This is a genomic window from Caloramator mitchellensis (assembly GCF_001440545.1).
In the GTDB taxonomy this organism is placed as follows: Bacteria; Bacillota; Clostridia; order Clostridiales; family Caloramatoraceae; genus Caloramator; species Caloramator mitchellensis.
Genome location: NZ_LKHP01000007.1, coordinates 1 through 115343, shown reverse-complemented (window position 1 = coordinate 115343; position 115343 = coordinate 1). Strand labels below are relative to the sequence as shown.

Annotated in this window: 112 protein-coding genes, 6 tRNA genes, 1 riboswitch and 1 other annotated feature (1 of these 120 running past the window's edge); of the genes, 95 read left to right on the top strand and 23 right to left on the bottom strand. The window is 33.5% G+C overall.

The genetic code is table 11. The features are described from left to right. The 6 genes from ABG79_RS07515 to ABG79_RS07490 form a co-directional block, all read left to right on the top strand. Positions 1–1305: the 3' portion of an aminotransferase class I/II-fold pyridoxal phosphate-dependent enzyme gene (locus ABG79_RS07515; protein WP_057978743.1), read on the top strand. 120 nt of this gene lie to the left of the window's left edge; only the last 1305 of its 1425 coding nucleotides appear in the window; the start codon falls outside the window, past its left edge; its stop codon occupies positions 1303–1305. A 184-nt stretch (positions 1306–1489) separates the two neighbouring features. Continuing rightward, positions 1490–2161, top strand: a complete 672-nt coding sequence (locus ABG79_RS07510; protein ID WP_057978742.1) for a dTMP kinase — start codon at positions 1490–1492, stop codon at positions 2159–2161. 99 nt (positions 2162–2260) lie between these two features. After that, positions 2261–2590, top strand: coding sequence for a cyclic-di-AMP receptor (locus ABG79_RS07505; RefSeq protein WP_057978740.1), 330 nt, complete (start codon positions 2261–2263; stop codon positions 2588–2590). An 11-nt stretch (positions 2591–2601) separates the two neighbouring features. Then, a complete protein-coding gene (gene holB, locus ABG79_RS07500) occupies positions 2602–3564 on the top strand; it encodes a DNA polymerase III subunit delta' (RefSeq protein WP_160318230.1) in 963 nt (320 codons plus the stop codon). A gap of 1 nt (position 3565) precedes the next feature. Next, positions 3566–4465: a PSP1 domain-containing protein gene (locus tag ABG79_RS07495; RefSeq protein WP_057978736.1), complete on the top strand. Its 900-nt coding sequence runs from the start codon at positions 3566–3568 to the stop codon at positions 4463–4465. A 91-nt stretch (positions 4466–4556) separates the two neighbouring features. After that, positions 4557–4727 (top strand): DUF362 domain-containing protein, encoded by a 171-nt coding sequence (locus ABG79_RS07490; protein WP_057978733.1) that lies wholly within the window; start codon positions 4557–4559, stop codon positions 4725–4727. 52 nt (positions 4728–4779) lie between these two features. On the opposite strand, the gene mnmA is transcribed toward ABG79_RS07490, so the two are convergent. Continuing rightward, entirely contained in the window at positions 4780–5850 is a 1071-nt protein-coding gene (gene mnmA, locus ABG79_RS07485; protein ID WP_057978731.1) for a tRNA 2-thiouridine(34) synthase MnmA, read from the bottom strand. Positions 5851–5982: 132 nt separating this feature from the next. Here mnmA and ABG79_RS07480 point away from each other — a divergent pair, with 132 nt between their 5' ends. From ABG79_RS07480 to ABG79_RS07470, 3 genes are all read left to right on the top strand, one after another. Then, positions 5983–8322: a hypothetical protein gene (locus ABG79_RS07480; protein ID WP_057978729.1), complete on the top strand. Its 2340-nt coding sequence runs from the start codon at positions 5983–5985 to the stop codon at positions 8320–8322. Positions 8323–8332: 10 nt separating this feature from the next. After that, a complete protein-coding gene (locus tag ABG79_RS07475; protein WP_057978727.1) occupies positions 8333–10117 on the top strand; it encodes a cell division FtsA domain-containing protein in 1785 nt (594 codons plus the stop codon). Between the two features lie 75 nt (positions 10118–10192). Next, the gene (locus tag ABG79_RS07470) at positions 10193–12154 is read left to right on the top strand and encodes a beta-propeller domain-containing protein (protein ID WP_057978725.1); all 1962 of its coding nucleotides are present in this window, start codon (positions 10193–10195) and stop codon (positions 12152–12154) included. A gap of 33 nt (positions 12155–12187) precedes the next feature. On the opposite strand, the gene ABG79_RS07465 is transcribed toward ABG79_RS07470, so the two are convergent. Together ABG79_RS07465 and ABG79_RS07460 are read right to left on the bottom strand one after the other, a co-directional pair. Then, positions 12188–12388, bottom strand: coding sequence for an ATP-binding protein (locus ABG79_RS07465; RefSeq protein WP_057978723.1), 201 nt, complete (start codon positions 12386–12388; stop codon positions 12188–12190). Between the two features lie 134 nt (positions 12389–12522). Further along, positions 12523–13401: a DMT family transporter gene (locus ABG79_RS07460; protein ID WP_057978721.1), complete on the bottom strand. Its 879-nt coding sequence runs from the start codon at positions 13399–13401 to the stop codon at positions 12523–12525. A gap of 97 nt (positions 13402–13498) precedes the next feature. Between ABG79_RS07460 and ABG79_RS07455 the strand changes: the two genes are divergently transcribed. Continuing rightward, a complete protein-coding gene (locus tag ABG79_RS07455; protein WP_057978719.1) occupies positions 13499–13720 on the top strand; it encodes a DUF3892 domain-containing protein in 222 nt (73 codons plus the stop codon). A gap of 318 nt (positions 13721–14038) precedes the next feature. Here the strand turns inward: ABG79_RS07455 and ABG79_RS07450 are convergent, their stop codons facing one another. Beyond that, positions 14039–15187: a S1C family serine protease gene (locus ABG79_RS07450; RefSeq protein WP_057978717.1), complete on the bottom strand. Its 1149-nt coding sequence runs from the start codon at positions 15185–15187 to the stop codon at positions 14039–14041. A gap of 454 nt (positions 15188–15641) precedes the next feature. Here ABG79_RS07450 and ABG79_RS07445 point away from each other — a divergent pair, with 454 nt between their 5' ends. The 5 genes from ABG79_RS07445 (at position 15642) to asrC (ending at position 19525) form a co-directional block, all read left to right on the top strand. Continuing rightward, the gene (locus ABG79_RS07445; protein WP_057978715.1) at positions 15642–15878 is read left to right on the top strand and encodes an SHOCT domain-containing protein; all 237 of its coding nucleotides are present in this window, start codon (positions 15642–15644) and stop codon (positions 15876–15878) included. 121 nt (positions 15879–15999) lie between these two features. After that, positions 16000–16764, top strand: a complete 765-nt coding sequence (locus ABG79_RS07440) for a formate/nitrite transporter family protein (protein ID WP_057978713.1) — start codon at positions 16000–16002, stop codon at positions 16762–16764. A gap of 14 nt (positions 16765–16778) precedes the next feature. After that, a complete protein-coding gene (gene asrA / locus ABG79_RS07435; RefSeq protein ID WP_057978711.1) occupies positions 16779–17777 on the top strand; it encodes an anaerobic sulfite reductase subunit AsrA in 999 nt (332 codons plus the stop codon). Beyond that, positions 17774–18562, top strand: a complete 789-nt coding sequence (gene asrB, locus ABG79_RS07430; RefSeq protein WP_057978709.1) for an anaerobic sulfite reductase subunit AsrB — start codon at positions 17774–17776, stop codon at positions 18560–18562. Before asrA ends, asrB begins: the two co-directional genes overlap by 4 nt. 12 nt (positions 18563–18574) lie before the next feature. Continuing rightward, complete coding sequence (asrC, locus tag ABG79_RS07425; RefSeq protein ID WP_057978708.1) at positions 18575–19525, top strand: sulfite reductase subunit C; 951 nt, start codon at positions 18575–18577, stop codon at positions 19523–19525. 35 nt (positions 19526–19560) lie between these two features. On the opposite strand, the gene ABG79_RS07420 is transcribed toward asrC, so the two are convergent. Further along, entirely contained in the window at positions 19561–20895 is a 1335-nt protein-coding gene (locus ABG79_RS07420; RefSeq protein ID WP_242859318.1) for an urease accessory protein UreH domain-containing protein, read from the bottom strand. 139 nt (positions 20896–21034) lie between these two features. Between ABG79_RS07420 and lgt the strand changes: the two genes are divergently transcribed. The 7 genes from lgt (at position 21035) to ABG79_RS07385 (ending at position 28365) form a co-directional block, all read left to right on the top strand. After that, the gene (lgt, locus tag ABG79_RS07415; protein WP_057978706.1) at positions 21035–21802 is read left to right on the top strand and encodes a prolipoprotein diacylglyceryl transferase; all 768 of its coding nucleotides are present in this window, start codon (positions 21035–21037) and stop codon (positions 21800–21802) included. Between the two features lie 12 nt (positions 21803–21814). Then, positions 21815–22498, top strand: a complete 684-nt coding sequence (locus ABG79_RS07410; RefSeq protein ID WP_057978704.1) for a response regulator transcription factor — start codon at positions 21815–21817, stop codon at positions 22496–22498. 1 nt (position 22499) lies between these two features. Further along, on the top strand, positions 22500–23915 hold the full coding sequence (locus ABG79_RS07405) for a sensor histidine kinase (protein ID WP_057978702.1): 1416 nt from the start codon (positions 22500–22502) through the stop codon (positions 23913–23915). Positions 23916–23980: 65 nt separating this feature from the next. Next, a complete protein-coding gene (locus ABG79_RS07400) occupies positions 23981–24631 on the top strand; it encodes a helix-turn-helix domain-containing protein (protein WP_057978700.1) in 651 nt (216 codons plus the stop codon). Positions 24632–24920: 289 nt separating this feature from the next. Further along, positions 24921–26504, top strand: a complete 1584-nt coding sequence (locus ABG79_RS07395; protein WP_057978698.1) for a sodium:neurotransmitter symporter family protein — start codon at positions 24921–24923, stop codon at positions 26502–26504. A 144-nt stretch (positions 26505–26648) separates the two neighbouring features. Further along, positions 26649–27314, top strand: a complete 666-nt coding sequence (locus ABG79_RS07390) for a hypothetical protein (RefSeq protein ID WP_057978696.1) — start codon at positions 26649–26651, stop codon at positions 27312–27314. Between the two features lie 169 nt (positions 27315–27483). After that, positions 27484–28365, top strand: coding sequence for a radical SAM protein (locus ABG79_RS07385; RefSeq protein ID WP_057978695.1), 882 nt, complete (start codon positions 27484–27486; stop codon positions 28363–28365). Here ABG79_RS07385 and ABG79_RS07380 read toward each other — a convergent pair. Then, positions 28362–30248, bottom strand: coding sequence for a SpoIID/LytB domain-containing protein (locus ABG79_RS07380; protein WP_057978692.1), 1887 nt, complete (start codon positions 30246–30248; stop codon positions 28362–28364). The genes ABG79_RS07385 and ABG79_RS07380 overlap by 4 nt on opposite strands. A 149-nt stretch (positions 30249–30397) precedes the next feature. Between ABG79_RS07380 and ABG79_RS07375 the strand changes: the two genes are divergently transcribed. From ABG79_RS07375 to panD, 4 genes are read left to right on the top strand one after another with little or no spacing between them, the layout of a single operon-like run. Continuing rightward, positions 30398–31243 (top strand): Rossmann-like and DUF2520 domain-containing protein, encoded by an 846-nt coding sequence (locus ABG79_RS07375; protein WP_278287116.1) that lies wholly within the window; start codon positions 30398–30400, stop codon positions 31241–31243. A gap of 1 nt (position 31244) precedes the next feature. After that, complete coding sequence (gene panB, locus ABG79_RS07370) at positions 31245–32081, top strand: 3-methyl-2-oxobutanoate hydroxymethyltransferase (RefSeq protein ID WP_057978688.1); 837 nt, start codon at positions 31245–31247, stop codon at positions 32079–32081. Positions 32082–32091: 10 nt separating this feature from the next. Beyond that, the gene (panC, locus tag ABG79_RS07365; RefSeq protein ID WP_057978686.1) at positions 32092–32937 is read left to right on the top strand and encodes a pantoate--beta-alanine ligase; all 846 of its coding nucleotides are present in this window, start codon (positions 32092–32094) and stop codon (positions 32935–32937) included. A 32-nt stretch (positions 32938–32969) separates the two neighbouring features. Beyond that, positions 32970–33350, top strand: a complete 381-nt coding sequence (gene panD, locus ABG79_RS07360; protein ID WP_057978685.1) for an aspartate 1-decarboxylase — start codon at positions 32970–32972, stop codon at positions 33348–33350. 53 nt (positions 33351–33403) lie between these two features. Here panD and ABG79_RS07355 read toward each other — a convergent pair whose 3' ends face one another. Further along, a complete protein-coding gene (locus ABG79_RS07355; RefSeq protein ID WP_057978683.1) occupies positions 33404–34105 on the bottom strand; it encodes a hypothetical protein in 702 nt (233 codons plus the stop codon). Between the two features lie 157 nt (positions 34106–34262). Here ABG79_RS07355 and ABG79_RS07350 point away from each other — a divergent pair, with 157 nt between their 5' ends. The 4 genes from ABG79_RS07350 to ABG79_RS07335 all read left to right on the top strand — a co-directional run bounded on the left by ABG79_RS07350 (position 34263) and on the right by ABG79_RS07335 (position 39325). Beyond that, positions 34263–36059: a transglutaminase domain-containing protein gene (locus tag ABG79_RS07350; protein WP_057978681.1), complete on the top strand. Its 1797-nt coding sequence runs from the start codon at positions 34263–34265 to the stop codon at positions 36057–36059. Between the two features lie 95 nt (positions 36060–36154). Continuing rightward, positions 36155–37402: a DNA polymerase IV gene (dinB, locus tag ABG79_RS07345; RefSeq protein ID WP_057978679.1), complete on the top strand. Its 1248-nt coding sequence runs from the start codon at positions 36155–36157 to the stop codon at positions 37400–37402. Further along, entirely contained in the window at positions 37399–37638 is a 240-nt protein-coding gene (locus ABG79_RS07340; protein ID WP_057978678.1) for a hypothetical protein, read from the top strand. The genes dinB and ABG79_RS07340 overlap by 4 nt, the downstream gene beginning before the upstream one ends. Before the next feature lie 108 nt (positions 37639–37746). Next, positions 37747–37848: riboswitch (purine riboswitch) on the top strand. A gap of 58 nt (positions 37849–37906) precedes the next feature. Beyond that, entirely contained in the window at positions 37907–39325 is a 1419-nt protein-coding gene (locus ABG79_RS07335) for an NCS2 family permease (RefSeq protein WP_057978748.1), read from the top strand. Between the two features lie 61 nt (positions 39326–39386). On the opposite strand, the gene ABG79_RS07330 is transcribed toward ABG79_RS07335, so the two are convergent. The 6 genes from ABG79_RS07330 to ABG79_RS07305 form a co-directional block, all read right to left on the bottom strand. Continuing rightward, the gene (locus ABG79_RS07330; RefSeq protein ID WP_057978675.1) at positions 39387–39644 is read right to left on the bottom strand and encodes a hypothetical protein; all 258 of its coding nucleotides are present in this window, start codon (positions 39642–39644) and stop codon (positions 39387–39389) included. 9 nt (positions 39645–39653) lie between these two features. After that, the gene (locus ABG79_RS07325; RefSeq protein ID WP_057978673.1) at positions 39654–40019 is read right to left on the bottom strand and encodes an SHOCT-like domain-containing protein; all 366 of its coding nucleotides are present in this window, start codon (positions 40017–40019) and stop codon (positions 39654–39656) included. A 19-nt stretch (positions 40020–40038) separates the two neighbouring features. Then, positions 40039–40401, bottom strand: coding sequence for a DUF2089 domain-containing protein (locus ABG79_RS07320; protein WP_057978671.1), 363 nt, complete (start codon positions 40399–40401; stop codon positions 40039–40041). 227 nt (positions 40402–40628) lie between these two features. After that, positions 40629–42251 carry a Na/Pi cotransporter family protein gene (locus ABG79_RS07315; protein WP_057978670.1) on the bottom strand — a complete coding sequence of 541 codons (1623 nt, stop codon included), beginning with the start codon at positions 42249–42251 and terminating at the stop codon, positions 40629–40631. Positions 42252–42350: 99 nt separating this feature from the next. Continuing rightward, entirely contained in the window at positions 42351–43367 is a 1017-nt protein-coding gene (locus ABG79_RS07310; protein WP_057978668.1) for an FAD:protein FMN transferase, read from the bottom strand. Positions 43368–43410: 43 nt separating this feature from the next. Next, positions 43411–44172 carry an FMN-binding protein gene (locus tag ABG79_RS07305; RefSeq protein ID WP_057978666.1) on the bottom strand — a complete coding sequence of 254 codons (762 nt, stop codon included), beginning with the start codon at positions 44170–44172 and terminating at the stop codon, positions 43411–43413. Positions 44173–44334: 162 nt separating this feature from the next. On the opposite strand from ABG79_RS07305, the gene ABG79_RS07300 reads away from it, so the two are divergent. The 6 genes from ABG79_RS07300 (at position 44335) to ABG79_RS07275 (ending at position 49495) form a co-directional block, all read left to right on the top strand. Next, entirely contained in the window at positions 44335–46143 is a 1809-nt protein-coding gene (locus ABG79_RS07300; protein WP_057978664.1) for an FAD-dependent oxidoreductase, read from the top strand. After that, positions 46130–46492: a NusG domain II-containing protein gene (locus ABG79_RS07295; protein ID WP_057978662.1), complete on the top strand. Its 363-nt coding sequence runs from the start codon at positions 46130–46132 to the stop codon at positions 46490–46492. The genes ABG79_RS07300 and ABG79_RS07295 overlap by 14 nt, the downstream gene beginning before the upstream one ends. A 10-nt stretch (positions 46493–46502) precedes the next feature. Continuing rightward, a complete protein-coding gene (locus tag ABG79_RS07290; RefSeq protein WP_057978660.1) occupies positions 46503–47021 on the top strand; it encodes a Gx transporter family protein in 519 nt (172 codons plus the stop codon). A gap of 4 nt (positions 47022–47025) precedes the next feature. After that, complete coding sequence (locus ABG79_RS07285; RefSeq protein WP_057978658.1) at positions 47026–47988, top strand: polyprenyl synthetase family protein; 963 nt, start codon at positions 47026–47028, stop codon at positions 47986–47988. A 130-nt stretch (positions 47989–48118) separates the two neighbouring features. Next, the gene (locus ABG79_RS07280) at positions 48119–48553 is read left to right on the top strand and encodes an NfeD family protein (RefSeq protein ID WP_057978656.1); all 435 of its coding nucleotides are present in this window, start codon (positions 48119–48121) and stop codon (positions 48551–48553) included. Beyond that, positions 48554–49495 (top strand): SPFH domain-containing protein, encoded by a 942-nt coding sequence (locus tag ABG79_RS07275; RefSeq protein ID WP_057978654.1) that lies wholly within the window; start codon positions 48554–48556, stop codon positions 49493–49495. Positions 49496–49536: 41 nt separating this feature from the next. Here ABG79_RS07275 and ABG79_RS07270 read toward each other — a convergent pair whose 3' ends face one another. After that, positions 49537–51834, bottom strand: coding sequence for an EAL domain-containing protein (locus ABG79_RS07270; protein WP_057978652.1), 2298 nt, complete (start codon positions 51832–51834; stop codon positions 49537–49539). A 164-nt stretch (positions 51835–51998) separates the two neighbouring features. Here ABG79_RS07270 and ABG79_RS07265 point away from each other — a divergent pair, with 164 nt between their 5' ends. The 5 genes from ABG79_RS07265 to ABG79_RS07245 are packed head-to-tail and all read left to right on the top strand — an operon-like array spanning position 51999 to position 58345. Beyond that, positions 51999–53006 (top strand): LacI family DNA-binding transcriptional regulator, encoded by a 1008-nt coding sequence (locus ABG79_RS07265; RefSeq protein ID WP_057978649.1) that lies wholly within the window; start codon positions 51999–52001, stop codon positions 53004–53006. Positions 53007–53008: 2 nt separating this feature from the next. Then, entirely contained in the window at positions 53009–53866 is an 858-nt protein-coding gene (locus tag ABG79_RS07260) for a carbohydrate ABC transporter permease (RefSeq protein ID WP_057978647.1), read from the top strand. Further along, the gene (locus ABG79_RS07255) at positions 53856–54677 is read left to right on the top strand and encodes a carbohydrate ABC transporter permease (RefSeq protein ID WP_057978645.1); all 822 of its coding nucleotides are present in this window, start codon (positions 53856–53858) and stop codon (positions 54675–54677) included. Before ABG79_RS07260 ends, ABG79_RS07255 begins: the two co-directional genes overlap by 11 nt. Before the next feature lie 45 nt (positions 54678–54722). After that, positions 54723–55961: a sugar ABC transporter substrate-binding protein gene (locus tag ABG79_RS07250; RefSeq protein WP_057978643.1), complete on the top strand. Its 1239-nt coding sequence runs from the start codon at positions 54723–54725 to the stop codon at positions 55959–55961. A 53-nt stretch (positions 55962–56014) separates the two neighbouring features. Next, complete coding sequence (locus tag ABG79_RS07245) at positions 56015–58345, top strand: glycoside hydrolase family 65 protein (RefSeq protein WP_057978747.1); 2331 nt, start codon at positions 56015–56017, stop codon at positions 58343–58345. Here ABG79_RS07245 and ABG79_RS07240 read toward each other — a convergent pair. Next, complete coding sequence (locus tag ABG79_RS07240; RefSeq protein WP_057978642.1) at positions 58319–59365, bottom strand: YkvI family membrane protein; 1047 nt, start codon at positions 59363–59365, stop codon at positions 58319–58321. The two genes, ABG79_RS07245 and ABG79_RS07240, sit on opposite strands and share 27 nt — an antisense overlap. A gap of 97 nt (positions 59366–59462) precedes the next feature. On the opposite strand from ABG79_RS07240, the gene ABG79_RS07235 reads away from it, so the two are divergent. The 6 genes from ABG79_RS07235 to ABG79_RS07215 all read left to right on the top strand — a co-directional run bounded on the left by ABG79_RS07235 (position 59463) and on the right by ABG79_RS07215 (position 64694). Continuing rightward, positions 59463–60587: a hypothetical protein gene (locus ABG79_RS07235; protein WP_057978640.1), complete on the top strand. Its 1125-nt coding sequence runs from the start codon at positions 59463–59465 to the stop codon at positions 60585–60587. Between the two features lie 59 nt (positions 60588–60646). Continuing rightward, the gene (locus tag ABG79_RS12515) at positions 60647–60796 is read left to right on the top strand and encodes a hypothetical protein (protein ID WP_160318229.1); all 150 of its coding nucleotides are present in this window, start codon (positions 60647–60649) and stop codon (positions 60794–60796) included. Positions 60797–60898: 102 nt separating this feature from the next. After that, positions 60899–62008, top strand: a complete 1110-nt coding sequence (locus ABG79_RS07230) for an ABC transporter ATP-binding protein (protein WP_057978638.1) — start codon at positions 60899–60901, stop codon at positions 62006–62008. 11 nt (positions 62009–62019) lie between these two features. Continuing rightward, positions 62020–62946 (top strand): PucR family transcriptional regulator, encoded by a 927-nt coding sequence (locus tag ABG79_RS07225; protein ID WP_057978636.1) that lies wholly within the window; start codon positions 62020–62022, stop codon positions 62944–62946. 11 nt (positions 62947–62957) lie between these two features. After that, entirely contained in the window at positions 62958–63974 is a 1017-nt protein-coding gene (locus tag ABG79_RS07220) for a LacI family DNA-binding transcriptional regulator (RefSeq protein WP_200956806.1), read from the top strand. Between the two features lie 15 nt (positions 63975–63989). Then, entirely contained in the window at positions 63990–64694 is a 705-nt protein-coding gene (locus ABG79_RS07215) for a 2-phosphosulfolactate phosphatase (RefSeq protein WP_057978632.1), read from the top strand. Positions 64695–64750: 56 nt separating this feature from the next. On the opposite strand, the gene ABG79_RS07210 is transcribed toward ABG79_RS07215, so the two are convergent. Continuing rightward, positions 64751–65926, bottom strand: coding sequence for a class I SAM-dependent rRNA methyltransferase (locus ABG79_RS07210; protein ID WP_423230093.1), 1176 nt, complete (start codon positions 65924–65926; stop codon positions 64751–64753). 83 nt (positions 65927–66009) lie between these two features. Then, positions 66010–66366 (bottom strand): PilZ domain-containing protein, encoded by a 357-nt coding sequence (locus ABG79_RS07205; RefSeq protein ID WP_057978628.1) that lies wholly within the window; start codon positions 66364–66366, stop codon positions 66010–66012. A 262-nt stretch (positions 66367–66628) separates the two neighbouring features. Here ABG79_RS07205 and ABG79_RS07200 point away from each other — a divergent pair, with 262 nt between their 5' ends. From ABG79_RS07200 to ABG79_RS07180, 5 genes are all read left to right on the top strand, one after another. Further along, positions 66629–66961 carry a hypothetical protein gene (locus tag ABG79_RS07200; RefSeq protein ID WP_057978626.1) on the top strand — a complete coding sequence of 111 codons (333 nt, stop codon included), beginning with the start codon at positions 66629–66631 and terminating at the stop codon, positions 66959–66961. A gap of 157 nt (positions 66962–67118) precedes the next feature. Further along, positions 67119–67194 (top strand) — tRNA-Pro (locus ABG79_RS07195). A gap of 107 nt (positions 67195–67301) precedes the next feature. Next, positions 67302–67377: transfer RNA gene (locus ABG79_RS07190), tRNA-Pro, on the top strand. A 64-nt stretch (positions 67378–67441) separates the two neighbouring features. Next, positions 67442–68695, top strand: coding sequence for an MFS transporter (locus ABG79_RS07185; RefSeq protein ID WP_057978624.1), 1254 nt, complete (start codon positions 67442–67444; stop codon positions 68693–68695). Beyond that, a complete protein-coding gene (locus ABG79_RS07180; RefSeq protein WP_057978622.1) occupies positions 68696–69172 on the top strand; it encodes a flavodoxin family protein in 477 nt (158 codons plus the stop codon). It abuts the gene before it with no gap. A 171-nt stretch (positions 69173–69343) separates the two neighbouring features. On the opposite strand, the gene ABG79_RS07175 is transcribed toward ABG79_RS07180, so the two are convergent. Continuing rightward, positions 69344–69967, bottom strand: coding sequence for a DNA-3-methyladenine glycosylase family protein (locus ABG79_RS07175; protein WP_057978619.1), 624 nt, complete (start codon positions 69965–69967; stop codon positions 69344–69346). Positions 69968–70110: 143 nt separating this feature from the next. Continuing rightward, positions 70111–70344: a binding site (T-box leader), on the top strand. Between the two features lie 82 nt (positions 70345–70426). On the opposite strand from ABG79_RS07175, the gene asnS reads away from it, so the two are divergent. The 6 genes from asnS to ABG79_RS12395 all read left to right on the top strand — a co-directional run bounded on the left by asnS (position 70427) and on the right by ABG79_RS12395 (position 74678). After that, on the top strand, positions 70427–71818 hold the full coding sequence (asnS, locus tag ABG79_RS07170) for an asparagine--tRNA ligase (protein WP_057978617.1): 1392 nt from the start codon (positions 70427–70429) through the stop codon (positions 71816–71818). 129 nt (positions 71819–71947) lie between these two features. Beyond that, a complete protein-coding gene (locus ABG79_RS07165; RefSeq protein ID WP_057978615.1) occupies positions 71948–73030 on the top strand; it encodes an NAD(P)H-binding protein in 1083 nt (360 codons plus the stop codon). A 73-nt stretch (positions 73031–73103) separates the two neighbouring features. Then, the gene (locus ABG79_RS12510; RefSeq protein WP_160318228.1) at positions 73104–73256 is read left to right on the top strand and encodes a hypothetical protein; all 153 of its coding nucleotides are present in this window, start codon (positions 73104–73106) and stop codon (positions 73254–73256) included. 306 nt (positions 73257–73562) lie between these two features. Next, positions 73563–73811, top strand: a complete 249-nt coding sequence (locus ABG79_RS07160; RefSeq protein WP_057978613.1) for an AbrB/MazE/SpoVT family DNA-binding domain-containing protein — start codon at positions 73563–73565, stop codon at positions 73809–73811. An 11-nt stretch (positions 73812–73822) separates the two neighbouring features. Beyond that, a complete protein-coding gene (locus ABG79_RS07155) occupies positions 73823–74221 on the top strand; it encodes a putative toxin-antitoxin system toxin component, PIN family (RefSeq protein ID WP_057978611.1) in 399 nt (132 codons plus the stop codon). Positions 74222–74423: 202 nt separating this feature from the next. After that, positions 74424–74678 (top strand): group II intron maturase-specific domain-containing protein, encoded by a 255-nt coding sequence (locus ABG79_RS12395; protein ID WP_152978224.1) that lies wholly within the window; start codon positions 74424–74426, stop codon positions 74676–74678. 213 nt (positions 74679–74891) lie between these two features. Here ABG79_RS12395 and murC read toward each other — a convergent pair whose 3' ends face one another. Then, a complete protein-coding gene (gene murC / locus ABG79_RS07145; protein WP_057978609.1) occupies positions 74892–76265 on the bottom strand; it encodes a UDP-N-acetylmuramate--L-alanine ligase in 1374 nt (457 codons plus the stop codon). A 193-nt stretch (positions 76266–76458) separates the two neighbouring features. On the opposite strand from murC, the gene purR reads away from it, so the two are divergent. The 4 genes from purR (at position 76459) to ABG79_RS07125 (ending at position 80093) form a co-directional block, all read left to right on the top strand. Next, a complete protein-coding gene (purR, locus tag ABG79_RS07140; protein ID WP_057978608.1) occupies positions 76459–77265 on the top strand; it encodes a pur operon repressor in 807 nt (268 codons plus the stop codon). 95 nt (positions 77266–77360) lie between these two features. Further along, positions 77361–77636, top strand: coding sequence for a septation regulator SpoVG (gene spoVG / locus ABG79_RS07135; protein WP_057978606.1), 276 nt, complete (start codon positions 77361–77363; stop codon positions 77634–77636). Positions 77637–77747: 111 nt separating this feature from the next. Next, complete coding sequence (gene glmU / locus ABG79_RS07130; RefSeq protein WP_057978603.1) at positions 77748–79121, top strand: bifunctional UDP-N-acetylglucosamine diphosphorylase/glucosamine-1-phosphate N-acetyltransferase GlmU; 1374 nt, start codon at positions 77748–77750, stop codon at positions 79119–79121. 18 nt (positions 79122–79139) lie between these two features. After that, positions 79140–80093, top strand: coding sequence for a ribose-phosphate diphosphokinase (locus tag ABG79_RS07125; protein ID WP_057978599.1), 954 nt, complete (start codon positions 79140–79142; stop codon positions 80091–80093). 28 nt (positions 80094–80121) lie between these two features. Here ABG79_RS07125 and gdhA read toward each other — a convergent pair whose 3' ends face one another. Next, a complete protein-coding gene (gene gdhA, locus ABG79_RS07120) occupies positions 80122–81468 on the bottom strand; it encodes an NADP-specific glutamate dehydrogenase (protein ID WP_057978597.1) in 1347 nt (448 codons plus the stop codon). A 159-nt stretch (positions 81469–81627) separates the two neighbouring features. On the opposite strand from gdhA, the gene ABG79_RS07115 reads away from it, so the two are divergent. The 19 genes from ABG79_RS07115 (at position 81628) to tnpA (ending at position 97657) form a co-directional block, all read left to right on the top strand. Then, the gene (locus ABG79_RS07115; protein WP_057978595.1) at positions 81628–82302 is read left to right on the top strand and encodes a response regulator transcription factor; all 675 of its coding nucleotides are present in this window, start codon (positions 81628–81630) and stop codon (positions 82300–82302) included. A gap of 3 nt (positions 82303–82305) precedes the next feature. Further along, positions 82306–83706, top strand: coding sequence for a sensor histidine kinase (locus ABG79_RS07110; RefSeq protein ID WP_242859320.1), 1401 nt, complete (start codon positions 82306–82308; stop codon positions 83704–83706). Between the two features lie 75 nt (positions 83707–83781). Continuing rightward, a complete protein-coding gene (locus ABG79_RS07105; protein WP_057978591.1) occupies positions 83782–84906 on the top strand; it encodes a S1C family serine protease in 1125 nt (374 codons plus the stop codon). A 121-nt stretch (positions 84907–85027) separates the two neighbouring features. Next, entirely contained in the window at positions 85028–85606 is a 579-nt protein-coding gene (gene pth, locus ABG79_RS07100; RefSeq protein ID WP_057978590.1) for an aminoacyl-tRNA hydrolase, read from the top strand. Positions 85607–85619: 13 nt separating this feature from the next. Next, the gene (gene mfd / locus ABG79_RS07095; protein ID WP_057978588.1) at positions 85620–89117 is read left to right on the top strand and encodes a transcription-repair coupling factor; all 3498 of its coding nucleotides are present in this window, start codon (positions 85620–85622) and stop codon (positions 89115–89117) included. A 52-nt stretch (positions 89118–89169) separates the two neighbouring features. Further along, on the top strand, positions 89170–90159 hold the full coding sequence (locus ABG79_RS07090) for a peptidylprolyl isomerase (protein WP_057978586.1): 990 nt from the start codon (positions 89170–89172) through the stop codon (positions 90157–90159). 356 nt (positions 90160–90515) lie between these two features. Further along, positions 90516–91073, top strand: a complete 558-nt coding sequence (spoVT, locus tag ABG79_RS07085) for a stage V sporulation protein T (protein WP_057978583.1) — start codon at positions 90516–90518, stop codon at positions 91071–91073. A 62-nt stretch (positions 91074–91135) separates the two neighbouring features. Next, entirely contained in the window at positions 91136–92659 is a 1524-nt protein-coding gene (locus ABG79_RS07080) for a putative polysaccharide biosynthesis protein (RefSeq protein WP_057978581.1), read from the top strand. A 17-nt stretch (positions 92660–92676) separates the two neighbouring features. Further along, positions 92677–94119: a bifunctional methyltransferase/pyrophosphohydrolase YabN gene (yabN, locus tag ABG79_RS07075; RefSeq protein WP_057978579.1), complete on the top strand. Its 1443-nt coding sequence runs from the start codon at positions 92677–92679 to the stop codon at positions 94117–94119. A gap of 116 nt (positions 94120–94235) precedes the next feature. Further along, the gene (locus ABG79_RS07070; RefSeq protein ID WP_057978577.1) at positions 94236–94511 is read left to right on the top strand and encodes an HU family DNA-binding protein; all 276 of its coding nucleotides are present in this window, start codon (positions 94236–94238) and stop codon (positions 94509–94511) included. A 45-nt stretch (positions 94512–94556) separates the two neighbouring features. Then, complete coding sequence (locus ABG79_RS07065; RefSeq protein WP_057978575.1) at positions 94557–94814, top strand: RNA-binding S4 domain-containing protein; 258 nt, start codon at positions 94557–94559, stop codon at positions 94812–94814. 181 nt (positions 94815–94995) lie between these two features. Further along, complete coding sequence (gene yabP / locus ABG79_RS07060; RefSeq protein ID WP_057978573.1) at positions 94996–95277, top strand: sporulation protein YabP; 282 nt, start codon at positions 94996–94998, stop codon at positions 95275–95277. 16 nt (positions 95278–95293) lie between these two features. After that, positions 95294–95764: a spore cortex biosynthesis protein YabQ gene (gene yabQ / locus ABG79_RS07055; protein ID WP_057978571.1), complete on the top strand. Its 471-nt coding sequence runs from the start codon at positions 95294–95296 to the stop codon at positions 95762–95764. Between the two features lie 41 nt (positions 95765–95805). Beyond that, positions 95806–96075, top strand: coding sequence for an FtsB family cell division protein (locus tag ABG79_RS07050; protein ID WP_057978569.1), 270 nt, complete (start codon positions 95806–95808; stop codon positions 96073–96075). A gap of 68 nt (positions 96076–96143) precedes the next feature. Beyond that, the gene (locus tag ABG79_RS07045; protein WP_057978567.1) at positions 96144–96542 is read left to right on the top strand and encodes a S1 domain-containing RNA-binding protein; all 399 of its coding nucleotides are present in this window, start codon (positions 96144–96146) and stop codon (positions 96540–96542) included. Positions 96543–96733: 191 nt separating this feature from the next. Further along, positions 96734–96823 (top strand) — tRNA-Leu (locus ABG79_RS07040). A 3-nt stretch (positions 96824–96826) separates the two neighbouring features. Beyond that, a tRNA-Met gene (locus ABG79_RS07035) sits at positions 96827–96902 on the top strand. Positions 96903–96906: 4 nt separating this feature from the next. Further along, positions 96907–96983, top strand: a tRNA-Met gene (locus tag ABG79_RS07030). A gap of 191 nt (positions 96984–97174) precedes the next feature. Continuing rightward, on the top strand, positions 97175–97657 hold the full coding sequence (gene tnpA / locus ABG79_RS07025) for an IS200/IS605 family transposase (protein ID WP_057978565.1): 483 nt from the start codon (positions 97175–97177) through the stop codon (positions 97655–97657). 124 nt (positions 97658–97781) lie between these two features. On the opposite strand, the gene ABG79_RS07020 is transcribed toward tnpA, so the two are convergent. From ABG79_RS07020 to ABG79_RS12680, 3 genes are all read right to left on the bottom strand, one after another. Beyond that, positions 97782–98975 (bottom strand): C39 family peptidase, encoded by a 1194-nt coding sequence (locus ABG79_RS07020; RefSeq protein ID WP_057978564.1) that lies wholly within the window; start codon positions 98973–98975, stop codon positions 97782–97784. Between the two features lie 46 nt (positions 98976–99021). Next, positions 99022–99471, bottom strand: coding sequence for a hypothetical protein (locus tag ABG79_RS07015; RefSeq protein WP_057978562.1), 450 nt, complete (start codon positions 99469–99471; stop codon positions 99022–99024). A gap of 159 nt (positions 99472–99630) precedes the next feature. Further along, complete coding sequence (locus ABG79_RS12680) at positions 99631–99873, bottom strand: ATP-binding protein (protein ID WP_341408726.1); 243 nt, start codon at positions 99871–99873, stop codon at positions 99631–99633. Positions 99874–100601: 728 nt separating this feature from the next. On the opposite strand from ABG79_RS12680, the gene spoIIE reads away from it, so the two are divergent. The 14 genes from spoIIE (at position 100602) to ABG79_RS06945 (ending at position 115087) form a co-directional block, all read left to right on the top strand. Then, positions 100602–102950: a stage II sporulation protein E gene (gene spoIIE / locus ABG79_RS07010; protein WP_057978560.1), complete on the top strand. Its 2349-nt coding sequence runs from the start codon at positions 100602–100604 to the stop codon at positions 102948–102950. A gap of 123 nt (positions 102951–103073) precedes the next feature. Continuing rightward, positions 103074–104432: a tRNA lysidine(34) synthetase TilS gene (gene tilS / locus ABG79_RS07005; protein WP_057978558.1), complete on the top strand. Its 1359-nt coding sequence runs from the start codon at positions 103074–103076 to the stop codon at positions 104430–104432. A 3-nt stretch (positions 104433–104435) separates the two neighbouring features. Then, positions 104436–104975, top strand: coding sequence for a hypoxanthine phosphoribosyltransferase (gene hpt, locus ABG79_RS07000; RefSeq protein WP_057978556.1), 540 nt, complete (start codon positions 104436–104438; stop codon positions 104973–104975). A 59-nt stretch (positions 104976–105034) separates the two neighbouring features. Continuing rightward, positions 105035–106858: an ATP-dependent zinc metalloprotease FtsH gene (ftsH, locus tag ABG79_RS06995; protein ID WP_057978554.1), complete on the top strand. Its 1824-nt coding sequence runs from the start codon at positions 105035–105037 to the stop codon at positions 106856–106858. A gap of 95 nt (positions 106859–106953) precedes the next feature. Continuing rightward, entirely contained in the window at positions 106954–107301 is a 348-nt protein-coding gene (locus ABG79_RS06990) for a cupin domain-containing protein (protein WP_057978553.1), read from the top strand. Positions 107302–107343: 42 nt separating this feature from the next. Beyond that, positions 107344–108120: a type III pantothenate kinase gene (locus ABG79_RS06985; protein ID WP_057978550.1), complete on the top strand. Its 777-nt coding sequence runs from the start codon at positions 107344–107346 to the stop codon at positions 108118–108120. A gap of 4 nt (positions 108121–108124) precedes the next feature. After that, complete coding sequence (gene dusB / locus ABG79_RS06980) at positions 108125–109090, top strand: tRNA dihydrouridine synthase DusB (protein WP_057978549.1); 966 nt, start codon at positions 108125–108127, stop codon at positions 109088–109090. A gap of 86 nt (positions 109091–109176) precedes the next feature. Continuing rightward, positions 109177–109701: a helix-turn-helix domain-containing protein gene (locus tag ABG79_RS06975; protein WP_057978547.1), complete on the top strand. Its 525-nt coding sequence runs from the start codon at positions 109177–109179 to the stop codon at positions 109699–109701. A 9-nt stretch (positions 109702–109710) separates the two neighbouring features. After that, positions 109711–110634 carry a hypothetical protein gene (locus tag ABG79_RS06970; RefSeq protein WP_057978545.1) on the top strand — a complete coding sequence of 308 codons (924 nt, stop codon included), beginning with the start codon at positions 109711–109713 and terminating at the stop codon, positions 110632–110634. 36 nt (positions 110635–110670) lie between these two features. After that, positions 110671–111441 (top strand): hypothetical protein, encoded by a 771-nt coding sequence (locus tag ABG79_RS06965; RefSeq protein ID WP_057978543.1) that lies wholly within the window; start codon positions 110671–110673, stop codon positions 111439–111441. Positions 111442–111658: 217 nt separating this feature from the next. Beyond that, positions 111659–112144, top strand: a complete 486-nt coding sequence (gene greA, locus ABG79_RS06960) for a transcription elongation factor GreA (protein ID WP_057978540.1) — start codon at positions 111659–111661, stop codon at positions 112142–112144. A 13-nt stretch (positions 112145–112157) separates the two neighbouring features. After that, positions 112158–113684 (top strand): lysine--tRNA ligase, encoded by a 1527-nt coding sequence (gene lysS, locus ABG79_RS06955; RefSeq protein WP_057978538.1) that lies wholly within the window; start codon positions 112158–112160, stop codon positions 113682–113684. Between the two features lie 219 nt (positions 113685–113903). Beyond that, on the top strand, positions 113904–114950 hold the full coding sequence (locus ABG79_RS06950) for an HD-GYP domain-containing protein (protein ID WP_057978536.1): 1047 nt from the start codon (positions 113904–113906) through the stop codon (positions 114948–114950). Positions 114951–115012: 62 nt separating this feature from the next. Continuing rightward, positions 115013–115087 (top strand) — tRNA-Asn (locus ABG79_RS06945). The last annotated feature ends 256 nt before the right edge of the window (positions 115088–115343 follow it).

The following is a 115343-nucleotide window of genomic DNA, read 5'->3' as shown; positions in this document are numbered from 1 at the left end:
AATTTGTTTAGTATAGATTTAACAGAGGTTGAAGGGGTGGATAATTTACATAATCCGGAAGCCATGATAAAAGAAGGTCAGATAAAATTAGCAAAGGCGTTAGGTGCTAATGAGAGCTTTATTTTGGTAAACGGAAGCACATCAGGCGTTTACAGCATGATATTGGGGCTTACAAAACCAAAGGATAAAATATTGATTCAAAGAAACTGCCACAGGTCCGTCTACATGGCTGCATTTTTAGGTGATTTAGAAGTTGAATATATAAATCCAACTATAATTGATGAATTCAATATACCTGTATCAATATCAATAGACGAGATAATCAGTAAAATAGAAAAAAACAAAGATGCAAAGGCAATAGTAATAACATATCCTACATACTATGGAACTTGTGCTGATTTGGGAAAAATAATTGAAGCAGCACATAAGAATGGGATGTATGTTCTTGTAGATGAAGCACATGGGGCCCACTTTGGATTCAGTAAATTGATGCCTAAAACTGCGATGGAATTAGGAGCAGATGTATCAGTTAACAGTTTTCACAAAACATTGCCGTCATTAACTCAAACTGCAGTATTAAATGTTAATAAAGGTGTTCCAATTGAGGGGATAAAGTTTATGTTAAGGTTATTTCAGAGCACAAGCCCATCATATATTTTTATGGCTTCAGTTGATGTTGCAAGATTTATTATGGAGAAACACGGGGAAGGTCTAATGGAAGAGCTCTTAGAAAATATAAATAAATTTAAGGAAAGAATAGATGATTTAAAAGAATTTAAAGTGCTGGATGAAAAATATATAGGGAAGGCAGACATACATGATATTGATAGGTCGAGGATTGTAATCAACTCATATTTTGGTGGAAAATTTTTAGACGGAATTTTAAGAAAAGAGTATAATATTCAAGTTGAAATGGCAGACTTAAACAATATAGTTCTCATCGGAAGTATCTCTGATAAAGCGGAATTTTATGATAAAATATATATGGCACTTAAGGATATTGCAGTTAAATATAAAGGAAGCATTAATAAAAATGTCGATATGAAATGTGGCTTTATAGATTACAAAAAGGCAATGTCTATAAAGGAAGCGTATTATAAAGAAAAGAGGAGTGTAAAAATTGAAAATGCTGTCGGCTGCATTAGTGGGGAATTCGTAATTCCATATCCCCCAGGGGTTCCTATATTAGTCCCTGGAGAGATTATCACGAAGGATATTTTAGAACTAATAACTATTTATAAAGAAAATGGAATAAGTATAGTTGGAATTGAGGATTCAAGCTGTGATACAATTAATATATTGTAGGGTAGTTAGACTGGGGCTTGATTTTCAGGAGAAAAATTTATTCAGTCTAATCGTTAAATTAATGATTCATAGATAAATAAGTATTTTGATTTTTGATTAATTGAAGCATAAACTACTTGGACGAATTGACAAACAATTCAAGAAGTCAAGAAATCAAGTGAATGTCACTTATGGGAGGTAGAGTATGGGGAAGCTTATAATAATAGATGGAACGGATGGAAGCGGGAAGGCAACACAAAGCCAGAAATTAGTTGCAAGGTTAGAAAAGGAAGGATATAAGGTAAGAAAGGTGGAGTTTCCAAATTATAAGAGTGAGTCAAGCGCTCTTATAAAGATGTATTTGAATGGTGAGTTTGGTGAGAATCCTGAGGATGTAAATTATTTTGCAGCATCGGCATTTTATGCGGTAGACAGGTTTGCAAGTTTTAAGATGGAGTGGGAAAATTTTTACAATGAAGGTGGAATTATTATTGCCGATAGATATACCACATCTAATATGGTTCATCAGGCTGCAAAGATCAAGGATTTAGATGAAAAGAATAGTTTTTTAGATTGGATATATGATTTAGAGTATAACAAGTTTAAACTCCCTATGCCGGATTTAGTTTTGTTTTTGAATATGCCACCTGAGTATAGTTTTAAACTTATGGAGGATAGAAAAAATAAGTTTACGGGAGATAAGGATAAAGATATACATGAAAAGAATAAGGATTATATCGAAAATTCATATAGAAATGCAATTTACTGTGCAGAAAGGTATGGCTGGGCAAAGGTTGATTGTGTAAATCAAGGCATTATAAGGAGTATCGATGAGATTCATGATGACATATATAAAGCTATTATCACTATAATATGAAATTATTGAAATTTGTAAAAACATATCAAAATATTTTAATTTATTTTTTTATTTATTAGGGGTATAATTAATTAAAGATAATCACAAGGGGTGGTTTGTATGAAACTTGTTATTGCTATTGTCCACGATGAGGATGCTTATGAGGTTATAGATAATCTTAATGATAAAGGATTCCAGGTTACTAAGCTTGCGACTACAGGCGGATTTTTGAAGGCGGGTAATACTACGCTAATGATAGGCGTTGAGAAGGAAAAGGTTGAGGATGTGTTAGAGATAATAAGGAATGTTTGCAAGACAAGAAAAACAGTTATTTCAGCACCTTCACCTATGATGGGAACAACGGGGGTTTATGTTCCATCTCCAATGGAAATTACGATTGGAGGAGCAACAGTATTTGTGCTTGATGTGGATAGGTTTGAAAAGGTTTAGGAGTGATTATTTTGCTTGAGGTTGTTGGGCAACAGAGATTAGCAGATATATTTTATAAGATATATAAAGATGGCAGGCTTGTTAACTCATATCTTTTAAAGGGGCCTGACGGAATAGGCAAGAGGGATTTTGCTCTTTTTATGGCAGGGATTATTCTTTGCAGAGAAAACAGGGCATGCGGAATATGTTCATCCTGCAAAAAAATAGAGAGCAATAATCATCCGGACCTTATTTTGTTTTCTAAAGGCAATGATACTATACTTGTTAAGGATATAGAGGAGATAATAGATAGAATAAATGTAAAACCCTACGAAGGCGATAAAAAGGTTGTTATAATAGAAAACATTGAAAATATGAGAGTAGAGGCTCAAAACAAATTTCTTAAAACGCTTGAGGAGCCGTCGGATGATACAATAATTATTTTAACCGCAAATCATTTGAATACTGTTTTAGAAACAATAATATCAAGATGCCAGATTTTTACTTTGCAAAGAGCACAAAATGAAGATATAGAAAAATACCTTATTAGAAAAGGTGTAAACGAGGTCAAAGCAAGGGCGATCTCAAAGCTTAGCGATGGCATATTAGGTAACGCTTTTAAATTTTTAAACAAGGATTATGTTGAACTAAGAGAGCAAACCATTGATATCGCAACAAAAATGCATAAATATGATGGATACGAATTATTAGAGCTTGTCAACTTTTTTGTGGACAAAAAAGACAGTATTGTGGATATACTTGATATATTAGCCTATTGGTATAGGGATATATTGATGTATAAAATAATGCTCAATAAAGAAGTTTTGATTAATGAGGATTATTCTGATATCATTATTAATGAAAGTAAATTATTATCGTTAAATAAAATATATAAAATAATAGATAATATAAGTGAAGCCAAGAAGCAGTTAAACTTCAATGCTAATTTTCAGCTTACGTTTGAAGTAATGCTTTTAAATATACAGGAGGATTAGTATGGTAACAGTTGTTGGAGTAAGATTTAAAAAAGCAGGGAAGATATATTATTTCGACCCTGATATGTTTGATATAAAAGCAGGAGACCACGTAATAGTAGAAACTGCGAGAGGACTTGAATATGGAGAAGTGGTTATAGGAAAAAGAGAGGTTTTCGAAGAAGATATAGTGGCACCACTAAAAAAGGTTATAAGAATTGCAGATGCAGACGATAAGATGAAGAATCTAGAAAATAAAGCTAAGGAAGAAACAGCATTTGATGTATGTATTAAAAAAATTGAAGAACACCAACTTCCAATGAAATTAATTGATGTAGAATATACATTTGACAATAACAAAGTTATTTTTTACTTTGTTGCAGACGGAAGAGTGGATTTCAGGGAACTTGTAAAGGATTTAGCAGCTATTTTTAGAACAAGAATTGAATTAAGGCAAATAGGTGTTAGAGACCAGGCAAAGATGGTAGGAGGACTAGGACCATGTGGAAGACCAATGTGCTGTTCTCACTTCCTTGGCGAATTTGAGCCAGTATCCATTAAGATGGCAAAGGAGCAAAATCTTTCACTGAATCCTACAAAAATATCAGGCGTTTGCGGTAGACTGATGTGCTGCTTGAACTACGAGCAGCAGACATATGAGGATATAAGAAGAAAGACACCAACTGTTGGTTCTATTGTTAAAACACCCGAGGGTGAAGGTGAGGTGATTGAAAACAGCTTGATTCATGAAAATGTAAAGGTTAAGATTGTTAAAGATGCTGAAGTAGAATTAAAGGTATTTTCAATTCATGATGTTGAACTTATAAAGGGAGACTATGAACATATTGAAATTTCAGAAGACGAATTAAAGCAAGAAATTGAAAAGATAGATGAGGATATCGAAACTCTTTTAGAAGAATAGAATTTTAGGAAGCTCAGGTATTGGGCTTCCTAATTGACTTTTAATGTAATTGTGATAAAATATATTTGAAAGGTGATAGGGGGTGAAAAATATGGCATACAAAATATTAGATACTTGCATTAGCTGTGGAGCATGTGCTGCAGATTGCCCAGTTTCATGCATAAGCCAAGGAGACACAATATATGTTGTTGACGCTGCTGCATGCATAGACTGCGGAACTTGCGCTAGTGTTTGCCCAGTAGGAGCTCCTGTTCAAGAATAATACATAAAGATGAAAAGCTGCTAATTATAGCAGCTTTTTTGTTTTCTGGGGATTATATTATTTTCTGTTTGATTATTCCGCCTCCAAGGCAAATTTCTCTATCGTAGAAAACAACTGATTGTCCTTCGGTAATTGCCTTCTGTGGAGTCTTAAAATTCACTATACATTCATCATTCTCTATTTTAACTAATACTTCCTGGTCAGGTTGTCTGTATCTAAACTTTGCTGTGCATTGAAATTCGTTAGGAATACTTTTTTGGCTTATAAAATGTAAATCTTCTGCAATAAGTCCCTTGGAATACAGCATGGGGTGGTCTTCACCTTGAACTACATAAAGCGTATTGGTATTCAAATCCTTTTTAGCAACAAACCATGGGCGTCCATCGCCAGTTCCACCAATCCCTAGACCCTTTCTTTGGCCTATTGTATAATACATAAGTCCCATATGTTCTCCAATTATTTCGCCATCGATTGATTTAATAGGTCCTGGTTTTGCCGGCAAGTATTTGCTTAAAAACTCATAAAAATTTCTCTCACCTATAAAACAAATTCCAGTGCTGTCCTTTTTAGTGGCAGTCTTTAGATTGTGTTCTTTGGCTATTTCTCTAACTACCCTTTTTTCAAGATGACCAATAGGGAATAGGGACTTTGAAAGCTGATACTGATTTAGTCTATATAGAAAATACGTCTGGTCTTTGTTTTTATCTATTCCTCTTAATAATTTGTATTCTCCATCTATATATTCAACTCTTGCATAGTGTCCGGTTGCTATGAACTGTGCTCCTATTTTTAAAGCAAAATCAAGAAAAGCCTTAAATTTAATTTCTTTATTGCACATTATATCCGGATTTGGAGTTCTTCCTCTTTTATATTCATCAAGAAAATATGTAAAAACTCTATCCCAGTATTCCTTGACAAAATTTACAGTATAATAGGGTATCTCAAGTGTATCGCATACGCTTCTTACATCCTCAAAATCCTCAACGGTTGTGCATACTCCCTCTTCATTTTTCTCCTCCCAATTTTTCATAAAAACACCGTAAACTTCATATCCTTTTTGCTTTAAAAGAAGGGCTGCAACTGAAGAATCAACTCCTCCCGACATTCCCACAACGACTTTCATCTAACCACCTCACAAACATATTCAATAATATTTTTGCACTACATGTGAATTACAATTCCTAATAATTTATATTTTAAAGTTTTTAATATTTAATATATAATAAACATAGAAAGGGTTTTAAGGGGGATTTTGATGAGGGCTGATTATGCTATATTGAAATATAACAAAATGCTTTTTATAAATAGATTTCAAGCTGTTAAAACTTCTGTAAATTTACAAAGGACAGAGATTGATGAACTAATAGATTTGTTTAAAAGGGATGTTGATAAATCTTTTTTTAGCTATTCATACTTTAAACTTCAATCAGGAAGATTTTGCTTTGTAAAGGCTAAATCGGAAGAAGGTAATAATGCGGACTATTTTGTAGAATGTCTGATTTTTGATGAAATTATATTTTATCCATTTCAATTGATAGATGCTGAATTAAAATTTAGCGATTTTGCTGAGGTGCAGATAAAGGGGCCAGATATTACAAGGGTAATGGAATTTGCCAAAAATCATAGTGAAATATATGGAATGATTTCACTATTGATTAAGGGAAAGAAAGTATTTATATCGGATGAAGAAGTATTAAACTGGTTAAGTGTTATATATATGGCTTATCCTATAAGAATGGCAAAAAATATTACTTTTACAACAGATGAATTCTTGAACATTGAATTTGATATTAAGTTTTTGAATAAAAATACCCCAGGTTTTACAATGTCTTTTAACAGTGTATTTGAATTTACAAAGATACTTGAAATGGGATATCTGTATAATTACAATCATATTTTATCCTTTCATGCTTTTTTAGATGATTTTGGAGTAGAAAAAATAGGGGAGGATATAGACAAATTATACTGGGTTTATAAAATACTGGATGTGGAACTTAAGGATATTGACAGACAAACATTTGATGAAATAGCTGATTACGCAGTTTCAAATTTAAGCGATGATAGAATAAACGAGATTTTTAAGAAGATAGAGCCTAATTTCGAATTGCTTATAACAAAGCTAAATATTAATGATTTACAAATAGTTGTTGATTTATTGAAGAAAATTTATTTATCAAATTCATTTGTGATTAATAGATGCACGGAAATTATGAATGTGCTTTTTGATGACATGATTCTTAAAACTGATGAAATACAATCCGTTCTTGATGTATATATTAAATTGTCGGAGGAGATTAAACATCACAATTTAACATTAATGAGAAGTCAAATTAAAGAAGAAAGGGTTAAATATATAATTGCTATTTTAAACAACAATAAACTTTCCAAGTTGGCATATTATTATAGTTATATAGTTTTAAAATCGCTTATTGAGCTTGATTATACATTTAGCCAATCACAGAAAATAGAGAATTTGAATTTACTTTTCGAAATGATTATTGATATTATCATGTTAGAGTTCAGCTACTTTAAAGATATATTGCTAATGGCATCAAAAAGCATTGAATTCTTCGTTAAAATTCTATTTATGATAGCTGATAAGATAGATTCCTACGAAAAGGAGCTGAAGTTATTCGAATATTTAACTGAGGCGCTTGATAACTGCGATGAATTTAATCAGTATGAGATAAGAAAAAATATAAAAAAGAGTAATAAAAGGTTTTTGTTTGAAGAGTATAAAATAAGGCTGGATAGGGCTGAGGACAAAAAGACATTCTTTGAAGAGTATTTAAAAAATGTATTTGAAAGATTTGAAGATTATTACAAAGAATATTTTGATAAGGCGCTTAAGGAGTATTTGTTATCTCTAAAGGATGAAGAAATATTCGATGAATCAGTTAAAATTATTATCAAAATAATAAATGAGAAGATGATTTTAAGCGATGATGCTGCAAGGATATTAATAAACTGTTTTGAAAAAGGATTTGACTTTAAATACAAAGAGGAATATAAGGATATAATTAAATGGATAAAGTTAATTAAAAAAATAAGAAGAATTGAAACTAACAATGATATTATTGCTTTGATTGATTTGGCTTTATTCTTAGAAGAGAACAAGTATAAAAAATTATTTATAGATGAATTGCTGCAGACAAAGGGGAGGGCAAGTATTCTTGGAGGATACAAATATGTAAATTTTATAAGTTGGACATTTCCAAACATAATAAGACTTATAAGGGATGTTGAGGACCACAAAAAAATGGTTTATTTTTATAATCCCGAGGATGATTTGAATTTCTATAAATTTTATATCGATAACTTGTTTAGGCTTATTAACGAAGATATGGAAAGAGGATATAATATACTACTTACATTCTTAGTTTATTTTTACTTTTATGTTGAACCTAAATACAGGCTTTATGGCGAAGAGACTAAGACAGAGGAGATAAACAAATTCCTTGTTGAAAGGTTTAAACAAAATAAAAATATTTCAATCGAAAAGTTTAATATAGATTTAGTAAATGAATTTGATAACAATAGGCTTTCAGTTCCTATCATGTGGCAGCAGATATACGAAGGAATTTTGAAGGAATAGGGGGGATTTTGTGAATAATTTAAAATTTGCTTTGGATATTGGAACAAGAACAGTAGTAGGTGTGGCGTACACTTTTGAAGGGGATAAGATTAAAATAATTGATGAGGAGATAATAGAGCATAGAAAAAGAGCTATGCTTGACGGGCAAGTTCACGACATTTCGGCTGTTTCTGAGGTTGTTTTAGATGTTAAGAAAAATATAGAGTCTAGGTTAGGAGTAAAATTTGATAGGGTTTCGATAGCAGCTGCAGGCAGAATATTAAAGACAAACAGGGCAAGGGCTGAATTGAGCTTTGAAAACTCTGTAATAATAGATGATGACATTATTAAAGGACTTAAGATGCAGGCACTTCAAATTGCGTATTCTAATATAGACGATGGAAATAAGGACGAAGCATTTTATTGCGTTGGTTATAGCATAGTTGGATATCTTTTAAATGATTATGTTATAACTTCACTTGAGGGGCATAAGGGTAACAAAGCGGCAGTTGAGATACTTGCAACATTTTTGCCACAGACCGTGGTAGATAGCTTATATTCAGTTATTGAAAAATGCAATATGGAAGTTGAAAGCCTTACATTAGAACCGATAGCTGCATTGAATGCGGTTATTCCAAAGGATTTGAGGCTTTTGAACCTTGCTCTTGTAGATATTGGTGCAGGCACATCGGATATTGCAATAACAAAGGAAGGCACAGTTGTTGCATATGGAATGGTTCCATTTGCTGGAGATGAAGTTACTGAGGCTATATGCCACCATTTAGTTGTGGATTTTAATACTGCGGAGATGATTAAGCTAAATTTGAATTCAAAGAAAAAGACTTTGAAATATGTTGATGTTTTAGGCAATAAAAAGACTGTTAATTTGGATGAAATTAAAATGGTTATTGAACCAGTAGTTGAAAATATGGCAAGTTTAATTTCGGGTAAAATAATTGAGCTCAATGGAAAATCGCCAAATGCAATATTTTTAGTTGGTGGAGGCAGCCAGTCATTGAGCCTTTCAAAACATATATCAAAAATGCTAAACCTACCTGAGGACAGGGTAGCAGTGAGAGGAATTGAGGCAATTAAAAATGTCATTTACGCAGGTGAAAAACTTAAGGGCCCTGAATGCGTAACTCCAATAGGTATAGCCCTTAATAATGCTAACCTTTCTAAGACATTCATGGGCGTTTTTGTCAATGGAAAAAAGATTAAACTTTATAATTCTGGAAACCAGAGGATTAGCGATGCGCTTGCGCTTGCAGGTTTTAAACCAAGTCAGCTCATAGGTAGAAGTGGAAAAAGTTTATCCTTTAGAGTTAACGGTGAACTAAGAAGGGTTTATGGAGAGAGTTCAAGACCATGCATGATAATACAAAACGGTAAAGATGCGCACTTGATGGATGTTATAAACGATGGAGATGAGATATTTTTCAATCCAGCAGTAGATGGAAGGGATGCGAAGGTTAAATTAGGCGATTTGTTAATGGATGGGGAAATTGCTAAGGTAAATGGAAGGCCCGAGGATTTAGATTATGAAATAAAGGACGGGGACGAGGTTGAAATAATAAGAGAAAGTGAAGAAACTGTTGAAAAAGTAGAGAAAAAATACATAAACATTAGTGTAAATGGTGATATTATTAAGCTTGAAGATAAATTAGAGGGGTATATATTTGTTGATATATTTAACTATATCGATTTAGATTATAAAAATGCAAAGAATATAAAGATGCTCTTAAATGGTCAGAATGCTGCATTTACAGATAAGATAAACGATGGAGATGAAATAACAATAAAAATAAATGTTTAATTTAAGCTAAATTTTGGAACTTTTTTTAGAAATTTATGTCTAAATAGGTGAAAAGATAACAAAGAGGTGAAATATATGAAGAGGCTCCCCGGAAATTTAAAAACATCCCTTCTAGCATTGATAATTATTATATTTATGACACCTATTATGGCATATGGAAAGTTTGCCTCTAATATAGGAAATACAATTAAGACAAGTATAAAAGTTGCAGAAAATGTCAGCACTGAAAAAAATTTGCCTGTGGTTGGCAGTTATGATAATTTTAAAAAGTTGTTAGAAAAATCCGAAAGCATCAGACCATTTTACAGAACTGCATTTGCAACAGCAGAAAAATCAGCGGCGGCTGCATCCCCAGCTAATGATTATTCTAATACAAATGTGCAGGTTCAGGGAGTAGATGAATCGGATATTATTAAAACAGATGGAGAATATATTTATCAGGTTATAAACGACAGGCTTGTTATAGTAAAGGCATACCCTGCAAGCGATATGAAGGTTGTTAATACGATTAAGTATGATACTAATGCGTTTTATCCTAATGATATATATGTTAACGGAAACAATTTGATTGTAATTGGAAGAAAATATGTTAACATAAACAAGGCAGAGCAGGAAAGCAATGCGGCTGTTATGAAAAAAGTTATAAATCCTGTTATATTAACAAAACCGGTCACTAAGGTTATAGTTTATGATACTACTGATAAATCCAACATAAAGATAAAGAGGACGATCGAAGTTGACGGCGATTACTTAACTTCAAGAATGATAAATTCAAAGTTCTACATGATTACAAACAAGTATGTTTACGATTATAGAATCATGACTGACATAAAGCCATCCTTTAAGGATAGTGCGTTTAAGGCTGGCAAAGAAAATGTAGTGGATTTTAAGGATATAAGATATTTCCCGGGCTATGTTGAACCGAATTATATGATAATATCAAGTTTTGATATATTAAAGCCAGAAAAGGCGGATATTCAAACTTATTTAGGTTCAGGACAGAATGTGTATGTAACGAATGAAAATATTTATGTTGCTGTAAGCGAATATGAAACTCCAAAAACAGAAGGAGCAAGCAGATTAATAGCTCCTACGTATAATGTAAATACAATATTGTATAAGTTTAACATTGCTTATGGAGTGAAATATGCTGCAAATGGGAAGGTTCCAGGAAGCATTTTAAACCAGTTTTCGATGGATGAATATAATGGATATTTCAGAATTGCAACTACTAAGGGATTTGCATGGGGAGAAGGAGACAATATTGCAAAGAACAATCTTTATATATTAGACGCTGATTTGAATATAACAGGAAAAATTGAGGATTTAGCACCTGGTGAAACAATTAAGTCAGCAAGATTTATGGGTGAAAAGATTTATATAGTAACATTTAAAAATGTTGACCCGCTTTTTGTAATCGATGCTAAAAATGCTAAAGAACCAAAGATTCTTGGATTTTTAAAGATACCTGGATTTAGCACCTACCTACATCCGTATGACGAAACTCATATAATTGGATTTGGAGTAGATACAAAGGATGTAAGCACAAAGGATTGGAATGGAAATGACTCAACGATTACAATCCAAAATGGACTTAAGATGTCTATGTTCGATGTTTCTGATTTTGAAAATCCAAAGGAGATGTTCTCAGAATACATTGGAAATAGAGGAAGCTACTCAGAACTTTTATATAACCACAAAGCATTATTGTTCTCAAAGGAAAAGAATATTTTTGCTTTCCCCGTTACTGTATATGAAGCAAAGGATAGAGAAAATCCTTTTGATTATGGATACTTCACATACCAAGGGGCATATATATACGGTATAGATTTAGAAAAGGGTTTTGTGCTAAATGGAAAGATAACTCATCTTTCAGATGAGGACTATAAAAAGGCCGGGGACTTTGGATTTGACTATAACAAATCGGTTCAAAGAATAATATATATAGACAATGTCCTTTATACCATTTCAAATGGAATTATAAAGGCAAACGATATCGAAACTATGCAGGAATTAAACAGCATCAATTTGAATTAAAAGAAGCTGCCTCAATTTGGGGCAGCTTTAATATTAAACCATCTTTATAGCTCTGTGTGGGCACACTTGAAGGCATTTTCCACATCCGATGCACTTACTTGGGTCGACCTTCGGAGTTCCTGCACCAAAGAATCCTTTAACTTCTTGAGAAATAGCACCTACAGGACATACTCTTTTTGCAGGGCAGAATGGCGATCTATCACATATGTTTGGGTCGATAAAAGCCTTTTTCATGACACATACCTCCTTTGAATTAATACCCCTGGGGGGCATAACAAGAAATATTATAAGACAAAATCGTTTATAATGCAAGTAAAAAATAAAGTCTGTTACAAAAAACTTATTGTTTTATCGTAACAGACTTTATTTTAGTTTATTTGTGTTATGTAGACACCCGATATTATCAATAATGCAAAGCTAAGTTTAACCCATGATATGGTTTCATTTAAAATTAATATCGATAGAATAATAGAAAATATAGGAACAAGGTTTACAAATATCGATGTTTTGGAAGGCCCTATTTCCTTAATTGATATTTGCTGCACCAAATATCCAATTACCGTTGGGAAAATTGCCATATATATGACGGCTGCAATTGAGAAAAATGGAACATCTTTGAAATAGCCAAATGGATTTTCTAGAATCACTAAAGGAATTATAAATATTGTGCAGATTAAAAAGCTATAAAATGTAATTAAGAAAGGGTTGTATTTTGGCATAATCCTTTTACTGAACACTGAGTAAATTCCCCACATTAGAACTGCCAACAGCATTATAATATCGCCTAAATTAAATTTTAGACTAAACAAATTGCCAATGTTTCCATTTGTTATTGTCAGCACAACTCCAGTAAATGAAAGAAGTATTCCTAAGATTCTTTTATAGCTTGGACTATCTTTTAATATTATTATACTGAATATAGTTGTTAATATAGGGTTGGAAGCAGCGATTAAAGACGAATTTATAGCAGTTGTATGCTTCATGGCTATAAAAAATAATACGTGATAACCAAACATTCCAACTATTCCGGTAAAGAGAAATGAAGGGATGTCTTTTTTTGTTATTACCAAATCAGTTTTGAAATGATATTTTAATACAAAATATAATATTACAGTTGCGATTGAAAATCTTAAAAATGTTAAAGTAAAGGGAGTAATGTAGGGAGCTGATAGCTTTGCAGCAATAAATGCTCCTGCCCAAAACAACGCTGACATAACCATTAGACCATAAATAGTTTTTGCTCTCATATCTATCACCACCTATTACCATTTTTGCAAATAATTTTTGCCTTGTCAAACTAATATTTTAAATATTATTAATAAATACTAATCATGGAGGGATTTTATGCTTAAAATAGTTAAGGTTTTGAGAGATAACGATGGCAGGGTTATATCATATGAATTAAACAGTGGCCAGATAGTTAGCCAGAATGAAGCTGTTGACATGGTCAAACGAGGCGACATAAAGGGAGCTATATTGGGTGTTGATGAATATGGACATCCCACAATACATTCTGTTTTAGGCTCAAACAGATTTGATGATGTCAAAAACCTTCCTGAAGTTTAAAAGGCTGTCTGAAAATAGTTTTCAATTTTTGATAAGCGAATCATACTAAAGCCCCATGAATGATTTCCCTGGCTTCGCTCAAAAAACCTAAGTAACTCTAAGCTTTTCTTTGTTTTCAAAAGTCCTACCCGCGTGAGCCTACGTCCTGTAGGCCACGCGGCTCTGCTCGTCCTGAGCAGAATTACGGCCTTTTGAAAAGTCGAAAAGCAAGAGTTACTAAGGTTTATGAGAGGCGCCTTTAGAAATCATTTCATGGGGCTTTCATCAGGTTTTGTTCAAAAATGTGAATATTATTGGCTTTCAGACAGCCTTTTAAACTTATCTTTCCTCACTGAAGGTCATTTTAACAGTCATTTGTTTTCCGTTTCTATAGAGAAGAACATCGACAGTATCTCCGGCTTTGTATTTTGATTTTATGTTTTCTATATCAGAAAGCGTTTTGACTTCCACACCTGCAATCTTAAGTATTATATCACCCTGCCTTATACCAGCTTTATAAGCACCACTTCCAGATGTTACAGCCATTATATAAATTCCCTGAGGGATGTTATATATTTGGGAAATTGTTTCGGTTATTTCTCGACCTGAAATTCCAATAAATGGCCTTCCTTTAACATATCCAAACATCATAAGTTGGTCAACTATTGGTTTAGCATCGTTTATAGGTATTGCAAACCCTAAACCCTCAAGACCTGTGCTGGATATTTTAACTGTATTTATACCGATAACCTGTCCTTGTGAATTTACAAGGGCGCCACCGCTGTTTCCAGGATTTATTGCAGCATCAGTTTGAATTAGGTTTAATGTTCTATCATCAACTTGAACTTTTCTATTAATAGCGCTTATTATTCCTGATGTTACTGAACCTGCAAATTCCATTCCTAATGGGTTTCCGATAGCAACGGCAGTTTCTCCAACTTCTAATGTTGATGAATCACCAAGTTCTGCAACTGGAAGGTTGTCAAGTTCTATTTTTATTACTGCAAGGTCGTTTTTTCTATCTCCACCTATAAATTTTGCCTTTGTCTGCCTACCATCGGGAAGAAATACTTCTAAAGTAGTGTATTTGCTGTAGGAATTTTTAGGGTCTGCATATTCAACAACATGATAGTTAGTCATTATATATCCGTTCTTATCATATATAATACCCGAACCCTCTGCCTTTGACTGGGACATAACTTGATTTATTCTGTTTGGGATTGTTATGTTCATCCTTATTCCTACGATTGATGGTGCTACCTTTTTAACTATTTTTGGAATTGTTAATGTTCCGCCTGTGGATATAGTATTTGCAGCGATTGTATTAATACTGCTATAATTTTTGTTATTGCTTAAATTTTGAATTATTTGAGATTGTTTTTGAAGTTCTGAAGAAAATTTTGAATAAATAACTGAACCTACTATTGAGCTGCTTAGCAATGAGCTAATTACAATACCTGAGATGTAAGCCTTTAAATTTCTACGCATAAAACTCCACCTCCATAAATTTAATATTTAGTCTGGAGAAAATTTTATATTTGTAAGTTGAAGTTTTTGTGGAGAAAAAATTAATTTTTTTTGAACAAGAGAATTTTTAGGTGCTATTTCTATATAATATTGAATCAATAAGCATGCTATGAGTCAAATTTACTTACAAATGCTTTTTTGCAATTATTTCAAAATGAGCTGAAATAATTATAAATAGCTTATTATCTCTTTTTATTATATGTTTTTGGAGGTGTTTTTATGGAGTTTAATATTACAACCAAGAATCAGAAAATTTTATGTAAAAGTAATTAATGGATAAAAACTACATAAATTCTACACAAAATGGTATTAACATTTAATCAAGAGGTGAGGAAAATGATGTTAATACCATTAATTTTATTTGCAGCGATTGCTTATTATTTTTATAAAAGAATATTGAAGGGAGACTTTTAAAATGTTTGGAGGATTCTGCAGAAACTTTTTTGGATACGGTCTTGGAGGAAGTTATCCTTTCCTGATGTTTTTTATGATGTTTCTATTCGTTTTAGTTATAACCGCAGCTATATATATTTTTATAAAACCGCATAGTCAAAAAAGTGCAGCAATAGATATACTTAATAAAAAATTTGCAAATGGCGATATATCCGAAGAAGAATATTTAAAGAAGAAGGAAATTCTTTTAAAAAAGTAAACTAAAAAGGTGCCAGGCACAAACTTAAGTGCCTGGCACTTAAGTTTGCATGTGAGATAAATCACATACAAACAGGGCATTTTTTTGTATATTTGAGGCAAACAGATAGGGAGGTATTAGTATGTTTGGTGAAGAAATTAACAAAGTATCTAATGCAGCATTGGCTAAAGTAAACTTTTTAAACAGCGGAAAAACTAAATATATTTTATCTTCAATGCTTGCTGGTATTTATGTAGGTTTTGGAATTTTACTTATCTTTACTATTGGAGGTCTTTTATCCCAGGCAAATTCACCTTCGACAAGGATTGTAATGGGAGTTTCATTTGGTATTGCGTTAAGCCTTGTTATTATGGCTGGTTCTGAACTTTTTACTGGAAATAATTTTGTAATGACAATTGGTCTCAAAGAGAATACAATATCATTTAAGAATGCAGTTAGAATTTGGGTATATAGCTTTTTAGGCAACTGGATAGGTGCAATATTGATTTCTGTCTTATTTGTTTTTGCAGGACTTGCAAAGGGTCCGACAATAGCTTTTATACAAAAGGTATCAATTGCAAAAACAACTCTTCCCTTTGTAGAAATATTAGTCAGGGGAATACTTTGTAATGTTCTTGTATGCCTTGGAGTGTGGATGTCATTTAAGTTAAAGGAAGAGACTGCAAAACTAATTATGATATTTTGGTGTTTATTTGCATTTATTACAACAGGATATGAACACAGCATTGCAAATATGACTCTCTTGACAACTTCAATTATAGTGCCACATGATGCTGGCCTTAATATTTCAGGCTATTTCTTGAATATTTTTGCTTCTACTCTTGGCAATTTTATAGGTGGTAGTTTACTTGGGCTTTCTTACTGGTTTATATCAAAGAAAAATTGAAGTAGGTGATTATAATGGGAATTAAGATAAGTGTTGAGAAATTCGATTCAATTCTGAATGAATTAAAAAATGAATACAAAATATATGCACCTCATACATTTGCGGGACTTGGTGCATTTTCTGATACAAACTCAATAAGATATGCTGAGATAGATAGCATAAAAGATGTTGAATATAATAAAAAGTCGGACTTCTCTTTTAAGGAAATTGTTCTTCCGATTACCCAGACATTATTTTATTTTACAGAAGACGAGTGGATAGAGCCTAAGATAGTTGAAAAGAAGATATTAATTTTTGCAAGAAGCTGTGATATAAATGCCATTAGGTGCCTCGATGAGATGTATCTTAGAAATGGTTATGTCGACCCTTATTATAAGGCTTTAAGGGACAAGGTTAGATTTTGTCTTATAGAATGTAAAAACAGCTTTGAAAACTGCTTCTGTGTTAGCATGGAGGCAAATAAGACAGATGATTATGATTTGTTCATAAGGCTTGAAAATGAAGATGTATATATTGAAGTTAGAAATGAAGAGTTTAATTTATTCCAGGGAGAAGAAGCAGTTGTTGAACCTGTGTTTGTAACTGAGAATGAAGTTAAGGTAAGAGTTCCAGAGGAACTTGATGAGAGGATATTCAATTCAAGAATGTGGAAGGAATATTCTTCAAGATGCATAGGTTGTGGAAGATGCAATTTTGTATGCCCGACATGCACTTGCTTTACTATGCAGGACATATTCTACAAGGATAATAAGAATGCTGGTGAAAGAAGGAGAGTTTGGGCATCCTGCATGGTTGATGGATATACTGATATGGCAGGAGGTCATTCATTCAGACAAGACAAGGGAGATAGGATGAGGTTTAGAGTAATGCACAAAGTTTATGATTTTAAGAAGAGGTTTGGATATCACATGTGCACAGGATGTGGAAGATGTGATGATGTATGTCCAGAATATATTTCATTTTCAAATTGCATTAATAAGCTTAACGAAGCTGTAAAGGAGGTGCAGGAATGAATCCATATATGCCTTTCAAATCAAAAATATTAAAAATAATGCCTCATACTGATATTGATTATACATTTAGAATGGAATATAAAGGGGATGTAAAACCAGGACAATTCTTTGAAGTTTCTTTGCCTAAGTATGGGGAAGCCCCTATATCAGTGAGTGAAATAGGACCAGACTATATAGATTTTACGATAAGAAGAGTTGGAAGGGTTACAAACACGATACACGAATTTAAAGAAGGTCAATATCTATTTATAAGAGGACCTTACGGAAATGGATTTGATGTTTCATGGTTTGAAAACAGTGAGATAATAGTTGCAGCAGGTGGAACAGGCCTTGCACCAGTTAAGGGTATTGTAGATTATTATTCATTAAATCCTAAAAAGGCAAAAACATTTACTTTAATGGCTGGATTTAAGACACCTGATGATGTTTTATTCAGGGATGATTTTAAAAAGTGGGAAAAGAGCATAGACGTAATATTAACAGTTGATAGAGCAGAAGAGGGATATAAAGGAAACGTAGGGCTTATTACAAAGTATGTTCCTCAGCTAAATATAGAGGATATAGACAATGTTAAGGTAGTTGTAGTAGGGCCACCTCTTATGATGAAATTTACTGTTCAGGAATTTATTAAAAGAGGAGTTAAGGAAGAAAATATCTGGGTTTCATATGAAAGAAAAATGTGCTGTGGAGTTGGAAAATGTGGACATTGTAAGATAAACGATACCTATATTTGCCTTGAGGGCCCTGTGTTTAATTATGTTAAGGCAAAAACCCTTATCGATTAAGGAGGCTTTGATATGGATATTAATACAAAACAACTAAAAAAGAATGCCTTTAGAGTTACAAAGGAAAGAGGAAAAACGGCTGCAAGAATAAGGGTTCCTGGAGGGCATATGGAGGCAAATCTTTTGGCTATTGTTCAGGAGATTGCACAAAGGTATGGTAATGGAACAGTTCATATAACGACAAGACAGGGTTTTGAAATACCAGGTATTGACATGAAAAACATTCCAAAGATTAATGAAATGTTAGAGCCTCTATTAACTGGATTAGGAATCAACCATAAGGACCCAAAGACTGGGTATCCTGCGTCTGGAACAAGAAATATCGCAGCATGTATAGGCAACAGGGTTTGCCCTTTTGCTAATTTCGATACAACTGCTCTTGCACAGAGAATTGAAGGGGAAGTGTTTCCAAATGATTATCATGTAAAAATAGCTATTACAGGATGTCCAAATGATTGTATTAAGACAAGGATGCACGACATAGGAATAATAGGCATGACGGAACCACAATACGATGCCTATAGGTGCATTGGATGTCAGGCGTGTGTAACTAATTGCAAGAAAAGGGCAACAGGTGCACTCAAGTTTGAAAACTTTAAGGTTGTTAGGGACCATGAAAAGTGCATTGGCTGTGGTGAATGCGTATTAAAATGCCCAACTGGTGCATGGACAAGAAGTAAAAATAAATTATTTAAGCTTGTAATTATGGGAAGAACAGGCAAGAAAAATCCAAGAATCGCACAGGACTTTATAAAGTGGATTGATGAAGAGAGTATTATCAAGATTATTAAGAATATGTATCTGTATATAGACGAATTTATAGACAGAGATGCACCTGGCGGAAAGGAACATGTTGGATATATTGTTGACAGAACAGGATACCAGGTGTTTAAGGAATGGGTGTTAAGAGATGTTAAATTAAATCCAGAGGCAGAGGTTGCAGAGTATATATACTGGAAATAAAAAATTAAGGGCCAAACTGGCCCTTAATTTGAACATCAGCCACCGCCCGGTTGTTGCGGGAGGACGATGTTTGATGTATCAACGGAGTTAATATCGTCCACAACTTTGATAACTCCATTTAACATTCCCATCCAGCAACTGAAGTTAATATCTTCAACGTTTTCTGGTGTGAATTCAATTATGTTTTCACCTTCTTGAAGCTGTTTTTCAATTCTAAGAGAGGGGATAATTAAATAGTTATTGCATGAGGTTAACTCTTTTCCGTTGATTATGAATTTAACAGGAACTCCTCTTTGAACAACAAACACATTTGGAGTATATCCAGCATAGGTCGCATCCATCCTTATCGTCTGAACATCATCGGCAATTTCAGATCTTGCTGCATTTGAAACATTCGAATTTGAATATTTCATAGGATTTATATTTATTCCTGCAAGTGCAAAACCTCTTGAAAGCATTATAATTCCAAGAACCATTACAAAAATCCCGCTATATTTATATATCCTTTGAGAACCATTTTTATTTATTAGGGTAGATGCAATCCCAAGTCCGAGCATCAGAGGAACAGTTCCAATTGAGAATACAAACATTGAAAGTGCACCCTTTACAAAACTGCCGGTTGATAGAGCATAAAGCTGCATAGCCTGCAATGGACCACATGGCATTAAACCGTTTAAAATTCCTACAATGAATGGTGCATTTGAATTTCTTTTGAAATTAATACCTATATGCAATGAATTTGTATACTTTCTTAAAAAATTGAATCCAAAAAGATTAAGACCCATTACTACCATAAACAGTCCAGCGAAAACCATAATAAATGCCTTGGTATAGGGAGAAAGGCTAAATACAGAGCCTAAAGCACCTATTATCCCACCAAGCAGTGTATATGATATTACTCTTCCTAAATTGTATTGAAGTGCAGGGACAATTTTTGAATAGGTGGTATTTCCTTCTGATTTTAATGTTTGACTTAGCATTATTCCCCCACACATTCCTATGCAATGAAGGGATGTAAAAAGCCCTATTATAAATAAAATTAAATATGTCACCTCTCCACTTAATGCGGAGGAAATATTGAATATGTTTGACATTCTGTAAAGTAGAACCATTACCAAAATCAATATGATAAGTTCTAAAATCTTTTCAGTCGTATCTGCATCAAGGCTGTAGCCGGCCTTTTTAATTGCAGCTTTTATTTTTTCAAGACTGCATTCTTTAGAGTTAAACTCAACATATACCTCTCCATTTTTAAAGTTTGCTTTTGCAAAAACTATTCCGTCCAATTTTCTTATTTCATTTTCAATTCTAACCTCACATGAATTACAAGTCATATCTCTGACTTTTATTTTTTCCCGTTTTATGTTCATGCTCACACCCCTAACTATATAGTCTCGTTTTATGATATGATAATATATATTTGTGTATTTTTTATGAAGATACCACACAAAAAATACATAAATTTGTTTTATAATTTGTTTTGAATTAAAGGATGGGAGGATAAGAAAAATGAATCCAGTAGCTTTTTCAATATTTGGGCTTGATATAAGATGGTATGGAATTTTTATTTCAGCTGGAATTATTATAGGGATATTAGTATCTATTTGGACAACTAAAATAAATAGAGTTAATTTTGATAAGATGACGGATGCTTTATTAATTTCATTGCCATTTGGAATTATAGGTGCTAGGTTATATTATGTTCTGTTTAACTGGGGCTATTATTCAAAAAATTTATGGCAAATAATAGATATTAGACAGGGAGGACTTGCAATACATGGAGGTTTAATATTGGGAGTTTTAAGTGCTCTGATTTACATGAAAATAAATGGTATGGACTTTCTGAAATATTTGGACGCAGCAGCACCTTCGATTTCAATAGCTCAATCAATAGGAAGATGGGGAAACTTTTTTAATCAAGAAGCACATGGCGGAGAAGTTAGCAAGGCGTTTATAAGTATTTTTCCCGAATTTATTCAAAAGGGAATGTATATTGAGGGAATGTATTATCATCCTACATTTTTATATGAATCAATTTGGAATTTGATTAATTTTATTATTTTGATTTTTATTACCAAGATATATAATAAACAAAAAGGAATAATATTTGCATATTATATAGCCATATATTCCTTTGGCAGGCTTTTGATTGAAGGGTTGAGGACTGATAGTTTGATGATTGGCCCATTAAGGATTGCACAGGTTATAAGCTTAGTATTTTTATCAGCATCAATATATTTTATTAGGTTTAAAATAAAAAATAAATCTTCTGAATAAAGGGAGAATGTTATGGGAAACAGGATTCTAATTATTGAAGACGAAGTTAAAATTGCTGAAGTTTTAAGAGCTTATCTTGAAAGAGAAGGATATGAAGTTTTGATTGAACACGATGGGATTAATGGATTGAAATCGTTTGAAGAAATGATGCCCAATTTGGTTATTTTGGATTTAATGCTTCCTGATTTGAAGGGGGAAGAAGTTTGCAAGGCCATTAGAAGGGAGTCTAAAATACCGATTTTGATGTTGACAGCAAAGGTTGAAGAGGGCGATATATTAAATGGATTTAATATTGGGGCTGATGATTATGTAACAAAACCATTCAGTCCAAAGCAGGTTGTTGCAAGGGTTAAAGCGCTTCTGAGGAGGGCTAACAATGAGGAAATACTTGCAACTGAAATCAGATTTGATGAATTGGAAATAGATGATACAAAGCATGAAGTGAGGTTTAAAGGAAAGGATGTAATTTTAACACCTACAGAATATAAAATATTAATAACTCTTGCTAAAAATAATAAGAAAGTGTTTACAAGGGATGAATTAATTAATTTGATATTTGGGATGGATTACGACGGATATGATAGGGTTATAGATACTCATATAAAAAATTTGAGGCATAAAATCGAGGAAAATCCTAAGGAGCCCAAATTTATAAAGACAGTTCACGGTATCGGATATAAGTTTGGTGGTGAATAATATGGCTAAGAGTTTAAGGAAAAGGCTGACTATTTCCTACATTATAGTGAGTCTTTTCAGCGTTTTATTGATTGCGCTGTTTTCAAACTTTGTTCTTGAGGTTCAGTTCAGAGAATATGTTAAGAAAAATATAATCAGCAAATCAAATGAGATAGTAAACTCTATAAAAGAGAATTATCACAATGGAAATTGGAATGTATCTGCAATTGAAAATATAGGGGTTAATGCTCTTGAAAACGGCATGATAATAAAGGTTGTTGATGGTGATGGGAATATCGTTTGGGATGCAAAGCAATATAACAGCGGGCAATGCCAGAATATGATAGCTCATTATTCCAGCAATATGATGAAAAGATATCCTAATTTTAAGGGGGAATTTAAGGAAGATAGCTATGAAATCAAAATCAATTCAAATAAGATTGCAAACGTGTCCATTGGATATTTTGGGCCTTTTTATTTTACTGACAACGATATATTATTCCTAAATACATTAAACGGTGCCTTTATAATAGTAAGTTTTTTAACTGTTTTAATTTCAATTCTATTGGGAAGGCTAATTTCAAACAGAATTTCAGACCCAATTATAAGGGTTTCAAAATCTGCGAACAATATATCTGAGGGAGAATATGAAAATATTGAAGTGGTTTCCGATATAAGTGAAATAGATGAACTTATAAAATCTATAAACAATCTATCACAAAAGCTAAAGGAACAGGAGTTTTTAAGAAAAAGATTAACACAGGATGTAGCGCATGAGTTAAGAACACCTCTTTCAACTTTAAAGAGTCATATAGAAGCAATGGTTGATGGAATTTGGGAACCTGATAAAGATAGATTAAAAAGTTGTCTTGAAGAAGCAGAAAGGCTAAATGGTCTTGTTGGGGATATTTATAAACTATCAAGATATGAAAACGATACAAAACTAAATATTACAACATTTAATTTAGGATACCTTTTGCAGAGCATAATCATGAATTTTGAAAAAAACTTGATTGATAAGGGATTAAATTTAGTCACAGATATTAAAGATATAAACATAAATGCTGATAAGGATAAAATAGCACAGGCAGTTGTTAATTTGATTTCAAATGCCATAAAGTTTTCTAAAAATGGCGGTAAAGTATATATATCAAACTATTTATCAGATAATAAAGTTTATATAATAATAAGAGATGAAGGTTATGGTATTTCTGAAAAGGACTTGCCATATATATTCGAAAGATTTTATAGAGCTGATGAGTCAAGAAACAGAGACACAGGGGGAGCAGGTATTGGCCTTTCTATAACTAAATCTATAATTGATATGCATAAAGGAAGCATAAAAGTTAATAGTAAGATTAACCAGGGGAGTGAATTTATAATCGAGCTACCTCAGGACACGAATTTTTTAAACAATACATGGCATAATAATAAATGAAGTTGCTTTTCAGTAAATCAATATATATGTTATACTAATAAAAAACTAAAATTTGGGGTGACGTTATGAACAGAATAGGTAAGAGAATTGAAGAAGCAAGAAATAAATCATCTATAAGCGTAAAGGAACTTGCCAAAAAGCTTGGAGTTTCACCTGGATATATAATGGATATTGAAACAGGTAAGAGAATTATAAGCGAAGATATGATTAAAAGAATAGAAAAGCTTTTAAATGTTAACCTTGATGAGGACATATTTGAGGAAATAACCGAGCCTATTGAAAATATAAAGGCGGTTGAAAATCTGCCTATAAATAGGGAAATAGAAGAAGCTTTTTCGCACATTCTTAAAAAAATACCGGTCTGCGATGTTTACCTTAAGGAGATATACGACTATAAATTCCTTCCTGTAATAGATAAAAAGGTTGAAGGCTATAATCAGGATAAAATAGTATTCATAAAGGCTGCAGACGATTCAATGAGGGGATTCAGAATACTAAAGGGCGATACAATAATGCTTTATAAGACAAGTGAAATTGAAAATAATAGTATCATGTTGCTTGAATTTAACGGAAAAAGATATATTCGTCAAATTAAGCGACTGGATTCAAATAAGGTGTTGATAATAAGCAATGGAAATGATTTGAAAACTGAAACATTTGACGCAAAATCCTTCACAGTAATTGGGAAATGCATTAAAGTTGAAGTCGAATTGTAATGTTAATTAAGTATCATAGTTATTAATTTTTTTTAATATTTATTGAGCATTGTTTATGAATTTTACTTAATAATATCCCTTGAATTAAATGAATATAATACAATAAATCGGAAAGTTCAATATTTAATTATCGCCTTTTAATTTTAAAGTATAGCATATTTCTACAAAGATAATGTCTATATTTTCACAAAAAGTAGAATAACGTCAAAAATTGCGATAAAGAAATATTGAACTTTTCTGAAAAATGAATTATTATATTTAATAAGTTTAATTTAAGGGAGGGAATGGAATGGCTGAAAAAAGAGAAAACTGGGGAAGTAAACTCGGATTGATTCTTGCGATGGCAGGAAACGCAGTAGGCCTTGGTAACTTCTGGAGATATCCTTACCAGGCTGCAAAAAATGGTGGCGGAGCGTTCATGGTTCCATACTTCGCTGCACTTATACTTTTAGGTATTCCGCTAATGCTTGTTGAGTGGAATCAAGGAAGATACGGTGGAAAATATGGTCACGGAACATTAGGACCTATGGTTTACCTTCAAGCAAGAGAAGGAGTAAACCCAAGAGTGGCAAGAATACTTGGTGGACTTGCTGGAGCATTGGCACTTGGAGTAACGGTGCTTCTTAACTCATACTATAACCACATCATAGGTTGGACTTTAGGATATGCTTTTGAATCTGCAACCGGCGGATATATGGACAAGTCAGTAAGCACAGGTGCATATTTTGTAAACTATATCCAAAGCCCTTCAAAGGTTTTAGTTTTCTGGTTAATTGCACTTGCAGTTCTTGGATTTGCAGTTATGAGAGGTATCCAAAAGGGTATCGAAGCATGGGCAAAATTCATGATGCCAACAATCTATATATTCGGTATTATACTTATAATTAGAACATTAACACTTGGTGCACCAGTTAAGCCAGAATGGACACCTATTGCAGGTCTTGACTTTATTTGGTCGCCAAGATGGCAGGATTTGAACTGGCAGGCGGCACTTGCAGCAGCTGGTCAAATATTCTTTACATTATCACTTGGTATGGGTATTATCCAAAACTATGCATCATACCTTAAGCCAGATGATGATATAGTTCTTTCAGGATTTGCAACTATTTCATTAAATGAGCTTGCAGAAGTTGTTCTTGGTGGAACAATAGCTATTCCAATCGCTTACACATTCTTAGGACCTGAAGGACTAGGTGCAGGCGTTGGTCTTTCATTTATAGCTCTTCCAAACATATTCAGACAAATGGCTGGAGGACAAATATTCGGAACATTCTGGTTCCTACTATTATACTTTGCAGGTTTTACAAGTGCTATAGCAATGTATAACTATCTTGTAGCACTTTTAGAAGAAGAAGCTGGAGTTCCAAGAAAAGTTGGTTCAGTTGCAGTGTTTGTAATCTACATCATATTTGGTCTTCCTGTTGCGCTTGAACCAATACTTACAAAGACAGCAGACCTTGCATACCTTACTGAACTTGACAACTGGGTAGGAAGCTACCTCTTAGTAGTTCTTGGACTTTTGGAAGTTATGGTTACTGGTTGGTTGATGGGAGCAAAGGGGCTTGAAGAGATAAATAAGGGCGGTTACTGGAAGATTTCAAAGACATTCTACAGCGTATTTATTCAGGCTGTTACTCCAATAACAATAATAATTCTTCTATTCTTCTCAACAAAGGATTATATAAAGGCTGGATACTTCAAAGCTATCCCAAGCTTTGTTGAAAATTCACCAGCGTTGATTCCATGGGTTAACTTTGCTAGAATAGTTATGTTTACTGTATTAATCGTTGGTTTCGTTCAAGCGTATAGAAATATAGGCAAGAAATATGGACAGGAACTTCAAGAGGGCAAAGTCCTCATAAGGAGGGATTAATATGTCAGGTGGAGCATTAACATTTATGGTTCTTGCCTGGGGCGTCATTTTAGCAGCTGTTGCTGTAACTTTAAGTTCACTTCTAAAGCATAGTAAATAATTTTATGCCTCCCTCTTTGGGGAGGCATTTTTTGGAGGGACATTATGGACAAAAGCTTTTTTATTCTCATGGACGATGTAAAAAGAAGGGTAGAAAAATCAAATTTGAAAAACAAAGATGGCTATATCGATGAAATTGAAAGAATAAAAGTTATATATAAAGATATAGAGGTTAAAGAAAATAGAAGGGCAACCTATGATAGTGTTATTAAAATAGGCAAGGAACTTTTAAATGAGGAAAAAGATTTTAAGAAAAAATTAGAAGTGTTTTTAAGATATTGCAATGCTGCAGTATATGATTTTACTGATGGACTTAAGCCACTTAAGTATTTTATGCTTATGTATACTATCAGTTGTATGCTTTTCATGATATTAGCACCACAGTATCTTTCAGCTTTACTTCCTTTATTAATGATTCTTCCTATATTCTTAGGACTAAGAGGGATGAGAAAGAGGTCGCTTAATGGACTTATATTAGGTTTATCTGTCATGCCTATGAGCTTGTTAACTTCAACTATTGTGTTGAAAAATGCTTACTTGGTTAGAAACAATCCAACTGAATTTTTTATGAGTTTGGCACAGCAGTATAATAGATCCATTGAATTTGTAAGAACTATATTTATAGGTTCAACAGTTCTCGGCTTTATAATGCTTGTAACGACAATATACACTATTTATATGGGTTATAAGTATAGAAAAATGTTTGTTTGAATTATTAGCGCCATAATTGATTTCTCAGGTATTTGTTTTTCTCTTGTTTTATGGGAGATGCCTTTTGAAATCAATTATGGCGTTTTTATATTGACTTTGTGTATTTTATAATATAATTTTTTGATATAATTCTATTTAGTAATATAAAATTTATGAAAAAGGTGATTAGATGAGCTGTAATTTGTGTCCAAGAAGCTGTAGAGTTGATAGAAATGTTAATAAAGGATATTGTAATTCAATTTATACAGTTAAAGTTGCAAAGGCCTTTTTACACCAGTGGGAAGAACCATCAATCTCTGGAGAAAATGGTTCAGGAACAGTTTTCTTCTCGAATTGTAATTTAAAATGCGTATTTTGCCAAAACTTTAAGATAAGCCATGAGGGTTTTGGAGTAGAAGTTACAACAAATGAACTTTCAAAAATATTTTTAAGGTTGCAGGAAAAGGGTGCCCACAATATAAATCTTGTAACGCCGACGCATTATATTTTGCAAATAAAAGAGGCTCTTATATTAGCAAAAGAAAACGGGCTTAGTATACCCATAGTATATAATTCAAATGGATATGAAAACGTCGAAGGATTAAAGGAACTTGAGGGACTTGTTGACATTTATCTGCCTGATATAAAGTATTATGACGACAAATACAGCATTAAGTATTCTAATGCTCCAGGTTATTTTAAGGTTGCAACAGAAGCAGTTTTAGAAATGTATAGGCAGGTAGGAGAACCCATATTTGAGGATGGTCTTTTAAAAAAGGGACTGATGATAAGGCATATGATGCTTCCGGGGCTTTTGTTTGATTCTAAGAAAATAATCGATTGGGTGGCTAAGAATCTCCCAAGAAGCGTTTATTTTAATATAATGTGCCAGTATACTCCTATGTATAGGGCTGTTGAATTCCAAGAAATAAATAAAAGGGTAAATCCACTTCACTATGAATCGCTTGTGGATTACGCCCTTTTGAATGGATTAGAAAATGGATATTTTCAAGAATACGAAAGTGCAACGGAGGAATATGTTCCAAATTTTGATTTGGAGGGGATTTTTTAAAAAGAGTTCGTTATTACATCATTATAGTCTTTTATTTCAGTATCCTTATAAAATATATTCAATATTTCGGTGTATTTTTTGCCTTGATTTGCAAGGTTCATAGCTCCATATTGGCTCATTCCGACTCCGTGGCCATATCCTCCACCATATATGGTTAAGCTCTTTATTCCTCTTTCGGTTGAGAGCTTATCTAATGTAAAAAATGGAGATGGAAGCGATGAAATATTCTTAAGCTTAAGCCCTGTTATTGTTTCCACAATAAAATCATCCTTTGGGATAAAGAGCGATTTAATATTTGAAGAACCAATAATCTTAAGTGTTTTATCTTCGGTTTCTATTATAAGCTCTTGAATAACACCGGATTTTCCGCGTTTACTTATATATATATCCTTTATTTTGCTTATACCTTCCTCTGAAATTTTTGCTTTGCGGTAAAAGTTAAATATCCACTTTTCTTTGAAAGCATCGGGATTTTTAGTATATCTTTGATATATATTTTTGTTTATTGCTGAAATAAGCTCATTATAGGTTAAGGTTAATTTCCACCTAAAATATGGAGAGTTTGAATCGTAGGCATTTATAGTCCAGTCTTTGAAAAACCTTGCCGCGTCTTCAGTGGATTGGATTCCATTTATATTTTTTTTGGTAAAATCGACAAACTCTAGATAGGGTTTAGGGTTGGATGATTGACCCTCTGGGTAAATTTCATTATATGGTGCACCTAATCCACAGGATGTGGAGTAGTATTTTGCATCTATTATTTTATTGCCATATGCTAATACCTTTCCCTTTGTTTCTTGGATTGCTTGAATGCATAGTTCATTGGTAGGTCTTTCGTTGTATACTTGACTATTTGTTGTGTCATCTATATTAAACCCATATTTTGAAAATCTTCCTCCAAGTATTTCGGAAAAGGCATATGTTCTTGCAGCAACAGTCTGAACTTTATACCCTTCTAATCCGCCAAAACCAGGCATTTCTGAAGGGACTACATATTTTAGGTAGTCTTCTATGCTAAGCTCGTTAATCATTCTAAATTTATTATCTTTAATGAAAATTTCAAGCGTTCCATAGTATTCTGGAATGTAGCCGTTATTTCTTTGAAGAGAAGTTAGTTTCATTGGAGATTCTGAAGCAGTAATAAAAACTCTCTTATTTGTGATTAATGTATCTTTTCGAGGCTGATAAGCGTCCTTTGGTGATTCAATTATAAGTTTCATCTTTCCGCCAGATAAAGTTATTGTTACAGTTTCCTTTTTCTTTGTGCTAATATTAAAATCCTCTGACACAATATTCAAAGGTTTTTTTGAAGTTAATATTATGCTTTTGTGTTCAAGTGAGGTAAATTCTGAATTTGAAATACCAACTCTTATGTTATTTATTTCAGGAAAACCTTCTGAGATAACAGCCTTTATTTTATTATCAGCATTGAGTAAAAATGTATAATTTGAATGGCCTACAATTACTATATTTGATTTTACCTCTTTGTATTCGCCGCTTTCTTTCAGGAAGTAACTCACTTTATCTGCAAAGTCAAAATATTTATCGTTTATATTTATGCTTTTAGTATCCTTTTCATAAACTCTTCCTTTTTCAGACTTAAGTGGTGTTACTTTAACGACTCTAATGCCCTTTAAATCGATATCCAACGCAACGCCATCAATATTAAATTTTTTGCTTATAGTAACCCACCTTGTCTTAGAATCGTATAAAACTTTAATCCTTGTGTAGTTCTTGTATTGCTTTTTTTCGATAACAATTCCGCAATCAATTTTTGATGGAATTAGAAACATGAAATATGAGACTATCGATAAAAGAATAGCTGCAAGAAATATATATTTGTAAACCGCAGGGGTTTTGTTTTTTCCTCTTCTTCTTCGCAATTTAACCACCTCTTTGCATTCTTGAGTATATTTTATTACATTTCTATTCTAAAAAAAAGCAAAAAATATTGATTTATTGTTAACATTTAAAAAAAGTGATAGAATATATTTAGCCCATATCCTAAGGAATGGGACTTTAATTTAAAGAGGTGTCTAAAATGAAGATTGGATTTATTGGCGCTGGAAAGGTGGGTTCTGCCTTCGGACGCTATCTAAAGGAAAACGGTCTTGATATTGCTGGATTTTACAGCAGGTCAATCGAATCATCTCAAAGCGCAGCAGAGTTTACAGGTTCAAAAGCTATGGATATTGAAGAACTTGTAAATGATTGCAACTACATATTCATCACAACCCCAGACGGGGTCATATCAGAGGTTTGGGAGAGAATTAAAAAATACGATTTAAAAGGCAAAAACATATTCCATATGAGCGGATGTTTAGGCTCTGACATTTTTCAAGGAGCAAAGCATTTAGACGCGGATACCTATTCACTTCATCCATTGTTTCCATTTACGGATAGGAATTGTTTTACTTTCTTAAATGAGGTTGTTTTTTCTGTTGAAGGAGAAAATATAGATAAAATAAAATATTTTTTGAACGCAGCAAAACTAAAGTATTTTGTCATAGACAATAAGAACAAGGCAAAGTATCATGCTGCAGCTGTTTTTGCATCAAATTATATAGTATCCATTGCTAAAATAGCAAAGGAAATTTTATTGGATTGCGGAATGGATGAAAAGTATATTGTTGATGCAATCTATCCTTTGATGAAGGGTGCAGTATCAAATATTAGGGAAAAGGGAATTGAAGGTGCACTTACAGGACCTATTTTAAGAAGGGATGCAGGAACTATAAAATTGCACCTTGATAATTTAGATGATTTTGAGCATATTTATCGGTTATTAGGTTTAGCAGCCGTTGAAATAGAAAAAGGTAAGATTGAATATAAGGATGAAAAGTTAGAAGCTATAGAAAATTTGTTAAGGGGTGAATGATATGAAAAATACAGTGGCAACATTCAAAGAAGCAAAGGAAAAGGGTAAAAAGCTTACGATGTTAACAGCCTATGATTATTCCACGGCAAAACTTGTTGATGAAGCTGGAATTGATGGTATTTTAGTTGGAGATTCATTAGGGATGGTTGCATTAGGTTATGAGAATACATTATCAGTTACTGTTGACGATATGGTGCATCATATAAAGGCGGTAAGTCGTGGAGCTAAAAATGCACTTATTGTTGGAGATATGCCATTTCTTTCATACCATGTTTCAATTGAAGAATCTATAAGGAATGCAGGAAGACTAGTTCAAGAGGGAGGATGTCACGCCGTAAAACTTGAGGGAGGCTTAGATGTTTTAGATAAGGTTAAAGCCATTATAAAGGCTCAAATCCCTGTGATGGGGCATATAGGGCTTACTCCTCAATCGGTTAATATGCTTGGAGGATTCAAGGTTCAAGGAAAATCAAAGGAACAAATTAAAAGGCTTATAGATGATGCAAAATACCTTGAGGATGCAGGTTGCTTTTCAATAGTATTAGAAGCAGTTCCAGATGAGGTTGCGAGGATTATAACTGAATCAGTTTCAATTCCAACGATAGGAATTGGTGCAGGAAAATATTGCGATGGTCAGATATTGGTAGTAAACGACATGCTGGGATTATTTAGCGACTTTACTCCTAAGTTTGTAAAAAGATACAGAAGCCTCGGAGAAGAGATTAAGGCGGGAATAAAGGAATATATAGAGGATGTTCAAAATGAAATATTTCCTGATGAGGTTCATTCTTTTAAAATAAACAAAGAAGTTGTTGAAGAGATAAAGAAACTTTATTAGGAGGTCGGCGATGGAAGTTATAAGAAGTGTAAAAGAGATGAAAAATAAAATAAACGAGGTTAAGTTAAATGGAAAGAGCGTAGGTTTTGTTCCTACCATGGGATATCTGCATGATGGGCATAAAAGCCTTATAGAATACGCAAGAAGGGAAAACAATGTTGTAGTTGTAAGCGTATTTGTAAATCCTACCCAATTTGGACCTAATGAGGATTTTGAAAGATACCCAAGGGACGAGGAAAGAGATAAAAAAATATGCATGAATGCAGGATGCGATATTATGTTTATTCCAGATAAGGATGATATGTATGGAGATAATTACTCAACATATATAGATGTGTTTAACTTAACGGAGGGGCTTTGCGGTGCCTCAAGACCAGGGCATTTCAGGGGTGTAGCAACTGTTGTAACCAAATTATTCAACATTGTTAAACCGGACAGAGCATATTTTGGGCAAAAGGATGCCCAGCAGCTTGCTGTTATAAAGAGGATGGTTAAGGATTTGAATATGGATGTTGAGGTTATAGGCTGCCCTATAGTAAGGGAAGATGATGGGCTTGCTATGAGCTCAAGGAATACTTACCTTAACCAAGATGAGAGAAAGCAGGCACTTGTCCTTTATAAGTCGCTTAAACTTGCTGAAAAGATGATTAATGAAGGTGAAAGAAATGCAAACAAAATAAAAGAAGAGATGATAAATTTAATTAAAACAGCAAAGGATGCAAAGATAGACTATGTAGAATTTGTAGATGTTGAAAATTTAAAGCCGGTTGAAATTGTAGAAGGTGAAGTTTTAATAGCGCTTGCGGTTAAGATTGGAAAAACAAGGCTTATAGATAACATGACTATAAAATCTTAATCTTAAGTGCCAGGCACCAAAGGAGGAGTTGTATGTTACTTAATATGTTGAAATCTAAGATACACAGGGCAACTGTTACAGAGGCTAATTTAAACTATGTTGGAAGCATTACAATTGATGAGGATTTGATGGATGCCGCAGGCCTTTTGGAAAATGAAAGAGTGCAGATTGTAAATATAAACAATGGCAAAAGATTTGATACTTATATCATTAAGGGAGAAAGAGGCAAAGGGGACATTTGCCTTAATGGTGCTGCAGCGAGAATGGTTCATCCAGGCGATAAAGTAATTATTATGGCATATTGCTTTGTGGATGAAAATGAGGCTAAAAGCTTAAAGCCAAAGGTTGTGTTGGTGGATGAAAACAATAGAATTGAGAAGTTTTTGCACGAAGAAGCCAAGATGACTATTTAAAAGGGGCTTTGCAAACCTTGAAAGTTAAACTTAACAGGTTTGCAAAGCCCTTTTTAGCAAATCTCCTGATGAAACTGCATAATCCTCTTGATTTCATCCTCCGATGCACCTAAAAGGCGCAGGGCTTTAAAAATATGTTCATCAGCCTTATCGGAGTAAAATTCAGGTGAAGTTGCAACGGTTAAAAGGTCGATGGAATCAAAACGAGGAAGTTGATTAAGATGAAGGACGGTGTATTGTATTTTCTTAATTCCATATCTTGTTATAACTTCTAATAAAAAATCTACTTGATTTTCCTTCATGCTCATCTCTACCAAAACATCTGATGGGACAAATTTCTTAACCACACTTTCGTCGCATAGATTATATGAATCATCTGGGACAACCCAATATATTTTTTCAATAAATCCATCCCTTATGGCATACCATATATAATCATCGCAGTTCATATCCGTATCGCTTAGCAGCGTTAAATCCCTTTGCTTATTTCTATAAAGGTCGCTGTGGGCATCGATGTGGATAAGTGTATTATTAAGGCTTCTATTTATCCACCAGTATGTGTATGATTTTTTATGATTTGTGAAAAACTTTTTTTGCTTTGCCTTCAAAAGTCTAAGATTGTTCAATGTTGAAATAAAATTCTCAACATTTGAAACAGTGCAGTCTTCACCCTTATATTTTCTAATATTATTTATTCCTTCCTGTTTTATTGGTTTTACTAAAAAGTCCAAATCGATATCAACATATATTCTCATATAAATCACCCTTCATTTATTTTGCTTGATTTAATTGTATTAATATGTGATAATTAATTAGTAAATTATGTAAAATAATGCTTTTATATATTTGTGTTGATAATTTTAATCCTACAATGTAAAATAGTAGTAACTTGCTTGATAAGGGGGTGGGAAGGTGAAAAAAAAGGTCCTTATTCTTCTTTTGATTTTTACTTGTTTGCTGAATATAAATATATCTGCTGCGAGTAATACATATTACAACAAGTATTATAACATATTAAAGGATGGGTTATTGCATAAAAAAACTACGATTAGGCTATCGGGATACGATTATTCAAAGTTTGATTTAAATGGAACAGTAAAGGGTATAATGACAAAATATAAAAATGCAAAGTATATAGTTTCAGAGATTAGATACGTGAAAAAATCCAGGACTTTATCGTATGTTTATGTTAAATATAAACCAGCAGGATATATAGCAAATAATAAAACCGAGCTTGAAAGTATACTGTTAAATTTAATAAGAACCAAAACGCCGACTGCTTCTATTAAAATAAATAATTATAACTCAAGTTATAATTTTAAAGATATAGTTCATTCGATAGATTTGTCTAATAGCAGGTATTTTTTAAACGGTTTTTCATACAAATTGTATCAGCTTAAAACGATTCCAAATCAGGTTATTGTTGACTTTAGCTTTAAGTATATTGATTTGTATGGATACAAAACTCCTGAAGCCAAGTATTATAACATATTAAAGGATGGGTTATTGCATAAAAAAACTACGATTAGGCTATCGGGATACGATTATTCAAAGTTTGATTTAAATGGAACAGTAAAGGGCATAATGACAAAATATAAAAATGCAAAGTATATAGTTTCAGAGATTAGATACGTGAAAAAATCCAGGACTTTATCGTATGTTTATGTTAAATATAAACCAGCTGGATATATAGCAAATAATAAAACCGAGCTTGAAAGTATACTGTTAAATTTAATAAGAACCAAAACGCCGACTGCTTCTATTAAAATAAATAATTATAACTCAAGTTATAATTTTAAAGATATAGTTCATTCGATAGATTTGTCTAGTAGCAGGTATTTTTTGAACGGGTTCTCATACAAATTGTATCAGCTTAAAACAATTCCAAATCAGGTTATTGTTGACTTTAGCTTTAAGTATGTTGACCTGTATGAATACAAAAATCCTGAAGCAAGACAGATTGCAAAAAATAAAGAAGAGCTTTACGCTGTTATAAAAGATGCTATATATAATTTTAAAGACAGGATTGATATCAAATTTTCAGATACTCTTTTATATGAAAATCCAGGGATAGTGTTTGATTATATAGGAAAGGTCCTTGAGGATAATGGGGAGTTATACTATCTGCAATCCTATGGATACTTATCGCTAGGTCCTAATGTCACAGTTTTGATTAAATATACCTTCCCTTTGGATGTGTTGTTTTATAAAAGAAAAGCCGTTGAAGACAGGGCAAAGGAAATTATAGGAAGCATTATTAAGGAAGGCATGAGCGATTATGAAAAAGAAATAGCCATACACGATTATATTGTAAACAACACAAAGTATGATTATCAAAATGTTTTATCTGATACTGTTCCTGCTGACTCACATAATGCCTATGGAGCATTGATAAAGGGTATTGCAGTTTGTGATGGATATGCGACAGCTTTTAACATACTTTTAAAGATGGCAGGCGTTGAAAATAAAATGGTATTTGGATATGCAAATGGTATCCCTCACACGTGGAATTTAGTAAAGCTTGATGGGCAGTGGTATCATGTGGATGTAACTTTTGATGACCCTGTGGTAAACGGTGGGGCGATAGATGTTTTGAGCTATAGGTATTTCAATATAACAGATAATCAAATTTTGCTTGACCATAGCTTTGATAGGAGTAAATATCCTGTTTCCGCCACAATTCCATACACAAAGATACCATCAAAATAAGGCAAATTTTAGCCTTATTTTTTTATTACCCCCTTCTATTTTTTGAAAAAAGGGTATATAATAATAATACGAACAAATGTTCGGGTGGTGAGTGTGTGAGAACAATACTTCATGTTGATTTAAATGCGTTTTATGCATCTGTTGAGCAGGCTAAAAATCCAGAACTTAAGGGAAAGCCAACTGCAGTTGGTGGAGATAAGGATAAAAGAAACGGAATAATTTTAACAGCCTCCTATGAAGCAAGAAAATATGGGATTAAAACAGGCATGACTATTGGAGAGGCTCTAAACCTATGTCCTTTTCTTATTCTTGTCAGGCCAAAATTTAGAAATTATGTTGAGTATTCTGACAGGGTGATGGACATTTTAAAGAGCTTTACTCCTGATGTTGAAATTTTCAGCATAGATGAAGCCTGGCTTGATGTTACAGGGTGCGAGAGGCTTTTTGGAGATGGAGTAACGATTGCTAACAAAATAAGGGAGAGGATAAAAAAAGAACTTGATATTACTGCGAGCGTTGGGGTATCATACTGCAAATTAATGGCAAAGATGGCTTCAGACCTTAGAAAGCCTGATGCAACAAATGTGGTTATGCAAGATGATGTAAAGAGAATAATTTGGCCTTTACCCATTCAGGACCTCTTTGGAGTTGGAAGAAGACTAAAAAAAAGATTTAATGACATAGGCATCTTTACGATAGGCGACTTAGCAAATACTCCTTTAATACTTGTGGAAAATAAGTTCGGTAAGATTGGAAGATACCTTTGGCACTTTGCAAACGGTATAGATAACTCAAAGGTAACTGCCCATGGCAGAGGAGTAAAGGGTATCGGTAACTCCATAACCACATCAAGAAATGTATTGACATTTGATGAAGCCTCTGAGGTTTTGATGGCTCTTTCGGAGAGCGTGGGTAAAAGGCTAAGGGAACACGAATTTGAAGCAAGTGTTGTTGAAATAGTAATAAGATATTCAGATTTTTCAACAATAGTGAGACAGAGAAAATTAAAATTTTATACTGATTTGACTAAAGAAATACATAAAGAGGCATTGAAATTATTTGAAGAACATTGGAATGGAAGTCCATTAAGGCTCCTAGGAGTTAGGGTAACAGGATTAAGGCCGGTTGAGGGCTTCAGACAAATAAGTATATTTGATGATAAGTTGAGGGCAAAATACGAAAAAATAGATAAATGTGTGGATACTATTAGAGAAAAATTTGGATATTCTTCAGTGGTAAGAGGAAGTCTTCTTATAAATCAGAGCCATAAGAATATCAAAATAGTTTCGGATGAGGAGTGGGTGCCTATGAATCCATTTAATAAAGGCGGTGGTCAAATATGAAAATGGTTAGGGAGATAGTGGATGCTATTGTTTTGTTTGAAAGAGAAAATGTAAATCCAATGTTTATAACCTCCAGCAGGGGGAATATAAAGATAAATAAAGTTGTAAAGGTAAGCAAGGAGAGGAGAAATTTAAGGGACTGTTATATTTATTTATGTGTTGTTGATGGAAGGGACGACCCAGTTGAACTTAGATGGGAAATTGAGAGCAACAGATGGTATATGGAAAAGATATAAATACGAAATATATATTTTAAATATGGTTTAACAATTCAAAAATAGACGAAATATAAAGAAAAAATAATCAAAATATTTGACAAAAATAATGAGACATGCTATTATTACAATTGTGAATAAGAGGCCATCCATATAATCCTAAGAATAGGGCTTGGGAGTTTCTACCGGGAAGCCGTAAACTTCTCGACTATGGGTGAGCTACGGTGGAATTTGCCATCTAGCTCTCCATAGCTAGATGGCAAATTTTTTTTAGGAGGGACTTGCCGTGATGGAAAAAACAAGTAAGAAAAACCAATCGTTTTTAGAAAGTATATTTCATTTAAGAGAGGCTGGCACTGATGCTAAAACTGAGATTTTAGCAGGTATTACAACTTTTATTACAATGGCATACATCATATTTGTAAATCCAAACATACTAAAATTTGCAGGAATGAATAAAATAGGAGCGCTTGGAGATGCTGCAGTAAATTTCAATGCAATAAATGACCCGGTCGTTGCATCGGTATTCGCGGCAACAGCAATTTCAGCGGCTTTAGGAACGTTTATAATGGCACTTTACGCAAATGTTCCATTTGCTCAGGCACCAGGTATGGGGCTTAATGCCTTTTTTACTTATAGCGTATGTTTAAACCTTGGATATACATGGCAGCAGGCACTTGCAGCCGTATTTATATCAGGATTCTTATTTATAGTTATAACTGTAACTTCTTTAAGAGAAAAGATAGTCGATGCACTCCCTAAAAATTTAAAACTCGCAATATCAGGCGGAATAGGTCTTTTTATTGCGTTAATTGGTCTTAAGAATGGAAGCATAATAGTTGATAACCCTGCTACATTGGTTGGGTTTGGCAGCTTTACTGATAAAAGAGCATTATTGACGTTGATTGGAATTATAATAACAGCAATCTTAATGGCAAAGAGAGTTAAAGGCTCGATACTTATTGGAATTATAGCAACAACTATAATAGGAATCCCTATGGGGATAACTAATTTAACTGGAGTTCAAATATTAAGCGCACCACCATCACTTGCTCCTACTTTTATGAAGGCTGACTTTGCAGGGCTTTTAGGAATCGGCGGAGCAGGAGTTATAGGGGCAATAAGCAGCGTTATTATGGTTGTAATATCCTTCAGTTTAGTAGATATGTTTGATACGATAGGAACACTTGTAGGGACAGCACAAAAGGCAAATATGCTTGATAAGAACGGAAAAATGAAGAACATGAATAAGGCTCTTTTAGCAGATGCAGTAGCAACGACAGCCGGAGCACTCCTTGGAACAAGCACAGTTACTACCTATGTTGAATCAACTGCAGGTATTTCAGAGGGTGGTAAGACAGGTCTTACATCATTCACCGTTGGGGTCCTATTTTTATTATCACTTTTCTTTGGAGGACTTGTTGGAGTTGTTCCATCTGAGGCAACAGCACCAGCCCTTGTAATCGTTGGCGTTTTAATGATGACTGCAGTTAAGAATATAGATTTTGATGATTTTACAGAAGCGCTTCCTGCATTCTTTACAATTGCGATAATGCCATTCAGCTACAGCATAGCAAATGGAATTGCAGCAGGAATAATATTCTATCCGATAATGAAGATAGTAACAGGAAGACAAAAAGAAGTTCATCCAATACTTTATATACTTGCTGTTCTATTTATATTAAGATTTACTATGTTCCCCCATTAGAATTAACATACAAAAAGGCTGCCTTGACTTATAAGTTAAGGGAGCCTTTTTCGTTATGGGTTTAAATAATAATACGGACATATGTGCCGTCGTGGCTTTGTATGTTTACTAATTCTAAACCCTTGTATCTTTTTAGTTCATCAAAAGCGTTTGAGAGAGCATCCCAGTCTATGGAATTTATATAAATCAGGGCTTCTTCTTCGGTAACATATTTTTTAGCCATTTTGCCTCCAAACCTTATAAAAAATTTTATTAAAGATGCAGGCAGAATTATGGGTAATTTAAAGTTCATGTCAGGCGTTTTTAGTATAATCTTCATAATTTCACCTTATTCAATGCAGACTTCTACTATATCGCCATTTGCGCTTTTAACTTCAACGAATTTGCCTTCTAAACCACTTTCAAGGGCTTCAAGTATAGCGTTCATATCAAAGTTTGCGTATTGGTGCTCTCCCATTGGGATTGGAATCTTACCAGTAGCCTTTAAAAATGCCTTTGCAACTTTTACAGGAATGTTTACATTTACATTGTCTCCCTGCTGTGAAAGAACCTTAACCTTTAGTGCCTTTTCATCATAACTTACCATAACCTTTTCTTCCTTTTTGTAGAGAGCCTCGATTAGCTCAGTAGCCTTCTCTGAGCCTATTTTTCCCTCCTCCATCATCCTTAAAATTCTTGAGATTTCTTCCTTCACAAAAATTCCCCCTTTAAATTTATTCGTTTTTTAACATCTTTATTGCTTCATCGGGTGTTATTTCACCCTTTTCAAGCATATCCAATACGTCCTTATCGCTTTCTGTCTTTGACCTTGTTGAGTAACCGAGCGACTGAATAACTTCATCAAGTTTGGCTCTTACCGTTGGGTATGAGATGGAAAGCTCCTTTTCAACATCCTTTATGTTTCCGCGGCACTTTATGAATACTTCAACGAAATTTAACTGTTCTTTAGTCAGGCATACAAGATTGGAAAATTCAAAGTCGTTTTCTATTTTTGTCCCGCATTTTTTGCAGTTAAGTTGAGTAACATTCAGCTTATTATCGCAAATCGGGCAGCGTGTAATTACTTTATATCCCATATAACCACCTTCCTTAATTTTGATTATACTATTAAAAATTAAAAATATCAACATATAAATTAAAAAAATTAATTACTAAATTAAAAATATTAATATTATATGTCCTGTTGATTTAAAATATATGATTTGAAATTAAAAAGATAACTTGCTACAGCTATTTTTCGATATAAAAAATACTACTGCGCTATTTTTAGTGCAGTAGTATTTTCTCAATGTCAATTTAATTTTTATGCTAAAACTTCTTCTTTTTGGTCAAGAACCATTTGAGCAATGTTATTAGCATGGTCGCCAACTCTTTCAAGGTTGCTTAATATATCAAGGAATACTGTTCCGCTTACTGGATTACAAATGCCTCTTGAAAGTCTGTCGATATGGTCCTCTCTGTATCTCTTTTCAAGCTCGTCTATCTTTCCTTCAGCTTCAAGTGCATCTTCTGCTTTTACAAAATCATACTTTTCGAGCGCATCTATTGATGAATCTATTGCAAATTTTACTGTCTCATACATTTCATTAAGCTGTGATATTGCTGATTCTGAGAATGGAAGCTTGTTGTCCATCTTGTAAACAGCAAGTTCAGCTAAGTTATCCGCATGGTCGCCAACTCTTTCAATGTCATTTACTACGTGGAATAGCCCAGAAACCAGTTCAGAGTGTTCTTCTGAAAGAGGGGTGCTTGAAAGTGCAACCATAAAGCCTGTTATTTCTCTTTCAAGGAAGTTAATAACCTCTTCAGTCTTAAATACATTCTTAATTGCGTTTTCGTCCTCATTAACTATTGCATCAATTGAAGTTGTAAGGTTCTTTGAAGCAAGTCTGCCCATTCTAACAACTTCTTTAACAAGCTGGCCAACAGCAATTGAAGGAGTTTCAAGAAGTCGTCTGTCAAGGTGTTCAAGCGCCATAACATCTTCCTTCTCTTCCTTGCCTGGAACCAACCAGTTTACAAACTTAACAAGGAATACTATGAACGGTGCTTGAATAAATACGTTTGAAATATTGAATATAGTGTGGGCATTTGCAATTTGTCTTTTAACATCTCCACCTAATATCGGAATTAGATTTACTACTATTGGTAATATGGCCATAAATATTAGTGTTCCGATTAGGTTAAATGCTAAGTGAATTAAAGCAGCTCTCTTTGCATTTTTATTTGTTCCAATGCTTGCAAGCATTGCAGTTACGCAAGTTCCTATGTTGTCTCCAAACAATATTGGCAGGGCAACTGTTAAAGGAAGAGCATTAAGGCCTGCAAGTGCCTGTAAAATACCAATTGTAGCACTACTGCTTTGGACAACTACAGTCATACCAACTCCAACTAAAACTCCCATTATAGGATGTTGGCCAATAGTGATGATTAAATTTTTAAATTCTTCAACTTCGGTTAATGGCTTCATTGATTTTTCCATCATCTTCATACCAACGAAGAGCATACCGAAACCGAGTATTATTTCACCTAAATCCTTTGTCTTCTTTCTCTTGCCAAACATAACCATTAATGTTCCGATAGCAAGGACGAGTGGAGCTATATCTGTCAGTTTAAATGCTATAAGCTGTGCTGTCATTGTTGTTCCAATGTTTGCACCCATTATAACTCCAGCTGCCTGGAAAAGGTTCATAAGTCCAGCGTTAACAAATCCAACAGTCATGACAGTTGTAGCACTGCTGCTTTGGATTATAGCAGTAACAAATGCTCCAACTAAGATTGCAAGAACTCTGTTTCTTGTTAGAGTTTCAAGTATCTTTTTTAGCTTGTTTCCTGCAGCCTTTTGAAGACCGTCTCCCATCATCTTCATACCAAAGATGAATAGTCCAAGTCCTCCTAAAAGCTCAAAAATATTTTTGTAGCTCATACCTTACCTCCATCATAACGATATTATTCCTATTATAGGATAACATCCTATTGTTAAATATGTGTTAAATAGAAGTTAATTTTATGTCGAAATTAAGTATCAATTTGCGATGGAGTATTGGTTGTCTAACAATTTAAAATTGTCTTTAATACCATCGGTCATATAAATTTTTTTGTCCTTAGTCACGAATATTGCTTCAATTCCATCCAGTTTTTTAACAAATTCCATTCCATCCTTTAAGCCTAATGAAAATACTGTCGTCGATAGGGCATCCCCGTCAACTGATTTTTTTGAAATTATTGAAACGCTAAGAAGGTCATTATCAACTGGGTATCCAGTAAAAGGATTTAAAATATGATGATATGTCTTGCCATTATCCTCAAAATATCTTTCGTATATCCCAGACGTTACAACTGACATATCGCTAACTTCAATGTTTCCAAGTATTTCTCCTCTCGCCTTAAAAGGAGTTTGAATTCCTATTTTATACTTGCTTCCATCAGGTTTTTTGCCAAGGGCATAAACATTTCCACCAAGGTTTATTATTGCACTCTTTATTCCATTTTCCTTAAGAGTTTCAGCTAACACATCGGCGGCATATCCCTTTGCAATACCACCAAGGTCGATTAGCATTTCGTCCCCTGTTAATTTTACTGATTTACTGCTCTCATCAGTTTGAACGTTCTTGTAATTTACTAAATTCTTTGCCCATTCAATTTCATCCTTGTTTGGAATTTTCGCATTGTCCGTCCCTATACCCCATATTTTAACCAAAGGTCCTATTGTTATATCAAATCTACCACCGGATAAATCTGAATAATATAGCCCCTTTTGAATAACATTAAAAGTATCATCTGAAACTTTAACAAAGCTACCGATATTTTTTGAAATAGATAAGGTTTCAGTTCCTTCGATATTGATGCTAAACTTATTTTCAAGGTCCTTTATTCTATCAAAGGCTTTATTGAATATTTCGTCGCTTGCTTTATTATAAATTTTAATCGTAACTACCGTTCCCATGTAAAAGTCAGTCTTTGAAACTGGTTCATAATTTGCCTTATTGCATCCAGTAAATATAAATGTTATAAAAAGTATAAAAAAAGCTATTTTTTTCATACCATCATCCTTTCAAAAATTAAGCTGCCCATATGGGCAGCCATTATTTTGTAGCCATTTCAAGTGCCTTTTTAACAGCTTCCTTATATTTTTCTGAGCTGTTTGTAACTCCAGTAAATGTGTCTACATCAGCTGAATTTTTTTCAACGAACCTCTTAGCCATTTCTTCGTTAGCAGTTTTTGCTTCCTTTAATGGATAAGTAGAATAGTCCTTTATTTTACCGTCTTCTCCAACTTCCTGAAGAACTACTTTAGTAATCTTGTCATCTTGAATTGTTACATAAGCAAGAGCATATCCCTGCTTAGCATTTTGGTCTGAACTTGCAAGGAATGTTCCATTTAAGTATTTTTTTGCATCCTTTTCTTTGCTTGCCATTTCAAGAGCACGTGCAACTGCTTGCTTATATTTTTCTGAGCTGTTTGTAACTCCAGTAAATGTGTCTACGTCAGCTGAATTTTTTTCAACGAACCTTTTAGCCATTTCTTCGTTGGCAGTTTTTGCTTCCTTCATTGGATAATTTGCATAATCCTTAAGTTTTCCAAGTTCATTTACTTCGTATAATTTTACTTCAGTTATTTTATCTTCTTTTATAGTTACTTCTGCATAAGCATAACCCTTTGATTCTGGAGTTGCATCTGAATATGCAGTGTATGTGCCATCGTTATACTTAGCACTTGTAGTTGTTGTGTTGTTTGATGTGTTATTTGTATTTGTGTTTGTTTCACTTGTTGTCTTACTTCCACATGAAGCTAAAAGCGACAACGTAAGTAGAGTTGATAAAAGTATACCTAGAATTTTTTTCACAGTAACCCCTCCGTTTGTTAATATTTGAACAATAAAAGTTAAATTTTCTTAATTATATTTTAACATGAAAAAAAATTAAAATCAATTGATAATTTTTATTGAAATAATTATTAAAAAGATTTAATATATAATTAACATGATTTTTTAAACGGGGGTGCTATTATGGCTCAAAAAATAGTAGTTCTGGGTGCCGGATATGGCGGGGTAAGAGCTGCGAAACTATTAAATAAGAAACTTAAGAAAAAAGCTGAAATTTATTTAATCGACAAAAATCCATATCATACCCTTATGACAGAACTTCATGAGGTTGCTGGAGGGAGAGTTGAAGAGGATGCTGTTAGGGTTGAACTCAGCAGAATGTTCCATAGGACTGATGTAAATGTAATTATTGACGAAATAACCGATATTAATTTTAACGAGAGAAAGTTAGTATCAAATAACTCAGTCTATGAATACGACTACCTAATAATCAATATTGGAAGCGAACCAGCATATTTTGGAGTTAAGGGAGTTAAGGAATATGGATTCTCGCTCTGGTCGTTAGATGATGCGGTTGAAATAAGAAGACATATAATAGATATGTTTGAAAGGGCATCAAAGACAACAAGCGTAGAAGAAAGAGCCAAGCTATTGACATTTGTTGTTGCAGGTGCTGGATTTACAGGAGTTGAAACAGCTGGTGAACTTGCTGAATTTAGAAAGGAATTGTGCTATAAGTATAACATAGATGAAAAAGAAGTGAGAGTTATACTCGTTGAGGCGCTCGATAGAATACTTACCACATTAAACGAAAGATTGGTTTCAAAGGCTAAATACTATATAAATAAATTGAATATAGAGCTTAGAACAAACTCTCCAATCGTTGAAGTTATGGAAGATAAAATACTTCTTAAGGGTGGAGATGAAATAAACACAAGGACTTTAATATGGACATGTGGTGTTCAAGGAAGCAGCTTTGCATCAAAACTCAATCTTACAATGGGTAAAAGAGGAAGAATACTTACAAACGAATACATGCAGAGCGTTGACCACAAAAATGTATATGTTATAGGAGATATAAGCTATTTAGAGGAAAACAATGTTGGAATACCACAAATAGTTGAAACGGCACTACAAACTGCAGATGTTGCAGCCAAAAATATAATTGCAGACATTGAAGGAAAGGAAAAGGAAAAGTTTAAGTCGAATTATCATGGATTCATGGTATCGATAGGTTCAAGATACTGCGTTGCAACATTGATGGGAAGAGATTTGACAGGATTTTTAGCTATGGCTGCAAAGCATCTTGTTAATATGCATTATTTATTTGGCATTGGTGGTTTATTGCTCATTTGGGATTACTTCAAACATCATTTTATGGATATAAAAGATAATAAGTCCATGGTTGGAGGACATTTTGCAGATAAGACTCCAACATTCTGGTTAGTGCCTCTAAGACTTTATATAGGCGTTCTATGGCTATTAGAAGGTATTGGAAAGGTAAAGGATGGTTGGTTAAATCCAAACAATATATTCATAGTTGCTACTTCTAATGTAAGCGGTGCATCACAGGCTGCCGATGCTGCAACCCAAGCATCACAGGTTGCTACGCAGGTTGTTCCATTATTAAAGCAGCCACCAGAATTATATACACAATTTATGCATATATTTGTTGAACCTTTTGCCTATATATTCCAAGTTATGGTTGTGCTTGGAGAGTTGGGAATAGGGTTGGCGCTTATAGGTGGATTATTTACAACGCTTGCTTCACTTGCTTCAATATTCCTATGCTTTAACTTTATTTTATCTGCTATGGCAGGCAAGGAAATACTATGGTATATATTTGGAGCAATTCCGCTTATGGGTGGAGCAGGACGTGCATTTGGACTTGACTATTATGTAATTCCATGGTTCTATAGATTATGGGAGAAGACGTTTAGAGGCAAGATGAACTTTAAACTTAAAAAGAGGGGAATATATGAAAAGGCTTGAAATAATAATTATAGTTATAACGCTGATATTAGCAGGTTCAATTCAGGTAGCACATTTTTATATGAATAGAAACGCAGGAAAATATGTGAATATATACAAGGATGCAAAACTGTATACAAGCCTTAAAATTAACGAAAATAAGACGATTGAAATTAAGGATGCCGATGATATCAATATAATTGTAGTTGAAAACGGCAAAGTATATATGAAGGATGCGAACTGCAGCGATAAGGTTTGTGTTGATACTGGGATTATAACTGGGGCAGGTCAGAGTATCATCTGCCTGCCCCATAAAATTGTCGTAGAAATAGCAGGCGAAAGAAAAGGAATAGACGATTCTGCTTATTGAGGTGTATAGGATGAAACTAAGAAGGATAATTTTGGGTGCCATTCTAACTTCTATGGCCCTTTGTCTTTTTATAATTGAATCATTTATTCAGCTTCCATTTGCATTTCCAGGGGCTAAAATAGGACTTGCTAATATAATATCTGTAATATCGCTTTATCTTTTAAGTCCTGTGGAGACTATGATAATAATAATACTAAGAGTTTTTCTTGGGACAATATTGACAGGGAATTTATCTTCATTTCTTTTTAGCCTTTCCGGTGCAATGCTGAGCTTTTCAATGATGTTTATAGCAATGAAAGTTTTAAAGGACAGGGCAAGCGCTGTAGGAGTTAGTATGATTGGAGGCATATCCCATAACATTGGACAAGTTTTAGTGGCTATGTTAATACTGCAAAATATAAATATATTCTGGTATCTTCCATTCCTGTTGATAACAGGATTGGTTACAGGAATCTTTATAGGATTTACAGCAAAATATCTTATAGAGCATTTAAGAAAGATAAATGTCAATTATATGATAAAAGGGTGATTAGATGGCTAATTTCTGGGGAGAATATCCTTTTTTAGTAGATGAGCTTGAAAAAGTAAAAAGGATAATACTTAAAAAGATAAGAAACAGCGATAAAACAATAGAGGAAGCTTTAACCGAGGTTTTTGCCAAGAACGGCAAGATGTTAAGACCTGCATTTGTTATTTTATCTGCGCAATTCGGTGATTATAAGTCGGAAAAAATACTCAATATAGCAGCTGCAGTTGAGATGTTTCATAATGCGACTTTAATTCACGATGATATACTTGATAATTCTGTATTTAGAAGAAATATAAAAACTGTTCAGAATAAGTATGGACAGAATTATGCTGTTATTATAGGGGATTTTCTTCTTGCAAGGTGTATTGGGCTATTAACAACTTGTGAAAAGATTGATGTCCTAAAGGATACAGTTAAAAGCATGGAGAGGTTATGCATTGGCGAGATACATCAGTTTAACATTAAGGGCAAGGTGGATGTGTCTATTAATTCATATCTTAAACGTATTGCGTCTAAAACAGCAGTATTATTTGCTTTAAGTTTTTATATTGGAGCCATTGAGTCGAATTGTGAAAGAAAAATTTCAAACATTCTAAAGGAAACAGGTTTTAATATTGGAATGGCATTTCAAATAAAAGATGACATACTTGATATGGTAGGCGAAGAAGAGATAATAGGGAAGAAGGTTGGAAACGATATTAAAGAGGGGATTTATACTTTACCTATTCTTTATGCTATTAATGAAGATGGATATTTGAAAAATTTACTCTCTAAGGGTAATTTGTCTGAAGAAGAAATTAATGAAGTTATAAGGATAACAAATGACAAGGGTGGAATAAAAAAGGCTGAAGAATTAGCCGATAGATATACAGAAAGAGCATTAAGATTGATTGATAAATTGCCAGAAGCACAGGCTAAAAGTATTTTAAAAGAATCAGCAAACAAGCTTTTAAAGAGGGATTATTAAGATAGACCGATAAATAGAAACCCTAAAGCCCCAAATAGACAAATTTTTGTCATTTTGAACGTAAATGACAGTTTAATTTGTAAATTATTAGAAGTATAATATACTTATAATATGACGAAGGGGGTTTTTTATGGGTTTACTTTTTTTGTGGATAGCAGTGGCGATAGCAGGAATTATTGCTGATATTGTAACTAGCGGATATGTATTTTTTGTTTTTACCGTTGGTTCTATTTTTGCAATAATTTCGGGTATGTTTGGTGCTGCCTATGCTGTTCAGATTATTGTATTTTTAATTGTAAGCGCTGCGACATTTGGAGTAAGTTATCCTATAATTAAAAGGACGATTAAGCAAACTGTAAATAAGACTCTGAGAATGGAGGAAGAATATATAGGAAGAGAACTTGTAGCTGATGAAGACATAGCAGATAAGGCTCTTGTTAAAATTGAAGGCATATACTGGACTGTAAAAAATTTAAACGGGGTTATCAAAAAAGGAGACAAAATTAAGATTGTTGGCATTGAAGGCAATAAAATATTAGTTGAAAAGGTTGAAGGGGGTATATAAATGAACATTATTGCAAATATTTTTCTTATTTTTGTAGGTTTAATAGTATTGATGATTATAGTATCGGCAATCAGGGTTGTTAATACTGGTTATCTTTATGTAGTTGAAAGGTTTGGACAATTCCACAGAATATTAGAGCCAGGCTGGCATTTTTTAATTCCAATAGCTGATTTTGTTCGTGCAAAGGTTTCAACAAAACAGCAAATACTTGATATTGAGCCACAGTCGGTTATAACAAAGGATAATGTTAAGATATCTATCGACAACGTAATTTTCTATAAGGTTATGGATGCCAGATCAGCTATTTATAATATTGAAAATTACAGGTCGGGTATTATATATTCAACCATAACTAATATGAGAAACATTGTTGGTAACATGTCACTTGATGAGGTTTTATCAGGACGTGACAAAATAAACAATGAGCTTTTACGGGTTGTAGATGAGATAACAGATGCTTATGGTATTAAGATACTTTCAGTTGAAATTAAGAATATAATTCCACCTGCTGAGATTCAACAGGCTATGGAAAAGCAGATGAAGGCAGAAAGAGACAAAAGAGCAGCAATACTTCAGGCAGAGGGTGAAAAACAAAGCTCCATTGCAAGGGCAGAAGGTTTAAAACAGGCAAGAATTCTTGAGGCGGAAGCTGAAAAGGAAGCAAACATCAGAAGAGCTGAGGGACAAAAGCAGGCACAGCTCTTAGAAGCAGAAGGAAAAGCCATGGCAATTCAACGTATTGCAGTTGCACAGGCTGAAGCCATTAATACTGTAAACAAAGCTATAATAGAATCTGGAACTAACGAAGTTGTAATTGCTCTAAAGCAGGTTGAGGCCCTTCAAGAAATGGCCAAGAACCCAGCAAACAAAATCATTCTTCCTAATGAAGCAATTTCAACGCTTGGGAATATTGCAGCAATCGCAGAAACACTTAAAAAATAATGATAAGTTAAACCCCCATGAATTATTTCGTGGGGATTTATTTATGCCTTTTTTAAAAAATTTTTTTCAAATTCAGTTTTTACAACTGGCTTTCCAATAAAGTAGCCCTGAATTTTGTCTATGTTAAAATGTTTTAACACTACAAGCTGTCTTTCGTTTTCAACACCTTCGACTATAATTGAAATATCAAGTGCTTTTGCAAGATGGGCTATAGATTTTATTATTTCAAGATTTTTAGTGTTTTCTATGTCGTTTATAAGAGACCTATCTACCTTTATTAAGTCGATAGGGAGTCTGCTTATATATATAAGAGAAGAATATCCTGTCCCAAAATCGTCTATTGCAATTTTAACTCCAAGTCTCTTTATTTTATTCAATATATCAGCCACTCTGTCAATATCTTCAAGAGCCTCATCTTCTGTGATTTCTAATATAAGGCTATTTGGTTCAAGATTTAATTCTTTTAATGTATTTTCTATATAGCTTATAAAGTTACTATCTATTAATTGTTTAAAAGAAGTATTAACTGAAATAGTAAAATCCTTATATCCCATTTCATGCCAAACTTTGCATTGCTTACATGACTCCTTTAATACCCAGTTATCTATATCTACAATTAGACCTAATTCTTTTGCTATGGGGACAAATTGATTTGGAGGTATTATTTTATCGCCCTTTCTCCACCTGATTAATCCCTCAGCTCCAGTTACTTTGTTCTCATTTATATTATAAATAGGTTGGTAGTTGATTAAAAATTCTTCGTTTTCAAGTGCTTGCTTCAAATTGTTTATAAGATATACATTTGTCATGGCCTTTTCATTCATAGATGGATCAAAGTAACAATATTTTGTTTTATTTTTCTTGGCTTCATACATTGCAATTTCAGCGTTTTTTAATATTGCTTGCATTGAATTTGCATCCTTAGGAAATTCAGCAATTCCAATTGATGCGCTCACAAATAAATTTTCATTCTTAAAATGAAGAGGTTTTTCAAAAATACCAATTATATCATTGATTGCATTTTGAATCCTATATGTTCCATGAAGATTTTCAAATATTAGAAGAAATTCATCACCGCCAATCCTTGAAATAAATGCATTTCGTTTAAATAAAGTTCTTATGCGCTTTGCGATATATTTAATTATTATGTCCCCAAAATCATGACCATAGACATCGTTTATATTTTTGAAATTGTCTATATCTATAAGGAACGTAGTAAATTTAATATTTTTCTTTATCAAAGTATCTATTTGACTCATTGAGTGTTGCCTATTTGGCATCTGGGTCAGTTGGTCAAAATATGCAAGATGGTATATTTCATCAATGCTTTCTCTTAACTTTTCATTGGATTCATGAAGGTTATCAAGCATTAGATTTATATTTTTTGAAAAAAGTGCAATTTCATCCTTACCTTTTACAGGTATTCTCAATGAATAATTTGATGTTTTTGTTATATTATTTATGATATTTTGAATATGGAGAATTCGATTGAATACATCTTTTTTTAACTTATATAACAGTACGCTTACAACAAGACCTACAAATAATAAATATAATATTAATAGTATTTTAAGATTTTTAAGCGTTTCTAAATAATATTGCCTGTTTATTTCGAGGATAAATGTTGAGGATGGCTTGTTTAATACATCTTTAAAACTTAAATAAGCTGTTATAGTATCATAATCCTTAATTGTCTTATTTTCAATAATGCTAGAACTTAATATAGAGTTAATATCCAGTGCGGTTGCATTCTTGATTTCTTCAATTTCTTCAGGGTTTATATATTTTCCCACAATATAGTAACCATTATAGTTATCATAATCATCGCTTTTTGTTATTTTTTGAATGCTTAACAAAACCGGTGTGTTATTAATAAAATTTATTCCAGAAGAATCAGCGGTATTTTTTATTATAAATTCTTCCAGGATAGGTTTAATAGAATGATTAATTGACTTATTTAATTGAATATCCATATTGCTATTTTGGTTATATCTTTCATATAATATATTTCCATTTCTATCCGTTATAAATATAAAATTAATTCCGTTTTTATCAAAAGATATATCGTAATAATAGTTAGATGTTATGTAATCGGTATTTTTATTAATCACAAAGTTATAGGTTTCATCCCATTTTGAATAATCTAAGGATAAATTATATATCAAATTGAGTTCATTGTTAACGTGCCTGTTTAACCTTTTTATATCAGAATTTGCAATTGAATCTTCTAATTTATAAATTGGTTCAAGGATAAAATAATTTGATGCACCTATTATAAATAATAAAACTGATGTAACTGTAATGGTGATATATATCAATATTTTATTAATTATGCTCATACTTGTTCCTCCGAAGTAACAGTGATTAGATAAACTTCAAAATATTTCCCAAATAAAACTATTCATATTATAATACAAAACTTATTTTAAGAAAACAAAAATATTGCAATTTATAAAAAATTGTGATAATATCATTTTAGGAAACGTTTCCAAGAGGTGATAAAATGACAGCTACAATAAAGGATGTAGCCAAAAAAGCAGGGGTAGGATTAGGAACTGTATCAAGGGTATTGAATAATCACCCTTCGGTATCAGAGGAAACTAAAAAAAAGGTATTAGAAGCAATCAAGGAACTTGATTATAATCCAAATGCTATAGCAAGAAGTTTAAAGATTAAATCTACTAATTCAATTGGGGTTATGATTCCAGATATTTCAAGTGCCTTTTATTCTGATATAGTTAGAGGAATAGAGGATATTGCCAATAAATATAAATATAATATAATCCTTTTAAATACAGATTTAAAAAGAGAAAAGGAAAAAGAAGCATTAATCACTTTAAAGGAAAAGAAAGTGGATGGCATTTTATTTATCAGTAATACGATAAACGATAAATTGAAAAAGGATTTTAGAAAAATTAATATTCCGGTTGTTTTAATTGCAACCAAGGACAAAAACGAAGAATTCCACAGCGTTACTATAGATAATGAAGAAGCTGCTTATAAGGCTACCGAGTATCTGATTAAGCTCGGGCACAATAAAATTGCAATGCTTGCAGGTAAAAACGATGATCCTAATGCTGGTATCCCAAGAATAGAAGGATATAAAAGAGCACTAACAGAAAATAAAATTGCAGTCAGGGAAGATTATATTTTTCATGGAGATTATAAATTCAAAAGCGGCTTTCAAAATATGCTAAAGATTATTAAATTAAAAGACAAGCCTAGTGCAATATTTGCTGCATCGGATACTATGGCAGTTGGTGCTGCCTCATGTGCAATGCAGCACGGATTTAAAATACCCGATGATTTTTCGCTTATTGGATTCGATGGAATAGAACTTGCACAGTATTTTTATCCTCCAATTACTACCATTAAGCAGCCGAGATACGAAATGGGAGCTAAGGGGATGGAAAAACTATTAAAGCTAATACAGGGTGAAGAAATAGAAAAAGGAGAAGTTCTTGAGTTTGAACTAGTTGAAAGAAGCTCATGCAAATTAAAGGGGGATTGAGAATGAAGTTTTTGAAAAAAAATGCCTTTGAAATCATTCTAATACTTCCACTTGCACTGTATATTCTTGGATTTACTATTTTACCAATATTTAAAACTATTCTTCTGAGCTTCCAGGATAAAGATACAGGGGCAATTGGAATTACTACTTATCAATATTTGTTTGCTAAAAAGGATTTTAGGATGGCAATATTTAACACGATTGCAGTTACGTTTGTTGGTTTAACTTTTCAACTTGTGGTTGGTCTTTTTATTGCAATGGCACTAAAGTATGAATTTAGAGGAAAGGGACTTGTAAGATCTTTAGTTTTACTTCCGATGGGTGTTCCGACCCTTGTTTCTGGTGTTACTCTACTTTATATATTTGGAACACAGGGTTACTTAAACAAATTGCTCTATACGTTAGGAATAATATCAAAGCCTATAGCGTGGACTTCGGGGGGGATAAAAAATATATTTGTTATTGCAATTGCAGACTCATGGAAGGTACTGCCGGTAGTGGTGCTTTTGCTTTTGGCTGGTTTGGAATCGATTCCATCAGAAGTTTATGAGGCAAGTGCAATCGATGGGGCATCGAAAACTCAGACATTTTTTAGCGTTACATTGCCTTTATTAAAGCCATCTATAACTATGACCATGATTTTAAGAGCAGTTGACTCATTTAGAATATTTGAACTTCCAAAAATACTTGCAGGAAGAGTTACTCCATTCCTTGCAACATATGCCTATGATGAATACTCATACAACAACTTAAATGCTTCAGCGGCTTCGTCTACTATTCTATTGCTGATTATAATAATATTTATGTTCTTATACTTCAGAATCGTTGACCGAGGGGAGGGAGTAAGACATGGCAAATAATAAATTACTTGGTAAATCGATGTTTTACATGGGAATAATAATCATTGTTTTATTTATGATAATTCCTGTATATATACTATTTAGGGTATCGTTTGCAGTTCCGGAAGATGTTTTAACTTCCAGCCCTAAATTTTTAATTACAAGGTTTGAGTTTAAACATTGGGAGCAGGTGTTTAAGTCGGGTAACTTGTGGCCTCCCCTCTACAAGAGTTTTATAGTGGCGACATTGACTATGATTTTAGCGTTAATTGTTTCTGCACCTGCTTCCTATGCTATTTCAAGGTTTGATAGAAAAATAAAATATGGAATAATACTAACACTTTTCTTTACAAGAATGTTTCCAAACGTAGGAATTGCACTTCCTATTTCTGTAACATTTTTAAAATGGAATTTGCTCGATAAAAATATAGGGTTGGTGCTTGCACATCTTATAGAACAGCTGCCATTTATAGCGTGGATTTTAGTTTCAACATTTGAAACGATTCCATTGGACTTGGAGGAGGCGGCATCAATCGATGGTGCGGGCAGAATAAGAACTTTATTAAAAATAGTATTGCCAGTAGCTGCTCCAGGGCTTGCGGTAGCTGCGATGTTTACATGGCTTAATTCATGGAATGAATTCACCTACGCACTATATCTTTCGCTAACAACAAAGACGTTGCCTTTACAGATTTACTACTATGTTTTAAGAGGTGGTTTCTTCCAGCAGGCTGCATATTCAACTATACTAACAATTCCTGTTTTAATAATTACTTTTGCACTGCAAAGATATATAAGGTCGGATTACCTAGGCGGTGCGATAAAGGGTTAAAAACTGCCATGTGCAGTTAAAATAAATATTAAAGGGGGATTATAGATGAAACTCAAAAAACTTATTGCTATTCTACTATCTGTATCTTTAGTTATGAGTTTATTTGCAGGCTGCAGCAAAAAAGAAGCTGAAAAGCCAGCAGAGCCAACAACTCTAAGAATCACAATGGGTCTTGGAGAAGAAGAATGGAAGGTTATGAGGGAAGATATTTTCCCAGCATTCGAACAGGCTAACAACTGCAAGATTGAAGCTGTTCAAGTAGAATCAGGCGACGTTGTTAAAAAGCTTGAAGCTATGAAGCAAGCAGGAAAAACAGAAATAGACCTTATTGCTCAGGACAATATGGCACTTGCTCCACTTGTAGATAAGGGACTTGTTGAAGATATTTCAGAATTCAGAAGCAGAATTCCAGCAGAAATAATTCCTTCTCTTGTTTCAGTTGGAGAATTTGATGGAAAGCTATACTTCTTCCCATTCAGACCAAACGTTGAAATTAATTTCTATAACGAAGCAAAGTTAAGTCAATATGGACTAAAGCCTCCAACAAATTGGGACGAATTATTAAATGTAGCTAAAACATTAAAAGAAAAGGAAAAGGTAGGCAAAGTTGGTATTAAGGCAGTATTCGATGGAAATACTACAGTTCAATTGTTTGAATTCATAAGACAAGCAGGCGGGGACCCACTTGTATTAAACGATGAAGGAAGTGTTAAGGCTTATACATTCTTAAAACAATTATGGCCATACCTTTCACCAGATTCATTGAAGGCTGACTGGAATACAACTAACAGATTCCTTGCAGAAGAATCGATGTATCTTGCAGCTAACTGGCCATTTGGAGTTAATGTAATAGTTAAGGACGGCGGAAAGAAGGAAATAAAGGCTTACGGCGGATTTGCAGGACCTGTTAAGGCTTCAAAGGTTCTTGGAGGAGACGTTCTTGGAATTCCAGTAGGTTCACCAAATAAGGAATTGGCATTGAAATTCATTGAATACTTAATGTCAAAGGAAGTTCAAGAAAAGCTTGCTTCAAAACTTGCATGGCCATCAGCAAGAACAGATGCTTATGCACAGGTTGAAGATTGGCAAAAGCCATATTTTGATGCTATAAATGAAGCAATGAAGGTTGCTGAACCAAGACCAAACCTTGTTTACTGGGCAGATGTTGACAAGGCAGTTAACGATGCTTTAAAAGAAATAGTTGTTGACGGCAAGGACGTTAAGGCTACTCTTGACAAGTATCATAATGTTATCGAGGAAGCTAAGAAAAAAGCTGGCAAGTAATGATTTGGCATGCCTTGTGCATGCCAAATTTTATAAAGAAAGGGGATGCTGCAATGAATGAGCTAAAAAATGATATTCTACTTGATGAATGGAAAATTATTGAGGAAACTTTTGATTTGGACAATAGCCTAAAAAATGAAACATTATTTTCAATTGGTAACGGATATATTGGTATGAGGGGCAATTTTGAAGAAGGTTTGAAGGATAAAAGGTATACAGTTGAAGGAACGTATTTGAATGGATTTTATGATACCCATCAAATAAAATACGGCGAAAAGGCATATGCTTTCCCGGAAATTGGTCAGACTATGCTTAATGTATTGAATGCAAAGGTTATTAAAGTTATAGTCGACGATGAAGAGTTTAATATGTCAGAATCAATAATACAAAAATATAGAAGAGAGCTTGATTTCAAGGAAGCAACACTTAAAAGGGAAGTAGTATGGAAGACAAAAACTGGTAAGGAAGTAGAAATAAAAACAGAAAGATTGGTTAGTTTTAATGAAAAACACCTTGCAGCAGTTAGATTAATAGTTAGGCCTTTAAATTTTGACGGTAAAATTAAAATTGTTTCACTAATAGATGGAGATGTCAAGAATCTTTCTGCTGAGGACGACCCAAGGGTTGGTTCGGGTATTTCAGGAAGACCACTTAAAATTGACGAAAAAAGTGCGGCTGAAAATAGACTGAAGATGACTGCAATGACTAAGAACTCAAATTTTAAGCTGCTTTGTATTGTAGATAATATAATAAACACTGAAGATGGATATAACACAAATGTAATTGAGGATGATTATAAAATAGGACTTATTTATGATATAAATGCTAATAGAAATAAAGAAACAGTGTTAGATAAATATATAACCTATGCTACAACAAGAGATTATAATGAAAATGAAGCTGAAAATAAGGCTGTTGAAGTTTTAAATAAAGCAACAGAAGCTGGATTCAATAGAATAAAGGAAGAACAGGGGCTATACTTGAAAAAATTCTGGGATATGGCTGATATAGAAATATACGGGGATTTGTTTTTACAGCAAGGTATTAGGTTTAACATGTTCCATATTCTACAATCTGTTGGTAGAGACGGATTTACTAATATAGCAGCCAAGGGATTGACAGGCGAAGGCTATGAGGGGCACTATTTCTGGGATACGGAAATGTATATAATTCCTTTGTTCACTTATACAAAGCCGGAAGTTGCAAGGAAACTGCTTGAATATAGATACAATACTTTAGATAAGGCAAGGGAAAGAGCACGACAAATGTCACACAACAAGGGGGCTCTTTATCCTTGGAGAACAATAAATGGTGAAGAATGTTCGGCATATTATCCAGCATCAACGGCACAATATCATATAAATGCTGATATTGCCTACGCTATTAAAAAGTATTTTGAAGCCACTGGGGACTATGAATTCCTTGTAAATTATGGAGCGGAAATATTGTTTGAAACAGCAAGGATATTTGCTGATTTGGGGCACTATGCAGAAGGTAAAGGCTTTTGCATTGATGGAGTAACAGGACCTGACGAATATACTGCAGTCGTTAACAACAACGCCTACACTAATATAATGGCAAAGGACCACCTGGATTTTGCATATTATGTGTCCAATTTATTAAAAGAAAAATATGAAAATATTTATTACAAACTAAAGGAAAAAATACAACTTGATGAAAGTGAAATTGCTGAATGGAAAAGAGCAGCGGATAATATGTATATACCATATGATGAAAGATTAAAAATACACGCTCAGGATGACACATTCCTAAATAAAAAAGTTTGGGACTTTGAAAATACTCCAAAGGAAAAATATCCTCTTCTTTTAAATTATCATCCGCTTGTTATTTATAGACATCAAGTATGCAAACAGGCTGACTGGGTTCTTGCTCTTTTCCTACATGGTGAAAAATTCGATAAAGAGCAAAAGATTAGGGATTATGAATATTATGAAAAGGTTACAACGCATGATTCATCGTTATCTCCATGTGTATTCAGTATAGTTGCCTGCGATATAGGTTACACTGAAAAAGCATACGAGTATTTCATGAGAACAGCAAGAATGGATCTTGATGACCACCATGGAAATACCAAAGATGGAATTCATGCTGCTAACATGGCTGGTTCTTGGATGGGAATAGTCTTTGGCTTTGGTGGATTTAGAATATATAGTGATAAGATATCATTTAAGCCTATTATACCAGGACATTGGAACAAATATAGCTTTAAGGTAAACTATAAAGGAAGATTAATTAAAGTTACTGTTGAAAAAGAAACAGTTAGCTTTGAGCTAATCGAAGGACAAGGAATTAATATTAACTTCTATGAAAAAGAAGTAGAACTTAAGAAATCCGAGTTAGTTAAGGAAAAAATGCCTCTTTAAAATTAAAGATTTTATTAAGCTTGATAAAATTAATATAAAACTTATTAGGCCATAAACTGGATAAATAGTTTTAATTAAATTTGAAAAGCTAATAAATGAAAATGGCAATGAGACAGAAATGATAATTAAAACAATTTGCCTATAACTTAGGTTGAAGCTTCCGCTAAAACGCTTTGCAAGAGAGTAAATATCGCTGATTTCGGTTGAAATCATCTCAAGCCAAATTGCAATCATTAATAAGTTTGGTAAAATGTTGCCATAAAATTTGGCGATGTAAATATTAGGTATTTCCTTTGAAAAACTTTGCGGATAATAGGATAGTATCGAAAAGTTAATTATTAATGCTATTATAGTTAAAAGTAAACTTCCAATTAAGGAGCCATAGATTAAGGCTCCTTTGTTTTTTTCTTCATTAGCAATAGGAGAAAATACTCCTATTATTGACATTATGTTAAAGGAAGCATATATAAATGAAGAAAAAAGCCAATTGCTCTTAAAAGGTTTATATATTTCAACTATTTCTTCAAATGTCTTTATTTCTGATGACAGAACAAAATATCCGAGTAATATAATAGTTAAAGTTGAAAAGGGGACGATGATTGAATTTATTTCTATGAGCCCCTTTGTAGAAAAAAGGGAAATTATCAAGACTACTAATGAAACAAAAATAACGGCGTAATTTTTTCTAAAGCCAAAATTTTCATAAAGCAAAGTTGCAGAGCCTGAAATCATTATAACATTGCTGCTAAATATAAAAAAAGTAATTATTAAATCGCTAAAAAAACCGAACTGTTTTCCAAGAACAAATTTTAAGTAGTCGCTATAGGATTTTAATTTATATTTTATAGATAACTTAATTATTATCTGAGATAGAAAAACATATAAAACAAAACAAATAAGTATTCCTAAAATACCTTTTTTACCATACATACTAAAAAACTGAAGTATTTCCTGACCGGATGCAAGACCTGCGCCTATAATGGTTCCAACGAAAACAAAAGCGTATTTTAAAGTCTTCACAATATCACCTCAAAAAAAGCTGCTAAAATACTATATGCAGTCAAAATAATAATAATGCAAACTAAAGGGTATAATAAACATATGAGGTGGTGATTGAATGAAAAGGTTTTTACTTATAATCATTGCAGTATCTATGATATTATTTACAGGATGTCCAGATGAAGAAAAAAAGGAAAGTTCGGACAAAAAGGAAGTTCAAAATACAACCATAGATAAAAAAGCTGCTGAGGAGTTTTTAAACAACTATTTATTTCATGCAATAAAAAGAGATACAAATGCCATGCTATCATATTATAGTCCAAAGTTAATCGAAAATTATAAAGAGGTCGTTAAAAATGAAAATCCTCATCCGGTTGGATACAAAATTGAAGAAGGTGAGATAAGTAAAGAATCGGAATTTAAAGTGCATATTTTTAACGCTTACAATGCTTATCCTTATTTTTCTGATGACACATTTAAGTATAAACTTACTTCAAAGAATGGCAAGCTATTGATAGACGAGATTAAAAAGGAAGATTCTATTGAACTTTATTCAAAGGGGAATTCACTTTATAAAAAAACCGGCGATAATGCACAGGGGGAATTTATTGTTTCAATAGAAGATTTTCCTGCCTTTACTTCAGCACAGAACATAATTTATCCAGAACAAAAATTCAAGGTTCCAAAGAAAAAATTGGGGCCCTGTGCTATTGATTCAGAAGGTAAAATTGCAATAGTATCGAGTATAGATGTTGATTCATATATTGGTATCGTTAGACTCGATGAAGAGGCGTTTAATATGGCACAGAATGGTCAAAAAGGACAAGGTCAAGACCAAAAAGGTGAAGGCGGCGGAGGAGAAGAGCAAAAGTCGGAAGAAGAACGACAAAGGGAAAAGAAAGAGATAAAGATAAAATCCTTGGATTTTTATTCGAACAAGATAATTCAAATAATAACCCTTTCTCCAGATGGTAAAACAATACTAACTGAAATAAGCGACAATAGAGGAAAAAGAGAGATTAAGGGATATAAAGGTGAAGATGGAAGTTCATTAGAACTTGAGTTTGTAAAACAATTCAAAAGTGATGTGTTTTCAACCATTAATCCTTTTTTTATATCAAAAAATGAATTTGTTTTTTCCGTGGAAGTAAAACCAAATGCTACCGATGAAGAGAAGAGATTAAGGGGGGATTGGGTATATAATATTGAAACCAAAAAATTCAGACAAATCAAACAATTTTAATTGTAAAAAAATAGAATAGCATATATAATTAAATTAGAATAGTAATTTGGGGTGGGGTTATGACTAAGGGAAGCGAACCTAAGGTTATTAGTATTAGATGGTTAAGGTTTAGAAAAAAGCTACAGGAAATAGTGAATTTTTTTACACGGAAGAATAATAAAAAAGAAGAAAGAAATAAAAATCATCAAACGTTTCATGACGTGATATAAACTTTGTGAAAATTGACTAACTTATTCATATACCTTAACTATTTAAGGCATTTTTTTTGTATGATAATATTTTATTAAAGTTTGAACTTGAGGGGGATAATTATGGCAAAAGTATTATTAAAGAATGTTTATAAGGTTTACCCAGGAAATGTTACTGCGGTTAAGGATGTAAATCTAGACATTGAGGACAAGGAGTTCGTCGTTCTCGTTGGACCATCAGGATGTGGTAAGTCTACGACTCTTAGAATGATTGCAGGACTTGAGGAAATTTCATCTGGTGAACTTTACATTGGAGATAAGCTGATGAACGATGTGGCACCAAAGGATAGGGATATTGCTATGGTATTCCAAAATTATGCTCTTTATCCACATATGTCGGTATATGAAAACATGGCGTTTGGTCTTAAATTAAGAAAGGTTCCAAAGGATGTTATAGATAAAAAGGTTAGAGAAGCTGCAAAGATACTTGATATTGAACATCTTCTTGACAGAAAACCAAAGGCACTATCTGGTGGTCAAAGACAAAGAGTTGCTCTCGGAAGAGCTATCGTTAGAGAGCCAAAGGTATTTTTAATGGATGAACCTCTATCAAACCTTGATGCAAAACTTAGAGTTCAGATGAGAACAGAGATATCAAAACTTCATAAGAGATTAAATACAACTTTTATATATGTTACACATGACCAAACAGAAGCTATGACAATGGGAACTAAAATAGTAGTTATGAAGGATGGAGTTATACAACAAATTGCTGCACCACAGGATATTTATGAAAATCCAGCAAATCTATTCGTTGCAGGATTTATTGGCAGTCCACAGATGAACTTTATAGATGCAAGAATTGAAAAGGAGGGCGACACCCTGTTTGTTGTATTTGGGAAGGTAAAACTTCCAATTCCAGAGAGCAAGAGAAATGTTATAATAGAAAAGGGATATGTAGGAAAGGAAGTAATATTTGGTATTAGACCAGAAAATATAGATGATAGCACAGATTTTGTAAGTGCTCATAGTGAAAGCATTATTGAAGCTAAAGTTGATGTAATGGAACACATGGGTTCAGAAACATATCTATATCTTGTTTGTGAAGGCAAGAACATAACAGCAAGAGTTGAGCCAACTACTAAGGCTAAGGTTGATGAATTGTTGAAGATTGCTCTTGATATGAATAAGATGCATTTATTTGATAAGGAAACAGAACTTGCTATATGCTAAGGGGGACTAATATGTCATTCTGCGATAATCTAAAAAAATATTTGGGGTATGAAGTTGGACTTTATGATTTGAATGGTAATCTTTATGAGGGTAAAGATGTTGGGTTTAAATATACTGATGATATTTTAACAGGCGATATAACTTGTATAAAGCTTGACAATAGTATTTTGTCTGTAAATAGTAAATTATCGCAGGATGCCTGTAACCTTATAAAGCTTATTTTTGCTGCAAATAGACCAAAGGAGGCTGCAGATGTTCTGCAGCCTCTTGAGTATATTTTAAAGAATGATATTTCAAATGATAAACTTATCGGGAAATTTATCAACAAAGTTGTAATGTTCATATCTTGTCCTGCAAAATACCATGATATAATTTATAGCATTTATGAGGGTTATGATGCAGAAATAGTAAAGGATACTGATGGACTTTATATAGTTAAAGAAATGGATGAATTTGAGGAAGAAGCAGAGTCTATTGTAGAGGAGCTAAAACAACAGGGTGCAATTAATGTAATTTTATCTTCTGGGAGAACTGTGAAGGGTAATTATACAATTAAAAACTCAGCACTTCATGCTAAAACTGCTGCAACTCTTGCGAAAAACTTAGGCTATAACGAAGGATATTTTCATATTGATAAAATGATATTATATGGTATAATTTCAGAGAGTGAATATTCAAAGATTGATTTTTATTTAAACGGTGGTTATGAAGGATTTTATGATGTTTATAGAGATAAGGAACTTATAAATACAGCTGAAGAACTTTTCAGGTGCCATCTTAATATAAGCGAGGCATCAAGAAGATTGTATTTGCATAGAAATACACTTCTTTATAGGATTGACAAGATAAAAAACTTAACGGGACTTGACATTAAAAAATTTGAAGAAGCTGTAGTTTTTAGAACTGTTGTAGCTATATTCAATCTAAAAAGAAAATAGGGGGAAACATTATGGTTACAATAAAGGACGTAGCAGAAAAGGCTGGAGTATCCCCATCGACGGTTTCAAGAGTTATCGCAGATAGTCCAAGGATTAGCGAAGAGACTAAGCAAAGGGTTAGAAGTGCAATGAAGGAATTAGGGTATCATCCTAATGCAATTGCCCAGAGCCTTGTTAATCGTGTTACAAGAACTATTGGGATTGTAATGCCGCGCTCGGCTGAACATGTATTTTTGAATCCATTCTTTCCAGAGGCGTTAAGAGGAATTTCTAAGTATGCACATGATGAAGGTTATTGTCTTCTTCTGACTACCGGAAATACAGAAAAGGAGCAGATGGAGTCATTAAAATCCATCGTATATGGTGGAAGAGTAGATGGATTAATTTTAATGTATTCAAAGGTTGAAGATAAAATACTTGGAAAATTACTTGAGCTTAATATTCCATTTTCTATGATAGGAAGGCCGTATTCTTGTGAGGATATTAATTATGTAGATAACGATAATGAAAAAGCCGCCTATGAAGCAACTAATTATCTTATTAAAAAGGGACATAAAAGAATAGGGATTATTAATGGCTCACTGAGTTTTGTAGTTTCTCTTGACAGATACAGAGGTTATAAAAGAGCGCTTGTTGAAAACAATATAAACCTTGATGAGAGTTTATTAACTTCAAGCGACTTTGTTCAACAGGGTGGTTATGATTGCATGAATTTACTGTTATCTAATCAAAATCCACCTTCTGCAGTGTTAGTTACAGATGATTTAATGGCATTTGGAGCAATAAGAGCGGCAAGGGAAAAGGGATTGAAGGTTCCTAATGATGTTTCAATACTTAGCTTTAACAACATACCTCTATCAGAACACGCTACACCACCATTAAGTTCAATTGATATTAACGTTTATAAACTTGGCTATGAAGCTGCAAAAATTCTAATCGATGAAATACAAGGAAGAAGCGCAGAAAAACAGAATATTATCGTTGAAACAAAGTTAATCGCAAGAAAAACAGTTGTAAACAAGAAATAAAATGAAGGTGATTTTGTGGAGATTAGCTTGTTTAATTCCGTTGATGAAGTGAATAAGAGTAGTTTGGTAGATAAGAATGTTGTTGTTATAGATGCTTTAAGGGCAACTTCTGTTATTGTAACTGCGGTTAACAATGGAGCTGTTGTAATACCGATTTTGGAAATTGAAGAAGCATTAAAGCATAAAGATAAAGGTTATCTTTTAGGTGGAGAAAGAAGAGGTTTAAAGATTGAAGGATTCGATTTAGGAAACTCACCTTTTGAATATAAAAGGGAGATTGTAGAAGGAAGGAAAATAATTTTTACGACAACCAATGGAACAAGAGCAATTTATAAGGCATTCGATGCAAATAATATATATATTGCTTCTATGCTCAATGGAAAAGCAACCGCAAGGAAGGTAGTTGAAGAAAATAAAGATACTGTAATTATTTGTGCCGGAACTTATGGGAGATTATCGCTTGATGATTTTATATGCGCTGGCAAAGTAATTTATGAAATGAATTATTTAATGGAATGCCGGCTTGATGATTCTTCGACGGCTGCATACCTAGCATACAGGGACTATAAGGATAAAATACTTGAGTATGTTAAAAATGCAAAACACTATAAATATCTTATATCCATCGGATGTGCTGAAGATATACGATATTGCTTTACTGAGGATATAATAGATGTTGTTCCTTGTTATAGGGATGGAGAAATAAAAGCAGCTCCATGAATTGTTTCACAGACTTGAAATAGTTCATGGAGCTTAGTTTTTAATTTTGCTTTTGTTTAAACAATCTGTAAAATCAAGAATTTGAGGTATAAAGTTTCTCCTGAATTCCAGAGGATTGGGTGGTCCTTTGATTGAGTTCTGTATTCAACCTGTCTAATTGTTTTTTTAGCGTCAATCGCAGCCTCCATTATAACCTGATTAAAAAGGTCAGGAGTCATATGATGAGAACAGGATGCAGTAACTAAAAATCCGCCTGGCTTTAGAAGTTTCATGCCCCTTAAGTTAATTTCCTTATACCCTCTAAGGGCGCTTTCAACAGTTCCCTTTGACTTTGTAAATGCTGGAGGGTCAAGTATTACGACGTCGAATTTTTTGCCCTCCTTAGCCCACGGATGCAATACGTCAAACGCGTTGTGGGCTTCAAACTTGCAAACATTTTCAAGACCATTTAGTGCAGCGTTTCTTCTTGCAAATTCTACTGCATGCTGAGATATATCAATTCCAAGGACGCTTTTGGCACCGTAATAACCAGCATGTAGTGAAAATGAACCGGTATGGCAGAAGCAGTCTAAAACATCTGCACCCGTAACTATATCCTTAAGAGCAGCTCTATTTTCCTTCTGGTCAAGAAAGTATCCCGTCTTTTGCCCATTTTCAAGGTCAACATAAAATTTAACACCGTTTTCTTCAGAAACAACAGTAGTTTCAAAAGGCTCAGATAAAAATCCCTTTGTCTGCTGCAATCCCTCAAGTTCCCTTACTGGAACGTCATTTCTTTCATAAATACCCTTAGGATTGAAAACTTCTTTAAGTATTTTTACAATTGTATCTTTCCACCTTTCAATTCCTAATGAAAGTGTTTGAACAACTAAATAGTCGCTATATTTATCTACGATTAATGCTGGGAGAAAATCTGCTTCTCCAAATATTACTCTGCATGAGGTAGTTTCGATGACCTTTTTTCTATATTCCCATGCGCTTATAATTCTCCTTCTAAAAAATTCCTCGTTAATTTCTTCATCTTTATTTCGAGTCATTATTCTTACTGTAATTTGTGAATTAGTATTTATGTATCCTTTTCCTATGAATTTGTTTTTATAATTGTATACTTCTATAATATCTCCATTTTCAAAGCTTCCATCAATGCTGTCAATTTCACCAGCAAATATCCACGGATGCCCCATTTCGGCCCTTAATCCTTTTTTGTATTTTAATATAACTTTTGTCATAATCATTCCTCCATATAGTATTTTCATGTGTAGTATATCATAAATTTAAAAAATAAAACAACAAAACTTCGGATTTCTCCGAAGTTTTAATCTTTCTTATGCATTTCAACATAATCTACAAGTATTTTCATTTCTTCTGACTTAAGAGCTATAAACTCTCCGCCTGCAAAATATTCTCCGTATTCAGCTTTATTCCATATGATTTTTACAAGGGCCTTAAAAGGAATATTGCTTTCTACTCTAAAATAAAAGGATAAAAATGAACCGACTGGTATAAAAAAGTTTGAACGAACGCAAATTCCTGCCTCTGAAACATCACAAACATTAAGCTTATGGTCTTCATCTAAGAAGGTTTTTTTATCATCATTTAAAAATATCGTTGGATATAATATTTCGCAATCCATCGGCACTCTATCAAATTTTCGCCTATTCAACGCTTCCATAAAACCCCTCCCTAAGTGACATTCACTTGATTTCTTGACTTCTTGAATTGTTTGAAAATTTATATTAGCTTTAGTAAATTGGGACTTCTTATGGTGATGCAAATTACATGAATTAAAGTAATTCATCAAATAATATTTTATTTCTTTAGGTATTATTATAATATATAAAATCTTCAAAAGTCCATCATTTTTAATAAATATAATCTTTTAATACATTAAATTTTGAAAACTGCAAAAAATATTATCAGATTGGAGGGATATTATGAGAAATTATCTAAACGTTAAGATATTTTTTATTATGCTTGCAGTTGATATAGCGATTGTTCTTGTGACATTCTTTTTGTTTTCAAGGTTTATATCGGGTGAAAAAAGGCACAGAATTTGGGAAAAGTATATAAGTTCTTTCTCAAGGTTTGTAATATATTTATTCTTAGTGACAGTAATAATTAATGCAGCAACAGCTCTAATAGTTTATTCATTAAGGTATCAAAAGTATCTTAATTATATTGCTCCAGCAGTTCAATCAGTTCTTATAGGTTTTATTGCATCTTGTGTTCCAAGGCGTGGAGTCGAGGAAAATAAACAGAAGCAGTAGATAATTCCCATGAAGATTATTATATTTGAGCATATAAAATCTTCATGGGCTGTAAGAACAATTAAAAGTAAGCAAATTAAATTTAACTCATTTAAAAAATTTAATTTATACTATTGAAATGACTAAAAAAATGTTGTATAATTGAATATGTTGATTTCGGGGTGTGGCGCAGATGGGAGCGCGCGTGGTTTGGGACCATGAGGTCGCAGGTTCAATCCCTGTCACCCCGACCATAGGGTTTAGCTTAACGGCTAGACCTTTTTTTATTAATATTTTTAAGTTTTGTAGCATTATTATTGTTTGAATTGGTAAAAAATGATATAATAATCTTGTTGAATTTCGGGGCGTAGCGCAGATGGTAGCGCGTGTGGTTCGGGACCATAAGGCCGCAGGTTCAAGTCCTGTCGCCCCGACCATCGATAAGCCTGCAACTTAAGTTGCAGGCTTATAAAGTAATAGAAACTATTAGGGGGAGTGGGCTTGAATAGAGTTGCGAGATTTGTAAGACATAAATTAATAGGGGATTTGGATGGAAATGCTTATGTTAGTGTCTTATTTGAGCCAATGTGGGCAGTATTTGGAGGGATGATATTCTTTTATCAGCCTTTATATATGAAAAATTTAGGGCTTACAGAAGTTCAAATGGGTTTTTTGAACTCTCTTGCGGCGGCCCTTGCAGTTATAACCTCGTTTGTTGCTGGACCAATAACAGATAGGTTGGGAAGGAGAAGGACAACTTTAATTTTTGATTTAATTTGCTGGAGCGGCGCGATGTTAGTATGGGCTATATCGCAGAATTTTTGGTATTTTCTCGTTGCTGTGGTTTTTAACTCCTTCAATAAGGTGTCTTTTACATCTTGGACTTGTTTATCTATTGAAGATACTCCTGAGGACAAGAGAGTTACGTTTTTCAGTTTAATTATGATAATAAACTTAGCATCAGGCATTTTTGCCCCTATAGCAGGGCTCTTAGTTGGCAAGGTTGGCGTTGTCTATGCTATGAGATTGATATATGGTCTTGGATTTATCAGTATGACTTTAATGTTTCTTGGAAGAAATAAATTGACAAAGGAAACAAAAATAGGCTTGGAACTTATGAAAAAACACAGCGATATTTCGCTGAAGGAAAAAATTAAAGATTATAAGGATGCGATGATTTTTTTCTTCACAAATAAAATCACATTTATAGTCTTTCTCATTATGCTTTTGACTTATCTTCAGAATTCATTTTTATACTTTCAGGCTGTTTATTTAAAGGAAGCTTTAGGGATAAAGGAGTCATTGACTTCCATAATTCCCGGATTGTCTGCTTTTGTTAATCTTGTAGTTTATTTCAGCGCAATGAAGGCGCTTACTAAAGAAGGAGAAGCTAAAAGTTTATTTTTGGGGCTTTTGTTAAACTCAATTGGTGTATTTATATTTTTGTTTGTTAAACCTAAATTTTATATATTGCTTGCTGTAAGCACAATATTCATGGCGGCAGGAAATATTATAACAGTAACCTTTAGAGAAACTCTTTGGAGCAATGTTATTGGAGAAGAGGAAAGAGCAAAGATATTTTCGGCAGGGCAGGGTATTATATCTTTAGTATCAATACCAGCCGGCTATATAGCTGGGTATTTGTATGATGTAAAGGCTATTTATCCTTTTGTCATAAGCTTTGTTTTATATGCTCTTTCGTTTTATCTTTCAACAATTGTTCTAAAAATAAATAATAGTAAAGAAGGGATATAAATGGGTAAGGGTGCTATTGTCTATTTTTCAATGGGCGGAAACACAGAATTTGTCGCTGGATTAATTCAAAGAATAACAGGCTTTGATTTAATCAATATAAAACCTATGAAGGAGCTTAGGTATAAGGGTTTTTTAAAGGTATTTATAGGCGGGAAAATGGCTTTGTTTGGAGAAACACCTGAGATAAAAGATTTAGAGAAGGACATAAATGGTTATGATACCATAATTATCGGAACTCCTGTCTGGGCAGGAAGGCCTAATCCCTATGTGAACACATTTGTATCAAAGTATGATTTAAAGGGGAAAAAGGTGGCATTGTTCGCCTGCTGTGCAGGAGACCCAAATAAGACTTTTGATATTTTAAAGGGGAAGATAAAGGGAAATGTCACTTCAACCATTTTCTTTAAAGAAGCCTTGAAAAATAAAAATTTGGGAATTGAAGAAAAAATTAAGGAATGGGTTAAATCGATTATCTGAACTATTAATAATTTTTTTAAGCTCCACAGATGATTTTGAAGTTTAAGTTTTAAAATGCTGAACTCAAATCATATGTGGAGCTTTAGATATCTTATGAATGTTAGTTGCAATATATTTTAAAACTTCACTTTTTTATTTTTTTGAAAATGGCTGAATCAAAAATATTTGTATTTATTTAATTATACTCTTGTTTATAGCACCCCATAGATAAAGGGATAAAATCGTTCTGTAGGGTTTAAATTTATCGCTAAGCTCCCTTAAATAGTCATTCGAAGGCAATTCAATAAGGTTATACAGCCATTGAACCGACTTTTTAAGACCTAAATCCTGAATTGAAAATACATCCATTCTACCTAATGAAAAAATTAGAAACATCTCGGCTGTCCATCGTCCAATGCCCTTTACTTTAATAAGTTCATTAATAATCTCTTCGTCTCCAAGTTTATCTATTTCATTGATATTAACAATTTTATCTTTTACCTTTTGTGAAAGGTCCTTTACATATACAACCTTGCTTCTTGACAAACCTACATTTCTTAAATCTTCATCTGAAACTTTTAATATGTTTTCATAATTTACTTCGCCTAACAAAGACATGACTCTGTTCCAGATGGTTTCGGCTGCCTTCATCGAGAGCTGTTGACCTACAATTGCCTGAACAAGAGAGGAGAAGTAGTTTTTTTCAAGTGTAATTTCTATATCCCCAACCATTTTAACAAGCTCTTTGAATTTTTTGTCCTTATTTGCAATTTTCTTTACTATCGAATCATTAGAAGATAAAATTATCTTATCCATGGTAACCTCCTTTTTATGCTGGTTATTTATATTTTAGCATAAAAGATAGCTAAAGAAATGAAAATTGTAAAACTTTACTGAAAAATTTGCAGCATAATGCAATTGACAACATTAAATCCAAACATTATAATTTATATAAATATCCAAAAACTGTGATGGGAAGAGTAGGTGTGGGAAGTAGTTTTAGCGAGTCGGTGGTGGTGGAAGACCGATACGAAGCCCATATTGAAGAACATCCCGGAGTTTCCTATCGAAATCAAGTGAGAGTAGGTTAGGACGTAGCTGGAACGTTATATCCAGAGGATATGTTAGTATCTTTAGAGCGGCCAATAGGCAATTTGGGTGGCACCACGGAAGTTAAGCCTTTCGTCCCATTAGGGATGAAGGGTTTCTTAATTTTTTGGTGCCTGTCACTTAAGATTAAGATTTATAGATAATTTATAAAAGGGAGGGTTATCAATGCTTACAATCGAGGTAAAGGAATTATACAGAGGCTGGAAAGACCTTGTTGGCAAGGATGTAAAGGTATCAGGTTGGATAAGGACAATTAGAAGTTCAAAGAGCTTTGGATTTATTGAGCTTAATGACGGAACTTTCTTTAAGAACTTACAAATTGTTTTTGAAGAGAAATTAGAAAACTTCAAAGAAATTGAAAAGCTTCCTATAAGTTCATCGATAACTGTGGAAGGAAGGGTTGTTGAAACTGAAGGAGCGAAACAGCCATTTGAAATTCATGCAGACAGAATAATAATCGAAGGATATTCCCATTCAGATTATCCGCTTCAAAAGAAGAGACATACTCTTGAATATTTAAGAACGATTGCCCATTTAAGACCAAGAAGCAATACCTTCTCAGCAGTTTTCAGGGTTCGCTCGGTAGCAGCTTATGCAATTCATAAGTTCTTCCAGGAAAGAGGCTTTGTGTATGCACATACTCCAATAATAACCGGAAGCGATGCTGAAGGTGCAGGACAAATGTTTAGAGTAACTACTCTTGATTTAGAAAATCTTCCAAGAAAAGAGGATGGAAGCATAGATTTTAACGAAGACTTCTTTGGAAAAGAAACAAACCTTACTGTTAGCGGCCAGCTTGAGGCTGAGATATTCGCACTTGCATTTAAGAAGGTTTATACGTTTGGACCTACATTCAGAGCAGAAAACTCAAATACTCCAAGGCACGCTTCAGAGTTTTGGATGATAGAGCCTGAAATTGCGTTTGCAGATTTAAACGACTATATGGACCTTGCAGAGGATATGGTTAAATATATAATCAGCTATGTTCTTGAAAACTGCCCAGAAGAAATGGAATTCTTCAACAGCTTTATAGACAACACATTATTAGAAAGATTAAACAATGTATTGAATTCAGACTTTGAAAGAATAACATATACAAAAGCAATAGAACTTTTGAAAAACTCCGGAGAACAGTTCCAATTCCCAGTTGAATGGGGCTGCGATTTACAGACAGAACACGAAAGATATATAACAGAAAAGATTTTCAAAAAGCCTGTTTTCGTGACAAACTATCCAAAGGAAATAAAGGCATTCTATATGAGACTTGATGATGATGGCAAGACAGTTGCAGCAGCAGACCTTTTAGTTCCTGGTGTTGGTGAAATAATAGGTGGAAGCCAGAGAGAAGAAAGATATGATGTTCTATTAAACAGAATAAAAGAACTTGGTATGAAGGAAGAGGATTACTGGTGGTATTTAGAACTAAGAAAATATGGTGGAACAAAGCACGCAGGTTATGGACTTGGATTTGAAAGAATTTTAATGTATCTAACAGGAATGAGCAATATAAGGGACGTAATTCCATTCCCAAGAACTCCAAGAAACGCAGAGTTTTAATAAAAATACCCAGAAACTGTATTTGATGCAGATTCTGGGTATTTTTATTTACTTGTATTGAAAATAATGGTAAAATAGGATAAAATATAAATATATGTGCACATAATGTGCACGGAAGGAGGGCTCGCTATGAATAGGTTTGCTTTTATTATTCATCCGATTGAATATGAAGATGTAAGCCGCAAGTTCAAATTTTTAAAAAACTTTTCTAAAAGGACAGTTGAAAGATTTACAATGATGCTCCCTCCACTAAAGGTTTCTAAAATTACAGGGGTAAAAAGTCAATATTCGGAAACAGAGGGTTGGTTTGTTGCAGTGCCATTAATTTCAAATCAAATGTTAGAACTTCCAGAGGAAGTTGTCTATGACAAAATAATAAAGGCGGGAAAGATTGCTGAAAAGCTTGGCGCTGACATTGTGGGGCTTGGAGCAATGACTTCAGTAGTTGGAGATGCAGGTATAACGATTGCAAAAAACTTAAACATAGCTGTTACTTCAGGAAATAGCTATACAGTTGCAACTGCAATTGAAGGTGCAAAAAAAGCTGCTGAAATTATGGGAAAATATCCGGATGAGTGCAATGTTGCAGTAATTGGAGCAACTGGTTCTATTGGAAAAGTATGTGCTGAAATGATGGTTAAGGAGGCAAAATATTTAACTTTAGTTGCAAGAAACGAGGAAAGACTAAAGGATTTTTCAAATAGCATTGAAAGAAAATATAATAAAAAGATATACTCTACTTCAAGTGTTAAAGATGCACTTGAGGATGCTGATATAATAATCACAGTAACAAGTTCTGCTGATGTTTTAATCCACCCAGAATACTTAAAACCTGGTGCAGTGGTTTGCGATGTTGCAAGGCCAAGGGATGTTTCAAAGGAAGTTGCTCAAAAGAGAAATGACGTTTTAGTAATTGAAGGGGGAGCAGTTGAAGTTCCAGGGGATGTAAACTTTAACTTCAACTTTGGTTTCCCACCAAAAACAAGTTATGCCTGCATGGCAGAGACAATGATACTTGCAATGGAAGGAAGGATAGAAAATTATTCTCTTGGTAGAGATTTAACAGTTGAGCAGGTAGAAGAAATAGCACATCTTGCAAAAAAACATGGATTTAAGCTCGCTGGTTTTAGAAGTTTCGAAAGGCAAGTTCCACAGGAGATGATTGAAGAGATAAAGAGAAATGCAAAAATAAAACGCAGTTTCTCTGCCTAAGAAGTATAGAAGTGAAATAATTTAAAGGGTATTTCCCTTCTATTTAATTTCTAAGGAACCGGAGGAGTGCCAAATGGTTAATTTTATAGATTTTATTGCTGTTATAGTTACTTTTGGATTGCCGATTGCTTTTATCGCTTTAATTTTCATATTTGTATCAATTAAAATAAAAAGTATAGAAACTAAGCTTGATAAAATATTAAAGTTTATAGAAGCTAAAGAATAGATAAAAACAATATGAAATGAATAGATAATGAAAGAAGATGAATTAAAAGCAATCAGAAAAATACTTAAAAAGACAAATGCAGAAACATGTCAGAATTGCAGATAATACTACTTGTAGTTAATCAGAAAGGTCACACAGTTTCGACTGAAGTGGCCTTTCTTCTTAGCATGTGAGTAGAGAAAAGACGTATATTGAGACACCGAGTCAGCCTAGACGTTGAAATAATCGTTCATTGATAAAAACAGAAATATAGCATATAATAAAAGTAAGGAATTCATTGAATTCGCAGAAAGGAGTTTGAGACTTATGGAAATTGCAAAAATTACTGCAAAGGGTCAGATAACGATACCTATTCACATCAGGAAAAAGCTTAACTTAAAGGACGGAGACAAAGTTGTTTTCATTGAGGAGAACGGCAGGATTGTAATGGAGAACTCAACCAAGGTTGCGCTGCGTGCGGTTCAGGATGCCTTTGTCGGGGAAGCTGAAAGGCTGGGGTTGAAAACAGAAGATGATGTTGTCGATTTAGTAAAACAATTTAGAAAAGAAAAATAGGAGAAAAAGCCATGAGAATAATGCTTGATACAAATGTTATCATTTCGGCAATACTTTTTCGGAGTGAAAGTTTAAGCCTACTTATTGAGAAGGCAGCAGAAGATTACACGTTAGTGCTTTCGACGTATGTTGTAGATGAACTGAAATCAGTTGTTGAAAGGAAATTTCCTAATAAAGTAAAAGCAATAGAGAAATTTTTGACAGTGTTATCCTATGAGTTGGAATATTCACCAGAAAATTATGAGGGTGCTCCACTGTTTGAAATAAGAGATGAAAAGGATTACATGGTTTTACACACAGCAATACTTGCTGATGTTGATATATTGATTACAGGGGATAAAGATTTTAAGGATATAGAAATTGAACGACCTGAAATACTGACACCAAAAGAATTTTTGGAAAAATATTAAGGCAGGTGTCAGCAATGACCATGCAGGGGACTGTTAATCTAACCTTCTTTTTCTGAAAGAATCAAAAATAAACTAATTAAGAGTTCTTATGAATTACTAGTAAAAAAATGAGGGGGTATATTGCAGAACCCTTCTGTTACAACTTTGAGGTTGCATTTGGTTTTAGAGATTTAGTTATTGATAATAATAAGATTTAAATTTTATAACAATATCATCGTCCAAAGAAAGACTTCGAGAGATATCAAAAGACAGCAGAAAACTGAATATACAGAATCCAATAATCATCGGATGGGCAAACTACTTTTCACTTGCAAAAGGGAAGAAACACATGGAAGAACTAGACCGATGGATAAGAAGAAGATTAAGGATGTGCGAATGGAAACTATGGAAAAAGGTTAAAACAAGGATAATGAATCTAATAAGATTAGGAGTAAAGCCAAACATCGCATATATGTAAGCTAATACCCGAAATGGATACTGGCATACTGCAAATAGTTACATCTTATCGACAACTCTAACTAACGCATATTTTAATCAATTAGGTTATAAAAGCCTAGTATCACAGTATTCTAAAATGCATGAAAACTAACGAACTGCGTATATCAGACCGGTATGTGCGGTGGTGTGAGAGGACGCTGAATAAAATAATTATTCAGCTCCTACTCGATCATCAACTTCTTAAAAACATTTCTCCAACCTTATATACATCCCCAGCCCCCATTGTGATTAAAAGGTCGCCTGGATTTAATACGGTTTTTAGGTATTCAACTATTTCTTCAAAGCTTTGGATATAGGTTGATTTAACTCCGTTTTTCTCAATTGCATCGCTGAGCATTTTTGAGCTAACAAGACCCGTATCTTTTTCTCTTGCTGCGTATATATCGGCTAATATAAGCTCATCCACATTATAGAAGGCTTCGGAGAATTCTTTAAATAATGAATAGGTTCTCGTATAGGTATGAGGCTGAAATACGCAGTATATTTTGTTGTGGGGATAATTTTTTGCTGCCTTGAGTGTAGCTATTATTTCAGCGGGATGATGGGCATAGTCATCAACAACTACAACTCCATTTTTCTCTCCCTTTTTCTCAAATCTTCTGTGGGTTCCCTTAAAATCCTCAAGGCTTTTTCTTATGGTTTCTAAATCAATTCCGAGGAAATGTCCACAGGCGATAGTTGCAAGTGAGTTTAATACATTGTGCTCGCCAGGGATTGAGAGCTTAAATTCACCATAAAAACTGCCATTTAATGTTGCAGTAAATGATGCGCATCCACGTTCATCGTATGAAATATTTTCTGCTCTAAAATCACCCTTTTTGATTCCATAGGTTAATTTATTGCAATCTAATTTTTCAAATATCTCTAAAACGTTTGAATCGTCGGCACAACCAACTGCAAGGCCTTCCTTTGGAATGAGCTTTCCAAATTTCAAGAAGGCATCCTTTATATGATTTATATCTCTATAATAATCAAGGTGGTCGGCATCTACATTTAGTATTACTCCAATGTATGGATAAAACTTTAAGAAGCTCTCCTTGTATTCACAAGCTTCTGTAACAAAGTAATCGCTTTTTCCAACCTTTACGTTTCCGCCGATTGCGTCAACTTCTCCGCCTACCATCAGTGTAGCATCTAAATTTGCGTTTAAAAGCATCAGAGAAACAAGGGAAGTTGTCGTTGTTTTTCCATGGGTTCCTGCAATTGCAATTCCTTTTTTATACCTTTTCATGATCTGGCCTAAAAACTCTGCACGGTCGTAGATAATCAAATTCTTTTCCCTTGCAGCGATAAGCTCAGGATTATCATCCTTAACCGCCGCAGTATATACAACGATATCAGCATCGCCTATGTTTTCTGCAGCATGGCCTATGAATATTTTTGCACCCATTGTTGAAAGCTTATCAGTAAGATGAGAAGAAGCTCTATCTGAACCAGAAACATTATATCCATATTCTAAAAGTATTTCGGCAAGTGCACTCATGCTTATTCCGCCAATTCCAATAAAATGAACTTTTTTATTGACATCTCTTTCAAGTTCAAACATCGTATCACTCCCACAAAATAATATGTATATAAATTATAGCATACAATATTGAAATCAGGTATATTTTTATTTAGAATGAAGATTAGGAAGACAAAAAAGGCAATTATACGCTATATAACATAACTAAATTAATAATATGTATAAAAGACTAAAAAAATGACAAAAATATTTAGATGAATAGGATGTGGTATAAATGGAAAGACTAAACAGGAAGGAAAGAGTAGCAGCAATACTAAAAATACTTTCAGATAACCCTAATAAGGTGATTAGCCTTAGCTATTTTCAGGACAATTTCAGCATGGCTCGTTCTACACTGAGCGAGGATGTTACAATACTTAAAAAGGTCGTTGAAGACATTGGAGTTGGAATTGTCGAGACTGTTGCAGGTCCAACCGGGGGAGTTAAATTCATTCCTAAAATGAAAGATGAAGACAAGTTCGAATTTTTAAACGAACTTTGCAACAAACTGACATCCTCTGATAGGATTATGCCGGGAGGGCTTATATATGTAAATGATGTAATTTTTTCTCCTGAGATAACAAACAAATTGGGAATACTATTTACAAACTACTTTATTGATAAACAACCGGATTATGTTGTTACAGTAGAAACAAAGGGAATACCTCTTGCTATGATGACCGCGAGGTATTTGAATGTTCCGCTTGTCATAGTAAGAAGAGAAGCAAGGGTAACGGAAGGAACAACCGTAAGCATTAACTATCTTTCGGGTTCAACAAAAAAGATTCAAACAATGAGTCTTTCAAAAAAGGCTATTAACAAAGGAAGCAGAGTGGTATTTATAGACGATTTTATGAGGGCTGGAGGAACAGCGAAGGGTATAATTGAACTTATGAAGGAATTTGAATCAAGAGTTGTAGGAATTGGAGTCTTTGTTGAAGCCAAAACCGATAGAAAGCTTGTAAATGACTATATATCACTCTTAACTTTAGAAGGTGTCGATGAACATGAAGGGAAGATTATAATAAGACCTAATAAATAATAAAAAATTTTTCGAAATTTTCACAAATTTTAGCAGGATTTTTAAAAAATATGAAGAATATATTATTTAAGCAACTTGGAAGGTGGTGAAATGTTATGCAAATAACAGATGTAAGAGTAAGAAAGGTTATGAACGAAGGAAAGATGAAGGCAATTGTTTCAGTAACATTCGACAACGAATTCGTGGTTCACGACATTAAAGTTATCGATGGACAAAACGGGCTATTCATTGCGATGCCATCGAGAAAAACACCTGATGGTGAATTTAAGGACATCGCACATCCAATAAACACAACAACAAGAGAAAGATTACAATCAGCAATTCTTGCAGAATATGAAAAGATAAAGAATTTACCAGATGAAGCTGAATAAATAAAAAGGAAGTCAAACTTCCTTTTTATTTTTTTTGTTAATTTAATTGCAATAATTTTATTAATACAATATAATAAAAAGGGAAAAAAATATCGAATAGAGGTGCAAGGTATGAATAACTGCTATGGAATAATACTAGCCGCAGGTGAAGGTAAAAGGATGAAATCAGACTTACCAAAGGTTTTACATAAGTTGTGCGGCAAATCTATGATTGAACATGTTATCCGTGCACTTTTAGGCGCAAATGTAGAAGAATTGAACATAATAGTAGGACACGGTGCTGAAAAGGTAAAAAATTATCTTGGAGACGGATACAATTTCTCATATCAGGAAAAACAACTTGGAACAGGTCATGCTGTGATGTGTGCTGAGGAGTTTTTGTCAAATAAAAAGGGAACTGTTATTATTCTTGCTGGAGACACACCACTTGTTACATCTAAAACCATATCTGAAGTATTTCAATATCATATTAAAAACAATTTTCAAGCGACAGTTATTACAGGCGATCTGGAAAATCCTAAAGGTTACGGAAGAATTATCAGAGACGCTAATGGTAATTTGGAAAAAATAGTTGAAGATAAGGACGCCAGTGAAATGGAAAAATTAGTTAAAGAGATAAACTCAGGGGCATATTGCTTTGATATAGAATCTTTATTAGGTGTATTAAAAAAGATTAACAATGATAATGCTCAAGGGGAATACTATTTGACAGATGCTATTGAAATACTAATAAAAGAAGGCAAAAAAGTTGGTGCATATAAAACTGATTTTGAAGAATTTTTAGGTGTTAATTCAAGGGCACAGCTATTTGAAGCCAGTGAAATAATGAGAAGAAAATTAATACTAAAACATATGGAAAATGGAGTTACATTTATAGACGCAAACAATTCATATATAGATGTCGATGTAAAGATTGGCATAGATACTGTTATTTACCCCGGAACATTATTAGAAGGTAGGACAATAATAGGTGAAAACTGCGTAATAGGGCCTAACACAAGGCTCGTAGATGTAATCGTTGAAAACCATGTCGAGATACAAAATTCAGTTGTTTTTGAGAGCACAATTCAAGAAGGCGCTAATGTTGGTCCATTTGCTTATATTAGACCAGAGAGCAATATAGGTAGAAATGTTAAGATAGGCGATTTTGTTGAGATTAAAAAATCAACAATTGGAGATGGAACAAAGGTTTCACATTTAACATATATAGGAGATGCTGAAGTTGGAAATGGCTGCAATTTTGGATGTGGAACTGTTGTTGTAAATTATGATGGACAGAAAAAATACAAGACGATAGTAAAAGATAATGCGTTTATTGGATGCAATACTAATTTAGTTGCTCCTGTTGAAGTTGGGGAAAACGCATATATTGCTGCAGGCTCAACCATAACAGAAAATGTTCCAGACGGAGCTTTGGCAATCGCAAGGGAAAGACAGGTTACAAAAGAAGGTTGGGTAGAGAAAAAGGGAATATGGAAAAAATAACTTAGGAGGAGTAGTAAAATGTTTGGACACGGCAAGAATATCAAAATATTCACAGGTAATTCTCATCCTGAACTTGCAAAGGAAATAGCTGATTTAATCGGAGTTCCTGTGGGAAATGCCATCGTTGGAAGATTCAGCGATGGAGAGATATCGGTGGATATCAATGAATCTGTTAGAGGTGCTGATGTTTTCGTTGTTCAATCAACCTGTGCACCTGTTAATGACAACCTAATGGAATTATTAATAATGATTGATGCATTTAAAAGAGCATCAGCTGGAAGAATAAACGCTGTTATTCCTTATTATGGCTATGCAAGACAAGACCGAAAGGCAAAGGCCAGGGACCCAATTACAGCAAAGCTTGTAGCAGACATTTTAACTGCTGCTGGTGCAGATAGAATTTTGACTATGGATTTACACGCAGCTCAAATTCAAGGATATTTCAACATCCCGGTTGACCACTTGCTTGGAGCTCCTATATTATCAAAATATTATCAGGATAAGAATTTTAATGAAGATGAAGTGGTTGTTGTTTCACCTGATTTAGGAAGCGTTACAAGAGCAAGAAAATTCGCAGACAGACTCCATGCTCCTATCGCAATAATTGATAAGAGAAGACCAAAGGCAAATGTTTCAGAAATAATGAATGTTATTGGCGATGTTAAAGACAAATATGTGATACTTGTAGATGATATGATAGACACAGCAGGAACAATAGTAAATGCAGCTAACGCATTAAAGAATTTAGGTGCTAAGGATGTATTTGCATGTTGCACACATGCGGTGTTATCAGGACCTGCAGTTGAAAGAATTGAAAATTCAGCTATAAGTGAATTGGTTGTTTTAAACACAATTCCACTTCCAATGGAAAAGAAGATAAGCAAGATTAAGACACTTTCAGTAGCACCAGTATTTGCAGAAGCAATCAAGAGAATTTACGAAGAACTTCCTGTTAGTAGAATATTTGAATAATTAAAGGCTGCCATCGGCAGCCTTTTTATCATACTATACCTTGTGCAAGCATTGCATCTGCAACTTTTACGAAACCAGCAATATTAGCACCAACAACTAGGTTGTCTTTGTAGCCGTATTCTTCAGCCATCTTGCTTGCATTCTTATAAATATTAACCATTATGTTATGAAGCTTAGCATCTACTTCTTCAAATGTCCATGAATATCTCATGCTGTTTTGTGACATTTCAAGAGCTGAAGTTGCAACTCCACCAGCGTTAGCAGCCTTTGCAGGTGCGAATAGAACTCCGTTGTTTATGAATATATCAGTAGCTTCAAGAGTTGATGGCATGTTAGCACCTTCTCCTACAGCTATAACTCCATTAGCAACAAGTGTCTTTGCAGCTTCTGCATCGATTTCGTTTTGAGTTGCACATGGGAGTGCTACATCGCACTTAATGTTCCAGATGTTTTTATGTCCTTCATGATATTCAGCTTCTGGATGTATTTTAACGTATTCTGAAATTCTCTTTCTTTCAACTTCTTTAAGTTGCTTTATTGTATCAAGGTTAATTCCATTCTTATCATATACATATCCGTTTGAGTCGCTCATAGCAACAACCTTAGCGCCTAATTGAGTAGCCTTTTCATGTGCATATATTGCAACATTACCTGAACCTGATATAACAACTGTCTTTCCGCTTAGTGAATTTCCCTTTGCTTTTAGCATTTCTTCAACGAAGTAAACAAGACCATATCCAGTAGCTTCTTTTCTTACTAAGCTACCACCATATGTTAATCCCTTTCCAGTTAATACGCCAGCTTCATATGCTCCTCTTATTTTCTTATACATTCCATACATAAATCCAATTTCTCTTGCTCCAACACCTATATCTCCAGCTGGAACGTCTATATCTTGGCCAATATGTCTGTAAAGTTCTGACATGAAGCTCTGGCAGAATCTCATTATTTCAGCATCTGATTTTCCCTTTGGGTCGAAGTCAGAACCACCCTTACCTCCGCCTATTGGAAGGCCTGTAAGTGAGTTCTTGAATATTTGTTCAAAACCAAGGAATTTAATAATGCTTGCATTAACTGATGGGTGGAATCTTAATCCTCCCTTATATGGTCCTATTGCGCTGTTGAATTGAATTCTAAATCCTCTATTTACTTGCACTTTGCCATTATCATCAACCCATGGCACTCTGAAGAATATTTGTCTTTCTGGTTCGACAATTCTTTCCACGATTCCTGCTTCTATGTATTCTGGCTTTCTTTCAAGAACAGGAATAAGTGATTCTAATACTTCCTTTACTGCCTGATGGAATTCAGGTTCATTTGGGTTTCTTTTTACTACTTTTTCGAACACCTGATTTACATGTTCTCTTGCGTTCATATGATACGCCTCCTATGTAATATATTATTCTACGAATATGATAACACATTTAATTAAAATTATAAATATTTTTCGAAAATTTAATTAAAATTTTGTTTAAAAATGCTATATTGTATTTATTTGAAAAAAATGAGAAAATAACATAAGGAGGTTGAGAATATGGAAAATAGGATTTTGATTGTTGATGATGATACAAATATATGCGACCTTTTGGAGATTTATCTTGAAAAGGAAGGATACAAAGTCTATAAGGCACACTCAGGAGTTGATGCGTTAAAGGCCTTTAAGGAAAAGCAGCTGGATTTAATCGTTCTTGATATTATGATGCCTGGGCTGGATGGATATGAGACATTAAGAGAAATTAGAAAAACTTCTCAGATACCTGTTGTTATGTTAACAGCAAAGGGTGAAACATTCGACAGAGTATTAGGACTTGAACTAGGCGCAGATGATTATATTGTAAAACCTTTTGAACCAAAGGAACTTATCGCAAGAATAAGGGCGGTATTAAGAAGATACAAGCCTCAGGTTCAAAAGAAGACAATCGAGTATAAGGATTTAATAATAGATGCAGATTCATTCATTGTTATTTACAATGGAAAGGAGCTTGAAATGCCTCCAAGGGAATTTGAGCTTCTATATTATCTTGCATCAAATCCAAACAAAGTATTTACAAGGGACCAGCTATTGTATGAAGTATGGGGATATGATTATCCGGGAGATTCAAGAACAGTTGATGTTCATGTGAAAAGAATAAGAGAAAAGCTCCCAGAGCATGACGAGTGGCAGATAAAAACTGTCTGGGGCGTTGGTTATAAATTTGAGGTGAAGTAATTGATGAAAAAAAGTCTCTTTACAAAACTTATAACGACTTATTTTGTAATACTTGTTATATCCTATAGCCTTGTTGCTGTTTTTCTATCGCAGTGGTTTTACAATTACTCAATAAACGAAAAGGCAAGCACATTGATAAAACAGGGAGTAATTATAAACGATGTTGTAGCAGACTATCTTCATAAAAGGATTAGCAAGGAAAAGCTTCAAAGTCAGCTAACTGTAATAGATAAACTTTTAAACGCTAGGATTTGGGTTGTAGATAAATATGGTTATGTTTACGGATATTCTGGAGATTCTAAAGGATATGAAAAACAGATAACAAGCAAAGAATTTGATGAGGTTATAAATGGAAGCATAACGATAAAGAGAGAAAGCTTCAGGGAAGTATTTTCTGAGCCTATGCTCACAATAGGCGTTCCTATTTTTGTTGATGGAAGCGTATTAAGTGCAGTATTTCTGCACGCTCCTCTTAGCGAAATACAATATGCTCTAAAAAAGGTTTATCTTGTAATATGGATTGCAGGATTTTTTGCTACGATTATTTCGCTATTTATAATCTACTATATATCTGAAAGGATATTAATAAAGCCGTTGAGCAAAATAAATGAAACTGCAAAGGCTATATCAAAGGGAGAGTTTGAGCAAAGGGTTGATATTAAATCGGACGATGAGATTGGCACCCTTGCAAGTTCATTTAACTATATGGCTGATACATTAAAAAACCTCGAAAATATGAGAAGAAGCTTCATCGCAGATGTATCGCATGAATTAAGGTCACCGATGACATCTATAAATGGATTTATTTCAGGAATGATTGATGGGACTATTCCACACGATAAATGGCTAAAATATCTTGAAGTTGTTCATGACGAGATAAAGAGGCTTATAAGGCTTATAAACGACCTTTTGGACCTTGCAAGCATGGAGTCGGGTGAGCTATCCTTAAGAATTGGAACCTTTGATATGAATGAACTTATAAGACAAAGGGTTATTAAATTTGAGGATAAAATAAATAAGAAGAAGATTGAAGTAAGCGTTATACTCTACGACAAAAAGATAAAGGTCAAGGGGGATAGGGATAGGATAGACCAGGTGCTGACCAATTTGATGGATAATGCTATTAAATTTGTCAATGAAGGCGGTAAGATTGAAGTCAAAACAGAAATTAAGGACGATAGAGTTTTGGTTAGCGTCTTTAACAATGGTCCACCGATTCCAAAGGATGATATAAAATATATCTGGGATAGATTCCACAAAGGCGACAAATCAAGAACAAAGGGCGGTGGAACTGGTCTTGGGCTTTCGATTGCAAGGCAGATTATAAACAGGCATAACCAGACGATATGGGTAGAATCAGGAGAAAAGGGAACTAAATTCACCTTCACATTGGAGATTGTATAATTTTGATATTTTTTAAATATTGTTCATATTTTCTTAAAATTTCGATATTAAAATATATGATGAGGAGGTGTGGCTATGGAGTTCAATGAACACAACTGGGGAAGCGGAATTAAATTTGTTGAGGAAAAGAAACCAAAAAGATTTATTAGACTTATAGGACTTATATTAATAGTTTTCTTTTCTGCATCTATAGGTGGAATTTTAGGTGGATACTATGTTAAGAAGAATTATGAATCAACTTCTATAACATCTGATTTGCCTAATTTAAAGACTCAATCTACTTCAACTTTGCCTAAAAATGCAGTAAATCAAGTTGCAGAACTTGTAGGACCTGCTATTGTTGGTGTAAGCAACAATGTTGACACTGTATTCTGGGGAAAGCAAACTCAAGGAAGCGGCTCTGGAATAATATTCGATAAGAATGGATATATAGTTACAAACTATCATGTTATAGATGGAGCAACTGAGGTTACTGTTACGTTATCTGGAGGCAAAAAACTTCCGGCAAGGGTTATTGGAACGGATTATGAAACCGACCTTGCTATTTTAAAGGTTAACGCAACCAACCTTCCAGTAGCTAAATTTGGAGATTCGTCAAGCGTAAGAGTGGGGGATATTGCCATTGCAATAGGAAACCCTTTAGGCGAGGAATACGCAGGCAGCGTTACAGTTGGGGTTATAAGCGCCCTAAATAGGGAAATAACAGTTGAGGATAGAAAATATAAGGTTATTCAAACAGATGCATCAATCAATCCTGGAAACAGCGGTGGTGCTCTGTGCAATGAAAATGGAGAAGTAATAGGAATTAACACTTTAAAGATTAGCTCTGCAGAGGGGATGGGATTTGCAATCCCAATCAATGAAGCTAAAAATGTAATAGATGAATTGTTAAAACATGGATATGTATCAAGGCCATATCTTGGAATAGCAGGAACGTTTATTGATAAAGAACAAGCTAAGCAATATGGGGTCCCTGCAGGAGTTGGAGTTCAAGAAGTTGAAAGAGGAAGCGGTGCAGATAATGCAGGGTTAAGGCCTGGAGATATAATAGTTGAATTTGACGGCAAAAGGCTTGAAAAGTTTGAAGACCTAACCGAAACAAAAGAAAAGCACAAGGTGGGAGATATTGTCAAGGCTAAAATTTGGAGAGATGGAAGATATCTTGAACTTAGAATAAAACTTGGCGAGAAGATGAGATAGGCTGGCTCAAATGCCAGCCTCTTGGCTTTTTGGAATTTAAATATAAAACTTGTTGATTTTTATTTAAATGGTGTAGAATATAAATGTATACAAAAAGAAAATGCATAAGGAGTGACCTAAGATGTTTCTTATAGTCGGACTAGGTAATCCAGGAAGGGATTATGAACATACAAGACACAACGTTGGATTTGATGCAATTGATAAATTAGCTGAAAAATTAGATGTCAATGTTTCAAAGATTAAATTTAAAGGGTTATACGGTGAAACATTCTTTAATGGAGAAAAAATTATTTTATTAAAGCCATCCACCTTTATGAATTTAAGCGGTGAGAGCCTTATCGAGGCAGCATCTTTTTTCAATATTCCTGAGGAAAAAATAATTGTAATTTACGATGATGTTGATATAGATGTTGGCAGAATAAGAATAAGACCAAGCGGTAGCGACGGCGGTCATAATGGTATGAAAAACATAATATACCACCTCCAAAGCATAAACTTTCCAAGGATTAGAATAGGCATTGGAAAACCCAAAAAAGATATGGTGAATCATGTTCTTGGAAGATTTACTAAGGATGAACAGGAAATAATGGATAAGATTATTGATATTGCGGCAGATGCAGCTATTGAAATAGTAAAAAATGGTGTTCAAAGCTCTATGAATAAGTATAATCCCGTAAATTTGAGTCAAAAATATGAATGAAGGGGGTGGATTTTTGAGCCTAAAAGGACTTATTGATACGATAAGTAAATACAGGGAGTTTTCAAATGTAATTGAAGCCATAAATAATTTGAATACTCCGTGCCAGGTTCACGGCCTTTCGGAATCCCAAAAGGCCTTAGTGTCTTTTTGTCTTTTTTCTAAATTGGATAAACAGGTTCTTTTATTATCCCATAACGATATTGAGGCAAAAAAACTATACGATGACATCAAGTCTTTAACGCCTGATTGCTACTATTTCCCTTCAAAGGAAATGGTGTTGAATATAGACGTTACATCTATGGAAGTTAAGACAGAAAGGCTAAATGTTATAAGAAGGATATTGAGCGGTGAAAAGATAATCGTGGTATCCACCATCGATTCCATTTTTTATAGGATGCCTCCTAAGGAGAGCTTAAATGTTCACTTTGAAATCCAAGTTGGAATGAATATAGATTCTGAATTTATTTCCTCTAAGCTTATCGATTTTGGATATGAAAGAGTGGATGTGGTTGAAGGCAAGGGGCAGTTTGCAAAAAGAGGCGGCATTGTCGATGTATTTTGCCCTGATTATGATGAACCAGTAAGAATTGAGTTTTTTGGAGATGAAGTTGATACTATAAGAAGCTTTGATGGTATTACTCAAAGAAGTATTGAAAAACTGAACCATATTTCAATACATCCTGCAAGAGAAATACTTCTTGACGGAGAAAGTTTAAAAAAAGGCTATGAAGGGATAGAAAGGGATTTTGAAGAAAGGCTAAAATCATTTCCAAAAAAGAAAAGGGATGAGATAGAGAATTTAAAATCAAGAATAAGGGAAACTCTTGAAAAACTCTCCAACTTCAGATATTTCGATGGAATAGACAGCTTTATTCCATACTTCTTTGAAAAGGAGAGCAGCTTTTTAGATTATTTTGAGAATCCTATAATATTTCTTGATGAATCAGGAAGGATATCTCAAAGGATTTTTGCGTCATTTGAGGATTTCCAGGAAATATATAAAACAATGCTCGAAAGAGGAAATGCGCTTCCTAATCAGGCAAACTGCTTTATTTTACCAGAAATTATAATCTCAAATTTAAAATCAAATAATATAGTTGCATTCAATATGCTTCCAAGGATTGTTGAGGATTTTAAACCTAAATCTACTGTGAATTTTAACTCAATTTCGACAACTTCAACTGCTGGTAATATTGAATTTTTAATAAATGAGCTTAAACTAAAGGCGAATAGAGGATTCAGGATACTTGTTTTGTCACAGAATGAAGCAAGAGCGCAAAGGCTTAAAAATGCACTGAAAGAAGAAGGGTTTAATGCGGTTTACAAGGAAGATGTAGATGAACTTAAGGAAAACGTTATTGTTGTTTCAACTGGCACATTGAGCAGAGGAATGGAATTTCCGGACATAAAGCTATCGATTATATCCGACAGCGACCTACATATTGCAAAAAAACCACAGAAAAAACTAAAGGATACTAAGGTTAAGAAAATAAATGTGTTTACAGACCTTAAGGTTGGCGATTATGTAGTTCATGAAAACCATGGTATAGGGCTTTTTAAGGGAATTAAGGAACTTGTGATTGAAGGAATAAAAAAAGATTATCTAATGATACAATACCAAGGCTCAGACATGCTTTATGTTCCTGTAGAGCAGCTGGATTTGATTCAAAAATACATAGGAGCAGATGAGGAAAACCCTAAGATAAACAAATTAGGCGGTGCTGATTGGCAAAAGACTAAAAAGAAGGTTAAAGAATCTCTTAAGGAGATGGCAGAGGATTTAATAAAGTTATATGCTGAAAGAAGCAAGCTTTTAGGGCATGCATTTTTGCCTGATACTCCATGGCAAAAACAATTTGAGGAGGATTTTCCATATCAGGAAACTCCAGACCAGCTAAGAGCGATCGAAGAGATTAAAAAGGACATGGAGAGCCCAAAGCCAATGGATAGACTATTATGCGGTGATGTTGGATATGGTAAAACTGAAGTCGCAATGAGGGCAGCATTTAAAGCAGTAATGGATGGAAAACAGGTTGCAATATTAGTTCCCACAACGCTTCTTGCTGAACAGCATTTTAATACTTTTATACAAAGGTTTAGAGGATTCCCGGTTAATATTGATATGCTAAGCAGATTCAGAAGCAGGGAAGAACAGAAAAGAACATTAAAGGAACTTGCATCGGGAAATGTTGATATAATAATTGGAACTCATAAGCTTTTGCAAAAGGGAATAAAGTTTAAAAATCTTGGACTTTTGATAATAGATGAGGAGCAAAGGTTTGGCGTAAGTCATAAGGAAAAGATAAAGGCACTTAGAAAAAATATAGATGTATTAACTTTAACTGCAACTCCAATACCAAGAACGCTCCATATGTCTTTAATAGGGGTAAGGGATATGAGTATTATCGAAACTCCTCCAGAGGATAGATATCCTGTTCAGACATATGTATTAGAATACAACGAACAGATTATTAGGGAGGCAATAGTAAGAGAGATATCAAGAGGGGGACAGGTGTTTTTTGTATACAATAGGGTGGAGACAATGAAGGATATGCAAATTGAACTTTCAAGGCTTGTTCCTGAGGTGAAAATTATTATGGCACACGGACAGATGGATGAAGAGGAGCTTGAAGAGGCTATTTTAAACTATGCCAATGGAGAGGGAGATGTGCTTCTTTGCACTACTATTATCGAGACGGGCATAGACATGCCGAATGTTAACACTTTGATTGTCTATGATGCTGATAGGATGGGGCTTTCTCAATTGTATCAGTTAAGAGGTAGAGTTGGCCGTTCAAACAGGATTGCCTATGCTTACTTTACATATAGAAAGGATAAGGTATTAACAGAGGTTGCTGAAAAAAGATTGAAGGCAATAAAGGAGTTTACTGAATTTGGTTCAGGATTTAAAATTGCCATGAGGGACTTAGAGATTAGAGGAGCTGGAAGTTTGTTTGGAACAAAGCAGCACGGTCATCTTGCTGCAGTAGGATATGATATGTATTGCAAGCTATTAGAGGAAGCTGTCCATGAATTGAAGGGAGACATAAAGCAAGAGACAATAGATACACAGATTGAACTTCAAATCAATGCATATATTCCAACTGAATATATAGAAGATGAAAAATTAAAGATTGAGGTATATAAAAAAATTGCATCCATTGAAAACCAAGAGGATAAACTTGATATTGTTGATGAGCTTATAGATAGATTTGGAGATATTCCAAAACCACTTGATAATTTAATTGAGGTTGCATTTATAAAGAGCATAGCAAAGACTTTAAAAATTGCATCAATAAAACAGTTTGACAAAGATGTTATGCTTTATTTTAAGGATGCAGATTTATTAAAAATAGATTTTATTAGGGAATTAAATTTAAAGTTTAATAATATAATTTCTTTTGGAAGCACTAAAGAGCCGGTGTTAAGAGTTAAAATAAATAAGCAAAGCGAAATTTTAAACATTTTAAGGGATGTTCTGGAGCATTTTGCTTGTTTACAAAAAAACTAAAGTTGGTATATAATAATTAATAGTCTGAAAAATGAGAGGATGGGGAGAAAAGATGAAAAAATTATCATTGTTAATTTTAATTGCATTTTTGTTAAATTTAGTTGTGGGTTGTGAGCTAATCTCTAAAACTCCTGAGGGAGAAGCTAAGACTGTTGTTGCCAAGGTAAATGGCGAAAAGATTACTAAGGGAGAATTTGATAAATTATTTCAATCACAGATAGTTCAATATGAAATGATGTATGGCGAAGGTTTTGCTTCAAAGCCTGAAAATGCAGATATGATTAAAAGCCTTAAGGAAGATATATTAACTCAGATGATAAATGAAAAACTTATAATTCAAAAGGCGAACGAATTAAAGGTTGTGCCTGATGATAAGACAATTGAAACAGAAGTTAACAAACTGTATGACGATGCGGTTAAGCAGGCTGGCGGCGAAGATAAGTTTAAATCAACGCTTGAAACATTTAAAATGACTGTTGATGATTTCAAAAAGTATATGTCAAACAGAGTTATTATTGAAAAGGTTTATGACGAAGTAGTTAAGGATGTTACTGTAACAGATGATGAACTTATCAAATATTACAATGAAAATATGTATGACTATACAGAAAAGCCAAACAAAATGAACGTTTCTCATATTTTAGTTGAAGATGAAGCTACTGCAAAGAAGGTTTTGGATGAAATTAACAAGGGTGCGAAGTTTGAAGATGTTGCAAAAAAATACAGCACTGACCCAGGTTCAAAGGATAACGGTGGAAACCTTGGGGATATTTATTACAATGATGACAACTACGACAAAACATTTATGACTAATGCTATAGCTCTTCCTGTAGGAAAGATAAGCCCGATTGTTAAGACACAATTTGGATACCATATAATTAAGGTTAACAAGAAGGAAGAATATAAGTTAAAGCCATTTGAACAAGTTAAAGATCAAGTTAAGGAAGTAGTTTTGGAAAACAAGAAGACAGATAAAATAAACGAAACCTTTACAAATTGGGAAAAAGAAGCTAAGATAACAAAATATACAGACAGATTATAATATATAAAAAATACAAGTAATTTTTTACTTGTATTTTTTTGCCTGATAATGTATAATTATAATCAAATAATGTATAAATATAAATGAGGTGATAATGTGAAGCAGGATTTCATTAAGGATTATAGAGAAATGGAAAGAAGCATACAAAGATATAACTCAAGTGCCTGCTCGAATTGCATTTATAATAGTAGACCAAAGAGTTCACAGTTTTCTTGTTCAGTTTGTCATATAAAACTTTTATCCCATAAATAGTTTCGGGCTTTCCTGAAACTATTTTTTTTAAGTATTTTTTGGTATATTTTTTGAAAATTTGAGAAAATTATAAATAATAGAAATAAATAAAAGGGAGGGATAAGATGAAAGCCACTGGTATAGTAAGAAGAATAGACGACCTTGGAAGAGTTGTTATTCCTAAAGAAATCAGAAGAACCCTTAGAATTAGAGAAGGTGACCCTCTTGAGATATTTACCGATAGAGAAGGCGGTATAATACTTAAAAAATATTCCCCCATTGGAGAGCTTTCAGACTTTGCTAAGGAATATGCAGATGCACTTTATACTCAGGTTAATAGACCTGTAATTCTTTGCGATAGGGACAGTGTAATTTCAGTTGCAGGAGTTAACCGAAAGGAATATGTGGATAAGAGGCTTAGCGACGACATTGAAAAGATTTTTGCAGACAAGAAAACAGTTGTATACAACGCAAAGGATGGAGGAAAGCCTATTGCTATTACTTCCGATGAAGAGGGTGAGGCTAATTATACAGCCCAGGTTGTAGTTCCAGTCGTCGTAGAGGGAGAATCAATAGGCGCAGTTGTAATAGTTTCAAAGGAAGCTAATGTGACAATGGGAGAACTTGAAAGAAAGCTTGCCGAAACGGCTGCAGCATTTTTAGGAAAACAAATGATGTCATAATATACATATAATCCTCCTATTTTAAATATTTATTTAGTAAGCAAAAAATAGGAGGATTTTTTATGTCCAGACGAAGCCTTATAAAAGGAGCTTTAATATTATCTATTACCGGAATTATTGCAAAGTTTTTAGGATTTTTCTTTAGAATTCCTCTTATTTATTTAATAGGTGAAGAGGGAATAGGAATTTATCAAATAACATATCCTTTGTATTCTTTCTTGCTTGCCTTAGCTTCAGGACTGCCCATTGCTATTTCAAAATTGATATCAGAAAGGTTGGCGCTTAAAAGGAATAAAGAAGCTGTAGAAATTTTTAAAATTGCATTTTACATAATGCTCATATTTGGACTAACATCCAGCATTACATTAATTATATTTGCAGAATTTTTTATCGAAGTATTTAATTGGAGCAAAGGTGTATATTATTCAATACTTGCAATTGCTTTTGCACCATTCTTTACTTCACTGTTATCAGTTTACAGAGGATATTTTCAGGGAATACAGAATATGTTTCCGTCTGGTGCAAGTCAAATAATTGAGCAGATAGCAAGGGTGCTATTTGGAGTAGGACTTGCATATTTGCTGTTGCCGCTTGGGATTGAAATTGCTGCTGCTGGGGCTGCATTTGGCGCGGTTTCAGGGGCAATGCTTGGACTTTTATTCATTTTATTTTTCTATAGAAAAAATGCTATTTATTACAATAAAAATGAAGATAGCCAGAGCAAGGCAAAGCTTTTGTATGAAATTATAAAGGTTGGCATTCCTGTTTCAATTGCCCATGGTTTAGGGACGATTATGGCATTAATTGATTCGATTTTGGTGGTAGGGCTTTTAAAATCATCGGGATTTGATGAAAAAATGGCAACTATACTTTATGGTCAACTGACTGGAAAGGCGTTTGTTCTTGTTAATGTCCCTCTGACGCTTTCGATGGCGATAGCTCAAAGCACAGTTCCAGCGATTTCAGAAACATTTGCACTTAAAAATAAAATAAATTTGTTTAGGAATATAAATTTATCGTATAAATTGGCGTTTTCTATTGCGTTGCCTTCTTCATTTGGGCTTTATTTTCTTGCAAGGCCTATCATTAATTTGATTTTTCAAGGTATGGGGGATGGATGGCAATTGCTTCAGATACTTTCAATAGCATCAGCGTTTATAATATTTTCCCAGACTTCAACAAGTATACTAAACGGAATAGGAAAAACTACAATTCCGCTGATTGCGCTTATGATAGGGGCAATAGTAAAGGTTGTTTCGCTGTATATTTTAGTTCCAGGCAAATTAAATATTTCTGGTGCAGCATACAGCACTCTTATTTCATATGCTGTAATATCTATTATTGATTTGACATTTGTGATAAAATATACTAAGGTAAAATTTGACTTGGTTGAAGTGGTAATAAAGCCATTGGTTTGCTCTTTAGGGATGATTTATTCGGTTATGGCGACATATCTTTATGCTGCAAATAATTTAGGCAGCAATTTTGCAACGATATTATCAATCACTATTGGTATTTTGGTATATGGATTTATGCTTATTTTAACTGGGACATTTAAAATTTCAGACTTGAGAAAAATAGTTTAAGGGGTGTTGATATACAAATGATTAAAATTGTAGGGCTTGGGCCAGGCTCAGTTGATGATTTGACGATAAAAACTATAGATACTCTAAAAAAATCAAGCAAAACTTTTTTAAGGACATATAAACATCCTAATGTTGAGTATATAAAGTCCATTGGCATTGAGTTTGAAACATTTGATGATTTTTACGACAAGGGTGAAAGCTTTGATGAGGTTTACGAAAAAATTGCAAGAAGGATAGTTGAGGAGGATGGGTGTGTTTATGCAGTTCCAGGGCATCCTCTTGTTGCTGAAAGGTCGGTAGAGCTGATTTTAGAATACGCTAAGGATAAGGGCATTGAAGTAGAAATAATACCTGCACTTAGCTTTATAGATGCGATTATAAACGCATTAAGGTTTGACCCCTCAAATGGATTTAAATTAATAGATGGACTTATGCTTGATACGCACAAGCCGGATTTATATACCGGAAATGTAATAACTCAGGTATATAGTAGATTCATAGCAAGCGAGATTAAGATAAAGCTAATGGAGTATTACGATGACGAGCAGGAGGTCTATGTAATCAGGGCAGCAGGGGTTAAAGACCTTGAAAGAGTTGAAAAGGTTAAGCTATATGAAATAGATAGACTTGACTTTATAGATTATATGACTACCTTATATATTCCACCTGTTGAAAATAAGAAGAAAAACAGCTTTGATGATTTGGTGCAAATACTCGATGTTTTAAGGTCGCCAGGTGGTTGCCCATGGGATAGAGAACAGACTCATGATAGTTTAAAAAGATATATGCTTGAGGAGTGCTACGAGATAATAGATGCAATTGAAGGTAAGGATTACGATGCCCTGTGTGAAGAATTGGGGGATTTGCTGCTGCAGATAGTATTTCATAGCCAGATTGCAAAGGAAAATGAATATTTTGATATAAACGATGTGGTAGATGGTATAGTTAAGAAGATGGTTAGAAGGCATCCACATGTATTTGGGGATAAAAAGGCTGAAACAGCCGATGAAGTTCTTGATATATGGGAAAAGAATAAGATGAAGGAGAAAAATGTTCAAAGCTATACTGAGAACTTAAAGAACATACCTATGGCTATGCCGGCGCTTTTAAGAAGTTTAAAGGTTCAGGAAAAGGCAGCAGAGATTGGTTTTGATTGGGATGATGTAGAGGGCGCTATTTCAAAGGTGAAGGAAGAACTATTGGAAGTTCTTGATGTATATAAATCACAAAAAAATGGTAAAATATTAGAAGAAATTGGTGATTTGTTGTTTGCAGTTGTAAATGTGGCAAGATTTTTAAAGGTTGAACCAGAATTAGCCTTGACAAAAACGACAAATAAGTTTATAACTAGATTTGAATACATAGAAAAAAATGCCTTTAAATTTGGAAAAACTATTCAGGAGTTGACTTTGGAAGAAATGGATAAGCTTTGGGAAGAATCAAAGAAATTTGAGGATTAATAAAAATTTTTACGCTGTTTAGCAGGATTTTTAGATTTTGTGTTGAATATTAAATACATGGTATAATTAAAGGCAAATCCTGCTTTAAATATTAAAATTTTCAAGGAGGGAAAATAATGAACAAGGCAGATTTAATTTCAATGATGGCTGAAAAGAGTGGTTTAACAAAGAAGGACGCAGAAAAGGCTTTAAAGGCTTTTGTTGATAGCGTTCAAGAAGCTTTAGCAAAGAACGATAAGGTTCAACTTGTTGGATTTGGAACATTTGAAGTTAGAGAAAGAGCAGAAAGAAAAGGTAGAAATCCAAAGACTATGGAAGAAATAGTTATTCCAGCATCAAAAGTTCCAGTATTTAAGGCAGGTAAGGAATTAAGAGAAAACGTAAACAAATAAAAAATCAGGTTTAAAACCTGATTTTTTTTTGAGGAGATGAAATTTATGAGGCTTGATAAGTTTTTAAAAGTTTCAAGAATAATTAAAAGAAGAACTGTTGCAAAGGAAGTTTGCGATTCTGGGAAGGTTTTGGTTAATGGAAGAGTTGCAAAGCCTGGAACAGATATCGAAGTTGGAGATATTATTGAGATACAGTATGCTACTGGCAGTGTAAAGGCTGAGGTTATAAGCACTCAAGAGCATGCAAGAAAAGACGAAGCAAAGGAAATGTATAAAATTATTACTGGAAAAGAAATTGAGTAGACATAATATCCACAACCTGTGGATAAGCCTGTTGATAACATGTGGGATATTAGTGGTTTGGTTTTCAACAAAATCCACAAATATTGTTTAAAACTTGTTATTTATGTGAATTTATTTGTGGATAGAATATGTAATATAAATAAAAACCTCTTCATAAAATTATTATGAAGGGGGTTTTTTTATGGAGAATGTTAAAATTGTTAAGACTGATCATAAAATTGTTGTTGATAATAGAAAGAGAGTTAATTTAACGGGAGTTACTCAGGTGCATACATTTAATGAGGAGCAGGTGAATTTAACTACAATCATGGGGGCTTTAGTTATAAGGGGGAAGGAGTTAAAGGTTAATAAACTCAGCGTTGAGACTGGTGAAGTTTCGATTGATGGCGAATTTATTTCTTTAACCTATATTTCAAAGGATGAGGGCAGAAATGAGAGCTTTTTAAAGAAATTATTTAAGTGATTTAAGGTGAGATGTAATGCTATTAAATATAAATACTCAGTTATTATATTTTTTTTCTAATGTAATTGCAGGATTTATGGTAGGAGTTATGTTTGACATTTACAGAGTTATAAGAGGTTTTAAGAATCCTAACAGGATATTGACTGCAATTTCGGATATTTTATTTTGGATACTGGCGTCTTTGATTACTTTTATTTTTATGCTTGTAACTAATAACGTTAACATAAGGTATTATACATTTATCGCTCTTTTTATAGGGTTGTATTTCTATTTCAGCCTGATTTCTAGAATGTTTTTAGATATTTTAAGGTATTTTGTGTATTATTTTATAAAATTAATAAGGCTGCTTATAAGGTTAATACTATTTCCATTTAAACTGATAAGGATATTAATTATTTACACCATATATTTGTTTGAAAGGTTTGAATTTAACCTTAAAAATAAGTTGAATAAAATGCAAAAGGATAAGCAGGAAAACACGATTTAGCATAGAATATAATATATATAAAATACAAAAGGGGAATAGTTATGAAAAAGAAGAAAAGAATATTATGGTTTATAATATTTTTTATTTTTGGTTCGATATTTATAAAGCAGAGTATTATTATGTATAGATTAAACAAGCAGTATAAACAGTATAGTAAGCAGCTTGAGAAGACAAAACTGATTAACGCACAATTAAAGGACAAGTTAAATGAGGCAAAAAGCGAAGATCATGTTGAAAAACTTGCAAGGGAAAAATTAGGACTTGTTAAGCCTGGCGAGATTTTGTTCATCGATAAGAATAGAAAGAGATAGTTTGACTACTTTTATTAATTTAGTTATAATATTATCATTATAATATATTAAGGAGGAAGTCTTTTAATATGACCTTAAAGGTAGGAACAATTTTAGAAGGAACTGTAGTAAACATTACAAATTTTGGTGCATTTGTTGATGTGTCAGGCAAGACAGGTCTAGTCCACATCAGCGAGGTATCTGATACTTATGTAAAGGATATCAGACAGCATCTAAAGGAAAAGGATAAGGTTAAGGTAAAGGTTATTTCAGTTGATGACAATGGCAAGATTAGTCTTTCGATTAAGCAGGCTATGCCAAAGAAATCAGCAAGACCAATTGAAGTTGATTGGCAAAGTGAAAGAGTAAAGGCTAGCGGAACTTCATTTGAAGAAAGACTTGCTAAATTCTTAAAGGAAAGTGAGGAGAGAATCCAGGACATAAAGCATAGAGAAGGCAAAAGGTATGGAACCCTCGCTAAGAAGTAATTATAAAGTGTAATAATGTAGAAGGATAAATATCAGGTATTTTACAAAATGTAAAATACCTGTTTAATATTTGATATATAAAGGTTAAGAGCACTGGCAAATATTACTTGCAAAAAATGATAAAAAAAATGAAAATAACTATTGACGAAATGGTGATACCATTATATAATAATACTTGTCGATGGCGATGCGCCGGAGTGGCGGAACAGGCAGACGCACAGGACTTAAAATCCTGCGGTCTCTAAAAGACCGTACCGGTTCGACCCCGGTCTCCGGCACCACATCGCGGGGTGGAGCAGTTGGTAGCTCGTCGGGCTCATAACCCGAAGGTCGGAGGTTCAAGTCCTCCCCCCGCAACCAACATGGCGGCGTAGCTCAGTTGGCCAGAGCAATCGGTTCATACCCGATGTGTCAGCGGTTCGAATCCGTTCGCCGCCACCAAAATATAAAGTTGAAAAAAACGCCTTGAAACTTTAAGTTTCAAGGCGTTTTGATTTTTGTATTATGAATACCACGGGCTATGCCCGTGGTTCTGAAAAGCTTATAGCTATGAGTAGAAAAAATTTTCCTCCTTTGATAGAATAAATGATAACGGTCTGCCAACCGAGATCAAATCAAAGGAGGAAAACAGTATGGATAATGAAAGTTTATCACATACCAAATGGAATTGCAAATATCATATTGTATTTGCACCAAAATATAGACGACAAATAATATATGGGAAAATAAAGGAAGATATAGGGAAGATATTAGGAAAACTATGTGAATATAAGGGTGTAGAAATAATAGAAGTAAATGCCTGTAAGGATCATATCCATATGCTTGATATGCTTGTGAGTATACCACCAAAATTAAGCGTGTCACAGTTTATGGGATATTTGAAAGGAAAAAGTTCATTGATGATATTTGATAGACATGCAAATTTGAAATACAAGTATGGAAACAGACAGTTTTGGTGTAAAGGATATTATGTAGATACAGTAGGCAGAAATAAAAAAGTAATAGAAGAATATATAAAAAATCAATTACAAGAAGATTTAACATATGACCAAATAAGTTTGAAAGAATACATAGACCCGTTTACGGGTGAGCCTGTGGAAAAAGGCAAAAAATAAACCCCTTTAGGGGTAGCCTGAAAAAAATATGCGGTTGGCAGATATTTCAGGGTGTTTTTAGACACAGCCAGTAATATGCCCTTATAGGGCTAATGCAAACCACCCGTTTTACGGGTGGTTATGATTAATTGGCAGGTGTTATATAAATAAATGTAAGATGGTCGTAATATTCATCGTAGTTAAACCAATCAGTTCCTCCCCAACTATCATTTATTTTTATTTCTCTATCTCCTAATGAGGTGTCATAATAGTACCCCCTGCCTAAAACAAAATGCCATGAATAATAATGACCACTAATATAAGGTAGATTATTAAAACGTATTCCCACAGGTTTAGATTTATCTATTTCACTTGTATATGTGCTATAACTAGGTGGAGTACTATGAGATCCTTGAAAATGATATCCTCCTTCTACATTTGCATGGTGAAGCACTCCAGATAACCAATTCGGAGCAGTTGTCCCTAATGATCCTGTATTCATGTCAATTTTTAGATGGTCTATAAAGCGGCCAACACTACCATAATAAGATACTCCACGAATATTAGGATATCCTTTTGTTTTCCAGTATTGAAGAAGCATTGCACCTGCTGTTGGACCACAAGCATTTTCAGGGTATGATGATGCATCTTGATTATAGTTTATACTATCAAAAGCAGTTATGTCATTGTATTTTTCAGAATAACCTTGAGGAGATACTTCAATTGATGAATTTAACGAATCATCATTTAAAGTAGCTTCCCATACTTTGTTTGCTTCTACTGCATTTGTTGGCTGTATATCAATATTTTTTAATAAATCAATTGTTTGTTTATCTACAAATTCCTTACTTTTTGTATTGTAAAATGTTTTATCTACTTCTTTTCCATTTTCAATAATTGGTAATTCTACAATATACATTAATGGATTTATGTAATAATATTTAGGATTACCAAGTTTTCTGTTGTTATCTATTAGTTGTTGAGCCTTTTGTTTAATTTCTTCTAACTGCTCATCTGGTGGAGTTGATAATGAAGCTGCTAATACAGGCATCTTATCTTTTGTTGCAGAAACAATAATGTAGCCAACGGCTTTTCCTTGATTAATTAATTTTACCATATAAGCATTTTTATTTCCTTTTAAATCTGATAAGAGTATAGGTGTGTCTAATTTTTCATAGTTCCAACCATTATCATGTTTTGAGATTTTTTTAATGAATTTTTCAGCAGCTTTGATAGCTTCTTTTTCTGATACATATTTTGTTTTTGTTGATGCAAATGTTACAACTGTGTTTGTCATTAAAAAAACAAATGTGATAAGTAAAATAAATATTTTTTTCATATTCTCCCTCCTTAATAACAAAATTTATCTTATTACCATTATTTTACTATTTTGGTATTTTGTCAATATGTTTTTTCATCTGAACGCTTATTATTGAAATATAGCTTGCTATAAAAATGACAATAAATAAACCTCCTATCCAAAATTCCCATATTCTATATGGTAGTGGTATTATATATTGGGTATAAGTTCTTCGTAAAGTGTAATATAATGAAAAAAATTTGCCTATTCCCCTATTAAAAAGTATCATCGTAATAATGATTGATGATATTAAAATCATAAATTTATAACTTGTTTTATAATTATATGTCAGCTTAAAGAAATTTCTTGCAAAGTCTATTGCAAACATAAACGTAGCTATTGTTGAAGTTATAACAAACACGGGCACTAATGGGACTATGCCATTACCTGATATTTGATGTGGTTTTGGACTAAATGCAACAACAAAATAATTAGAAAGTAAAATAATAAATAATAAAAGTATTCTTTTTATCATCATCCCAACTCCAATCTATGTATTTAGTTCTATTATATAATATTTTTTGCATTTTTTGTATTTAATTTTATTAAAAAAACATGCCCAGCATAGCAAGGCTGTAACCGGCAAGTACTTTTGGAGAAATTTCGGAAGTTTTTTATCCCGAAATTTTTCCATTTAATCATTAAAAAATGACTTCCTGTTTTCCAATCTGTAACTCTTACCTGTCATATTAAAAATCTCACATCTATAGGTTAGCCTGTCTAATATAGTTGCTGTTAGGGCAACATCCTGCAAAAGTTCGGTCCATTCTTCAAACCCTTTGTTAGACGTGATAATTATTGATGTTTGTTCATGTAGATTTGAGACTAATTGAAAAAATATATTTGCTTCTTCATGTGAAATTGGAAGATACCCAATTTAATCAATAATGACAAGGTCTGAAGAATATATTCGATTAATTATAAGAGTCAAAACGGGACCACCTTTACAAAAAAGCTGCATTTTAATGCGACCTTTTACTTCAGTTAGGGTTTGAATTTGTCTGGTAGTTTATTTGACCATGGAAGCGATTTGTTTAGCTTTTCCTTTTGTAATATCAACGTTAGGCATAGTTTCAAATAAATATTTCAAACACTATTGAGAAAGCTTTATCCCATTTTCCTTGCACTACTTTGGAGTTAAAAGTCCGCTTTCTTGAAAATTCTAAGTCAATGCATCCTAGTTTGGACTATTTTGTCTATTTGAGGATGAGTATGGAATGCCATGGGTTGTAGACAGAAACAAATATAATAAGAATTGAAGGAATTTTGGTAAATGTGTAGAAAATTTAAGTATAAGAAATATTATTCAAAGGGTATATTAATTCAATATCGAATGTTTTAATAGAACTTTATATTTTAGCCGGAGGGACATTATGGAACAATGTCAAAAAAATTCATGATGTCGTAAAACTGCGGCTAAGAATTTTCAGTAGCAATGCTAAGATGAGAAAATTTTATTCTAAAATCTTCAGTCGAATAATATTTTAAATCTTAAAAAAATAGCTTTAATTGTCTATAAATTTTCTGGGAAAAATTGTAATAATGACAAATTATTCAACATATATTTGATATAATAACCTCACATTAATGATGTGGGGTGGTTTTATGTTGGAGAGAGGGATAGATGTAAAAGTTTCAAGAAAGGAAAAATTTACGTTAAGGCATTTGGCTTTGTTTGCAGCGCTATTTTTAGTTTCAAGGGTAGTATTGTTAAACGAGATAATGCCATTTGGAATCTCGCTGCTTATTGCAGCTGCATTATTGCTTGAAAGAGAATATACTCTTCTGGCGGGGATATTTGTCATACTTGGCTATCTGACTCAGGTGGATTTGTTGATTGCAAGAGAGCATATTTTACTATCGGCAATAGTGATTCTGTATAGTTTAATAAAGAGAGGCAAGAGTAAATTTATTAATCTTGCAGTTATTGCTTCGATTTTGAACATAGCATTATCGGTATACACGCATAAATTTATATTAAAAAATCTGGCATTATATGATTTTGTTATAGTTTTATTCGAAACATTCATACTTGTATCCTCAGCTTACATATTCAATCATGGAATTTCAGCATTCTTATCAAACAAGAAAATAGATTTAATTAGGGAAGAGATAGTTAGCATAATACTGATTTTTGCTATTTCTTTCGCAGGTATTTGGGATATTGGCTACAAATATTTTTCTCTAAAATCTTCTCTAGCATTTTTAATAGTTATTGCTATTGCATACCTTAGGGGTTCTCAATCAGCTGCAGCAGCAGGAATATTGTTTGGATTTGTTTCAAATTTTACAGATAATTTTACACCTTATATTTTAGGCATTTATGGATTTAGTGGCTTGATTGCAGGGGCCTTCAGGGACATGGGAAGAATTCTTACAGCATCATCTATGTTTATTTCAGCAGGAATACTTATACTCTACTCAAACAAACTGGATGTTTTATCCTCGATGATGATTAATATGTTTATTCCTTCACTTGTATTTGTGGTTATACCTTCCTCTATATATGAAAAAATCAACCTATACTTTGATGTTGATAAGAAAAAAGACGCACAGCAAAATTTATACATGGAAAGAATAAAGGATTATATAAATATTAAGCTTGATGCAATTTCAAAATCATTAAACAGTCTTTCGGGAATGCTAAATGAAAAATATGAGCACGGACTTTCTAAAAATAATGAAATAAAGGGAGTAATTGAGAAGGTTGCAAATAGAGTTTGTGCAAATTGTGGTTCGAGGGCGTTTTGCTGGAGCAGGGAGACGTATATAACCTATGAGACTTTCTTTGATCTGCTAAGAACTTCCGAGAAAAATGGTAGGCTGGAATTTAAAAATGTTCCAGATAATTTTAAATTGAAGTGTTCGAAGCTTCATGAACTAATAAAGCAAATCAATTTTGAAATGGAGATTATGAGAATAAACAGCAGATGGAGCAAAAAACTTGTTAACTCAAAGAAGATTTTAGCTGAACAAATAAGGGGAATCTCAGTTGTTGTTTCTGATTTAATAAAGGATGTGACTAAATCTGTTGAGTTTAAGAGTGAAATTGAGGCAGAGATAGCAGTCGAACTTGAATCAAGGGGAATTAAATTTAATGATGTATTAGTAACTAAAAATTCAGCAAACAAATATGAGGTTACTATTTATGGAACGCCGTGCACAGGGAGAGTATCTTGTAATTCTGAAGTTTCAAGGATTGTTTCAGATGTTTTAAACAGAAGGATGATAAGAGAAAATTCCATGTGCAGAATAGATGAAGGAAACAAAATTTGTCAGTATAAATTAATAGAAGCTGAAAACTATGGGGTAGCTGCTGCAGTTGCAAGGGCTTCAAAGGAAGATTTGAGCGGCGATAGCTATTATTTTGGTAATGTTGCACCAGGAAGATATATTTTGTCCATATCCGATGGAATGGGAAGCGGTTTTGAAGCAGCAATGGAGAGCAATACCACCATTACTCTGCTTGAAAAATTTATGGAGGCTGGTTTTGATAGAAATACTACTATGAAGGCAATAAACTCAATACTTCTTCTTAAGAACGACTCCGAGAGCTTTGCAACAGTTGATTTAGGAATAATAGACCTATACGAAGGAGTTGGGGAATTTATAAAAATAGGTGCAGCTTCAACTTTTATTAAATCAGGACGCGATGTTTCAATTATTAACAACAAGAGTCTGCCTATTGGGGTAATGGATGAAATAGAAGTTGAAAGCGAGATAGTGGAATTTAAAAATGGCGATATAATTGTTATGGTTTCTGACGGTGTAACCGATGCAGATAGCGAATTGAAGGACAAATGGGTGTCAAAATTACTAAGAGAATACAGCAGCGGCAATCCAAAGGATATTGCAGACTACATATTAGAAAAAACAAAGGAAAAGTATGGGGATGAATTAAAGGACGACATAACAGTAATAGCAGCAAAAATATGGATGGTGACATTCACTTGATTTCTTGAGTTCTTGAATTGTTTGACAATTTAAGCTTGAAATGAGAGCCTTAGGGTTCTCTTTTTTGTTGTTAAAAATTGAATAGTTTGGTATATTAGAAGAAAAAAGAAATCAGGTGATGATATGATTGACAAGGTTTTAGGATTTATTAAGAAAAACAAAATGATAGAGTGTGGAGATAAAATAGTAGTTGGATTCTCGGGAGGGCCGGATTCAACTGCGCTTTTGCATGTATTGGACAGATTAAAAGAAGAGTTGAATATTGAAATATTTGCAGTTCACATAAACCATATGATAAGAGGCGAAGAAGCATCGAGGGATGAAGAGTTTTCAAGGAAGTTTTGCAAAAGATTTAACATACCATTTTATTCCTTTAGAATAGATGTTCTGAAAATGGCAAAGGAAATGGGACTGTCGTCTGAAGAGGCAGGCAGAGTTGCAAGGTATGATAGCTTTGACATGGTCTTAAGGAAAGTTGGAGCAAACAAAATTGCACTTGCGCACAACAAAAATGACCAAGCTGAAACTGTAATTATGAAATTTTTAAGGGGGGCAGGGCTCAAGGGCATTTCTGGAATTAGCCCTGTTAGGGATAATATAATAAGACCTATTCTTATTTGCACGAGAGAAGAGATTGAAAAATATTGTATTGAAAATGCTCTAAACCCTGTTATAGACAGCACAAATGAAGAGGCAATATATTTAAGAAATAAAGTAAGGCTGCAGCTCATGCCTTATATTAAAGAAAACATTAATGAAAATATAATCGATAGTTTGTTTAGAATGGCAGATATATTCAGAGATGAAGAAGGGTATATGGAAACTCAATCAATAAATGAGTTCAAAAGGCTAAACAGGGATGGATGGATTGAAATTGATAGTTTCTTAAATTTACATATTGCTTTAAAAAGAAGAATAATAAGGCATATGATTAAAGAGGTAAAGGGAGATTTAAATGCTATAGAAAACATCCATATTGAAGAGTGCTTAAATTTAATTCAGAGAAATGAGACTGGTAAATCAGTAATACTTCCAAAGGGATTAGTTGGAGAAATAAGTTATGGAAGGTTTAGAATAAAGATAAGTGAAAATAAAGATGAGGTGGAGTATAAATTAGAAATACCTGGAGAAATTTATTCAAGTGAATTTAAAATTAAGGTAGTTGCAGAAATTATTGAAATTAATGAAAATTTAATAGAAACACAGTTTATTAAATTTTTTGATTATGATAAAATTAAAGGTGACATTTTACTTAGAAATAGAAGGGAAGGGGATTTTATATATCCAAAGGGGATGAATGGAAGAAAAAAACTGAAGGATTTATTCATTGATAAAAAAATTCAAAAGGATGAAAGGGACAGGATACCTCTTATTGCAATTAATAATGAAATTTTGTGGGCATATAATATTAGAGATACTAAAAATTATAAAATAGATAATAATACTAAAAGAGTATTAAAAATTAAAATCGAAAGGGGTTAAGTAATGGATAGCGCAATTGAAAGGGTATTGCTAAGCGAAGAAGAAATAGGTAAAAGAGTAAAGGAGCTCGCAGAAGAAATTAGAAACGATTTCCCAAATGGAGATTTAATATTGATTGGAGTTTTAAAAGGTTCTGTTATTTTCGTAGCAGATTTGATGAGGGCTATGAACATTAATGTAACAATGGATTTTATGGCTGTTTCAAGTTATGGAACATCCTCTGAAACTTCAGGAGTTGTTAGAATATTAAAAGACCTTGATTTTGATATTGAAGGAAAGGATGTTATAATAGCAGAGGATATAATAGATACTGGAACTACTCTAAAATATTTGTATGAATATCTAAAGGCAAGGAATCCAAGGAGTTTAAAAATTTGCTGTCTTTTAGATAAGCCTGCAAGAAGAAAAGTTGATATTGAAGGGGATTATGTTGGTTTTAGAATTCCAGACGCTTTCGTTGTAGGCTATGGACTTGACTTTGCAGAAAAGTATAGAAATTTACCTTATATAGGTGTTTTAAAAGAAGATGTTTACAAAAAGTAAACAATCGTGTATATTAAAATATTATGGAATAAAAGGATTCGCTGAAAGGGGGGCCTAAAATGAACAAGAATTTTCTTAAGAGCGCAAGCGCTTGGCTGCTTATAATAATGGCATTTTTCTTTGCAATGACTTTAATCGATGGTGGAACAACTAAAAAAGTTGATATAACCTATACTAACCTTATAAACGAAATCGACAGGGGAAATGTAAAGAGCATATATATCGATACTGATACCGGTAGTGCAACTGGTGAATTTAAGGATGGAACTAATTTTTCATCCACTGTAAATATAAATACAAGCGAGTTTGAAAAATATATCAACGACTATAACAAAACTCACGCTGAAAAGATACAGTTGAAGTTTGTGCCGCCTTCAAAATTCCCATTCTGGGTATCGGCACTGCCTAATATAATAATGATAATTATGCTTGTTGCAATCTGGTTTATATTCCTGCAGCAGGCACAAGGCGGCGGTGGCGGAAAAGGAGTTATGAACTTCGGAAAGAGCAGAGCAAAACTCGTTAACAACGAAAAGAAGAGGGTGACATTTGAAGATGTTGCTGGTGCTGACGAAGAAAAGCAAGAACTTCAAGAAGTTGTTGACTTTTTAAAGAATCCAAGAAAGTATATTGAAATGGGGGCAAGAATTCCAAAGGGTATTCTTTTAGTTGGACCTCCAGGAACAGGTAAAACTCTTCTTGCTAAGGCTGTTGCAGGTGAAGCAGGGGTTCCTTTCTTTAGCATAAGCGGTTCTGACTTCGTTGAAATGTTTGTTGGTGTCGGTGCATCAAGAGTTAGAGACCTATTTGACAACGCTAAGAAGAATTCACCATGTATTGTATTTATAGATGAAATAGATGCTGTTGGTAGACAAAGAGGAGCAGGTCTTGGTGGTGGACATGATGAAAGGGAGCAGACATTGAATCAGCTTCTTGTTGAGATGGACGGCTTTGGAACAAATGAGGGTATTATTGTCCTCGCTGCGACAAACAGACCTGATATACTCGACCCTGCCCTTTTAAGACCGGGTAGATTTGACAGACAAATAGTTGTCAATACACCGGACGTTAAGGGAAGAGAAGAAATATTAAAGGTTCATGCAAGAAATAAACCACTTGACGAAGGCGTTGACCTTTCAATAATTGCAAAGAGAACACCAGGATTCACTGGTGCAGATTTAGAAAATCTTATGAACGAAGCTGCATTGCTAACAGTTAGAAACGGCAAAAAGCTAATTGGAATGGATGAGCTTGAAGAAGCTATAACAAGAGTAATTGCAGGGCCAGAGAAAAAGAGCAGAATAATGAACGAAAGAGAAAGAAAGCTTACTGCTTACCACGAAGCAGGTCATGCAGTTGTAATGAAGCTTTTACCTAATACTGACCCAGTGCACCAGATAAGCATAATTCCAAGAGGAAGAGCAGGTGGATATACTCTTGCGCTGCCACAGGAGGATAAGCATTACGCTTCAAAGACTGAGCTTGAAGAAGAAATTGTAAGTCTTTTAGGCGGTAGAGTTGCTGAAAAGTTAATTCTTAACGATATATCAACAGGTGCAAAGAACGATATTGAAAGAGCAACTAATATCGCAAGAAAAATGGTTATGGAATACGGAATGAGTGAAATACTTGGACCAATTGAGTTTGGAACTGGACACGATGAAGTATTCCTTGGTAGAGATTTTGCAAAGACAAGAAACTACAGCGAAGAAGTTGCAGCTATAATAGATAAAGAAATTAAGAGAATAATAGAATCTGGATATAATAGAGCTGAAGAACTTCTAAAGCAAAATATATCAAAACTTCACAAGGTTGCAGAAGCTCTACTTGAAAAAGAAAAGCTTGAAGCACAAGAATTTGAAACTATATTCTCAGAAGCATAAGCCTCGGTTTTACCGAGGTTTTCTTTTATATTTTAGTTGAATTAGTCTATTAAAAGTAGTATATTATTGGTAGAAAACTAAAAGGGGTGTTAATGATGATAGTATCTCATATCGACGAGGTTAAGGGGATTGAAATCAACAACGAGTATGTTAAGGATGCCGTTAAAAAGGTTTTAATCACACCGAACGAAGGTTGGCAAGGTCATGTTATGAGAGTTTTTGAAATAGGAAAGGGTGGCTATACACCAAGACATACACACCCTTGGCCGCATATAAATTATATATTAGAAGGAAATGGAACACTGCATATCGAAGGAAAGGACTATGAAATAAAAAAGGGTTCCTTTGCATATGTTCCAGCTGAAGCACTTCATCAATTTATGAATACTGGAGACGATAAATTAGTTTTTATCTGCATAGTTCCTGAAGAAGGGGATAAATAAAATGGCAGGCTTTGGCCTGCCTTGTTTTAAGAGGAGGTAAATATGATTTTAGTTTTTGACGTAGGAAATACTAATATAGTAGTCGGAGCTTATGATGGAAAGAAATTATTAGATGTTTGGAGAATGTCTACAAATCCTCCAAGAACATCTGATGAATATGGAATTATAGTTATAAATTTATTTGAAAAGTCAGGTTTTGATTATAAAAAGGTTGATGCAGTTGTTGTTTCATCTGTTGTTCCAAATATAATGTACTCTTTAGAGCATATGATTAGAAAATATTTTGAGGTTGAGCCCCTCGTGGTAGGACCCGGGGTTAAGACAGGTATAAATATAAAATATGATAATCCAAAGGAAGTTGGTGCTGATAGGATAGTTAACGCTGTTGCAGCACTTGAAATATATAAAAGACCTCTTGTTATAGTCGACTTTGGAACTGCAACGACATTTTGTGCAGTCGGAGAAAAGGGAGAATATTATGGCGGTGCTATTGCTCCAGGGATTAAAATCTCAAGCGATGCGCTTTTTGAAAAGGCTGCAAAGCTCCCGAGGATTGAACTTGTTAAACCAAGTAGTGTAATATGCAAAAACACTGTAAATAGCATGCAGGCAGGAATTATATACGGTTATGTAGGATTGGTTGACTATATAGTTGGCAAAATGAAGGATGAGATGATAAAATTAGGTGAAAGCGAACCTTATGTGGTTGCTACAGGTGGACTTGCAAAGCTAATTGCTCCGGAAAGTTCTACAATAAAAGAAGTCAATCCTATATTGACTTTGGAAGGTCTAAGGATAATTTACGAAAAAAACAGGTGATTTTATGAAAATAGGAAACTATACAACAAATAATGATGTCTTTTTAGCACCAATGGCAGGGGTAACGGATAAGGCGTTTAGAATAATATGCAAAGAATATGGGTGTGGAATGGTCTATACCGAAATGGTAAGCTCTAAGGGACTATTCTATGGAAGTAAAAAAACAAATTTCTTGCTTGATATAGATGAAAAGGAAGCTCCAGTGATAGTTCAGCTTTTTGGAAGCGAACCAGAAATTATGGGGCAAATGGCTGAAGTGGTTAGCCAAAACTCAAATGTAGTATCCATAGATATAAACATGGGATGTCCTGCGCCTAAAATTGTTAAAAACGGTGAAGGCAGTGCTCTTATGAAAAATCCAACACTCGCGTATAATATTGTTAAAAATGTTGTTAATATGTCTTCAAAACCCGTGTCGGTCAAATTTAGAAAGGGCTGGGACGAGGCTAATATAAATGCAGTTGAATTTGCAAAGATGATGGAGGACGCCGGAGCCAGCTTTATAGCAGTTCATGGCAGAACGCGTGAACAGATGTATGAAGGCAGAGCTGATTGGGATATCATAAGAAAAGTTAAGGAATCAGTCGCCATTCCTGTTATAGGCAATGGTGATGTGGTCGATGAAAAAAGCGCAGAGCAGCTTTTTAAGACAACGGGTGTAGATGCAATTTTGATTGGTAGAGGAGCATTGGGCAATCCATGGATTTTTAAAAGGATAAATCACTATATTGAAACAGGTGAAGTGTTGCCTGAAATATCCATTGAAGAAAAGTTTGAAGTTATTTTGAAACATCTTAGAATGGCTGATGAATTTAAAGGTAGACAGGGAATAATTGAAATGAGAAAGCATATAGCGTGGTATTTAAAGGGACTTAAAAATTCCACTCATGTAAAGGACATGATAAACAAAATGGATAACAGAATAGAAATAGAGGAATTGTTAAAAAAATATATGGAAACACTAATTTAGGATGCTTATGCATCCTTTTTTATTGAAAAAAATCCATAACAGGTATAAAATGTAATTGAGCACAAATAGTGCACAGGGGGGATAGGATGGATTATGTAAGAGTTGGGGATAAGGTAATAAGTATAAATAAAATCAACGACGCAATTGATAAGATACTTGAATTAAGGTGTAAGGGATACTCGCAGCAGGAAGTTGCTAAAATATTAAACATAGACAGAACATTTATTTCGAGACTTGAGAGCATCGGTGAAGTTAGAAAGGGAGGCGATATAGCTGTTGTTGGATTCCCGATTGCAAACAAAAGGGAACTTGAAGAAAAACTAAGAGAAGCTGGAGTTGACTATGTGTTTATTTTAACCGAAGAAGAAAGACAAAATTTTGTTAAGGAACAAAACGCAACTCAACTTGTCAACGAACTTTTAGAGATTGTATCGAGGGTTAGAAAATATCAACATTGCATTATACTTGCTTCAAACTTTAGGTCTAAACTTTTAGCCGACCTTTTGGATGCCCACGTTTATACGATTGACATAGGAAAATCGCCATTAAAAAATGATGTTGAGGTAGATGTCGATAGTGTTTTAAAAATAATTGAGACTATCAAGGGCTGAGGTGATAAAATGAAAAGAATCGTGTCTGTTAGTCTTGGTTCTTCAAGCAGAAACCACAGGGCCGAAGCTGAACTTTTGGGTGAAAAATTTGTTGTCGAAAGAATAGGGACCGATGGAGATTTAGAAAAGGTTATTGAATTAATAAAGGAGATGGATGGAAAAGTTGATGCTTTTGGAATGGGCGGCATTGACCTGTATGTTTATGCTGACGATAAAAGATATGAGATAAAGGATGCAGTTAAGATAAAGGAAGCTGCAAAAACAACACCTATAGTTGATGGCTCGGGGCTTAAAAATACGCTTGAGAGAAAGGTTATTAAACACATAAACGATAGTGTTATAAACTTAAAGGGTAAAAAGGTTTTAATGGTTAGTGCAGCAGACAGGTTTGGCATGGCACAAACTCTAAACGAAGTTGGTGCTGAACTTATTATTGGAGATTTAATGTTTACATTAGACATACCAATACCACTAAAATCGTTTAAAACATTCTACGCTGCTGCAAAGATTTTGATGCCTATTGTAGTAAGAATGCCTTTTGAAATGCTTTATCCAACAGGTAAAAAGCAGGATGAAAGAACTCCAAAGCATGAAAAATATTTTAATGAGGCTGAAATAATAGCCGGGGATTATTTATTTATTAAAAAATATATGCCTGAAAGATTAGATGGCAAGATTATTATTACAAATACTGTAACTAGCAGAGATATTGATGAGCTAAAAAGTATGGGTGTCAGAATGCTCATTACTACGACTCCAGAATTTGAAGGAAGGTCATTTGGAACCAATGTAATGGAGGCGCTGTTAGTTTCTATTATAAATAAGAAGGTTGAGGACATAATTCCTCAAGATTATGAGAATATGCTCGATAAATTAGAATTTAAACCAAGAATACTATACTTGGATGAAAAAGAATTAGTCGCAAATGAGTAACATATAATTTATTGAAGCAATATTAGGGTGTTACTTTTGAAAAATGTGTTGGTCATTGAAAGAGTTGGTGAAAAGGATTTAGCTAAAAGCAATAATATTTTACACAAATTATTGCTTCCATTCAAAGAAAATAATTTTAAGTTAAAAAATGTTGAGGCAGCTTTAGTCAAAATACCTGAGGGATTAGAAAGAATTAAACTAAGTTTAATAGTTAATTTTAACAAAAGAAACAATATTGTTCTGTCGAGGGATTATGATATTAATTTCGATATTAAATTTTATTCTACTTATTTAATTAGGGCGCTTGATATATTTACAGTTAAATTAAAGTGCGACTTAAGGCTTAATGAAATACTAATAGCAGACGCAGATAATTTAATTGGAAAGCTCTGCTTTTATAATCTGTTGCCATTTGCAAGAAGAATAGTTCTGCTTACAAATAATAAAAATAATTTAGAAAAGGAAGCTGAGTTTGCTTATTATAAATATGGGACATCAGTAGCAGTTGTAGAGGATATAGTGTATACCGAAAAAATTTGTGATGCTATGATTATCACAGACGAAAAGTATATAGGTTTATTGAAATCCAAAAAGCCTGCACTTTCGCTTTGCAGAATAAATGAACACTATGATTACTGTTTTGAAGACGTTGATATTACTTTAAATTATGAGGAATTTTTTAAGCCGATATTTGCACTAGGATACCTGAATGTATATGATTATGAAAAGAACTGGCAAATGGCCGAGAAAGAAGGTTTTAGGATAGTAAGATTTATTTCAAATGGGAATACTGTTTTGACACTGTGATGTAGAAAAATTGTATATGCTGGTATAATATATTAAATTTTGTTTATAATAAATATATCAAAATAGTTGACAGTGCTATATGTGTGTTTTATAATACGATATAATGGAAATAAAACAAGCACTATAAAGGTCCCTTTATAGTGCTTGTTTGTATAATTTATGCATATAATATCAATAAATCCTTAAATCTTTTTTAAAACAAGAGGGGAGAGTAATTATGGGAGAAAACAACAAACAGGTGATTTTGACATACGAAGGAGTAAAAAAGATAGAAGAAGAATTAGAATATCTTAAGACGGTAAAAAGAAAAGAAGTTTCTCAAAAAATTAAGACTGCAATTTCATTTGGAGATTTAAGTGAAAACTCAGAATACGACGAAGCTAAAAATGAGCAGGCGTTTGTAGAAGGAAGAATTGCAACTCTTGAAAATATGCTAAAGAATGCAAGAATAATAGATGAAGAGGACATAAATACAGAAGTTGTTTCAATCGGTTCTACTGTAAAGGTTAAGGATTTGCAATACGGAGATGAAATGGAATTTATGATAGTAGGTTCAGCAGAAGCAGACCCAAAGAAGATGAAGATTTCAAATGAAGCTCCGATTGGAAGAGGACTTCTTGGTAAAAAAGTTGGTGAGAAGGTTGAGATTCAAGTCCCAGATGGAGTTGAATCTTTTGAAATATTAGAAATAAGAAGACATTAATGGAGGGTGAATTATGGCGAACACTAATGAAGAACTCAATCAACAGGAATTACAACAGCTTGAAGAGGAATACAACGAGCTTATGAAGCAAAGACTACTTAAGCTTGAAGAGTTAAGGGAAAAGGGACAGGACCCATTCCTGATAACTAAATACGACAGAACACATACTTCAAAACAGGTAAAGGAAGACTACGACGTATTAGAGGGCAAGGATGTAAAGGTTGCAGGAAGGCTTATGACAAAGAGAATTCATGGAAAAGCAGGATTCTCGGACATCAACGACAGATATGGCAAACTGCAACTATACGTTAAAATAGATGATGTTGGTGAAGAAAAATTAAAGGCATTTAAGTCACTTGATATTGGTGACATAATAGGTGTTGAAGGAACAGTATTTAAGACAAAGACTGGTGAAATTTCTATACATGTAAAAGATTTCACACTGCTTACAAAAGCACTAAGACCACTTCCAGAAAAGTGGCATGGATTAAAAGACCCAGATTTAAGATATAGACAAAGATATGTGGACCTAATCGTTAATCAGGATGTTAGAGAAACATTCTTCAAGAGAACTAAGATTATCAGCGCCATCAGAAGGTTCCTTGATGAAAGGGATTATATAGAAGTTGAAACTCCGGTATTATCACCAATTGCCAGCGGTGCGGCAGCAAGACCATTTATAACACATAGCAATGCATTGGACATAGATTTGTATTTAAGAATTGCAACTGAACTTTACTTAAAGAGGCTTATCGTTGGTGGTTTTGAAAGAGTATATGAAATGGGTAAGAACTTCAGAAATGAAGGTATAGATATAAGACACAACCCAGAATTCAACATGATTGAATTATATCAGGCATATGCAGATTATCACGATATGATGGAGCTTACTGAAAATCTAATAGCATATGTTTGCATGGAAGTTTTAGGAACTACAAAGGTTAACTATCAGGGAACTGAAATAGACTTTAAACCACCGTGGAATAGATTGACAATGAAGGAAGCAGTTAAGAAGTATGCTAATGTAGATTTTGATTCTATCAAATCTGACGAAGAAGCAAGAGAACTTGCTAGGAAGTTAAATGTTTTGGATGAATTGAAAAAGGACTTAAAGGATTGTTCAAAGGGAGATATACTTGTAGCTATATTTGAAACACATGCAGAAAAGCATTTGATTCAACCTACATTCGTATTGGACTACCCTGTTGAAGTTTCTCCATTGACTAAGAAGAAGCCTGACGACCCAATGTTTACCGAAAGATTTGAGGCTTATGTTTTTGGTAGAGAAGTTGCCAATGCATATTCAGAATTAAACGACCCAATTGACCAGAAGGAAAGATTCCTACAGCAATTAAGAGAAAGAGAACTTGGGGATGATGAGGCATATATGATGGACGATGACTTTATTAATGCGCTTGAAATTGGCATGCCTCCAACAGGTGGTCTTGGAATAGGTGTAGATAGAATTATTATGTTCTTGACTGATTCATATTCAATAAGGGACGTAATATTATTCCCAACTATGAAACCTACAAAATAGATTAATTCAATGAATATATAATGTAACTTAGTTGGCCTCATGATATGATAAACCAATAAATCATATCATGGGGCCTTCTATTATTGCTGTGAAGTATATTAATACGCCCAATAAAATTTGCGTTGTAAAAAATTATATTTGTTTGCAGGAAAATAGAAAAAATTGTAGAATTATTTAATTAAGCAATGTGTCTTAACTTACCGAGCAAAGGGTGAGATTATGAAAAAAATTAAGATAAATGTATCAGATTGTTGTATAGGCGATAAGTTAGCCTATGATGTAATATTGGAGTCGGGAATAACTCTTTTGACGGAAGGAACGGTTTTAAACGAGTTTATTATTAATAAATTAGAAAATCTAGGTATTGAGCGAATATATATATATTCAGATTTTGAAGAAAGCGTTAGTCAGAAAGAATTGCACTTCGCGGAACTTTCAAATGATTATTCGGAAAAGGTAGAGACGATAAAGGATATAATTAATGATTTGGCTATAGGAAAAAAATTAGATTATCCTTCAATCGTTGAAATTACACATGATTTGGTCAAAAATATTGATGAGAAGGATAATATTGTAAAGCTTTTATCTACATTAAAAGCCTTTAATCAATATACATACAATCACTGTCTTAATGTTTCACTTTATAGTTTATTGCTTGGAAAGTGGCTGGGGTTGAAGGAAGGTATGCTGAATGAATTATTACAGGCTGCAGTTATGCACGATATAGGGAAGGCGAAAATACCTGATGAGATATTGAATAAGAGAGGAAGTTTAAATAGAGGCGAATTTGAAATAATGAAAAAACACTCTCAATATGGCTATGAAATAGCAAAGGAAGACAGAAGAATTTCACTGGAGGTTTTAAAGGGAATACTGTTGCATCATGAAAAGGAAGACGGCTCAGGCTATCCTTTAAAAGTTAAAGGTGATAAGATTTCTTTGTTTGCAAAAATAATAGCAATATGTGATATATACGACGCATTGACTCAAGAAAGAGTATATAAAGGTAGGACAACACCTTTTGAAGCTTTCAAGATTATTGAAATAGAAGGTTACACTAAATTAGATACTAAAATAATGCTAACCTTTCTACAAAACATTGCAAGTTATTGTATAGGAATGAATGTTGTTTTAAGCGATGGGCGAGTTGGTGAAATTGCCTTTATTTCGCCAAGAAATATATACACTCCTATAGTAAAGGTAGACAGTGAAGTGATTGACCTTATGACTAATAAGAATATTAACATAGTTAGTTTAAAGAATTAAAAATCCTTTTAAAAAATACTTGATTTTATTAAAAAAGCTGATATAATATTTTATGTAATCGTTCCACGGTAGCTCAATGGTGGAGCATCCGGCTGTTAACCGGAGGGTTGGAGGTTCGAGTCCTCTCCGTGGAGCCATTTTATTTTTTGCTTAGGTGCCAGGCACTTAAGATTAAGTTTTGGGGGTGACCCCTTAAGAAAAAACAAAAAAAGATGTTGACAGAGTAAAAAACTTATGTTAATATAATACTTGTCTTTGAGGTCAACGAAAAAATAAATAAAAAAGTAGTTGACAGATGAAGATAAACCTGATAAAATAATAAACGTTGTTTGACCTTTGAAAACTGAACAGTGGAAAAGCGACCAAGTTACTTTTTAAGTAACAGCCAGATAA

Bases quoted from the DNA above. Each gene is read 5' to 3' on its own strand.
- ABG79_RS07510 (WP_057978742.1), top strand. From the start codon at position 1,490: ATGGGGAAGCTTATAATAATAGATGGAACGGATGGAAGCGGGAAGGCA.
- ABG79_RS07505 (WP_057978740.1), top strand. From the start codon at position 2,261: ATGAAACTTGTTATTGCTATTGTCCACGATGAGGATGCTTATGAGGTT.
- ABG79_RS07495 (WP_057978736.1), top strand. From the start codon at position 3,566: ATGGTAACAGTTGTTGGAGTAAGATTTAAAAAAGCAGGGAAGATATAT.
- ABG79_RS07490 (WP_057978733.1), top strand. From the start codon at position 4,557: ATGGCATACAAAATATTAGATACTTGCATTAGCTGTGGAGCATGTGCT.
- mnmA (WP_057978731.1), bottom strand. From the start codon at position 5,850: ATGAAAGTCGTTGTGGGAATGTCGGGAGGAGTTGATTCTTCAGTTGCA.
- ABG79_RS07480 (WP_057978729.1), top strand. From the start codon at position 5,983: ATGAGGGCTGATTATGCTATATTGAAATATAACAAAATGCTTTTTATA.
- ABG79_RS07470 (WP_057978725.1), top strand. From the start codon at position 10,193: ATGAAGAGGCTCCCCGGAAATTTAAAAACATCCCTTCTAGCATTGATA.
- ABG79_RS07465 (WP_057978723.1), bottom strand. From the start codon at position 12,388: ATGAAAAAGGCTTTTATCGACCCAAACATATGTGATAGATCGCCATTC.
- ABG79_RS07460 (WP_057978721.1), bottom strand. From the start codon at position 13,401: ATGAGAGCAAAAACTATTTATGGTCTAATGGTTATGTCAGCGTTGTTT.
- ABG79_RS07455 (WP_057978719.1), top strand. From the start codon at position 13,499: ATGCTTAAAATAGTTAAGGTTTTGAGAGATAACGATGGCAGGGTTATA.
- ABG79_RS07450 (WP_057978717.1), bottom strand. From the start codon at position 15,187: ATGCGTAGAAATTTAAAGGCTTACATCTCAGGTATTGTAATTAGCTCA.
- ABG79_RS07445 (WP_057978715.1), top strand. From the start codon at position 15,642: ATGTTTGGAGGATTCTGCAGAAACTTTTTTGGATACGGTCTTGGAGGA.
- ABG79_RS07440 (WP_057978713.1), top strand. From the start codon at position 16,000: ATGTTTGGTGAAGAAATTAACAAAGTATCTAATGCAGCATTGGCTAAA.
- asrA (WP_057978711.1), top strand. From the start codon at position 16,779: ATGGGAATTAAGATAAGTGTTGAGAAATTCGATTCAATTCTGAATGAA.
- asrB (WP_057978709.1), top strand. From the start codon at position 17,774: ATGAATCCATATATGCCTTTCAAATCAAAAATATTAAAAATAATGCCT.
- asrC (WP_057978708.1), top strand. From the start codon at position 18,575: ATGGATATTAATACAAAACAACTAAAAAAGAATGCCTTTAGAGTTACA.
- ABG79_RS07420 (WP_242859318.1), bottom strand. From the start codon at position 20,895: ATGAACATAAAACGGGAAAAAATAAAAGTCAGAGATATGACTTGTAAT.
- lgt (WP_057978706.1), top strand. From the start codon at position 21,035: ATGAATCCAGTAGCTTTTTCAATATTTGGGCTTGATATAAGATGGTAT.
- ABG79_RS07410 (WP_057978704.1), top strand. From the start codon at position 21,815: ATGGGAAACAGGATTCTAATTATTGAAGACGAAGTTAAAATTGCTGAA.
- ABG79_RS07405 (WP_057978702.1), top strand. From the start codon at position 22,500: ATGGCTAAGAGTTTAAGGAAAAGGCTGACTATTTCCTACATTATAGTG.
- ABG79_RS07400 (WP_057978700.1), top strand. From the start codon at position 23,981: ATGAACAGAATAGGTAAGAGAATTGAAGAAGCAAGAAATAAATCATCT.
- ABG79_RS07395 (WP_057978698.1), top strand. From the start codon at position 24,921: ATGGCTGAAAAAAGAGAAAACTGGGGAAGTAAACTCGGATTGATTCTT.
- ABG79_RS07390 (WP_057978696.1), top strand. From the start codon at position 26,649: ATGGACAAAAGCTTTTTTATTCTCATGGACGATGTAAAAAGAAGGGTA.
- ABG79_RS07385 (WP_057978695.1), top strand. From the start codon at position 27,484: ATGAGCTGTAATTTGTGTCCAAGAAGCTGTAGAGTTGATAGAAATGTT.
- panB (WP_057978688.1), top strand. From the start codon at position 31,245: ATGAAAAATACAGTGGCAACATTCAAAGAAGCAAAGGAAAAGGGTAAA.
- panC (WP_057978686.1), top strand. From the start codon at position 32,092: ATGGAAGTTATAAGAAGTGTAAAAGAGATGAAAAATAAAATAAACGAG.
- panD (WP_057978685.1), top strand. From the start codon at position 32,970: ATGTTACTTAATATGTTGAAATCTAAGATACACAGGGCAACTGTTACA.
- ABG79_RS07355 (WP_057978683.1), bottom strand. From the start codon at position 34,105: ATGAGAATATATGTTGATATCGATTTGGACTTTTTAGTAAAACCAATA.
- ABG79_RS07340 (WP_057978678.1), top strand. From the start codon at position 37,399: ATGAAAATGGTTAGGGAGATAGTGGATGCTATTGTTTTGTTTGAAAGA.
- ABG79_RS07335 (WP_057978748.1), top strand. From the start codon at position 37,907: ATGGAAAAAACAAGTAAGAAAAACCAATCGTTTTTAGAAAGTATATTT.
- ABG79_RS07330 (WP_057978675.1), bottom strand. From the start codon at position 39,644: ATGAAGATTATACTAAAAACGCCTGACATGAACTTTAAATTACCCATA.
- ABG79_RS07320 (WP_057978671.1), bottom strand. From the start codon at position 40,401: ATGGGATATAAAGTAATTACACGCTGCCCGATTTGCGATAATAAGCTG.
- ABG79_RS07315 (WP_057978670.1), bottom strand. From the start codon at position 42,251: ATGAGCTACAAAAATATTTTTGAGCTTTTAGGAGGACTTGGACTATTC.
- ABG79_RS07310 (WP_057978668.1), bottom strand. From the start codon at position 43,367: ATGAAAAAAATAGCTTTTTTTATACTTTTTATAACATTTATATTTACT.
- ABG79_RS07300 (WP_057978664.1), top strand. From the start codon at position 44,335: ATGGCTCAAAAAATAGTAGTTCTGGGTGCCGGATATGGCGGGGTAAGA.
- ABG79_RS07295 (WP_057978662.1), top strand. From the start codon at position 46,130: ATGAAAAGGCTTGAAATAATAATTATAGTTATAACGCTGATATTAGCA.
- ABG79_RS07290 (WP_057978660.1), top strand. From the start codon at position 46,503: ATGAAACTAAGAAGGATAATTTTGGGTGCCATTCTAACTTCTATGGCC.
- ABG79_RS07285 (WP_057978658.1), top strand. From the start codon at position 47,026: ATGGCTAATTTCTGGGGAGAATATCCTTTTTTAGTAGATGAGCTTGAA.
- ABG79_RS07280 (WP_057978656.1), top strand. From the start codon at position 48,119: ATGGGTTTACTTTTTTTGTGGATAGCAGTGGCGATAGCAGGAATTATT.
- ABG79_RS07275 (WP_057978654.1), top strand. From the start codon at position 48,554: ATGAACATTATTGCAAATATTTTTCTTATTTTTGTAGGTTTAATAGTA.
- ABG79_RS07270 (WP_057978652.1), bottom strand. From the start codon at position 51,834: ATGAGCATAATTAATAAAATATTGATATATATCACCATTACAGTTACA.
- ABG79_RS07265 (WP_057978649.1), top strand. From the start codon at position 51,999: ATGACAGCTACAATAAAGGATGTAGCCAAAAAAGCAGGGGTAGGATTA.
- ABG79_RS07260 (WP_057978647.1), top strand. From the start codon at position 53,009: ATGAAGTTTTTGAAAAAAAATGCCTTTGAAATCATTCTAATACTTCCA.
- ABG79_RS07255 (WP_057978645.1), top strand. From the start codon at position 53,856: ATGGCAAATAATAAATTACTTGGTAAATCGATGTTTTACATGGGAATA.
- ABG79_RS07250 (WP_057978643.1), top strand. From the start codon at position 54,723: ATGAAACTCAAAAAACTTATTGCTATTCTACTATCTGTATCTTTAGTT.
- ABG79_RS07245 (WP_057978747.1), top strand. From the start codon at position 56,015: ATGAATGAGCTAAAAAATGATATTCTACTTGATGAATGGAAAATTATT.
- ABG79_RS07235 (WP_057978640.1), top strand. From the start codon at position 59,463: ATGAAAAGGTTTTTACTTATAATCATTGCAGTATCTATGATATTATTT.
- ABG79_RS12515 (WP_160318229.1), top strand. From the start codon at position 60,647: ATGACTAAGGGAAGCGAACCTAAGGTTATTAGTATTAGATGGTTAAGG.
- ABG79_RS07230 (WP_057978638.1), top strand. From the start codon at position 60,899: ATGGCAAAAGTATTATTAAAGAATGTTTATAAGGTTTACCCAGGAAAT.
- ABG79_RS07225 (WP_057978636.1), top strand. From the start codon at position 62,020: ATGTCATTCTGCGATAATCTAAAAAAATATTTGGGGTATGAAGTTGGA.
- ABG79_RS07220 (WP_200956806.1), top strand. From the start codon at position 62,958: ATGGTTACAATAAAGGACGTAGCAGAAAAGGCTGGAGTATCCCCATCG.
- ABG79_RS07205 (WP_057978628.1), bottom strand. From the start codon at position 66,366: ATGGAAGCGTTGAATAGGCGAAAATTTGATAGAGTGCCGATGGATTGC.
- ABG79_RS07200 (WP_057978626.1), top strand. From the start codon at position 66,629: ATGAGAAATTATCTAAACGTTAAGATATTTTTTATTATGCTTGCAGTT.
- ABG79_RS07180 (WP_057978622.1), top strand. From the start codon at position 68,696: ATGGGTAAGGGTGCTATTGTCTATTTTTCAATGGGCGGAAACACAGAA.
- ABG79_RS07175 (WP_057978619.1), bottom strand. From the start codon at position 69,967: ATGGATAAGATAATTTTATCTTCTAATGATTCGATAGTAAAGAAAATT.
- asnS (WP_057978617.1), top strand. From the start codon at position 70,427: ATGCTTACAATCGAGGTAAAGGAATTATACAGAGGCTGGAAAGACCTT.
- ABG79_RS07165 (WP_057978615.1), top strand. From the start codon at position 71,948: ATGAATAGGTTTGCTTTTATTATTCATCCGATTGAATATGAAGATGTA.
- ABG79_RS12510 (WP_160318228.1), top strand. From the start codon at position 73,104: ATGGTTAATTTTATAGATTTTATTGCTGTTATAGTTACTTTTGGATTG.
- ABG79_RS07160 (WP_057978613.1), top strand. From the start codon at position 73,563: ATGGAAATTGCAAAAATTACTGCAAAGGGTCAGATAACGATACCTATT.
- ABG79_RS07155 (WP_057978611.1), top strand. From the start codon at position 73,823: ATGAGAATAATGCTTGATACAAATGTTATCATTTCGGCAATACTTTTT.
- murC (WP_057978609.1), bottom strand. From the start codon at position 76,265: ATGTTTGAACTTGAAAGAGATGTCAATAAAAAAGTTCATTTTATTGGA.
- purR (WP_057978608.1), top strand. From the start codon at position 76,459: ATGGAAAGACTAAACAGGAAGGAAAGAGTAGCAGCAATACTAAAAATA.
- spoVG (WP_057978606.1), top strand. From the start codon at position 77,361: ATGCAAATAACAGATGTAAGAGTAAGAAAGGTTATGAACGAAGGAAAG.
- glmU (WP_057978603.1), top strand. From the start codon at position 77,748: ATGAATAACTGCTATGGAATAATACTAGCCGCAGGTGAAGGTAAAAGG.
- ABG79_RS07125 (WP_057978599.1), top strand. From the start codon at position 79,140: ATGTTTGGACACGGCAAGAATATCAAAATATTCACAGGTAATTCTCAT.
- gdhA (WP_057978597.1), bottom strand. From the start codon at position 81,468: ATGAACGCAAGAGAACATGTAAATCAGGTGTTCGAAAAAGTAGTAAAA.
- ABG79_RS07115 (WP_057978595.1), top strand. From the start codon at position 81,628: ATGGAAAATAGGATTTTGATTGTTGATGATGATACAAATATATGCGAC.
- ABG79_RS07110 (WP_242859320.1), top strand. From the start codon at position 82,306: ATGAAAAAAAGTCTCTTTACAAAACTTATAACGACTTATTTTGTAATA.
- ABG79_RS07105 (WP_057978591.1), top strand. From the start codon at position 83,782: ATGGAGTTCAATGAACACAACTGGGGAAGCGGAATTAAATTTGTTGAG.
- pth (WP_057978590.1), top strand. From the start codon at position 85,028: ATGTTTCTTATAGTCGGACTAGGTAATCCAGGAAGGGATTATGAACAT.
- ABG79_RS07090 (WP_057978586.1), top strand. From the start codon at position 89,170: ATGAAAAAATTATCATTGTTAATTTTAATTGCATTTTTGTTAAATTTA.
- spoVT (WP_057978583.1), top strand. From the start codon at position 90,516: ATGAAAGCCACTGGTATAGTAAGAAGAATAGACGACCTTGGAAGAGTT.
- ABG79_RS07080 (WP_057978581.1), top strand. From the start codon at position 91,136: ATGTCCAGACGAAGCCTTATAAAAGGAGCTTTAATATTATCTATTACC.
- yabN (WP_057978579.1), top strand. From the start codon at position 92,677: ATGATTAAAATTGTAGGGCTTGGGCCAGGCTCAGTTGATGATTTGACG.
- ABG79_RS07070 (WP_057978577.1), top strand. From the start codon at position 94,236: ATGAACAAGGCAGATTTAATTTCAATGATGGCTGAAAAGAGTGGTTTA.
- ABG79_RS07065 (WP_057978575.1), top strand. From the start codon at position 94,557: ATGAGGCTTGATAAGTTTTTAAAAGTTTCAAGAATAATTAAAAGAAGA.
- yabP (WP_057978573.1), top strand. From the start codon at position 94,996: ATGGAGAATGTTAAAATTGTTAAGACTGATCATAAAATTGTTGTTGAT.
- yabQ (WP_057978571.1), top strand. From the start codon at position 95,294: ATGCTATTAAATATAAATACTCAGTTATTATATTTTTTTTCTAATGTA.
- ABG79_RS07050 (WP_057978569.1), top strand. From the start codon at position 95,806: ATGAAAAAGAAGAAAAGAATATTATGGTTTATAATATTTTTTATTTTT.
- ABG79_RS07045 (WP_057978567.1), top strand. From the start codon at position 96,144: ATGACCTTAAAGGTAGGAACAATTTTAGAAGGAACTGTAGTAAACATT.
- tnpA (WP_057978565.1), top strand. From the start codon at position 97,175: ATGGATAATGAAAGTTTATCACATACCAAATGGAATTGCAAATATCAT.
- ABG79_RS07020 (WP_057978564.1), bottom strand. From the start codon at position 98,975: ATGAAAAAAATATTTATTTTACTTATCACATTTGTTTTTTTAATGACA.
- ABG79_RS07015 (WP_057978562.1), bottom strand. From the start codon at position 99,471: ATGATAAAAAGAATACTTTTATTATTTATTATTTTACTTTCTAATTAT.
- spoIIE (WP_057978560.1), top strand. From the start codon at position 100,602: ATGTTGGAGAGAGGGATAGATGTAAAAGTTTCAAGAAAGGAAAAATTT.
- tilS (WP_057978558.1), top strand. From the start codon at position 103,074: ATGATTGACAAGGTTTTAGGATTTATTAAGAAAAACAAAATGATAGAG.
- hpt (WP_057978556.1), top strand. From the start codon at position 104,436: ATGGATAGCGCAATTGAAAGGGTATTGCTAAGCGAAGAAGAAATAGGT.
- ftsH (WP_057978554.1), top strand. From the start codon at position 105,035: ATGAACAAGAATTTTCTTAAGAGCGCAAGCGCTTGGCTGCTTATAATA.
- ABG79_RS06990 (WP_057978553.1), top strand. From the start codon at position 106,954: ATGATAGTATCTCATATCGACGAGGTTAAGGGGATTGAAATCAACAAC.
- ABG79_RS06985 (WP_057978550.1), top strand. From the start codon at position 107,344: ATGATTTTAGTTTTTGACGTAGGAAATACTAATATAGTAGTCGGAGCT.
- dusB (WP_057978549.1), top strand. From the start codon at position 108,125: ATGAAAATAGGAAACTATACAACAAATAATGATGTCTTTTTAGCACCA.
- ABG79_RS06975 (WP_057978547.1), top strand. From the start codon at position 109,177: ATGGATTATGTAAGAGTTGGGGATAAGGTAATAAGTATAAATAAAATC.
- ABG79_RS06970 (WP_057978545.1), top strand. From the start codon at position 109,711: ATGAAAAGAATCGTGTCTGTTAGTCTTGGTTCTTCAAGCAGAAACCAC.
- greA (WP_057978540.1), top strand. From the start codon at position 111,659: ATGGGAGAAAACAACAAACAGGTGATTTTGACATACGAAGGAGTAAAA.
- lysS (WP_057978538.1), top strand. From the start codon at position 112,158: ATGGCGAACACTAATGAAGAACTCAATCAACAGGAATTACAACAGCTT.
- ABG79_RS06950 (WP_057978536.1), top strand. From the start codon at position 113,904: ATGAAAAAAATTAAGATAAATGTATCAGATTGTTGTATAGGCGATAAG.